Annotated in this window: 105 protein-coding genes and 1 tRNA gene; 70 read left to right on the top strand and 36 right to left on the bottom strand. The window is 67.2% G+C overall.

The annotated features are described in order from the left end of the window. A partial coding sequence (locus DEJ25_RS13770; protein ID WP_146240696.1) for a M23 family metallopeptidase occupies positions 1-1,306 on the top strand: 1,306 nt, incomplete at its 5' end. Between the two features lie 31 nt (positions 1,307-1,337). Further along, positions 1,338-2,825 carry an NlpC/P60 family protein gene (locus DEJ25_RS13765; RefSeq protein WP_110904455.1) on the top strand — a complete coding sequence of 496 codons (1,488 nt, stop codon included), beginning with the start codon at positions 1,338-1,340 and terminating at the stop codon, positions 2,823-2,825. 68 nt (positions 2,826-2,893) lie between these two features. On the opposite strand, the gene DEJ25_RS13760 is transcribed toward DEJ25_RS13765, so the two are convergent. Then, a complete protein-coding gene (locus DEJ25_RS13760; RefSeq protein ID WP_110904454.1) occupies positions 2,894-3,385 on the bottom strand; it encodes an inorganic diphosphatase in 492 nt (163 codons plus the stop codon). Positions 3,386-3,451: 66 nt separating this feature from the next. Here DEJ25_RS13760 and tilS point away from each other — a divergent pair, with 66 nt between their 5' ends. From tilS to DEJ25_RS13695, 14 genes are all read left to right on the top strand, one after another. Beyond that, complete coding sequence (tilS, locus tag DEJ25_RS13755; RefSeq protein ID WP_111045034.1) at positions 3,452-4,492, top strand: tRNA lysidine(34) synthetase TilS; 1,041 nt, start codon at positions 3,452-3,454, stop codon at positions 4,490-4,492. Positions 4,493-4,501: 9 nt separating this feature from the next. Then, positions 4,502-5,053 carry a hypoxanthine phosphoribosyltransferase gene (gene hpt / locus DEJ25_RS13750; RefSeq protein ID WP_110904452.1) on the top strand — a complete coding sequence of 184 codons (552 nt, stop codon included), beginning with the start codon at positions 4,502-4,504 and terminating at the stop codon, positions 5,051-5,053. A gap of 192 nt (positions 5,054-5,245) precedes the next feature. Continuing rightward, positions 5,246-7,234, top strand: a complete 1,989-nt coding sequence (gene ftsH, locus DEJ25_RS13745) for an ATP-dependent zinc metalloprotease FtsH (protein WP_110904451.1) — start codon at positions 5,246-5,248, stop codon at positions 7,232-7,234. 6 nt (positions 7,235-7,240) lie between these two features. Further along, positions 7,241-8,203, top strand: a complete 963-nt coding sequence (folP, locus tag DEJ25_RS13740; protein ID WP_111045033.1) for a dihydropteroate synthase — start codon at positions 7,241-7,243, stop codon at positions 8,201-8,203. Beyond that, on the top strand, positions 8,200-8,616 hold the full coding sequence (gene folB / locus DEJ25_RS13735) for a dihydroneopterin aldolase (protein ID WP_111045032.1): 417 nt from the start codon (positions 8,200-8,202) through the stop codon (positions 8,614-8,616). Before folP ends, folB begins: the two co-directional genes overlap by 4 nt. After that, a complete protein-coding gene (gene folK / locus DEJ25_RS13730; RefSeq protein WP_111045031.1) occupies positions 8,613-9,143 on the top strand; it encodes a 2-amino-4-hydroxy-6-hydroxymethyldihydropteridine diphosphokinase in 531 nt (176 codons plus the stop codon). The genes folB and folK overlap by 4 nt, the downstream gene beginning before the upstream one ends. Next, positions 9,140-9,619 carry a DUF3180 domain-containing protein gene (locus tag DEJ25_RS13725; protein WP_111194886.1) on the top strand — a complete coding sequence of 160 codons (480 nt, stop codon included), beginning with the start codon at positions 9,140-9,142 and terminating at the stop codon, positions 9,617-9,619. The genes folK and DEJ25_RS13725 overlap by 4 nt, the downstream gene beginning before the upstream one ends. A gap of 80 nt (positions 9,620-9,699) precedes the next feature. Continuing rightward, positions 9,700-10,224, top strand: a complete 525-nt coding sequence (locus DEJ25_RS13720) for a PH domain-containing protein (RefSeq protein WP_111045048.1) — start codon at positions 9,700-9,702, stop codon at positions 10,222-10,224. 7 nt (positions 10,225-10,231) lie between these two features. Then, positions 10,232-12,016 (top strand): PH domain-containing protein, encoded by a 1,785-nt coding sequence (locus tag DEJ25_RS13715; RefSeq protein WP_111045029.1) that lies wholly within the window; start codon positions 10,232-10,234, stop codon positions 12,014-12,016. Next, on the top strand, positions 12,013-12,705 hold the full coding sequence (locus tag DEJ25_RS13710; protein ID WP_258366506.1) for a Rossmann-like and DUF2520 domain-containing protein: 693 nt from the start codon (positions 12,013-12,015) through the stop codon (positions 12,703-12,705). The genes DEJ25_RS13715 and DEJ25_RS13710 overlap by 4 nt, the downstream gene beginning before the upstream one ends. A gap of 113 nt (positions 12,706-12,818) precedes the next feature. Beyond that, positions 12,819-14,351, top strand: a complete 1,533-nt coding sequence (gene lysS / locus DEJ25_RS13705; RefSeq protein ID WP_110904462.1) for a lysine--tRNA ligase — start codon at positions 12,819-12,821, stop codon at positions 14,349-14,351. Positions 14,352-14,449: 98 nt separating this feature from the next. Continuing rightward, positions 14,450-14,653, top strand: coding sequence for a hypothetical protein (locus tag DEJ25_RS13700; protein WP_110904445.1), 204 nt, complete (start codon positions 14,450-14,452; stop codon positions 14,651-14,653). Positions 14,654-14,778: 125 nt separating this feature from the next. Beyond that, positions 14,779-14,910 (top strand): hypothetical protein, encoded by a 132-nt coding sequence (locus DEJ25_RS17075; RefSeq protein ID WP_258366217.1) that lies wholly within the window; start codon positions 14,779-14,781, stop codon positions 14,908-14,910. Between the two features lie 357 nt (positions 14,911-15,267). Further along, positions 15,268-16,320 carry a sigma-70 family RNA polymerase sigma factor gene (locus DEJ25_RS13695; protein WP_110904444.1) on the top strand — a complete coding sequence of 351 codons (1,053 nt, stop codon included), beginning with the start codon at positions 15,268-15,270 and terminating at the stop codon, positions 16,318-16,320. 173 nt (positions 16,321-16,493) lie between these two features. On the opposite strand, the gene DEJ25_RS13690 is transcribed toward DEJ25_RS13695, so the two are convergent. Further along, positions 16,494-17,426 (bottom strand): NAD(+)/NADH kinase, encoded by a 933-nt coding sequence (locus tag DEJ25_RS13690; RefSeq protein WP_110904443.1) that lies wholly within the window; start codon positions 17,424-17,426, stop codon positions 16,494-16,496. Positions 17,427-17,662: 236 nt separating this feature from the next. Between DEJ25_RS13690 and DEJ25_RS13685 the strand changes: the two genes are divergently transcribed. Then, entirely contained in the window at positions 17,663-20,182 is a 2,520-nt protein-coding gene (locus tag DEJ25_RS13685) for an ATP-dependent Clp protease ATP-binding subunit (protein ID WP_111045028.1), read from the top strand. Between the two features lie 76 nt (positions 20,183-20,258). On the opposite strand, the gene DEJ25_RS13680 is transcribed toward DEJ25_RS13685, so the two are convergent. Then, positions 20,259-20,711 carry an SRPBCC family protein gene (locus tag DEJ25_RS13680; RefSeq protein ID WP_111045027.1) on the bottom strand — a complete coding sequence of 151 codons (453 nt, stop codon included), beginning with the start codon at positions 20,709-20,711 and terminating at the stop codon, positions 20,259-20,261. Between the two features lie 210 nt (positions 20,712-20,921). Between DEJ25_RS13680 and DEJ25_RS13675 the strand changes: the two genes are divergently transcribed. Together DEJ25_RS13675 and DEJ25_RS13670 are read left to right on the top strand one after the other, a co-directional pair. Next, complete coding sequence (locus tag DEJ25_RS13675; protein WP_181421642.1) at positions 20,922-21,464, top strand: amino-acid N-acetyltransferase; 543 nt, start codon at positions 20,922-20,924, stop codon at positions 21,462-21,464. A gap of 64 nt (positions 21,465-21,528) precedes the next feature. Further along, a complete protein-coding gene (locus DEJ25_RS13670) occupies positions 21,529-22,221 on the top strand; it encodes a hypothetical protein (RefSeq protein ID WP_111045026.1) in 693 nt (230 codons plus the stop codon). 75 nt (positions 22,222-22,296) lie between these two features. Here the strand turns inward: DEJ25_RS13670 and DEJ25_RS13665 are convergent, their stop codons facing one another. Both DEJ25_RS13665 and DEJ25_RS13660 read right to left on the bottom strand, forming a co-directional pair. Next, positions 22,297-22,503 (bottom strand): cold-shock protein, encoded by a 207-nt coding sequence (locus tag DEJ25_RS13665; protein ID WP_065963953.1) that lies wholly within the window; start codon positions 22,501-22,503, stop codon positions 22,297-22,299. Positions 22,504-22,625: 122 nt separating this feature from the next. Next, positions 22,626-23,732, bottom strand: coding sequence for an acyl-CoA desaturase (locus DEJ25_RS13660; protein ID WP_111045025.1), 1,107 nt, complete (start codon positions 23,730-23,732; stop codon positions 22,626-22,628). A 196-nt stretch (positions 23,733-23,928) separates the two neighbouring features. Between DEJ25_RS13660 and DEJ25_RS13655 the strand changes: the two genes are divergently transcribed. Both DEJ25_RS13655 and DEJ25_RS13650 read left to right on the top strand, forming a co-directional pair. After that, entirely contained in the window at positions 23,929-24,216 is a 288-nt protein-coding gene (locus DEJ25_RS13655) for a hypothetical protein (RefSeq protein ID WP_111045024.1), read from the top strand. Between the two features lie 73 nt (positions 24,217-24,289). Then, on the top strand, positions 24,290-24,673 hold the full coding sequence (locus tag DEJ25_RS13650; RefSeq protein WP_110904437.1) for an SseB family protein: 384 nt from the start codon (positions 24,290-24,292) through the stop codon (positions 24,671-24,673). A 44-nt stretch (positions 24,674-24,717) separates the two neighbouring features. Here the strand turns inward: DEJ25_RS13650 and radA are convergent, their stop codons facing one another. Next, complete coding sequence (gene radA / locus DEJ25_RS13645) at positions 24,718-26,079, bottom strand: DNA repair protein RadA (RefSeq protein WP_111045023.1); 1,362 nt, start codon at positions 26,077-26,079, stop codon at positions 24,718-24,720. Positions 26,080-26,088: 9 nt separating this feature from the next. Beyond that, a complete protein-coding gene (locus DEJ25_RS13640; RefSeq protein ID WP_220033225.1) occupies positions 26,089-27,057 on the bottom strand; it encodes an SGNH/GDSL hydrolase family protein in 969 nt (322 codons plus the stop codon). A gap of 141 nt (positions 27,058-27,198) precedes the next feature. On the opposite strand from DEJ25_RS13640, the gene DEJ25_RS13635 reads away from it, so the two are divergent. The 5 genes from DEJ25_RS13635 (at position 27,199) to DEJ25_RS13615 (ending at position 32,636) form a co-directional block, all read left to right on the top strand. Beyond that, positions 27,199-27,288: transfer RNA gene (locus DEJ25_RS13635), tRNA-Ser, on the top strand. Positions 27,289-27,874: 586 nt separating this feature from the next. After that, positions 27,875-28,081, top strand: coding sequence for a hypothetical protein (locus tag DEJ25_RS13630; protein ID WP_146240695.1), 207 nt, complete (start codon positions 27,875-27,877; stop codon positions 28,079-28,081). Between the two features lie 68 nt (positions 28,082-28,149). Further along, entirely contained in the window at positions 28,150-29,493 is a 1,344-nt protein-coding gene (locus tag DEJ25_RS13625) for a hypothetical protein (protein ID WP_146240694.1), read from the top strand. Between the two features lie 246 nt (positions 29,494-29,739). Then, positions 29,740-30,627 (top strand): hypothetical protein, encoded by an 888-nt coding sequence (locus tag DEJ25_RS13620; protein WP_111045020.1) that lies wholly within the window; start codon positions 29,740-29,742, stop codon positions 30,625-30,627. Beyond that, a complete protein-coding gene (locus DEJ25_RS13615) occupies positions 30,624-32,636 on the top strand; it encodes a hypothetical protein (RefSeq protein ID WP_111045019.1) in 2,013 nt (670 codons plus the stop codon). Before DEJ25_RS13620 ends, DEJ25_RS13615 begins: the two co-directional genes overlap by 4 nt. A 38-nt stretch (positions 32,637-32,674) precedes the next feature. Here the strand turns inward: DEJ25_RS13615 and DEJ25_RS13610 are convergent, their stop codons facing one another. From DEJ25_RS13610 to DEJ25_RS13600, 4 genes are all read right to left on the bottom strand, one after another. Beyond that, a complete protein-coding gene (locus tag DEJ25_RS13610) occupies positions 32,675-33,595 on the bottom strand; it encodes a hypothetical protein (RefSeq protein WP_111045018.1) in 921 nt (306 codons plus the stop codon). A 69-nt stretch (positions 33,596-33,664) separates the two neighbouring features. Then, positions 33,665-33,832: a hypothetical protein gene (locus DEJ25_RS16770; RefSeq protein ID WP_181427453.1), complete on the bottom strand. Its 168-nt coding sequence runs from the start codon at positions 33,830-33,832 to the stop codon at positions 33,665-33,667. 124 nt (positions 33,833-33,956) lie between these two features. Next, positions 33,957-34,301, bottom strand: coding sequence for a helix-turn-helix transcriptional regulator (locus DEJ25_RS16765; RefSeq protein WP_181427452.1), 345 nt, complete (start codon positions 34,299-34,301; stop codon positions 33,957-33,959). Between the two features lie 236 nt (positions 34,302-34,537). Continuing rightward, positions 34,538-34,948 (bottom strand): ATP-dependent DNA ligase, encoded by a 411-nt coding sequence (locus tag DEJ25_RS13600; RefSeq protein WP_181427451.1) that lies wholly within the window; start codon positions 34,946-34,948, stop codon positions 34,538-34,540. Between the two features lie 158 nt (positions 34,949-35,106). Here DEJ25_RS13600 and DEJ25_RS13595 point away from each other — a divergent pair, with 158 nt between their 5' ends. Further along, positions 35,107-35,379: a hypothetical protein gene (locus DEJ25_RS13595; protein ID WP_111045016.1), complete on the top strand. Its 273-nt coding sequence runs from the start codon at positions 35,107-35,109 to the stop codon at positions 35,377-35,379. Between the two features lie 280 nt (positions 35,380-35,659). On the opposite strand, the gene DEJ25_RS13590 is transcribed toward DEJ25_RS13595, so the two are convergent. Together DEJ25_RS13590 and DEJ25_RS13585 are read right to left on the bottom strand one after the other, a co-directional pair. Further along, positions 35,660-36,397, bottom strand: a complete 738-nt coding sequence (locus DEJ25_RS13590) for a DeoR/GlpR family DNA-binding transcription regulator (protein WP_181427450.1) — start codon at positions 36,395-36,397, stop codon at positions 35,660-35,662. After that, positions 36,384-37,301: a ribokinase gene (locus DEJ25_RS13585; protein WP_111045014.1), complete on the bottom strand. Its 918-nt coding sequence runs from the start codon at positions 37,299-37,301 to the stop codon at positions 36,384-36,386. Before DEJ25_RS13585 ends, DEJ25_RS13590 begins: the two co-directional genes overlap by 14 nt. Positions 37,302-37,488: 187 nt before the next feature. Here DEJ25_RS13585 and DEJ25_RS13580 point away from each other — a divergent pair, with 187 nt between their 5' ends. From DEJ25_RS13580 to DEJ25_RS13530, 11 genes are all read left to right on the top strand, one after another. Continuing rightward, on the top strand, positions 37,489-38,448 hold the full coding sequence (locus tag DEJ25_RS13580) for a sugar phosphate isomerase/epimerase (RefSeq protein ID WP_181427449.1): 960 nt from the start codon (positions 37,489-37,491) through the stop codon (positions 38,446-38,448). 109 nt (positions 38,449-38,557) lie between these two features. Continuing rightward, positions 38,558-39,835 carry an MFS transporter gene (locus tag DEJ25_RS13575; protein WP_220033224.1) on the top strand — a complete coding sequence of 426 codons (1,278 nt, stop codon included), beginning with the start codon at positions 38,558-38,560 and terminating at the stop codon, positions 39,833-39,835. 790 nt (positions 39,836-40,625) lie between these two features. After that, on the top strand, positions 40,626-41,939 hold the full coding sequence (locus DEJ25_RS13570; protein ID WP_258366505.1) for an ABC transporter substrate-binding protein: 1,314 nt from the start codon (positions 40,626-40,628) through the stop codon (positions 41,937-41,939). 82 nt (positions 41,940-42,021) lie between these two features. After that, on the top strand, positions 42,022-42,906 hold the full coding sequence (locus DEJ25_RS13565; RefSeq protein ID WP_111045012.1) for a carbohydrate ABC transporter permease: 885 nt from the start codon (positions 42,022-42,024) through the stop codon (positions 42,904-42,906). A 2-nt stretch (positions 42,907-42,908) separates the two neighbouring features. Then, entirely contained in the window at positions 42,909-43,808 is a 900-nt protein-coding gene (locus DEJ25_RS13560; RefSeq protein WP_111045011.1) for a carbohydrate ABC transporter permease, read from the top strand. After that, a complete protein-coding gene (locus DEJ25_RS13555; protein WP_111045010.1) occupies positions 43,805-46,477 on the top strand; it encodes an alpha-L-rhamnosidase in 2,673 nt (890 codons plus the stop codon). Before DEJ25_RS13560 ends, DEJ25_RS13555 begins: the two co-directional genes overlap by 4 nt. A gap of 49 nt (positions 46,478-46,526) precedes the next feature. Further along, positions 46,527-47,537 carry a LacI family DNA-binding transcriptional regulator gene (locus DEJ25_RS13550; RefSeq protein WP_220033223.1) on the top strand — a complete coding sequence of 337 codons (1,011 nt, stop codon included), beginning with the start codon at positions 46,527-46,529 and terminating at the stop codon, positions 47,535-47,537. Between the two features lie 120 nt (positions 47,538-47,657). Then, complete coding sequence (gene rhaI, locus DEJ25_RS13545; protein ID WP_111045009.1) at positions 47,658-48,830, top strand: L-rhamnose isomerase; 1,173 nt, start codon at positions 47,658-47,660, stop codon at positions 48,828-48,830. A gap of 52 nt (positions 48,831-48,882) precedes the next feature. Further along, positions 48,883-50,922: a bifunctional aldolase/short-chain dehydrogenase gene (locus DEJ25_RS13540; RefSeq protein WP_111045043.1), complete on the top strand. Its 2,040-nt coding sequence runs from the start codon at positions 48,883-48,885 to the stop codon at positions 50,920-50,922. A 9-nt stretch (positions 50,923-50,931) separates the two neighbouring features. After that, entirely contained in the window at positions 50,932-52,407 is a 1,476-nt protein-coding gene (locus tag DEJ25_RS13535) for a rhamnulokinase family protein (RefSeq protein ID WP_111045008.1), read from the top strand. 128 nt (positions 52,408-52,535) lie between these two features. Further along, entirely contained in the window at positions 52,536-53,726 is a 1,191-nt protein-coding gene (locus DEJ25_RS13530) for an alpha-hydroxy acid oxidase (protein ID WP_111045042.1), read from the top strand. 79 nt (positions 53,727-53,805) lie between these two features. Here DEJ25_RS13530 and DEJ25_RS13525 read toward each other — a convergent pair whose 3' ends face one another. Next, the gene (locus DEJ25_RS13525) at positions 53,806-54,879 is read right to left on the bottom strand and encodes an ABC transporter permease (protein WP_146240692.1); all 1,074 of its coding nucleotides are present in this window, start codon (positions 54,877-54,879) and stop codon (positions 53,806-53,808) included. Positions 54,880-55,011: 132 nt separating this feature from the next. Between DEJ25_RS13525 and DEJ25_RS13520 the strand changes: the two genes are divergently transcribed. Beyond that, positions 55,012-55,623: a TetR family transcriptional regulator gene (locus DEJ25_RS13520; protein ID WP_111045006.1), complete on the top strand. Its 612-nt coding sequence runs from the start codon at positions 55,012-55,014 to the stop codon at positions 55,621-55,623. Positions 55,624-55,645: 22 nt separating this feature from the next. Here the strand turns inward: DEJ25_RS13520 and DEJ25_RS13515 are convergent, their stop codons facing one another. Next, positions 55,646-56,287 (bottom strand): TetR/AcrR family transcriptional regulator, encoded by a 642-nt coding sequence (locus DEJ25_RS13515; protein ID WP_111045005.1) that lies wholly within the window; start codon positions 56,285-56,287, stop codon positions 55,646-55,648. 96 nt (positions 56,288-56,383) lie between these two features. Here DEJ25_RS13515 and DEJ25_RS13510 point away from each other — a divergent pair, with 96 nt between their 5' ends. From DEJ25_RS13510 to DEJ25_RS13470, 8 genes are all read left to right on the top strand, one after another. Then, positions 56,384-57,316 carry an NADP-dependent oxidoreductase gene (locus tag DEJ25_RS13510; protein ID WP_111045004.1) on the top strand — a complete coding sequence of 311 codons (933 nt, stop codon included), beginning with the start codon at positions 56,384-56,386 and terminating at the stop codon, positions 57,314-57,316. Between the two features lie 76 nt (positions 57,317-57,392). Continuing rightward, on the top strand, positions 57,393-58,430 hold the full coding sequence (locus tag DEJ25_RS13505; protein ID WP_111045003.1) for an LLM class flavin-dependent oxidoreductase: 1,038 nt from the start codon (positions 57,393-57,395) through the stop codon (positions 58,428-58,430). After that, entirely contained in the window at positions 58,427-59,071 is a 645-nt protein-coding gene (locus tag DEJ25_RS13500) for an NAD(P)-dependent oxidoreductase (protein WP_111045002.1), read from the top strand. Before DEJ25_RS13505 ends, DEJ25_RS13500 begins: the two co-directional genes overlap by 4 nt. Before the next feature lie 31 nt (positions 59,072-59,102). After that, positions 59,103-59,465, top strand: a complete 363-nt coding sequence (locus tag DEJ25_RS13495) for a DoxX family protein (RefSeq protein WP_111045001.1) — start codon at positions 59,103-59,105, stop codon at positions 59,463-59,465. A gap of 14 nt (positions 59,466-59,479) precedes the next feature. Next, the gene (locus tag DEJ25_RS13490; RefSeq protein WP_111045000.1) at positions 59,480-60,145 is read left to right on the top strand and encodes an NADPH-dependent F420 reductase; all 666 of its coding nucleotides are present in this window, start codon (positions 59,480-59,482) and stop codon (positions 60,143-60,145) included. Positions 60,146-60,178: 33 nt separating this feature from the next. Next, a complete protein-coding gene (locus tag DEJ25_RS13485) occupies positions 60,179-61,033 on the top strand; it encodes an SDR family oxidoreductase (RefSeq protein WP_111044999.1) in 855 nt (284 codons plus the stop codon). 511 nt (positions 61,034-61,544) lie between these two features. Next, positions 61,545-62,186 (top strand): TetR family transcriptional regulator, encoded by a 642-nt coding sequence (locus DEJ25_RS13475; protein WP_146240691.1) that lies wholly within the window; start codon positions 61,545-61,547, stop codon positions 62,184-62,186. A gap of 144 nt (positions 62,187-62,330) precedes the next feature. Then, positions 62,331-63,077 carry an SDR family NAD(P)-dependent oxidoreductase gene (locus tag DEJ25_RS13470; RefSeq protein WP_111044997.1) on the top strand — a complete coding sequence of 249 codons (747 nt, stop codon included), beginning with the start codon at positions 62,331-62,333 and terminating at the stop codon, positions 63,075-63,077. A gap of 556 nt (positions 63,078-63,633) precedes the next feature. Here DEJ25_RS13470 and DEJ25_RS13465 read toward each other — a convergent pair. After that, on the bottom strand, positions 63,634-64,416 hold the full coding sequence (locus DEJ25_RS13465) for an SDR family NAD(P)-dependent oxidoreductase (protein WP_220033222.1): 783 nt from the start codon (positions 64,414-64,416) through the stop codon (positions 63,634-63,636). A 104-nt stretch (positions 64,417-64,520) separates the two neighbouring features. On the opposite strand from DEJ25_RS13465, the gene DEJ25_RS13460 reads away from it, so the two are divergent. The 3 genes from DEJ25_RS13460 (at position 64,521) to DEJ25_RS13450 (ending at position 67,085) form a co-directional block, all read left to right on the top strand. Continuing rightward, positions 64,521-65,126 (top strand): TetR/AcrR family transcriptional regulator, encoded by a 606-nt coding sequence (locus DEJ25_RS13460; protein WP_181427447.1) that lies wholly within the window; start codon positions 64,521-64,523, stop codon positions 65,124-65,126. A gap of 376 nt (positions 65,127-65,502) precedes the next feature. Next, positions 65,503-66,237, top strand: a complete 735-nt coding sequence (locus DEJ25_RS13455; RefSeq protein ID WP_181427446.1) for an SDR family oxidoreductase — start codon at positions 65,503-65,505, stop codon at positions 66,235-66,237. Further along, positions 66,234-67,085 carry an NmrA family NAD(P)-binding protein gene (locus tag DEJ25_RS13450; RefSeq protein WP_111044994.1) on the top strand — a complete coding sequence of 284 codons (852 nt, stop codon included), beginning with the start codon at positions 66,234-66,236 and terminating at the stop codon, positions 67,083-67,085. The genes DEJ25_RS13455 and DEJ25_RS13450 overlap by 4 nt, the downstream gene beginning before the upstream one ends. Before the next feature lie 75 nt (positions 67,086-67,160). Here DEJ25_RS13450 and DEJ25_RS13445 read toward each other — a convergent pair whose 3' ends face one another. Then, positions 67,161-68,018, bottom strand: coding sequence for an enoyl-CoA hydratase/isomerase family protein (locus DEJ25_RS13445; RefSeq protein WP_111044993.1), 858 nt, complete (start codon positions 68,016-68,018; stop codon positions 67,161-67,163). Between the two features lie 109 nt (positions 68,019-68,127). Between DEJ25_RS13445 and DEJ25_RS13440 the strand changes: the two genes are divergently transcribed. Both DEJ25_RS13440 and DEJ25_RS13435 read left to right on the top strand, forming a co-directional pair. Continuing rightward, positions 68,128-68,712, top strand: coding sequence for a TetR/AcrR family transcriptional regulator (locus tag DEJ25_RS13440; RefSeq protein WP_181427445.1), 585 nt, complete (start codon positions 68,128-68,130; stop codon positions 68,710-68,712). A gap of 32 nt (positions 68,713-68,744) precedes the next feature. After that, positions 68,745-69,194 carry a MarR family winged helix-turn-helix transcriptional regulator gene (locus tag DEJ25_RS13435; protein ID WP_111044992.1) on the top strand — a complete coding sequence of 150 codons (450 nt, stop codon included), beginning with the start codon at positions 68,745-68,747 and terminating at the stop codon, positions 69,192-69,194. A gap of 111 nt (positions 69,195-69,305) precedes the next feature. On the opposite strand, the gene DEJ25_RS13430 is transcribed toward DEJ25_RS13435, so the two are convergent. After that, complete coding sequence (locus DEJ25_RS13430) at positions 69,306-70,280, bottom strand: alpha/beta fold hydrolase (RefSeq protein ID WP_111044991.1); 975 nt, start codon at positions 70,278-70,280, stop codon at positions 69,306-69,308. Positions 70,281-70,405: 125 nt separating this feature from the next. Here DEJ25_RS13430 and DEJ25_RS13425 point away from each other — a divergent pair, with 125 nt between their 5' ends. Beyond that, positions 70,406-70,957, top strand: coding sequence for a MarR family winged helix-turn-helix transcriptional regulator (locus tag DEJ25_RS13425; protein ID WP_181427444.1), 552 nt, complete (start codon positions 70,406-70,408; stop codon positions 70,955-70,957). 769 nt (positions 70,958-71,726) lie between these two features. Then, complete coding sequence (locus tag DEJ25_RS13420; protein ID WP_146240690.1) at positions 71,727-72,356, top strand: NADPH-dependent F420 reductase; 630 nt, start codon at positions 71,727-71,729, stop codon at positions 72,354-72,356. On the opposite strand, the gene DEJ25_RS13415 is transcribed toward DEJ25_RS13420, so the two are convergent. Both DEJ25_RS13415 and DEJ25_RS13410 read right to left on the bottom strand, forming a co-directional pair. Beyond that, the gene (locus DEJ25_RS13415; protein ID WP_111044989.1) at positions 72,351-73,025 is read right to left on the bottom strand and encodes a hypothetical protein; all 675 of its coding nucleotides are present in this window, start codon (positions 73,023-73,025) and stop codon (positions 72,351-72,353) included. The genes DEJ25_RS13420 and DEJ25_RS13415 overlap by 6 nt on opposite strands. A 113-nt stretch (positions 73,026-73,138) precedes the next feature. Beyond that, positions 73,139-73,888 carry an SDR family NAD(P)-dependent oxidoreductase gene (locus DEJ25_RS13410; protein WP_111044988.1) on the bottom strand — a complete coding sequence of 250 codons (750 nt, stop codon included), beginning with the start codon at positions 73,886-73,888 and terminating at the stop codon, positions 73,139-73,141. A gap of 233 nt (positions 73,889-74,121) precedes the next feature. On the opposite strand from DEJ25_RS13410, the gene DEJ25_RS13405 reads away from it, so the two are divergent. After that, positions 74,122-74,709 (top strand): TetR/AcrR family transcriptional regulator, encoded by a 588-nt coding sequence (locus DEJ25_RS13405; RefSeq protein WP_111044987.1) that lies wholly within the window; start codon positions 74,122-74,124, stop codon positions 74,707-74,709. On the opposite strand, the gene DEJ25_RS13400 is transcribed toward DEJ25_RS13405, so the two are convergent. Continuing rightward, the gene (locus tag DEJ25_RS13400) at positions 74,669-75,895 is read right to left on the bottom strand and encodes an MFS transporter (protein WP_181427443.1); all 1,227 of its coding nucleotides are present in this window, start codon (positions 75,893-75,895) and stop codon (positions 74,669-74,671) included. The genes DEJ25_RS13405 and DEJ25_RS13400 overlap by 41 nt on opposite strands. 196 nt (positions 75,896-76,091) lie before the next feature. Between DEJ25_RS13400 and DEJ25_RS13395 the strand changes: the two genes are divergently transcribed. The 3 genes from DEJ25_RS13395 to DEJ25_RS17250 are packed head-to-tail and all read left to right on the top strand — an operon-like array spanning position 76,092 to position 77,702. Then, positions 76,092-77,051, top strand: coding sequence for an alpha/beta hydrolase (locus DEJ25_RS13395; RefSeq protein ID WP_111045038.1), 960 nt, complete (start codon positions 76,092-76,094; stop codon positions 77,049-77,051). Positions 77,052-77,107: 56 nt separating this feature from the next. After that, complete coding sequence (locus tag DEJ25_RS13390) at positions 77,108-77,446, top strand: GNAT family N-acetyltransferase (RefSeq protein ID WP_181427442.1); 339 nt, start codon at positions 77,108-77,110, stop codon at positions 77,444-77,446. Then, positions 77,439-77,702 (top strand): (4Fe-4S)-binding protein, encoded by a 264-nt coding sequence (locus DEJ25_RS17250; protein WP_111044984.1) that lies wholly within the window; start codon positions 77,439-77,441, stop codon positions 77,700-77,702. The genes DEJ25_RS13390 and DEJ25_RS17250 overlap by 8 nt, the downstream gene beginning before the upstream one ends. 12 nt (positions 77,703-77,714) lie before the next feature. Here the strand turns inward: DEJ25_RS17250 and DEJ25_RS13380 are convergent, their stop codons facing one another. Beyond that, positions 77,715-80,450 (bottom strand): AAA family ATPase, encoded by a 2,736-nt coding sequence (locus DEJ25_RS13380; RefSeq protein ID WP_220033220.1) that lies wholly within the window; start codon positions 80,448-80,450, stop codon positions 77,715-77,717. A gap of 63 nt (positions 80,451-80,513) precedes the next feature. Between DEJ25_RS13380 and DEJ25_RS13375 the strand changes: the two genes are divergently transcribed. Further along, positions 80,514-81,185 carry a GntR family transcriptional regulator gene (locus DEJ25_RS13375; RefSeq protein WP_111044983.1) on the top strand — a complete coding sequence of 224 codons (672 nt, stop codon included), beginning with the start codon at positions 80,514-80,516 and terminating at the stop codon, positions 81,183-81,185. Between the two features lie 80 nt (positions 81,186-81,265). Continuing rightward, positions 81,266-82,195, top strand: a complete 930-nt coding sequence (locus DEJ25_RS13370; RefSeq protein WP_220033219.1) for an NADP-dependent oxidoreductase — start codon at positions 81,266-81,268, stop codon at positions 82,193-82,195. Between the two features lie 66 nt (positions 82,196-82,261). Here the strand turns inward: DEJ25_RS13370 and DEJ25_RS13365 are convergent, their stop codons facing one another. Further along, positions 82,262-83,278: an LLM class flavin-dependent oxidoreductase gene (locus DEJ25_RS13365; protein ID WP_111044981.1), complete on the bottom strand. Its 1,017-nt coding sequence runs from the start codon at positions 83,276-83,278 to the stop codon at positions 82,262-82,264. Between the two features lie 175 nt (positions 83,279-83,453). Between DEJ25_RS13365 and DEJ25_RS13360 the strand changes: the two genes are divergently transcribed. The 4 genes from DEJ25_RS13360 (at position 83,454) to DEJ25_RS13345 (ending at position 86,998) form a co-directional block, all read left to right on the top strand. Next, entirely contained in the window at positions 83,454-84,020 is a 567-nt protein-coding gene (locus tag DEJ25_RS13360; protein ID WP_111044980.1) for an RNA polymerase sigma factor, read from the top strand. Then, positions 84,017-84,769, top strand: a complete 753-nt coding sequence (locus DEJ25_RS13355) for a hypothetical protein (RefSeq protein WP_111044979.1) — start codon at positions 84,017-84,019, stop codon at positions 84,767-84,769. Before DEJ25_RS13360 ends, DEJ25_RS13355 begins: the two co-directional genes overlap by 4 nt. 223 nt (positions 84,770-84,992) lie before the next feature. Beyond that, a complete protein-coding gene (locus tag DEJ25_RS13350) occupies positions 84,993-85,679 on the top strand; it encodes a GntR family transcriptional regulator (RefSeq protein WP_220033218.1) in 687 nt (228 codons plus the stop codon). 92 nt (positions 85,680-85,771) lie between these two features. After that, entirely contained in the window at positions 85,772-86,998 is a 1,227-nt protein-coding gene (locus tag DEJ25_RS13345; RefSeq protein WP_111044978.1) for a low temperature requirement protein A, read from the top strand. 48 nt (positions 86,999-87,046) lie between these two features. Here the strand turns inward: DEJ25_RS13345 and DEJ25_RS13340 are convergent, their stop codons facing one another. The 5 genes from DEJ25_RS13340 to DEJ25_RS13320 form a co-directional block, all read right to left on the bottom strand. Continuing rightward, on the bottom strand, positions 87,047-87,697 hold the full coding sequence (locus DEJ25_RS13340) for an ABC transporter ATP-binding protein (RefSeq protein ID WP_220033226.1): 651 nt from the start codon (positions 87,695-87,697) through the stop codon (positions 87,047-87,049). A gap of 8 nt (positions 87,698-87,705) precedes the next feature. Beyond that, positions 87,706-88,608 (bottom strand): ABC transporter ATP-binding protein, encoded by a 903-nt coding sequence (locus DEJ25_RS13335; protein WP_111044976.1) that lies wholly within the window; start codon positions 88,606-88,608, stop codon positions 87,706-87,708. Continuing rightward, entirely contained in the window at positions 88,605-91,337 is a 2,733-nt protein-coding gene (locus DEJ25_RS13330) for a hypothetical protein (protein WP_111044975.1), read from the bottom strand. Before DEJ25_RS13330 ends, DEJ25_RS13335 begins: the two co-directional genes overlap by 4 nt. Then, complete coding sequence (locus DEJ25_RS13325) at positions 91,334-94,390, bottom strand: FtsX-like permease family protein (RefSeq protein ID WP_146240689.1); 3,057 nt, start codon at positions 94,388-94,390, stop codon at positions 91,334-91,336. Before DEJ25_RS13325 ends, DEJ25_RS13330 begins: the two co-directional genes overlap by 4 nt. Before the next feature lie 773 nt (positions 94,391-95,163). Then, positions 95,164-95,466, bottom strand: coding sequence for a hypothetical protein (locus tag DEJ25_RS13320; RefSeq protein ID WP_111044973.1), 303 nt, complete (start codon positions 95,464-95,466; stop codon positions 95,164-95,166). 153 nt (positions 95,467-95,619) lie between these two features. Between DEJ25_RS13320 and DEJ25_RS13315 the strand changes: the two genes are divergently transcribed. Continuing rightward, the gene (locus DEJ25_RS13315) at positions 95,620-96,144 is read left to right on the top strand and encodes a MarR family transcriptional regulator (protein WP_111044972.1); all 525 of its coding nucleotides are present in this window, start codon (positions 95,620-95,622) and stop codon (positions 96,142-96,144) included. A gap of 445 nt (positions 96,145-96,589) precedes the next feature. Here the strand turns inward: DEJ25_RS13315 and DEJ25_RS13310 are convergent, their stop codons facing one another. Together DEJ25_RS13310 and DEJ25_RS17245 are read right to left on the bottom strand one after the other, a co-directional pair. Continuing rightward, on the bottom strand, positions 96,590-97,432 hold the full coding sequence (locus DEJ25_RS13310; RefSeq protein ID WP_111044971.1) for an SDR family oxidoreductase: 843 nt from the start codon (positions 97,430-97,432) through the stop codon (positions 96,590-96,592). A 66-nt stretch (positions 97,433-97,498) separates the two neighbouring features. Next, a complete protein-coding gene (locus tag DEJ25_RS17245) occupies positions 97,499-97,810 on the bottom strand; it encodes a hypothetical protein (protein WP_375334565.1) in 312 nt (103 codons plus the stop codon). Between DEJ25_RS17245 and DEJ25_RS17160 the strand changes: the two genes are divergently transcribed. Together DEJ25_RS17160 and DEJ25_RS13300 are read left to right on the top strand one after the other, a co-directional pair. Then, positions 97,697-98,455 carry a transcriptional regulator gene (locus tag DEJ25_RS17160; RefSeq protein WP_375334564.1) on the top strand — a complete coding sequence of 253 codons (759 nt, stop codon included), beginning with the start codon at positions 97,697-97,699 and terminating at the stop codon, positions 98,453-98,455. The two genes, DEJ25_RS17245 and DEJ25_RS17160, sit on opposite strands and share 114 nt — an antisense overlap. Positions 98,456-98,687: 232 nt before the next feature. Then, positions 98,688-101,261, top strand: a complete 2,574-nt coding sequence (locus DEJ25_RS13300) for a DEAD/DEAH box helicase (RefSeq protein WP_111044969.1) — start codon at positions 98,688-98,690, stop codon at positions 101,259-101,261. A gap of 277 nt (positions 101,262-101,538) precedes the next feature. Here DEJ25_RS13300 and DEJ25_RS13295 read toward each other — a convergent pair whose 3' ends face one another. Beyond that, positions 101,539-102,582, bottom strand: a complete 1,044-nt coding sequence (locus tag DEJ25_RS13295) for a hypothetical protein (RefSeq protein WP_111044968.1) — start codon at positions 102,580-102,582, stop codon at positions 101,539-101,541. 165 nt (positions 102,583-102,747) lie between these two features. Between DEJ25_RS13295 and DEJ25_RS13290 the strand changes: the two genes are divergently transcribed. From DEJ25_RS13290 to DEJ25_RS13280, 3 genes are all read left to right on the top strand, one after another. Then, entirely contained in the window at positions 102,748-102,969 is a 222-nt protein-coding gene (locus DEJ25_RS13290) for a GNAT family N-acetyltransferase (RefSeq protein WP_111044967.1), read from the top strand. Further along, entirely contained in the window at positions 102,966-103,469 is a 504-nt protein-coding gene (locus tag DEJ25_RS17240; protein ID WP_111044966.1) for a GNAT family N-acetyltransferase, read from the top strand. The genes DEJ25_RS13290 and DEJ25_RS17240 overlap by 4 nt, the downstream gene beginning before the upstream one ends. A gap of 203 nt (positions 103,470-103,672) precedes the next feature. Further along, positions 103,673-104,086 (top strand): hypothetical protein, encoded by a 414-nt coding sequence (locus DEJ25_RS13280; RefSeq protein WP_111044965.1) that lies wholly within the window; start codon positions 103,673-103,675, stop codon positions 104,084-104,086. A 209-nt stretch (positions 104,087-104,295) separates the two neighbouring features. On the opposite strand, the gene DEJ25_RS13275 is transcribed toward DEJ25_RS13280, so the two are convergent. From DEJ25_RS13275 to DEJ25_RS13255, 5 genes are all read right to left on the bottom strand, one after another. Continuing rightward, a complete protein-coding gene (locus DEJ25_RS13275) occupies positions 104,296-105,003 on the bottom strand; it encodes a DUF3800 domain-containing protein (RefSeq protein ID WP_181427441.1) in 708 nt (235 codons plus the stop codon). Between the two features lie 69 nt (positions 105,004-105,072). Continuing rightward, on the bottom strand, positions 105,073-105,825 hold the full coding sequence (locus DEJ25_RS13270; protein WP_111044964.1) for a YfbU family protein: 753 nt from the start codon (positions 105,823-105,825) through the stop codon (positions 105,073-105,075). A 216-nt stretch (positions 105,826-106,041) separates the two neighbouring features. Then, positions 106,042-107,070, bottom strand: a complete 1,029-nt coding sequence (locus tag DEJ25_RS13265; RefSeq protein ID WP_146240688.1) for a hypothetical protein — start codon at positions 107,068-107,070, stop codon at positions 106,042-106,044. Further along, positions 107,070-107,330 carry a hypothetical protein gene (locus tag DEJ25_RS13260; protein WP_111044962.1) on the bottom strand — a complete coding sequence of 87 codons (261 nt, stop codon included), beginning with the start codon at positions 107,328-107,330 and terminating at the stop codon, positions 107,070-107,072. The genes DEJ25_RS13265 and DEJ25_RS13260 overlap by 1 nt, the downstream gene beginning before the upstream one ends. After that, positions 107,324-108,181 (bottom strand): antitoxin VbhA family protein, encoded by an 858-nt coding sequence (locus tag DEJ25_RS13255; RefSeq protein ID WP_111044961.1) that lies wholly within the window; start codon positions 108,179-108,181, stop codon positions 107,324-107,326. The genes DEJ25_RS13260 and DEJ25_RS13255 overlap by 7 nt, the downstream gene beginning before the upstream one ends. Positions 108,182-108,240 lie beyond the last annotated feature (59 nt).

Below are 108,240 nucleotides of genomic sequence, written 5' to 3'. Positions count from 1 at the left end.
GACGGCACGAGGGCGACGAGGCCCCCGCCGCCGTCTGCTGGCCGCCGGGGTCGCAGTCGTGCTCGCCGCCGGGGCCCTCGTCGCCCTCGTGCCGTCGGGTGCTGCCTCGGCCGCGACGTACCCGAGTTGGGACGACGTGCAGGCCGCCAAGCAGTCACAGTCGGACCAGGCCGCCAAGGTCACCGAGATCAGGGGCCTCATCGCGCAACTGCAGTCGCAGTCCGCCGCGAAGGAGAAGGCCGCCGCCGCAGCCGGTACGGCGTACCAGGACGCGCAGACGGACTACGACCGCAAGGCGCTCGAACAGCGGAAGCTCCAGTCGCAGGCGGACGACGCCGAGAAGACCGCGGCAGCTTCCGAGGCGCAGGCCGGCCAGCTCGCCGCCCAGCTCGGCCGCTCCAGTTCACAGGACGTCACCACGGACCTCCTCACCAAGCCCTCCGCCTCGGGTGACCTGCTCTACGAGCTCGGCGCCATGTCGAAGCTCACCGAGCAGGCGGACGGCATCTACTCCGAGGCGAGCCAGGACCGCGGGACGGCCCAGGCCCTCGCCGACAAGTCGAAGGTCGCCGAGGACGCGCTCGGCGTGCTCGCCGCCCAGGCCCAGGCGAAGATGCGCGCCGCGCAGACCGCCGCGGACCAGGCGCAGGCCGCCGTGGCCGCCCAGGCCGCCAACCAGGACCGCCTGGAGGCCCAACTCGCCCTCCTGACGTCGAAGACGAAGACGACGCAGGCCGGGTACGAGAAGGGCGTCAAGATCGAGAAGGAGCGCCAGGCGCGTCTCGCCCGGGAGCGCGCCGCCGCGGCGGCCGCAGCCGCCCGGGCCCTCCCGGCCGCAGCGACCGCGGGCGTCCCGGCATCCGGTGGCGGCGCGACCGGCGGCGGCGCCGCGAACTCGTCCGGCTGGGTACGCCCGGCCGCCGGCTTCCAGTCGAGCCCCTACGGCCTCCGCGTCGACCCGTACACGCACGTCTACACACTGCACGCGGGCGTCGACCTCGCCCCGGCCTGCTACTCGCCGATCTACGCCGCAGCGTCCGGCACCGTGACCTTCGCGGGCAACGGCGGCGGCTACGGCAACGAGGTCGTCCTCGACAACGGTGGCGGCATCTCGACGGCCTACGGGCACATCGTGAACGGCGGCATCATGGTCGCCGCCGGCCAGCACGTCACCGCCGGACAGCAGATCGCCCAGGTCGGTTCGACCGGCTGGTCGACCGGCTGCCACCTGCACTTCGAGACCCGGGTGAACGGCGCAGCCGTCGATCCCGTCCCCTTCATGGCAGCGCGGGGGATCTCGGTATGAGCACGAGCACTGCCAGGAGGCACTGACCCGCATGAAGAAGCCTGCACGTTCCCTCGTCTGCGGTCTCGCCACCGTCTCGATGCTCAGCCTCGGGCTCTCGCTCGTGGTGGCCGTCCCGGCGCAGGCGGCCCCGTCCGCTCCGTCGTGGAAGGACGTGCAGGCGGCGAAGGACGACCAGGCCGCGAAGCAGCGGACGGTCGACGCCCTGACGGCACGCATGTCGAGCCTCCAGGCCACGGTGGACCGCACCGGCGCCACGGTGCAGGAGGCCGGGCAGCGGTACTCCCTCGCGGCGTCGCAGCAGCAGGAGGCCAAGGACACGCTGGACGGTCTCACCGGTCAGGCGAAGCGTGCCAAGGCGGCGGCGAAGCGGTCCGCCGGCCAGGTCGCGGCCCTCGTCGTCGAGCTCTCGCGCTCGGGTGGCGGTGACCTGTCCACGTCGATGCTCGTCGACTCCCGCGACGCGAAGGACCTGCTGTACCAGGTCGGCACCATGACGCACCTGTCCGAGCGGTCCGCGACCGTGCTCGACAAGGCGCAGTCGGACCAGCGCACCGTGGACGCCCTCGCCGCGCAACAGCGGCAGGCGACGAAGGCCCTGACCGCCGCGACCGAGAAGACGAAGGACGCGCTCGACAGCGCGAACGACGTCGCCGCGAACGCACAGTCCGCGCTGGCGTCCGGGCAGGCGAAGCAGGACGAGGTCCTCGAGCAGCTCGCGTTCATCAAGGGCACCTCGGTGGCCACCGAGCAGGCGTACTGGTCGGCGCAGCAGGCGAAGCAGGCCGAGATCCAGCTCGCCGCCCAGGCGAAGCGCGACGCGGCGCGTCCCGCATCAGCGAACGGCGGCACGGACGGTCCCGGCGGGTCGACGACCGACGTCCCGCCCGCGTCGAAGCCCGTCACCTCGAACCCGTCGACGTCGAACCCCTCGTCGTCCGCGCCCTCGGGTGGTACCGCGGCAGCGCCGAAGCCAGCCGCCCCGAAGCCGGCCGCCCCGAAGCCCGCGGCCCCACAGCCCGCACCGCAGCCGGCCGCACCAGCCCCGAAGCCCGCAGCCCCGAAGCCCGCGGCCCCGAAGCCGGCGGCCCCCGCGCCCGCGCCGGCCCCGGTCGTCAGCAGCCCGTCCAAGGCCGCTGGCGCGATCGCGTACGCCCGCGGACAGCTCGGCAAGGCCTACGTCCTGGGTGGTGCCGGCCCGAACGTCTGGGACTGCTCCGGCCTGGTGATGATGGCCTACAACTCGCAGGGCATCACGACCGGTGGGCACAACGTCGTCTGGCAGTACAACTACTTCGGCTCGATCGGCCGCCTGGTGCCGCTGTCGCAGCGCCAGCCGGGCGACATCCTGTTCTACTCGAACAACGGTGCGGCGTCCGGCGGCTACCACGACTCGATCTACACCGGCAACGGGCGGATGGTCGAGGCCGCCCGTCCGGGTGTCGGCGTCGTCGAGCGTGCGGTGTGGACCCCGAGCCAGCTCCTGCCGTACGTCGCCCGTCCGAGCGGCGCGCTCTAGCCCCGAACACCGCAGAACGGCCCGGCCCCACGAGGGGACCGGGCCGTTCGCGCGTCAGCAGACGAGCGTCAGTGACCCGCGGGCACGTACGCGGCCTGGCCGGCCTGCACGATGGCCTCGGCCTCGGCGGCGTCGCCCCAGCCCTCGGCCTTGACCCACTTGTTCGGCTCGAGGTCCTTGTAGCGCTCGAAGAAGTGCGCGATCTCGGCCTTGGTCTGCTCCGGGACGTCCGCGATGTCCTGGATGTGCGCCCAGCGCGGGTCCTTCGCGGGGACGACGAGGACCTTCTCGTCCTTGCCGGCCTCGTCGCTCATCTTGAAGACGCCGACCGGTCGGACCTTGACGCCCACGCCGGGGAAGGTCGGGAACTCGAGGAGGAGCAGCGCGTCGACGGGGTCGCCGTCGTCGGCCAGGGTCTTCTCGAAGAAGCCGTAGTCCGTCGGGTAGACGAACGAGGTGAAGAGCACGCGGTCCAGGTACACGCGACCGGTCTCGTGGTCGACCTCGTACTTGTTGCGGCTGCCCTTGGGGATCTCGACGACGACGTCGTACGCGGCCATGTGCACTCCTTGGTTCTTCCGGTGGTGGTCTGTCGGCCGTCGGGACGGCCCGGCTAACGTTACCGGGTGAACTCCGAGCGTCCCCGGCTGGACCCCGCCGTCGCCGCCGTCCGTCTGGCGGTCCGCACCGCGCTCGCCCGCGCGCTCGACGAACAGGTCGTCGCACCGGGCGACCTCGTCCTGGTCGCGCTGAGCGGCGGAGCCGACTCGCTGGCCCTCGCGGCGGCCACCGCGTTCGAGGCGCCGAAGCAGGGCCTGCGCGCCGGCGCGGTCGTGGTCGACCACGCGCTGCAGGCGGGTTCCGAGGCGGTCGCGGCACGGGCCTCCCGGCAGGCCGCCTCGCTCGGGCTGGCGCCGGTCGTCGTGGACCGCGTCGACGTCGGGACCGCGGGTGGTCCGGAAGCCGCCGCCCGGGAGGCCCGATACGCCTCGATCACGTCGGTCGCGGCCGCCGAGTGGTCACCCCTCGTGCTCCTCGGCCACACGCTCGACGACCAGGCCGAGACGGTCCTGCTCGGCCTGCTGCGGGGGAGCGGACCGGACAGCCTGACCGGCATGGCGCCGCTGGTGCGGCCGGACCGGCCGGGGCCGTCGCTCGCGCGGCCGATGCTCGCGCTGCGTCGGGCGACCACGCGTCAGGCCTGCGCCGCCTCCGGACTCGACCCGTGGGACGACCCCCAGAACGAGGACCCGGCGTACACGCGGGTGCGGGTGCGGAACGCGCTGATGCCGGTCCTCGAGCGGGAGCTCGGACCCGGTGTGCCGGAGGCCCTGGCCCGCACCGCCGACCAGCTGCGCGAGGACTCCGCCGCCCTCGACCACTTCGCCGAGGAGATGGCGGAGGACCTCGCCGAGCACTCCGAGGCCGGCATCTCGCTGTCCGTGCCGCAGCTCGCCGCGAACCCGCCGGCACTCCGGCAGCGACTCGTCCGACTGGCGGTCGAGAGCGAGTTCGGCGTGACCCTGTCCCGACTGCAGACGCTCGAGGTCTGCCGGCTCGTGACCGACTGGCACGGCCAGGGACCGATCGACCTGCCCGGTGTCCGGGCCACGCGGGCGGGCGAACGGGTGTCGTTCGCCGCCAGGGAGCCGCACGCGGGCGGTTAGGCTGGTCCGGTGGAACTCTCCGACGTGCAGGCCGACCTCTCCGAAGTGCTCTTCACCCCCGAGCAGATCGACGACAAGATCGCCGAACTCGCCGCGGCGGTGGACCGGGACTACGCCGGGCGCGACCCGCTCCTCGTCGGCGTGCTGAAGGGCGCGGTAATGGTCATGGCCGACTTCTCCCGCCACCTCAAGATGCAGGCGCGGATGGACTGGATGGCGGTGTCGTCCTACGGCTCCGGCACGAAGTCGTCCGGTGTGGTGCGGATCCTCAAGGACCTCGACACCGACCTGCACGACCGCGACGTCATCATCGTCGAGGACATCATCGACTCCGGTCTGACGCTGTCCTGGCTCAAGCAGAACCTGCAGTCCCGCGGGGCCGCCAGCGTCGAGATCGTCGCCCTGCTCCGCAAGCCCGAGGCCGCCAAGGTCGAGGTGGACGTCAAGTACGCCGGCTTCGAGATCCCGGACGCGTTCGTGGTCGGGTTCGGCCTGGACTACGACGAGCGTTACCGCAACCTGCGCGGCATCGGCATCCTCGCGCCGCACGTCTACTCCTGATCCGCCCGCGACGTCGGGTGCGACCGGGACGTCAGGCGGCGGGCGTCAGGGGCGTCGTCCGCAGGGCGATGCTCCTGATGCGTGGAGTTCGCCCGCAGAGGACACCCATTCTCGCCACAGAGTGACGGCCGTATGCTGAGCGGCACGCACTTCAGGCAGCAGAAAGGTGTCGGGCCGTCGGGCCCGGATCACATGGACTTCAAGCGCATCCTCCGCGGGCCGTACATCTGGATACTGCTCGCAGTCGTGGGGATCTTCGTCGGATGGACGTTCATCGCCCAGTCCGGCACCCAGGAGATCTCCACCCAGAAGGGTCTCGAGCAGCTCTCGGACGGCAAGGTCTCGTCGGCCGTCGTCAACTCCACCGAGCAGCGCGTCGACCTCACGCTCCGCAACGACGGTGGCACCGAGCAGTTCTACTACTCGACCCCCCGTGGCACCGAGGTCGTCGAGGCGGTGTCGCAGGCCGACCTGCCCAAGGGCTACAACGACCACGTCCAGCAGTCGAACGTCCTCGTGTCGCTCCTGCTGACGCTGCTGCCGTTCCTGCTCATCGGCGCCCTGTTCTGGTTCCTGCTCTCGAGCGCCCAGGGCGGCGGCTCGAAGGTCATGCAGTTCGGCAAGTCCAAGGCCAAGATGAACAACAAGGAGAACCCGCAGGTCTCCTTCGCTGACGTCGCCGGTGCGGACGAGGCCATCGAGGAACTGCACGAGATCAAGGAGTTCCTCAAGGAGCCCGCGAAGTTCCAGGCCGTCGGTGCCCGGATCCCGAAGGGCGTGCTCCTCTACGGCCCTCCCGGAACCGGCAAGACCCTGCTCGCCCGCGCCGTCGCCGGCGAGGCCGGGGTTCCGTTCTACTCGATCTCCGGTTCGGACTTCGTCGAGATGTTCGTGGGTGTCGGCGCGAGCCGCGTCCGTGACCTCTTCGACCAGGCGAAGCAGAACTCGCCCGCCATCGTCTTCATCGACGAGATCGACGCCGTGGGGCGTCACCGTGGCGCCGGCATCGGCGGCGGCAACGACGAGCGCGAGCAGACGCTGAACCAGCTCCTCGTCGAGATGGACGGCTTCGACGGCAAGACGAACGTCATCCTGATCGCCGCGACGAACCGTCCCGACGTGCTCGACCCCGCGCTGCTGCGCCCGGGCCGCTTCGACCGGCAGATCGGCGTCGACGCGCCCGGACTGCAGGGTCGCAAGCAGATCCTCGAGGTGCACGCGAAGGGCAAGCCGCTCGCCGCGAGCGTCGACCTCGAGCTCCTCGCCCGCAAGACGCCGGGCTTCACCGGTGCCGACCTGGCCAACGTCCTCAACGAGGCCGCGCTGCTGACCGCCCGGTCGAACGCGCAGCTCATCGACAACCGTGCGCTCGACGAAGCCGTCGACCGCGTCATGGCGGGTCCGCAGCGCCGCACCCGGATCATGTCCGACCAGGAGCGCCTCATCACCGCCTACCACGAGGGTGGTCACGCCCTGGCGGCCGCAGCGATGCGCCACACCGACCCGGTGACGAAGATCACGATCCTCCCGCGTGGTCGGGCCCTCGGTTACACAATGGTCCTGCCGCTCGAGGACAAGTACTCCGTCACGCGCAACGAACTGCTCGACCAGCTGACGTACGCCATGGGTGGCCGTGTCGCCGAGGAGATCGTGTTCCACGACCCGACCACGGGTGCGTCGAACGACATCGAGAAGGCCACCGGCACCGCCCGCAAGATGGTGACCGAGTACGGCATGAGCCAGGCGGTCGGTTCCGTCAAGCTCGGCTCCGGGTCCAGCGAGCCGTTCGTCGGCCGTGACATGAGCGGCGGCACCGGTCGCGACTACTCGGAGAACATCGCCGAGACCGTCGACGCCGAGACCCGCGCCCTGCTCGAGGCCGCGCACGACGAGGCCTACCAGGTGCTCAACGCCAACCGCGACATCCTCGACCGCCTGGCCGGCGAACTCCTCGAGAAGGAGACGCTCGACGCCCCGGAGCTCGTGGAGATCTTCAAGGACGTCCGCAAGCTGCCCGAGCGCCCGCAGTGGCTCTCGAGCGACAAGCGTCCGGTGAGTGACCTGCCCGCGATCGAGGTCCCGGGCAAGGCCGCCGCGATGGCGGAGGAACCCGTCGGGATCGACGCCTCGAAGCCGCGTCGTCACCGTCCGTTCGGCAACCCCGGTATCGCCCCCGCGTAGGCCGGCATGACCGACCTGCCGACGAGACGGTCGCGTCGGCTCGCCGAGGCGAGCCGGGCCCGCGAAGCAGCAGCAGCGCCGGCGACGGTCGCGATCGACCTCCGAGCACCCGCACCCGTGCCGGAGATCGTGACCGGCCGTCGCCGCGGTCGCTCCACCCCCGAGGGCGCCCGCGTGATGGGGATCCTCAACGTCACCCCCGACTCGTTCAGCGACGGCGGTCTGCACCTGGCCGTCGACGCGGCACTCGACCACGCCCGGCACCTGGTCGCGACCGGGGCCGACCTGGTCGACGTCGGCGGGGAGTCCACCCGGCCCGGTGCGGAACGGGTCCCGGTGGACGTCGAGCAGGAGCGGGTCCTGCCGGTCGTGCAGCAGCTGGTCTCCGAGGGGATCGCGGTGAGTGTCGACACGATGAACGCCAGCACCGCCGAACGCGCGGTCGAGCTCGGTGCCGTGATCGTCAACGACGTCTCCGGTGGGCTCGTCGACCCGGACATGTCCCGGGTCGTCGCCGAGACCGGCGTGGGCTTCGTCGTCATGCACTGGCGCGGCCACAGTGACCGGATGTACCGGAACGCCGAGTACACCCACGCCGTCGAGGAGGTCCGACGCGAGGTCGAACTCCGGGTCGCCGAACTCATCGTCCTCGGGGTGCGCCAGGAGCAGGTCGTCATCGACCCGGGCCTGGGGTTCGCCAAGCGCGGGCAGCAGAACTGGGAGATCCTGGCGGGCTACGAACGCTTCGCCTCGATCGGTCTGCCGGTCCTGGTCGCGGCGTCCCGCAAGCGGTTCCTGGACGGCGTCGGCAGTGCGGCCGGGGCACCCCCGGCCGAACGGGACCTGGCCACGGCGGCGATCAGCCTGCTCGCGGCCGAACGCGGCGCCTGGGGCGTCCGTGTGCACGACCCGGCGCCGACCCGCGCCGTACTCGACGTCTGGGACGCCTGGAGGGCAGCTCGATCATGAGGGACACCATCCGCCTCGTCGGAGTCCGCGCACGCGGGCACCACGGGGTCTTCGACCACGAACGCGCCGACGGACAGGACTTCGTCGTCGACGTCGCGGTCGAGGTCGACGCGACCGCCGCCTCCGACTCGGACGACCTGGCCGAGACCGTGCACTACGGCGTGCTCGCCGAGCAGGTCGTCGCCGAGATCGAACGTGACCCGGTCGACCTCATCGAGACGCTGGCGGAGCGGATCGCCGCGGCCGTCCTGACGCACCGTGCCGCCCTGGCGACCGAGGTCACGGTGCACAAGCCGCAGGCACCGATCACCGTGCCGTTCACCGACGTGTCGATCACCATCCGGCGCGAGTCCACGGTGCGCCCTGACGACGCGGCCGTCGCCGAGAGCGCTCCGCTCGAGGAAGAAGCGTGACGCGCGCCGTCATCGCCCTCGGTGCGAACCTCGGCGACCGGGGGAGCACCCTCCGTGCCGCAGCGGCCGCCGTCGCCGCGCTGCCCGGTGTCCGTCCGGTGGCCTCGAGCCGTGAGGTCGAGTCCGTCGCCCTCACCCTGGACGGCCCCGACACGACGAAGCCGCGGTACCGGAACGGCGTCGTGGTCGTCGACACCGACCTGGCTCCGCAGGAGCTGCTCGACGCCCTGCACGGCATCGAGGACGAGCACGGCCGCACCCGTGACGTCCGCTGGGGTGACCGGATGCTCGACCTCGACGTGATCGCCCTCGACGACCTGCGGATCGACACCGACACACTCACCGTGCCCCACCCGCGCGCCCACGAGCGGGCGTTCGTGCTCGCACCCTGGGCGGACGCCGACCCGGAGGCGGTGCTGCCGGGCCACGGGTCCGTCACGACCCTGCTCGCGGCGCTGGGCGACGACACGGACCGGGTCGACGAACCCCGCCTGTTCGGCCGCGCCGAGCAGGAGGTGACCCCGTGAAGCCGACCCGGGCCTCCACCCTGATCGGTGTCGCCGTCGTCGCGGCCGTCGCCGGCTTCGCGGTCGACACCGCCTTGACCGCCCGGCAGTCGCCGACGCTCCTGATGTCGGTCCCCCTCGGCCTGACGCTGGTGTTCATCGGCATCGCCCTGCTGTTCATGGCCGCGCCGATCCGTCGACAGACCCGCGGCCGGAACGACGGACGCCGGGTGGACCCGATGTACGCGACACGGGTGGTGTTCCTGGCGAAGGCGTCGAGCATCTGCGGGGCGCTGTTCGGCGCGTTCGCCCTCGGGCTGCTCGTGTACCTCCTGTCCCGGTCCGTCCTGCCTTCGCTAGGCTCGACCCTGCCGAACGCGGTGGCGTTCGGCGGCGGGATCGTGCTGACCGTGTGCGCCCTCGTCGCCGAGCGGATGTGCATCGCGCCGCCGACGGACGAGGACGACCACGACGGGCGGGGCAGCACCACGGCGTGACCGGCCCGGTCGGTCGACGCGGACCGACCACCGCAGACCAGGAGACCCCGATGCCGCCCGTACTCGACGAACCTCATCGGATGGACGAACCGCGCCGACTCGACGACGCCGGCCTGGGCCTCGACGGCATCACCTGGACGCGGGTCTCGGCGAAGCTCGTCTGGACCGACCTCATCGCGACGATCGTCATCGGCGGTGTCGTCACGGCGGGCCTGGTGCTCATCGGCGTCGCCAGCGGCGGGACCGGCGGGACGGCCGGACTCGTCTGGTTCGTCATCGGTGCGGTCGTCGCGGCCATCGCGATCGTCACGGCAGCGCTCACCCCGCGACGCATCCGGTCGATCGGGTACGCCCTGCGCGACGACGACCTGGTGCTGCGCCGCGGACTGATGTGGCAGCGCTTCACCGCGGTGCCGTACGGCCGACTGCAGCTCGTGGACGTCAACCGGGGCCCGCTCGACCGGGTGCTCGGCATGAGCGAGCTGAAGTTCGTGACCGCGGCCGCGTCGTCGAACATCCGCATCCCCGGCATCCCGGCCGGTCAGGCGGACGACCTCCGCGACCGACTGGTCGAGCTCGCCGAGTCCCGTCGCGCCGGGCTGTAGGTCGCACGTGTCGTTCCGACCGGACGCCTCGATCCCCGCACCGCCGCGCAAGGGCGACGCCGCCGCGGCCGCGCCCCTGACCGACGGCGAGTGGCACCGGCTGCACCCGCTCACACCGCTGCTCAAGGGCGGCATCTTCCTCGTCGTGATCCTGGGCTACGTGCTCAACAACCTCCGCGACCAGATCGTCGAGGTCTTCATCCCCGGCGAAGGCGGGCCGCAGGAGGACGGCGACCCGGTCCGCTACGTGTACGAGCACGGTGTCGTCGGCTGGGTGCTGCTCGGGGTGGCGGTGCTGCTCCTGGTGCTGATCGGCCTGTTCTACCTGTCCTGGCGGATGCACGAGTTCCGGGTCACGGGCGAGATCGTCGAGGTCCGCTCCGGCGTGGTCTTCCGGACCCACCGCAAGGCCCGGCTCGACCGGATCCAGGGGATCAACATCTCGCGTCCGCTGATCGCGCGGGTCTTCGGCACCGCCAAGCTCGAGGTCGCGCAGGCCGGCAACGACGCGAACGTGCAGCTCGCCTACCTCGGAGCGAAGGCCGCCGACGACCTGCGGCAACGCATCCTGGTGCTCGCCTCGGGCGCGAAGGACACCGACCAGCCCCGGTCCGCCGGTCCGGGCGGCGGCGTCCTGCAGGGCCGGGTGGACGAGTTCCTGGCACCCGAGCTCGACCCCGAGGCCGTGCACGCCACCCGGGTGGTCCGCGTCCACCCGGGTCGGTTGATCGGGTCGATGCTGCTCTCCGGCACGACCGTGGTGATCCTGCTGCTCGTCGTCGCGATCATCGTGAGCATCAGCCTGACCGGGCAGTACTTCCTGCTCGTGTCGCTGTTCCCGGCCGTCATCGGCGCCGGCGGCTACTACGTCCGCAAGTTCTCGAAGTCGCTGCGCTACACGATCGCGGACACCCGGGACGGCATCCGGATCGGCTTCGGCCTGTTCTCGACCTCGAACGAGACGTTGCCGCCGGGGCGCATCCACGCCGTGAGCGTCGCGCAGCCGCTGCTGTGGCGGCCGTTCGGCTGGTGGGACATCCGCATCAACCGGGCGACGAACGCCGGCAACGGGGCGTCCACGAACCAGCAGGTCTCGTCGATCGTGCTGCCGGTCGGTACCGCAGCCGAGGTCCGGCAGGTCCTCGAGATCATCCTGCCCGAGCTCGTCGGCTCGGCCGTCGTCGGTCCGGAGGCGTCGATGGAACGCCTGCGCGAGGGGTCCGCCGAGGCCGTGGGTGTCGTCGACGACAGTCTCACCACGAGCGGCGACCGCGGCGGTTTCGTGCACTCGCCCCGACGGGGTCGCTGGCTGCGCCCGCTGTCGGCGTCCCGCAACGGCTACCGCTTCGTGCCCGGTGCGGTGCTGCTCCGGCTCGGCGCGGTCTGGCGCTCGCTCGTGGTCGTGCCGCTGCCGCGTGTCCAGAGCGTCAAGGTCACGCAGGGGCCGCTGGAGCGCGCACTCCGCCTGGCCTCGGTGCACGTGCACACCGTCAGCGGTCCGGTCTCCGCCCGCGTCGGTGCGCTCGACGCCGGGGACGCGCAGCGGCTCTGGTCCGGCACGACCGAGCGTGCCGTCGAGGCCGCCGCGACCGACACGTCGCACCGCTGGCGTGACGGCCAGGAGGCCCGACCCACCTCCGGTACGCCGGGTCGCCACGTGCAGGAGCCCGCGCACGCATCAGGGCAGATGCCCGGGGAGTGGACCGGTGCCGCGCCCGCCGCACCGGCGTGGCTGACGCAGGACGGGCCTCCCGTCTGGACCGCCGTCCCCGGACCCGGAGCCGTACGGTGAGGGCCGGACGACTCGGCATCGGGATCATCGGCGCCGGACGCGTCGGCCCCGTGCTGGGTGCCGCGCTCGCGAACGCCGAGCACGCCGTCGTCGGGATCACCGCCGTCTCCGAGGCGAGCCGCGACCGTGCCGAGGCGATGCTCCCCGGCGCGCCTGTGCTCGGCACGCCGGAGCTCGTCGAGCGCAGCGAACTCGTGCTCCTGGCGGTGCCGGACGACCAGCTGCCGTCGCTCGTGCAGGGACTGTCGGAGGCGGGGATCTGGCAGCCCGGGCAGCTCGTCGTGCACACGAGTCCGGACCACGGGGTCGACGTCCTCGCGCCGGCGATGCGTGCCGGGGCGATCCCGCTCGCGATCCACCCCGCGATGGCCTTCACCGGGACGAGCGTCGACCTGAGCCGGCTGCGGGACGCGTACTGCGCCGTCACCGCTCCCGCGCCGGTGCTGCCGATCGCGCAGGCCCTGGTGGTCGAGATGGGTGCCGAGCCGTTCGTCGTGGCCGAGCGGGACCGCCCCGCCTACGCCGACGCGGTCCGGGCGGCCGTGAGCTTCTCGACGGCGATCGTCGACCAGTCCGCCGGCACCCTGTCCGGCATCGGTGTCGAGCACCCGGGGCGCGTCCTCGGGGCACTCGTCCGGTCGGCGGTCGACAACGCGCTCACGGCGGCCGACGGTCAGTCCGCGATCTGAACGCGGCCGCGAGCCCGGACCGCCGTGTGCGCCGTCCGTCCGGCGTCCCGGCCGGACACGGCCGGGCGGGTAGCATCGACGCGATCCCCCACGACCTCCGGAGCCGCACCAGCATGACCGACGAGACCGCCCCCGCCACCACCGAGACCGCGGTCGCCGACGCCGCCGCACTGGCCGAGCAGGAGACCAGCGAGCAGCGTCAGGTCCGGCTGGACAAGCGCGCGCGCCTGCTGGAGTCCGGGATCGAGGCCTACCCGGCCGAGCTCCCGATCACCACGACGATCCCCGCGGTCCGCGAGCAGTACGCGCACCTCGAGACCGGCGAGGAGACGCAGGACGTCGTCGGCGTGGCCGGCCGCATCGTGTTCTCCCGCAACACCGGCAAGCTCTGCTTCGCGTCGCTGCAGTCCGGCGACGGCTCGCGCATCCAGGCGATGGTCTCCCTGGCCGAGGTCGGCGACGAGTCGTTGGCCCGCTGGAAGGAGTTCGTCGACCTCGGCGACCACGTGTTCGTGCACGGCCGCGTGATCTCCTCCCGCCGCGGGGAGCTGAGCATCATGGTCGACGACTGGGCGATCGCGGCGAAGGCGATCCTGCCGTTGCCGAACCTGCACAACGAGCTCAACGAGGAGACCCGGGTCCGGCAGCGGTACCTCGACCTCATCGTGCGCGAGGACGCCCGGAAGACCGTCCGGGCCCGCGCGGCCGTGATGTCCTCGCTCCGCGACACCTTCACGTCCCACGAGTACCTCGAGGTCGAGACGCCGATGCTGCAGACCCAGCACGGCGGCGCCTCTGCCCGGCCCTTCGTCACGCACTCCAACGCGTTCGACACCGAACTGTTCCTGCGTATCGCGCCCGAGCTCTTCCTCAAGCGGGCGGTCGTCGGGGGCATCGACCGGGTCTTCGAGATCAACCGCAACTTCCGCAACGAGGGCGCCGACTCGTCGCACTCGCCCGAGTTCGCCATGGTCGAGGCCTACCAGGCGTACGGCAACTACGAGCAGATGGCCGACCTGACCCAGGAGCTGGTCCAGAACGCCGCCCGCGCCGTCACCGGTGGCTCGCTGGTCGTCACCCTGCCCGACGGCAGCGACTACGACCTCGGCGGTGAGTGGGCACGACTCGACATGTACGAGTCACTGTCCGAGGCGTCCGGCCACGAGATCACCCCGGAGACGCCGCTGTCCGAGCTGCAGGCGCTCGCCGACGCCGAGGGTGTCGAGGTCGCACACGCCACACACGGCAAGTACGTCGAAGAGCTCTGGGAGCACTTCAACGGCGACGAGCTGTACGCCCCGACGTTCGTCATGAACTTCCCGGTCGACACCTCGCCCCTGACCCGGCAGCACCGCACCCGTCCGGGCGTCGTCGAGAAGTGGGACCTCTACGTCCGTGGCTTCGAGCTCGCCACGGCGTACTCGGAGCTCGTCGACCCCGTCGTCCAGCGGGAGCGGTTCGTCGAGCAGGCCCGCCTGGCCGCCGGCGGTGACCCGGAGGCGATGCGCGTCGACGAGGAGTTCCTGCGGGCACTCGAACACGCCATGCCGCCGTCGGGTGGCATGGGCATGGGTGTCGACCGGCTGCTCATGGCGATCACCGGCCTGGGCATCCGCGAGACGATCCTCTTCCCCCTGGTCAAGTAGGGCGCTGGAGCTCAGAGCGACGCGCCAGCGGCGCGCGACGCCAGCCCCGAGGGAGCCTGCGAGCTCGATCCGCGGGCAGCACGACGTACGATGGGACCATGCCGCATGGAATCGTCTCCGGAGTCGTCTTCGCCCTGACCCCGACGATCCTGCTCGGTCTCATCTTCTGGTTCATCATGCGCGCGATCATCCGTGCCGATCGGACCGAGCGTGCCGCGTACACGAAGATCGAGGCCGAAGAGCGTGCCCGGTTCGAGCGCGAGCGTGGCGTGACGACGACCGCGCCGACCAGCGCCGAGTAGTCACGCCCTCGACCGCGTCCGCGGCGGGGCACCCGCGCGAGTGACCTGGGGTCCTCTTGTCCTGGTGTCCTGACCGTCACCCACCGTTCACCCCGCCGACGTCCGGCGGTGCGAGCATCCTCGGCATGTCCATCCTGCATCCCACCGCGTCCCGCAGTCTCGTCGGTGACATCGAGAGCGAGTACGACGAGTTCGACCGCGACCCGGACCTCGAGGTCTCGAAGAACCGTGACGGGTGGCTCGAACCCTCCTGGTGACACCAGGCCCGTCATCGTCCGCGGGCATTCCTTCGGGGTACGTCAGCTGGATCTCCGGATCCGGCGCGACGTACCCCTTTTTCGCTGTCCGGAAGGCGTTGCACCCCGGGGTACACGTGTCCCCCTCGGTCCGGCTCGGGAGTCACACCGTTGTGATTCCGCTTCGATCGGCAGCACCGCAGGGATCGAGAGCGACAACCGCCGTGACGAGGTGTACCCCGACCCGGTGTCCCCCGATGGCGAAGCACGGAGAAGCCTGAGAATCGCTCGCCGTGGTTTGTGGGGTACACCTCCGGCCCGCCAAACTCGGTCTCAGCCCACGAAGGACCATCACCGTCACAGGCAGGGAGAGTCACCATGGCGATCGCAACGGCCGCACCCAGCACCACCTCGCGCCGCACCAAGAAGGCAGCGACCAAGACCACCTCCGCCGAGGCCACCACGCTCGACACCGTCGCCGAGGTCGAGGCCGACGAGCAGCTCGCCGGCGTCCGCGGCGCATCCGTCGACCAGGTCGGCGACTACCTCCGTCACATCGGCCGTCTCGCACTGCTGACCGCTGAGGAAGAGGCGGACATCGCCCGCCGCATCGAGGTCGGCCTGTTCGCCGAGGAGAAGCTCCACACCGAGCCCGGCCTCGAGAAGTCCCTCGAGCGCGAACTCCGCTGGCTCGTCCGCGACGGTGAGCGCGCCAAGGAGCGCATGATCACCTCGAACCTCCGCCTGGTCGTCAGCATCGCCAAGCGCTACTCCCAGCGCGGCCTGCCGTTCATGGACGTCATCCAGGAGGGCAACCTCGGCTTGGTCCGTGCGGTCGAGAAGTTCGACTTCACGCAGGGCTACAAGTTCTCGACCTACGCCACCTGGTGGATCCGCCAGGCGATCTCGCGTGGTCTCGCCGACAAGGCGCGAACCATCCGCATCCCGGTGCACACCGTCGAACTGATCAACAAGATCTCGCGCACCGAGCGTGACCTGACCGTCGACCTCGGCCGTGCGCCGATGCCGGAGGAAGTGGCCGCCGAGCTGAGCATGAGCGTCGAGGAACTCGTCGACCTCAAGGGCCGCTCGCACGAGCCGGTCTCGATCCACACGGTCGTGGGTGACTCGGACGACAGCGAACTCGGTGACTTCATCGAGGACGAGGACGCCGCGAGCCCGAACGAGCTCACCGAGACGACGCTGCTGCACCGCGACATCCGCTCCATCGTCGCCGAGCTGCCGAGCGACGAGGCCAACGTGATCCGCATGCGCTACGGCCTGGACGACGACAAGCCGATGACGCTCGACGAGATCTCGAAGATCGTGCACACCACCCGACAGGCGGTCAGCCGTGTCGAGTCGCGTGCGAAGCTGCGCCTGTTCGCGAAGGCCGTCTCGCAGGACATGCAGCTGTACCTGACCGAGTAGGTCAGCAGACTTCGGCTGGTCCCGTCAGGGACCGGTGCGGGGATCCGGGTCGTCCGTGGGACGACGGCCTGTGGGGTGATGGGAGCGAAGGCCCGTCCGGTGCGAACCGGGCGGGCCTTCCGTCGTCCCCAGGGCCCTGGCGTGGGGTCGCCGGCCGGGAGGCGCGGATCGCGTCAGTCCTCGGTCTCCCGGTGCAGCTTCTGCCGCAGGTCGTGCGGGATCAACTCGATGAGCTGGTCCGGCCGGAGCGGCAGGTCCAGCAGGCCGAGCTTGAGGCGCCCGGTCCGACCGTGCCGTTCGGCGTCCAGCCGGACCACGCTGCCGGCGTCCTTGCGGAGCCGGACCTCCAACTGCGCGCCGGTGGCGACCTCGCCGACGACGAGCCCGTCGACCTCGAGGGCCGCGCTGCGGGTGCCCTCGGCGATGTCGAACCGGTAGCGCTCACGGGCGGCGAGCACCACCGAGCGGTCGATCCCCGCCATCGGGGCCACCGGCGTGACGACAGACCCCGACAGTGCGGGGGACAGGACCGGGCCTCCCGCCGCGTAGTTGTAGGCGGTGGACCCGGCGGGCGTCGCCGCGACGACGGCGTCGGCGCGGTAGTACCCGTACATGAGCCCGCCGACGCTGAGGTCCGCGGACACCTGCCCGGCACCGGGACGGCGGACGATCGTGATGTCGTTGAACGCCAGGTAGTCGGTCCGGGCACCACCCCAGGAGAGCCGGGCCTCGAGGGCGTGGTGCGGTTCGAGCTGGTACTGGCCGGCGGAGAGCCGTTCGAGCGCGGACTCGAGCTCGGGTGGTTCGATCTCGACCAGGAACCCGACGTTGCCGTAGTTCACCCCGAGCACCGGGACCGGGCGCCGGGCGACGAGGCGCATCGCACCGAGCATCGTGCCGTCACCACCGAGTGCGACGACCAGGTCGACGGTGTCCGTGAACTCGTCGTCGTCCACCGCGTCGATCGCGCTACCCAGGCGAGCGGCGTCGATCCGCCGCGCGACCAGGCGCCCGGCTCCGGACGCGTTCCAGCGGTCCAGGACCTCGACGGACTCCTGCACGTTCTTCGAGGGGTGGACGACGAGGCCGACGACGGGCTGCTCCATGCCCCGGATCGTACCGGCGAGCCCTCCGAGCCGGGCGCGAGTGCCGCCGGACGGACGGTGTCCCGGGGAGTCGGGAGGGGCCTCCAGGCCGAGGCGCGCAGCACACGCACGGGGTTCACGCCCACGGCGAACAGGGGCAGCCCTGACGGGGAGCGCTGGTTAGTCTCGATGTACGTGACCGGACTCACACGAGTCCGGCTGTCGGCCCCGGTTCGTTCGGGGCCAAGGGAGAGCACATGTTCGAGAGATTCACCGACCGGGCCCGTCGTGTTGTCGTCCTCGCTCAAGAAGAAGCGAAGATGCTCAACCACAACTACATCGGTACGGAGCACATCCTCCTCGGCCTCATCCACGAGGGCGAGGGCGTCGCCGCCAAGGCGCTGGAGTCGCTCGGTATCTCCCTCGATGCCGTCCGCGAGCAGGTGCAGGACATCATCGGGCAGGGCCAGCAGCAGCCGACCGGGCACATCCCGTTCACGCCGCGTGCCAAGAAGGTCCTCGAGCTGTCACTGCGCGAAGCGCTGCAGCTCGGCCACAACTACATCGGGACCGAGCACATCCTGCTCGGTCTGATCCGCGAGGGCGAGGGTGTCGCAGCCCAGGTCCTCGTGAAGCTCGGCGCCGACCTCAACCGGGTCCGCCAGCAGGTCATCCAGCTCCTGTCCGGCTACCAGGGCAAGGAAGCGGTCGCCGTCGGCGGCGAGCAGCAGCAGAACGCACAGCAGGGCTCGCAGGTCCTCGACCAGTTCGGTCGGAACCTCACCCAGGCAGCGCGCGACGGCAAGCTCGACCCCGTCATCGGGCGTGAGAAGGAGATGGAGCGGGTCATGCAGATCCTCTCCCGCCGTTCCAAGAACAACCCCGTCCTGATCGGCGAGCCCGGCGTCGGCAAGACCGCCGTCGTCGAGGGCCTCGCCCAGGCGATCGTCAAGGGCGACGTGCCCGAGACGCTGAAGGACAAGCAGCTCTACTCGCTCGACCTCGGGTCGCTCATCGCCGGGTCCCGCTACCGCGGTGACTTCGAGGAGCGCCTCAAGAAGGTCACGAAGGAGATCCGCACCCGCGGCGACATCATCGTCTTCATCGACGAGATCCACACGCTCGTGGGTGCCGGTGCCGCCGAGGGCGCGATCGACGCAGCGTCGATCCTCAAGCCGCTCCTGGCCCGTGGTGAGCTCCAGACCATCGGTGCCACCACGCTCGACGAGTACCGCAAGCACTTCGAGAAGGACGCCGCTCTCGAGCGTCGTTTCCAGTCGGTGCAGGTCAACGAGCCGTCGCTGCCGCACACCATCAACATCCTCAAGGGCCTCCGCGACAAGTACGAGGCGTTCCACAAGGTGTCCATCACCGACGGCGCGATCGTCTCCGCGGCGAACCTGGCGGACCGCTACGTGCAGGACCGCTTCCTGCCCGACAAGGCCATCGACCTGATCGACGAGGCCGGCGCTCGTTTGCGGCTGTCGATCCTGTCGGCGCCGCCGGAGCTCCGCGAGTTCGACGAGAAGATCTCGACGGTCCGTGGGTCGAAGGAAGCCGCCATCGAGGAGCAGGACTTCGAGAAGGCCGCGAGCCTGCGCGACGAGGAGAAGAAGCTCCTCGGTGAGCGTCTCCGCCTCGAGAAGCAGTGGCGTGCGGGTGACGTCGCCGCGTCCGGCACCGTCGACGAGGGCATCATCGCCGAGGTCCTGGCGCAGGCCACGGGCATCCCGGTGTTCAAGCTCACCGAAGAGGAGACCTCGCGTCTCGTCTTCATGGAGAAGGCACTGCACCAGCGCGTCATCGGTCAGGAAGAGGCCATCTCGGCCCTGTCCAAGACCATCCGCCGCACCCGTGCCGGCCTCAAGGACCCGAACCGCCCCTCGGGCTCGTTCATCTTCGCCGGCCCCACGGGCGTCGGCAAGACCGAGCTCGCCAAGGCACTCGCGGAGTTCCTGTTCGACGACGAGGGCGCACTGATCTCCCTCGACATGTCGGAGTTCGGCGAGAAGCACACCGTCTCGCGCCTGTTCGGTGCCCCTCCCGGGTTCGTCGGGTTCGAAGAGGGCGGCCAGCTCACCGAGAAGGTGCGCCGCAAGCCGTTCTCCGTGGTCCTGTTCGACGAGATCGAGAAGGCCCACCCGGACATCTTCAACTCGCTGCTGCAGGTCCTCGAAGAGGGTCGTCTGACCGATGGTCAGGGCCGCGTGGTCGACTTCAAGAACACCGTCATCATCATGACCACGAACCTCGGTTCGCAGGGCATCGCAGGTGGCCCGGTGGGCTTCCAGGTCGAGGGCAACTCGGCCGTCGGCTACGACCGGATGCGCGGCAAGGTGAACGAGGAGCTGAAGAAGCACTTCAAGCCCGAGTTCCTGAACCGCGTCGACGACACGATCGTGTTCCCGCAGCTGTCACAGCCCGAGCTGCTGCAGATCGTGGACCTGTTCGTGAAGCGCCTGTCCGACCGCCTGCTCGACCGCGACATGACCGTCGAGCTCTCGCTCCCGGCCAAGGAGCAGCTCATCAAGGTCGGGTTCGACCCGTCCCTCGGTGCCCGCCCGCTGCGTCGTGCGATGCAGCACGAGGTCGAGGACCAGCTGTCCGAGCACATCCTGCAGGGCGAGCTCACGGCCGGCGACCACGTGAAGGTCGGCTTCGTGGACGGTGCGTTCACCTTCGAGACCGGGCGTCAGCCGGGCCGCGAAGAGGTCCTCGCCGGCGCTCCCTCGCTCGAGAAGGCGCCCGAGGCGCCCGCGCCGGAGATCGAGGGCTAGTCAGCCCAGCCACACCACAGACGGGAGGCCCGGTACCAGCTGGTACCGGGCCTCCCGTCTGTCTGCGGTCAGGCGATCAGGCCTGGACGTCGCCGCGCCAGCCGTCGCTGGTCGGGGCGGCCTCGACGCGCTCCTTGTAGTTCTGCAGGTCCTTCTTCACGGCGTGGCCGCCGACGCCGACCGCGGAGCCGAGCTTCTCGAGGATGCCCGACGGCTCCCAGTCGATCTGCACGGTGACGCGGGTCTCAGCGTCGGAGAGCTTGTGGAACGTGACCACACCGGCGTGCTCGGTCTCGCCGTCCTTGACGGTCCAGGCGACACGCTCGTCCGGGTGCTGCTCCGTGATGAGGGCGCGGAACGAACGCTCCTGGCCGGCGACCTTGACGGTCCAGTCGGTCGTGGTGTCGTCGACCTGGACGATCTTCTCGACCTCGTCGAGGAACGTGGGGAACTCCTCGAAGCGGGTCCACTGGTCGTAGGCGGCACGGACGGGGACGTTGACGTCGACGGTCTCGATGATCTGGGGCATGTGGTGCTCCTCCTGCTCGTCGTACTGGTGTGTCTCGGACGGTAGGCCGGCGCGCCTGTGCAGGGCCCTGACGCATGTCCCCCGATGACGTCGTGTGACGTGGCGGGTCGGACGGGGCTGCCGGGGCTGCCGGGGCTGCCGGGGCCGGCGTACAGCCGGGGGCCGGGTGCGGCGCGGCCAGGCCATCGGCGGAGACGTAGGCTGGAGCGGATGACTGAGCACGGACGGCATGCGTTCTCCGAACGGGACGACCACGGGATCCTGGTGCGCCCGGCGCTCGCGTCCGACGTCCCGCACATCCAGCGGCTCATCGCGCCGTACGTCGACCGGCGGATCCTGCTCGGCAAGGAGAACGTCGTCCTCTACGGGTCGATCCAGCAGTTCCGGATCGCCGAAGGGCCCGACGGTGTCCCGATCGGCTGCGGCGCCCTCGCCGTGTTCTGGGACGACATCGCCGAGGTCCGCACGCTGGCCCTGGACCAGGACTGGATCCACAAGCGCGTCGGCCACCGCATGCTCGAGGCGCTCGAACACGACGCCCGCGAGCTCGGTGTCGCCCGGATCTTCTGCCTGACGTTCGAGGTCGACTTCTTCGCCAAGCACGGCTACCTCGAGATCGGCGAGACCGTCGTCCCACCCGAGGTGTACGCCGAGCTCGTGCGCTCGTCCGACGAAGGCGTCGCCGAGTTCCTGGACCTCGCCCGGGTGAAGCCGAACACGCTCGGCAACACCCGCATGCTGAAGATCCTCTGACGGGTTGACCGGCCGCCCGGCGAGGGACCTCCTCCGGGCTCGCACGGATGTCTACCCTGTGCGCATGTCGTCGTTCCGCCATCCCGTCGGCCCCGAGCGTCCCGGCACCTACTGGCGCCGCCGAGCCCTGGTGCTCGGGGTGGTCCTGCTCGTCGTGGTCGTCGTCGTGCTCATCGTCGTCGGTCGTGGCAACGGAGCCCCCGCGGCCGGTCCGACGCCGGGTGCCGGGGCTTCCTCGGCAGCAGCTGGTTCCTCCACCGGCTCTGGCGGGGCTGGCGGTTCTGGCGCGTCGGATGCCGCCTCGGGCGCGCCGAAGTCTTCGCCGGCCCCGTCCGCCGCAGCCCGCAAGGACGGCGCGGCCTGCGACCCGCACCAGATCGAACTCACCCCGGTGCTCGACAAGCGCGTCTACGCAGCCGGCGAGGACCCCCAGGTCGCGATGTCGATCAAGAACACCGGGTCGAACTCGTGCCACATGGACCTCGGGTCCGCGCAGCAGGTGCTCACCATCACCTCGGGGACGGAGCAGTACTGGTCGTCGAAGGACTGCCAGACCGGAGGCACCGACCAGGACGTCACCCTGAAGGCCGGCCAGGAGCTCACCACGCCCGCCATCGCCTGGGACCGCACCCGGTCCTCTGCGACCACCTGCGACGCCGCACGCGCCTCGGTGACGGGCGGGGGAGCCAGTTACCACCTGCAGGTCGCGGTGGGGGAGATCACGTCAGCCGAGTCGGTGCAGTTCGTCCTGAACTGAGGACATCGCCGCGGGAACGACGAAGCGCCGGGCCCGAGGATCGCTCCTCAGGCCCGGCGCTCACGAAGACCGGTACTAGCCGATGACGGTGATGTTCTCCGCCTGCGGGCCCTTGCGGCCCTCGGTGATCTCGAATTCGACCTTCTGGTTCTCCTCGAGCGACTTGTAGCCGTTGCCACCGATCGCAGAGAAGTGGGCGAAGACGTCAGCGCTGCCGTCGTCCGGCGCAATGAAGCCGAAGCCCTTTTCGTTGTTGAACCACTTGACAGTTCCAGTTGCCATTTCGGCGTTCCTTACTTTCTTACGTGCGCGGCGAGAGAATTCCACCACCGCGGGTTTCGACGACGTTGCCATCGAGTTGTGTGCGGCACCCGGCATCGTGCGGGGTGACGGAGATCAGAGGTTCAGTGCAATCTGTAGGCACTGACCATCGGGCAGGTGAACGGGTCGCGCGCTGCGAGACCGACCCGGTTGAGGTACCGGACGACGATCCCGTAGGAGCGGAAGAGTGAAGTCTCCGTGTACGGGACCTCGTGCTGTTCGCAGTGCTCACGCACGAGGGCCTTCGCACGACGCAGGTTGGGCCGCGCCATGCTCGGGAACAGGTGGTGTTCTGCCTGGTGGTTGAGGCCACCCAGCAGGTGGTCCACCCACACGCCACCAGTGATGTTACGGGAAGTTCGGACCTGACGCGAGAAGAAATCTATCTTGGCCCCCTCGGCGATGACCGGCATGCCCTTGTGGTTGGGCGCGAACGAGCCACCCATCATGACGCCGAAGACCGCCATCTGGACCGCGAGGAACGCGAAACCGACGCCCAGCGGCATCACCGCGAAGACGAACCAGGCGAGCAGACCGAAGCGTGCGACGAGCAGCACGGCCTCCAGGCGGCGCTCCTTCGCCGTGCCCTTCGCGGCCTTGCCGGTGACGACGGCACGGACCGACAGCCAGTGCAGGTTGGCGCCCTCGAGCGTCAGGAGCGGGAAGAACGCCCACCCCTGGACCATCGCGAGCTTCCGGAGGAACCCGCGCCGCTGCTGGGCGTCCTCCTCGATGAAGACCACGCCGTCCGGGGCGATGTCGGGGTCCTTGCCGATCGTGTTCGGGTTGCCGTGGTGGCGGTTGTGCTTGTTCATCCACCACGAGTACGACAGGCCGACGACGAAGACGCCGATCCAGCGACCGGCGTGGTCGTTCCACTTGCGCGAGGCGAAGATCTGGCGGTGTGCCGCCTCGTGCGAGAGGAACGCGAACTGCGTGAAGAGGACACCCAGGACCCCGGCGGGGATCAACTGGAACCACGACGCGCCGAGCAGGGCGGACACGCCGAGGGTCACGGCGGTAGCGACGACGAGGGACGCGAAGACCGCCCAGTAGAAGCCGGTCCGGCGTTCGAGGAGACCTTCGGTCCGGACCCGCTCGAGCAGGTCTTTGTACGTCGAGGTCGGTGTCGGCGCTCCGGGGGTCCGGGGAGCGGTCGAGCGGTAGAGGGTGGGCGATGGTGCCGGCATGAGAGCTGCTTCCCCATCAGGAACAGCCCTTCGGCCGTGCAACGAGAGTTCCCGCGACTGCGATTGAGGCGAAAGTAGTGACGTTGTCTGAGTTATCACCGCGAAGCGCGCCTGCTGAGTGCGTCTACAGGACGACCGGCGACTTCGTCACGGCGGCCGCGGCGTAGCGTCACGGACATCGACGGAAGGCTGGGCAATGAAGTACCTCATCTACGGGGTCGCCTCGGTCATGACCAGCGACGAGGCGGCCTACGCCGTGCTCGACTACGCCACAGCCCTGGCCCAGTCCGGACTCGCCGATCGTGTCGATGTCCCCTCGGTGGACGACTACGGCATGGCGGCCACGTCGAGCTTCATCCTCGCCCCGGCGATCGGTGTCCTGGTGCAGTCCGCGCCGGACGACGAACTCGGGCCGGAGACCACCCAGTTCGCCGCTGACCTGCGCATCCGGACGCACGCGGTGCAGGCCGGTCGGGTGCACTGAAACGGTCCTGTCCTCCGCTGTCTGACGGTCTGACCGGACCCGTGCGCACTCGCATGCTGCTTGACTAGGGGCGATGGCAGAGAAGGAACAGCGCTTCCGGAGTGAACAGCTCGAGGAAGCCCTCGCGAAGCAGGACGTCGCTGCGGTGGCGTACGCGCTGCGCAACGACATCGTGATCGTCCCGCGGCTCGTCACCGGGAAGAAGGACATGCAGGTCCGGGTGTTCGGTCGTGAGGACTCGGACAAGCGCATCCTGCTGCTGTTCTCGTCGGCTGACGCCTACACCGCGATGGTGCCGGGCGAGAAGCTCCGGCAGGTGATGGTCTACGACGCCGCTCGGCTCGAGGAGTTCCTGGCGGCACACCTCGACTCGCTCGAGGGTGTGTTCTTCGACATCGCCGGACCGCACACCATGCAGTCGGAACCGGCGGACCTGTTGGCCGCGCTGCGCGCCTGACCGGTCTGGAGGCTGTGTCTCGACATCGAGACCGGCTGCGGATCTCAGAACGCGGCGTCGAGCTCGCGCTCTCGAGGTGACCGCGTCATCGAGAACGCGACCCGCAGGGCTTCCCGCAGGTGTTCGGCGTCAGCCCCGAGGACGGTCGTGAAGCCCAGACGTCCGGCCTCGTTCGCCCGCTGCTTCGCGCCGGTCGCCGCGCGGATCTCGCCGGCCAGGCTGATCTCCCCGATCGCGGCGAGGGTGTGCGGGTACGGGCGGTCCCGAGCAGCACTCGCCAGGGCGAGCACGATCGCCAGGTCGGCGCCCGGCTCGGTGAGCTTCATGCCACCGACCGTCGACACGTAGACGTCGGCGTCCGACAGCTTGATGCCGGCGCGGCGCTCCAACACCGCGAGGAGCATCGCCACCCGGGACGCGTCGACACCGTTCACGACCCGACGTGGCTGCGGCGCGGAACTCGGGACGACGAGCGCCTGGATCTCGACCGGGAGGGCACGTCGGCCTTCCATCGCCACGGTGATGCACGTGCCGGACACCGGGGCGCCGTTGCGGGACATGAACAGGCCGCTGGGGTCGGGGACCTCGTGGATGCCGTCGCCGGCCATGTCGAAGCACCCCACTTCGTCGGTGGGACCGAACCGGTTCTTCAGCGCTCGGACGAAGCGCAGCGCGGTCTGTCGATCGCCCTCGAAGTGGCAGACCACGTCGACCAGGTGTTCGAGCAGTCGGGGGCCGGCGATCGTGCCGTCCTTCGTGACGTGTCCGACGATGAGGACCGGGAGAGCTGCCTGCTTGGCGACCCGGATGAGCGTCGATGCGACCTCGCGCACCTGTGACGTCCCACCGGCGATGCCGTCGACCGAGGCGGACGAGATGGTCTGCACGGAGTCGGCGATGAGGAGGTCCGGTTGCACCTGCTCGATCTGCCCGAGGATGACGCCGAGGTCGACCTCGCTCGCCAGGAACAGGTCGTCGTGCATGGCACCGGTGCGCTCGGCGCGGAGCCGGACCTGGTCGACCGACTCTTCAGCGCTGACGTAGAGGACGCGCTTGCCCATCGCCGCCGCGCGTGAGGCGACCTCGAGCAACAGGGTGGACTTGCCGACGCCGGGCTCACCGCTCAGCAGGACGGCCGCGCCCGGCACGATGCCGCCGCCGAGGACCCGGTCGAACTCACCGATGCCGGTCTGCCAGCGCTGGAAGGAGCCGCTGCGGGCTTCGGTGATCGGTCGGGCGATGCGGTTGCCGGTGACGGCGATCGACGCGGTGCCGCGGGTGCTCGCCGTCGCGGCGGAGGCGTCCTCCACCGTTCCCCACGACTGGCACTCGCCGCAGCGGCCGACCCACTTGATGCTGGTCCAGCCGCACTCGGTGCAGCGGTAGGACGACTGGGGGCGGGCCATGGGACGAGGTTAGGCCGCTCCGCCGACATCGGTCGGCTCGTCGTCATCGGTCCGGCCGGGCAGCGGGAGCGACCCGGTGACGCGCTGTCGCAGGCGGTCGAGTGAGCTCGGACGGTTCGCCGTGTCGAGTGCTTCCGCGCCGTCGGTGTCCTGCTCGGCGCGGGCGTGGGCGACGTCACCGGCCTGGCGACCGAGGTCCTCGGCTTCCCGCGCGGACAGGTACCGCCGGATGGCCGCGACGGTGTCGACCCGGGCGTCGACGGCGGGCTCGAACGCGCTCGCCCAGATCTCGTACCCACGGTCGTTCGGGTGGAACAGGTCGCCGTAGGAGTTGAAGAACGTTCGACGGATCCCGACCCGCTTGGTGATCGCGTGCAGCGGCGCCACGGTCAGACCGAGTTCGTCGGCCACCCGGTGCACGATCTCGTTCGCGACGGCCACCTTGCGCTCGCGGTCGGGCACGAACATGCACGGCAGCTCGGCGACGATCGCGTGCGACGGGACCGCGCCGTAGATCGCGCGGATGTTCCGTTCGAACTTGTCCGGGTGGAAGTCGGCGATGTCATTCGCGCCGATCGAGACCGTGCAGACGTCCGGGGTGAACTGACGGAGCTTCGGGAGCTGGTCCTTCTTCGCACCCCACGTCGTGGCTCCCGACACGCTGAGGTTCACGACGCGCACGGTCATCCGCGACCGATGCCGGATCCGACGGCTGAGGAGCCCCACGTACCCGCGGCCGGGAGTCGTCGCACCGACGCCCTGTGCCGCCGAGTCCCCGATCGCCAGGTACGTCAACTGACCCTCGTGGTGGAGCCGTTCGCGCCACCAGTCGGCGTGCACCGGGAGCATGTCGACCACACGCTGCGACGCGGCCCGCTGTCCCCGGATCCCCGCCCGTGCGCCGAAGCCCGCTGCTCCGCTGACGACGGCGGCGCCGGCGAGGGAGGACAGCAGGGCGACGAGGGTGCGCGTTCTCATGCCGGAGACGGTACGCGCGGACCCTCGGGTCGAGGTCACGGTCGTGACGGTCTGGGGACGAGGCGCCGGAGGTGCGCGCCCGTGGAGGGGCGGCGTGCTGGGTGTCGCCGGGGGCCTCCCGGATCGTGTAAACTCTTCCCCGGTACCGTGTCCGAGCGGCCGAAGGATCATGTCTCGAAAACATGTGTGGGGGCAACTCCACCGTGGGTTCAAATCCCACCGGTACCGCCACAGGGGGCGTTTACGGAACTGGACGCCATCGTTTACGAAACTAGAAACCCCCGATGAGAGGCCTCTGGACATCGTCCAGGGGCCTCTCGCCGTTGATGTGCACATGGTGCGATGTGTCGCGGCTTCGGGCGCATTGGACGACCCAGCTGCGTCCGTCGGCGGTGCCGCCCTATCGCGAACGTGAGATTCACTAGAGTTCTTGCGTGGCTGGACTACATGGCGAGGCGGCTCAGGCCAAGGGGGCGGACGGAGCTCGCCGTGCGAAGCGATGGCTGGAGTCGACAACGCGCGTGAACGCCCAGTGGGTCAATCCCGATCCTCCAGCAATCGGGAAGCTTACGTTCGACTGGCCTCACGGTGGACAGTCGTTCTCGTTCGATCTCGCAGGTCACTTCAAGTACGGAGACGTCGACGGTGAAGCGTTCTTCGCGGAGTCGAAGAAGTACGACGCGCCATCGGATCTCGCAACTCACTGCAGTGTTACGTCGCCTACAGGACCAGCCCCGGCTGGTGCGACCACTTCATGTGGATCGCATGGAGCCCGCACTCGATCACGAGCTGGCCCGATTTGACGAAGGCCGAATACGTGCGTGAGCACGTCATCAAGCATCGAGAACGCGTCTTCGGGGAAGCCGACGAGGCGGTCGCTGGGTCTCTCGTCGATGACGCGGCGGTGTCAGCGGTGGCGGAGAGACTCTGGCTCATCGTTCTGTCCGATCGCCAGGAGACCCTCGTGATATCGAAGGAGCACCGCGGAGTGATCGACGCGTACGAGGCAGAGAAGGGCGAGTGACCTTGGTAGGTCAGAGCTTCACAAACCTCATCAGAGATGGACTGTTCGACCCATCGCCTGAGCAGTCAGTGACACGCGTCAAGCATGCAGTCGCTCGAGAACTTGAATCGCTGGACAGTTCCGCTCGAGTCCAGGCCACGAGTTACTTCAACCACACTTTCGCACCGGACTTCATCTTGAAGTGGCCGGATCGGACGGAGCGGCCGGTTTACCTCCGACTCAGCTATGACGCAGGGGCACTCCTTGAGGACTTCGCGCTGATCGATGCGCCCAATCCGCTGTTCTTCGGGCTGACGCCGGAGCAGACAGTTGACGGTCGCCTCGAGCCGGCGGTTCGCGAAGCTGATGCGATGTTCGTCGAGTCCGATGCGCTCGAGCACCTCATCGACCGGAGGGGGAAAGACCTCACCGCCGAGATGCTCAGCAATGCGCTTGCGCAAGGTGGTCGAGGAAGCTTCGTCGGTCATCAGGCTGCGCGCCTGTCGGAGGAGTTAGCGGCGGGGTTTGCCGGCACGGCCGAGCTGTCGATTCACGGGGTCACGACTGCACTGTCTGCCATCGATAGGTCCCTCGCGACACCTCAGGCGTATCGGCTTGAACGCGTCCTGCAAGCAGTATGGGAGGGAAGCAACGGCCGCCTCGACCTGTTCCCTGGAACCGTCGACACCTCAGGCAAGCTCAACGCAGAGGCGCTCGAGTACCTAGTCGCCTACATGAACACCGACGATGGAGGATTCTGGAGGCGGGTCGGCCGAGCCGTCACAATTGCGGATCTCGAACAGCTGGATTTCGAAAAGCATCGCCGTAACGTCGAGCGGCTCATCAGCGCGAACCTCGATGTGCTCACTGCAAGGGCAGCTTGCGTCTTTCCAGACCCGCTCGGTTTGGAGCGCGCCGAGCGCGAGAGCGATTTTCAGTGGGGCCTGCGTGACGGCCATCTCTCGTTCGCGGCTGCGAAGTGGTTCGCCGTCGTGGCTGAGTCCAAGAAAGAGCTGGAGCAACTTGCGCCGCGACAATCGAACCGGGTTTCCGTCGGGTCGTTTGTCGTGCGCTCGGCGAAGTCCGATCTGATCGAGGTCACCCTGCACTCGGGTGACGAGACGTTCAAGCTTCGGCACGACGAAGGTCAGATCGACACTGAACGGCTAGTTGGCGTGGCGCAGCAATTCGTCACGCCGTCGAAGGTCACGCAGGCGCTAGCCTCGTCGCCGTCTGGACGAATCTCAGTTGACCTCGACGCGATGACCGGAACCGGCGTCACCAAGAGCATCATCCGCCTCGCCGATTTGATTCGGGCGACCGCTCCATTGCTGCTTGATGAGCCGGATCTCGACGGAGAGGCGTTGTCCGAAGCGCTGGAGTACGACGTGAGTGAGGACGAAGGCCAGCCGACGCTGTTCAACGTGGACTAGCGCCGCAGAAGCGTTCTGATTGTAATCAGCGCTGAAACTGGCACAGCGAGTTACTTCGTTGACAGCGCGCGGCGGATCGGTTGCGCAGAGGCAGTCCCGCTCGTTGAGAAGCCACGGCATACGGACTGCATGAAGCAAGATCCCCGAGCCCAAACGTCCCACCAGCCTTCCCTTCCGGCAAGCGCCGTAGCACACTTTGGTGCAAGTAATCAGCAGCGCCACGCCGTCGATGTTCGGGAAGCCATCATGGGTTACGCCCCGCAGCTGCCTCTTCAGAAGTGGAGGCTCGTGCAGGACTTCGTCGTGGACTGCGCCCTCCGCGTCGACTACGCCAAGGCGAAGGACGTCCGCGAAGTCATGCTTCCCCTAACCCGTCTGGCGCTGTGGGCGACCCAGAGCGAGGGCCTGCCCCTGAAGCCTCGGGTCCTCCTCGACCCCGCTACCGTCCGCCGCTTCGCCGCGACCCAAGAGAAGGCGCTCCAGCGTAGGGAATACGAACGGCGCCTGCTCCTCGTCCGCGAAGCGCTCGGCGCGGAACGGTCCGCACGAGTCATGGGCCGACCAGGCGTAACGCCCGTCACTCCTCTCACGGCTCACGAACTCGCGGAGATGTCTACCTGGGTGCAGGCGATGGAGGACGAAGCGCAGAAGCGTCTCGGGATGGCCCTCATGGGACTCTGCGGCGGAGCTGGCTTGCGCCGTGCAGAGGCGCACGAAGTCACCGTGCAGGACGTCGAACCGAACGGCACCGGGTACGTGGTGCACGTCCGCAGGGGAGCCAAGCGCTCCATCGCGGTCCTGCGCTCCTTCGAGCGGTACCTCGCCCGCGTCCTGAAGGACGCGAAGTCCGACGAGTTCCTCGTGAAAGCGGGACGCAGTACGGAACGGACCCGGAAGGACCTCCGGCTCCGCCACAACCGGGACACGACCGGTCGCATGCCGAACGCCGAAAGGCTCCGGGCCAGCTGGGTCGCCACCATGTGCCCAGTACTGACCGCTGGCGAACTCGTGTACGCCTCAGGACTGAAGCACTTCTCGTCGCTCGCGCAGTACGAGCCGTTCTTCACGGTGCCCGACCCGGCCGAGATGCATGAGGTCCTTCGCGACCCGGCGACGCTCGGAGGTGCGAAATGACCGACTCCGACGACATCCTCGATGGCGTCTTCGACGCAGGTGCGCAAGCCATCATGGACTCGATGCGCGCTATCGGGCTCATCGACGAGCAGCAGGTAGAGGCGGCGGGGCGAAACACGGCGCCCTTCAAGAGGCGCGACATCCGCCGCAGTTCCCGGCGCATCACTGCTGCCCGTATCGAGCCGATGGTGGTCGGCTGGCGTGCGGAGGACAACCACGGCAAGCACGCCGGCGGACGCCCGCCAGTGCTCACCGTGAGCGTGTTGTGCACCATGGTGCTGCTGTTGGCGGAGGAGAACTCTCCGCTGCTCATCTCGGACATCGCGAACGCTCTCCACGTCCGCCTTACGAAGAAAGCTCGCGAGGAGCTCGGTATCGCGAACGTCAAGAAGACCGGGAACCCCAAGCGGGACTACTGGAACTGGTACATGCGGGTCAAGCGAGCCCTTGACGGCATCATCGAGCTGATGGACGCCTGGCCCGTCGATGACCGTCGAAAGGCCATGCTCCTAGAAGAACGGGAACGGCAGATGCAGAAGCGCGACCCGCTGATGCAGGCCGTCAAAGCGCCGCGCTCGTCGCTCTTCATCGATGCGCTGCTCGACATGAGCATGCGCTCGCTCCCGCAGCAGTACCAGGACGCGTGGGAGGGGTTCGTTTCTGTCGACCAGACATCGCTTGCAACGTTCAGCCAGTTGATGCAGTGGAAGAAGGACCACGAGCTTCCGGGAAGCCCTGAGGTGCCCGACGAGGTCTACATCGATGTCGACGGCCAGATGAAGTGGGTGCCGGCAGACCGTCCCGTCGTTGAAGTGGACGCGACTCCGTACCCGCTCGATAAGGGCCGACAGAACAAGGACTTCGACGGCCCGGCTTCGGACTTCGAGCAGTCGTTCGCCGCGAGCCTGTTCCTCAGCGTCACCGACCCTGGGAAGCCGGATGCCCACCCGCAGCTCATCGTCGCCGCGAGTTTGCATCAGTGGGGTCGCAGCGTCGCGGAGCGCACCGTGGCTGGGATTGACTCCCTTCTGGAGCGCGGCTGGGCCGTGAAGCGGCTGACGGCCGACCGCGGCTACAGCGCGAACATCTCCGTTGACGGGTTCCGTCGCCCCATGGCAGAACGAGGCATCGGCCTCGTCATCGACTACAAAGGTGGGAACAGCGGAGGCCAGCTTGGCGTGCAGAAGCAGACCGTGCACGGACTGCTCGAGATTGAGGGCGGGCTTTACTGTCCCGGCACGCCCGTCGACCTGCGTACCGCGACGGAGGACGCACGTAAGCGTCTCATCACCCCGTCCGAATACTTCAAGAAGGTTAAAAGCCGGGAACCGTACCTCGCCCGCCAGCGGTCAGGCGGACCTGATGAGAACGGGGCCATCCGTTTGCGCTGCCCAGCGCGTGGCAAGAGTCCGACGGTCACCTGCCCGCTCGTCGAGATGCACGCACAGGCGAGCAAGAGCCCTGACATCCACCGCCCGCCCATCGATGAAGACCTCGTACCGTTGCATCCGGACCTCATCTGCTGTCAGGACTCGGTGAAGCTCGAGTGGGACGACGCGCTCACCACCCGTCAGGAACTGCACTACGCGAGTGACGAGTGGCTGAGCGTCTTCGGCCACGACCGGCAGTCAATGGAGGGTTTCAACTCGTACCTGAAGAACAAGCGCAACCTCGGGGATGCGTCGAAGCGTCAGATGCGCGGCCTCGCTGCTCAGGCGTTCCTCCTCGGCTTCATCCTCACGGCCGCCAACTTCGCACGAATCAACAAGTTCCTGCACGATCGCGCGGCAGGAGTCGTTACACCCATCCATCGCGAGCGTCTTCGAGACAGGGAAGGGCGCAGCGACTACAAGCGGTTCCCAACAAAGCCTCAGCGTCGCCGTGGCATGCGCACGGTCGACAAGCGCAACGCAGCCAAAGAGGCTGCCAAGGCCGCACCCGCAGGCATCACGAACGGGCAGCCAAGCGCGCTGGGGCGACGGCGCGGCCGGCGGCTGGTCGACGAGTAAGCGCAGTAGCGGGTCGGCGTATCTGCGCCGGCCCCCACTTACGCATCGCGGAGAAAGCGCCGGTCGCTCTCCCAGTCACGGCCCGCGACGAACGGTAGGAGCCGGTCGAACGCTTCCGCGGACTGCACGCCCGCGGCAGCTATGAGAACCGGCAGTGGCGTTCCGGAGGTGAGGTGCCGCACGATCCACGTGGCGCGCATTCGACGCGCCTGCAAATGCACACGGCCCGGGTTCCGGGACACGAAGTCCGTGATCAGGTTCGCGTTCCCACCCTCCTGTCCGGCCCGGAACAGCCAGCCCGCGCCCTCCATGAAGTCGAATCGGTCACGCAGAGCGTCCTCCCACTCGCGGATCACCACAACCCGACGAGGATTCGCGCCGCCTACTCGAAGCTCGACCGCTTCGTCGCTGCGGTGGACATCTTCCGCTTTGACCTCGCAGATCTCGCGCCCGGTGAGTCCCATGCCCAGTCCGAGCGCAAGCAAAGCATGTGCGGAACTTCGGCGCTCTGGAGAGCGTTGAACGGACGCCCAAGACAGGAGCGACGCAATCTCGCGCTCGTCGTATGGTGCAGACGGCCCCGACCTGGTGATTGTGGGCTTCGCGTCCGGCGCTCGATCTGGGCCTAGCAACGCCGTCGCCATGCTCCGCAGCTTGGACCGCATCGTCGCCCGACCGGCGTTCGTGTAGGCCACGAGTCCCTGCCGGCTGAACTGGTCCACCGTCGCGGGATGGAAGAGCATCTTCACTTTCAACGGATAGCCCGCCGTCTCGACCGCCCACCGCGTGAGCATTGCCGTGACCGGGTACAGCTGCTTCTCCGTGTAAGGAGTCTTCGGTGCGGCCGAGCGAACCGTCTCGCGGACGAAGCCACCGATGCGAGTCCACATCTCTGCAGGCATCTTCGGCGTGTAGTTGTAGTGGCTCGAACCCGCCACGGGGTCGCCGCTCGCCTCCATGTGGTTACACTAATCAGCATGAGCGGTCGACGGCCAGCAGAACTTCGGATCGTCCGGATTGGAGGATCGTCAGTGCAGCTCGCTGGACTTGGTGGGTTCATCGTCCCGCCGGGAGTACAGATCGAGGTCGCAGACTTCGGTGCGCGAGCCGACATCAGCGCGCGTCACGACGACGAGATTGTCGGTGCGTCCGTCAACTTCCGATCGGGTGCACGGCAGGTGCAGACGAACACGCATCGAGGTTCCGTGCTGGTGCGATTGACGATGGTGCTCGTCGACCTACTTGTCGAAGCCAGGACGGTGAACTGGGCAGGTCAACCCCTCGGTCGCATCCGAGACGTCGACGAAGGCGCCGAAGGTTCTATTCCGACGGTGCCCTGGGGCGAGACTTCCGCACCGACGGCGATGCCGCTCTCGCGAGGTCGGCGCGCACGTCGGCAGACGAATAAAGGTCGGCGTTCAGTCCGATTTCGAGCCGCGAGACCGTTGCGAGATCGGGCCAAGCACGTCCGTGCAGGATCTTGAGCAGGGTCACGTGGTGAATCCCGACCTGGGCGGCGACGTCACGTAGCGTCCTGCCCCCCATCGCATCGTGGAGGTTCAGCACGAACTGTCGGGCCACCTCAGCGGACGGATCGGTGGAGTGTCGGTCTGGCCAAGGCGCAGGGGCGAGCTCCGCAGGTGTTGAGCGCGCGGTTCTGGCCATTGCTCAAGGGTACGAGGAGAGCCACTGGTGGCATGCCACCGCGCCGCTTGCCCGACCCAATCCGGCCCGCGAACGTGCAGGCTTCGTTGCCGCCGCTCCGCGACGGCGACGGGCACTCTGCACGGAGCGTCTCGGTGCTGACACGATCGCGGTGGCATCCAAGGCCGTGCGAGTTGAGCAGCAGGCGGGCCAGCGGGAGTCCGTCGACGACCGGTTACCGGGCACGTTGCGAAGCGCTACTGGTTTCGCGCCAGAGGACGAGGGGCTTCTGTTTGGGCCTGGGGTCCGGCGTTAGCGGGGGCGAGAACTGTTCCGCGGCGTGACGGAGTGGGCTTCGGGCGGAGGTTGGGGGCGTCGCCGTTCTCGCTCGTGACGACCAGGCCGCGGGAGCTGGCAGCGGAAGCGCTGAGTTCCTGCAACCACCGGTCGTTGATGGCTGGGACGCGGCTGCCGTCGAACTTGAAGTGCACGAGGACGTGTGGGTGGAGCCAAATCGAACTCCGGCCGGAGCCGACGTCCACGGCGTCCTTCCACGACATCAGGAACGCTTCACCGCGGCGGAGCTTGTTGACGATGACGATCTGGAGGTGCGTGAGCGTGCGGTCATCGACGAACACGATCAGGCCGTCGTAACTGATGGATCCCATGCCGACCTCGCGAGGCCGCCAAGTGAGGACGGGAACCGCCGCTTCTGGAACCACCCGGTAGCTGGGAGTGAGTCCTGGGCCCTGTTGCTTGACTGGCCGGTCACCGCAGCCTACTTGGGCCTGCTGAACAGACAGGGCCCCTTTTGCGTCGGATCACGATGAACGTTGACGGAACCGCATACCCGCTGGCGCAAGGCCAGGACCTGCACACGCTTGAAACGTCCGTCGTGGAAGCCGACCGCGCTGGCGCGGACCTCGTGAAAGTCACCCTGTACGGCAACCGGTCGCTGGACGTGGTCGTAACCCCGGGTGTGCCGATCACGTTCGAGGTTGACGACGTCGCCGACGAGGATCGAGACGACGGCGACCTTTCCAGTCCCTTCGACGTCCCCGACTTCGACTCATTCGACGATCACTCGATCGAGGTTTGAGAGCTGGCCTCCACCCCCGCTGACCGGCGAGATGTGACCTCAACTACGAGCTGACACCACCACCCGCCGCGGGTGGTGGTGTGGTGATCAACCCCTCGCCCCGCCCCGACCGACCCCACGCACGGAACGAATCGGTGCTTCGGGACCGTCACTGTTGCCGCCGGCGCCAGCAGCAGAGGGCCGTCAGTGCCACCTAGCGAATGGGTGACTGAGGGCGCTGCCGTTGGTCCCGTTCGTGGTCAGCCGAGTGCAGACGTCTCACGTGATGAGACCTTCCGTGTCACGTGGCGATGACTGCGGCGCCTGCTGCGGACAGTACGTCTCCCTGTTTGTCGGTGATGACGGTGCAGTCGGCGAGGGGGAACGCGTGGCAGAGCGAGATGTGGTCGAACTTGCTGCTGTCCGCGAGGACGTACGTGTGCCGGCTATGTGCGTGCACGACTCGCTTCTTCGTCGCTTCACGGATGTCGAAGGTGGTGACACCGGCGTCCGCGTCGATGCCCGTCACGCCGATGAACGCCTTGTCGAAGTAGAGGTCATTGAGTTCACGGTCTGTGATCGGGCCGGCAACGGAACCGATGTCGGGCAGGAGGTCGCCGCCGAGGACGGTCACCGTCACGGTCGGCGCGATGGGGAGTGCGAGTGCGTGTGTGTTCGACGTGATGACGTGCACGGTGATGCCGTGGAGTGCACGCATGACCTCTGTCGCTGTCGTCCCTGAGTCGAGGTAGATCGTGTCCCCGTCGCTGATGAGGGCGGCGGCCGCTTCTGCGATCGAACGCTTCTCGTCGGGGTTGATCAACGACTTCGCGGCAACGGGCACTTCGGTTGCTGCGTCTTCGAGCCGGATCGCCCCTCCACGGAGGCTGACGATGCGTCCGGATTCCTCGAGCGCTTTGATGTCGCGTCGTACTGTTGATGGTGATGCGCCGGTGGCGTCGATCAACGCATCGATGGTGACCGGTTCTCCGGATGATGCTTGGTCGAGGATGAGCTGGTGTCGCTCAAAGGACTTCACGGCTGAGCACCTCGTGGGTAGGCATGCTGGACTGTGCTCCGAGACCTTCGACGGTGATCGACGCGACACGTGATGCGTCTGCCGCCGCGGCGAAGGGGTCGGCGCCGCCGACGAGCGCGTGGGCGAAGGCTCCAATGAAGGAGTCTCCAGCGCCGGTGGAGTCGACGGCGTGGGTCGGGATCGCTTCAATGAAGACGACGTCCTCGCCGGTCGCAACATAGCAGCCTCGGCTACCGAGGGTGAGTACGACGCTGGAGCAGTAGTCGCGCAGCCGGTCGACAGCGTCGCGCATGGCCCGGTCGTCGTGGACGTCGCCGAGGTCACGGCCGATGTAGGCGGCAGCCTCGTCTTCGTTGACGACGAACCATGCGCACTGACGGCTCACGCGGGTCGGCACCGGGCGAGCCGGTGCTGCGTTGTAGATCACGGGGGTGCCGGCGGCCACTGCGAGTTGCACGGCACGCTCGTTCGCCTCCGCGGGGATCTCGTTCTGGATCACCGCAGCACCAGCGCCGGTGAACAGCTCCCGGTTCTCCTCGACCCACGCCGCGTCGACAGCACCGTTGGCACCCTCGAAGATCGTCGCGTAGACATCGCCTTCGCCGGTGACGTGGACGATGCCGAGTCCGTTGCCGAGATCGGTCGGACGCATGTGGCACTCGACGCCCTGACTCCGCAGGTTGTCGAGGCTGATCTGCCCGAGCTGATCGCCACCGGTCGAGCCGATAAACCGCACCGGGGAGCCCAGGCGAGCAGCCTGCACTGCCTGGTTCGCTCCCTTGCCGCCGAAGGCTCCACGGAGATCCGATGCGACGTACGTCTCGCCCCGGCGTGGAAGTCGGTCCTGCGTGACGATGTAGTCGTAGTTCACGCTGCCGATGACCAGAACGTGACCGCTCGCCATGGGGACCTCCACCTCGTCGTGTCGCTGGTCGAAGCCAGCCGGTTCGTGCCGTCCGCTGCGCTCAGCGCCGAGGATGGCCCGTCGAGCATACGACGCCGCTGACCACTGTTGTCAACCAGCCAGTGCTTTGAATGACGCAGAACGAAAAAAGTTGACCACGATTGTCATCACTGTTAGGTTCGCCGACATGAAGTTCGCTACTCGTCTCAACTCATTCGTCAGCGGCGGCGACGTGTCCGCCGCCCTCCGCCGCGTCGCCGCGACCGACGCCATCGACTACGTCGACCTCAACTACCCCGAGCACTTCGAGAACCTCGACCCTGCCGCCATGAAGGCGCTGCTCGACGAACTCGGGCTGACCCTCAACGGGACCGCGACCCGGTTCCGGAAGCAGTTCGTCGCGGGCGAGTTCAGCAACCCTGACGAAACGATCCGTCGGGCTGCGATCGACCTCGCGAAGGAAGCCATCGACGCGTCTGCCACCTGCGGCAGCGACCTGCTGACCGTCTGGCTCGGCTTCGACGGCTATGACTTCACGTTCCAGAAGGACTACGCCAAGGACCTGCAGCGCATCGTCGAGGCGTTCCAGGAACTCGCCGACTACCGCCCCGACTTCCGCATCAGCATCGAGTACAAGCCCTACGAAGAGCGCGTGCACTCGATGATCAACAGCTTCGGCCAGACCCTCGACATCATCAAGCGAATCGACCGACCCAACCTCGGCGCGACGCTCGACTTCGCGCACATGCTCATGGCCGGCGACCAGCCCGGCTTCGGTGCCTCGCTCCTGCTCGAGGACGGCAAGCTGTTCGGCATCCACCTCAACGACGGCAACAACGCCCACGACGACGGCCTGATGATCGGCTCGATCCACCCGTTCGAGACGATGGAGATGATCTACTTCCTCCTCCGCTACGAGTGGGATGGCGTCATCTACTTCGACACCTTCCCGATCCGGGAGGACGCGCAGGACGAGGCGGAGACCAACCGCGCGACCGTCGAGCTGTTCTTCGAGAAGGTCAAGGCCGTCGGCGTCGACCGCATCACGGACGTGATCCGGTCGCAGGACGGCATCGCCGCGCAGCAGCTCCGGAACGAGCTCCTCGGCATCGGCGCATCCAAGTACGCCGCCGAACTGACGCGCTGAACACCCGGGCCGACCGGTGGCGGACTTCAGCCGGTCGGCCCGTCGCACGCCGAAGGCGTGCACCTGAACACACTTTCCCAATGACGTGAATTGAAAGGTCGGTTCTCACGTGAACCGTGTACTGGACCGTATCGGTCTGCCGAGCAACCTCATCTGGGGCTACATCGGCCTCGTGTTCTTCATGATCGGCGACGGAGTCGAGCAAGGCTGGATCTCCCCGTGGCTCGTCTCCCGGGGAGTCGCCGTGCCCGACACCGCGCTCCTGATCACCGTGTACGGCATCACCGTCGCGATCGCAGCCTGGCTCTCCGGTGTCCTCGTGCAGACGCTCGGCCCCCGCAAGGTCATGCTCATCGCCACCGGCGCCTTCGTCGTCGGCAGCGTCGGGTTCATCGGATACGGAGTCGCCGCGCTCGACTGGCCGGTCATGCTGGTCTGTTACGCGATCCGCGGGCTGGGCTACCCGCTGTTCGCGTTCTCGTTCCTCACCTGGATCAACTACAGCGCCCCGTTGGAGCGCCGCGGCATGGCCGCCGGCTGGTTCTGGTTCATGTTCTCCCTCGGCCTCAGCGTCATAGGACCGTTCTACTCATCCATCGTGCTCCCGATCCTCGGCCACATCGCCGTCCTCTGGACTGGCCTGGCCTTCGTCGTCATCGGCACGATCATCGGTGTGTTCGTCAACAAGGCGACGATCCCGAAATCCGAACTGCACCCGTTCAGCGCCAAGGAACTGTCGAAGGCAGTCACCCTCCTCGGCCGTCCCCGGGTCTCCGCCGGCCTGGTCGTCAAGACGATCAACGGGATCGCCCAGTACGGCCTGCCCGTGTTCATGCCGCTCTACCTCGCCACCTTCGGCTACACCACCACACAGTGGCTGCAGATGTGGTCGCTCGTCTTCACCGTTGCGATCTTCGCCAACCTGTTCTTCGGATACGTCGGTGACAAGATCGGCTGGCGCCGCACCATCGGATGGGTCGGTGGTGTCGCCTACGCCGTCGTCCTCGTCGTCCTGTTCTTCACCCCGCACGTCATCGGTCACAACGTCACTCTCATGACCCTCGTGCTCTGCCTCTGCGGCGTGACCATGGCCGGGTACGTCCCGCTCTCGGCACTGTTCCCGCTCCTCGCTCCCGACAACAAGGGCGCATCGATGAGCATCCTGAACCTCGGGGCCGGGCTGTCGACCTTCGTGGCTCCCGCCATCGCCGGCCTCTTCTACGAATCGCTCGGAGCCGGAGGAGTCCTCGGGATCTACGCCGGTCTCTACATCCTGAGCGCCGTCCTGACGCCGTTCCTCAAGACCCCGGACGAAGTCACCCGTTCGAAGCGCGGGTCCAGCGGAGTGGTCCCCTCAGCAGAAGCCGTGCCAGTCGCGCAGCAGTAACGAATCGCCGTGATCGGTTGAACAGGGCCCGGACGCGTTGCGCTCCGGGCCCTTCCGCTCTTCGCGCGCAGTCAGTGTCCTCATCGGGAGACGAGGATCACCGCAGCGGACAACCATGTCCCGCGCCGGAGGCGAAAAGGCTGCCACCCGCTGTAGTCGTCGGGTCGGCCGAAGCAGTCAGACGGTGTTGCATGAGGACTCAGTATCGCGCTGGAGTCGATGACGCCGCTGGCGCTGCCGCCCTCTAGTACAAGCCCCGTACTTGTGGACGGTCATGGGCATCTCGACCGTGGCCTCCGTTGCGAAGGCCATGCGGTCGTCCCCGGGTGCTGGAGGGTGGCACCGGTTGCGAAAGGTGGCTCGACGCTGCCTTCGATCCAGTCCGGACCGGCCAGTGCCTGCGTATTTAGGACGGCATGCGGAGCCCGGTCCGGGTCCGGCGGTCGGAGCGCTCCCTGTTGCTCACGATGAGCGTCAGCGCGTCACGGCACGGGTATGGCTCACCGGCGGTCGGACTGCCGCTAGTTCCGGTGCTGGACCGGAGACTCTGCCGGATGTGTGCCGCTGTCGGCGGTGAGGTTGACCCCCAGAGAGACTCATGCGAGTTCAAGCCGACGGGTCGCCATACCCGCTTGAGGCTGCTCCGGAACAGTCACTTGGCGCCTCGTTGCCTCCTTGGCCAGTGACTTCGATCCCGAGTCCCAGCAAGCCGGACGCTTGACACGCCGCGACCCTGAGGCCTACCGTTTGAAACGCTTCAATCCCTGCACCACATTTCAAGGAGGAAATCGTGTTCAAGAACCGACCGCTGCGCCGGAAGGCACTCACGGCCCTGGCCGGGGCGGGGATCGCAGCCCTCGCCCTGAGTGCCTGTTCCTCTGGAAGTTCCGGCGCGACAGCAGACCCTAAGGCCTTCACGTTCCTGAGCATCAATGAGAACACGACGATCCCCGGCGTGCTCACGGCGTTGAGCAAGAACGAGTGCTCAGCCGAGAACAAGGCGCTGCCGCTCAAGATCAACAAGCAGGCGCAGGGCACTCTTGACCAGCAGCTTCAGTTGCTCGCCGGTCAGAACGCCCTGCCGACCGCCTTCGTGAGCGCCAACTCCCCGGACCTCACGCAGAAGCTGTTCACCTCGGGCAAGGTCGTCGACTTCGGCGCTTCCGGCAACAGCGCCGTCAGCGACAACCTCGTTCCCGCCGCACAGGACGCCGTCAAGGCACTCTACGACGACAAGACCATCGTGCTCCCGACCGAACTCAACATCGAGGGCATCTGGTACAACAAGAAGCTCCTGGCTGACAACGGCATCTCCGAGGCGCCCACCACCTGGGACGATCTCACCGCCGACATGGCGACGCTGAAGGCGGCAGGCGTACAGCCCATCTCTGACGCAGGCAAGGCCGGCGACGGCTGGGGTGTCACCCGCTGGGTCGGTGCGTACCTGTACCGGACCCTCGGACCGGATGCTCTCGCTGACGTCAAGTCCGGCAAGGCGAAGCTGACCGACCCGAAGTACGTGGCCGCTGCTGACGAGATCGCGGCTCTCGGTAAGAAGGGATACTTCGGTTCGTCCCCCAACTCGGTCGACTACGCCACGGCGCTCAACACGTTCCTCTCCGGCAAGGCCGGGTTCTACTACATGGGCTCGTGGGCGGTGTCGGCGTTCAACGACCCAAAGCAGAACAAGATCGGCACCGACAACATCGGTTTCGTCCCCTTCCCAACCGTTGCAGGCGGTAAGGGCTCCGCGGACCAGACCCCCACGAACGTCGGCACTGACATCGCCGTGTCGGCGTCGCAGTACAAGAACGCGAAGGTGAAGGCCTGGGTCGACTGCATCGGGAAGAACTACGGGACCGTCGCACTGAAGAACTTCGGTCAAATCACCGGGATCAAGGCGGACTCGAGCGTGAAGGTGCCGGCACTCACCAAGCTCACGCAGGACCAGATCGACAAGACGACTTCCAGCGTCCAGTGGTTCGAAGCGCTGTTCCCCGCCGCGGCTACCACGGCCAGCCAGAACAACGGCGGCTTGCTCGGGGCAGGCCAGCTCACCGGGTCTCAGTTCATGCAGACTGTCTCGTCGAGCCTGTCGAACTAGCACCTCCCGTCACCTGATCCGAAAGCGGAGGTCGGTCAGCACGCCGCTGGCCGACCTCCGTCGCTCATCGAAACGAGCAGTCATGAAAAGCGTCCTCGGCGATCGCCGGGCCATCGTCATCCTCCTGGGCCCTGCCCTCCTCATCTACTCCCTGGTCATGCTGGTGCCACTGCTGTGGTCGCTCGGGTACACGTTCTTCTCCGGCAGCGTCGTCGAAGGATTCACCTTCTCCGGAGTCTCCAACTTCGTCCGCCTCTTCCACGACCCGAACATCGGCCCTGCCGTTCTCTTCACCCTGAAGTACGCCGTCATCATCACCGTCGGGCAGGTCCTGTTCGGCTACCTGCTCGCGCTGCTCTACAACTTCTTCCTCAAGCGAGCCTCGGGGATCATCCGCACCCTGGTCTTCTTCCCCGTGGTGCTCCCGACGGTCGCTGTCGCGCTCCTCTTCCAGAAGCTCTTCGAGTTCGCCCCACAAACCGGCCTCGTCAACAGCATCCTCAACGCGTTCGGCATGCACTCGGTGGACTGGTTCGGCACCTCTGGGCACGCCTTCATCGTGATCGCGCTTCTGGACATCTGGCGATCGATGGGGTTCTACGGTGTGCTGCTCTACACCGGCCTCCTCGACATCCCCGAGGACGTCCTCGAATCAGCACGACTCGACGGCGCATCCGGCGTCCGACTCGTGCGCCACATCGTCTTCCCGCTGTCCCTGCCCGTGTTGGTGTCAAGCCTCATCTTCAGCGTCAACGGGACCCTCAAAGTGTTCGACTCCATCTACGCGCTCACCGGAGGCGGCCCGGGCACATCCACAACCCCGTTGACGTTGTACATGTACAGCACCTCCTTTGCCGGTGGTCAGTACGGGTACGGAGCGACGGTGGCACTCCTGCTCACGATCATGTGCCTCATCGTGACCGCGTTCATCCTCCGCGGCACCCGCTCCGACGTTGCGAAGGACTGACCATGACTGCCACCGTTGAACGCCAGGTCAGCCAAAGCACGAACACCCGCCGCCGGCGCCCGAGTCGAAGCCGCACCGCGCGGATCCTCAAGCGACTGCCCATCTACCTGATCGTGGCGATCCTGCTCGTGATCTTCGTCTACCCGTTGATCTGGCTTATCCTCGGCTCCCTCAAAACCCAGGACGAGTTCCTCAACGACCCCACATGGTCACTGCCGCGCAATTGGCTCAACTTCAGCAACTACGTCGACGCCTGGTCGTCGGTCGCGCTCTACCTGCGCAACTCGGTGCTCGCCGTGGTGCCCGCGTTGCTGATCACGATCGCGCTGGGGACGGCGGCAGGGTTCGCACTCGAAGTGATGGTCTGGAAGGGCAGAGGCCGCGTGCTCCTGCTGTTCCTTGTCGGCATCCTCATCCCCGGGCAGATGATCCTGCTGCCACTGTTCACCGTGTACTTCAAGGTCGGACTTTCGTCGAGCCTGTGGCCGCTGATCATCACCTACACCGCCACGGCGCTGCCGTTAACCGTCTTCATGATGGCGACGTACTTCCGGTCAGTCCCACGCGAAGTCTTCGAGGCCTCGACTCTCGACGGTGCCAGCATCATCCGCTCCTTCGTCTCCATCGGGTTTCCCATGATGCGAAACGCCGTGTTCACGATCGCGCTCGTTCAGTTCTTCTTCATGTGGAACGACCTCCTGATCGCCCTGACCTTCACCACCGACGAAAACCTGCGCACGGTGCAAGTGGGGCTCCTGAACTTCACCGGGCAGTTCGGTGTCGTTCAGTACGGACCGACGTTCGCCGCGATCTGCATCAACGTCTTCATCATCCTGATCCTCTACATCTTCCTCAACCAGCGGGTTATGAAGGGCCTCGCCGCGGGGAGTGTGAAGGGATGACGTCGGCCTCGATCATGATCGAACGCGTGCGCGTCGGACGAGAAGCCCCCGGCCGGACCCTCGGTGACTCGACACCGCCGATCACATGGATCCTGGTGCCCGGCGGAGCCCCGCAGGCCGCCTACGAGATACGGGTACAGCGCGCCGGCCGTTCTGAGCGGACCACCGGCCTCGTCCAGAGCACCGATTCGCAACTCATCGCTTGGCCGGACGCGCCCCTCCGCTCGCGGGAGCACGCCGTCGTCGAGGTGCGCGTGCAGTCAGAAGCAGGGGACCTGTCCAACTGGAGCGAGCCCGTGACCGTCGAAGCGTCGCTCTTGCACCGTGATGACTGGCGCGTGAACTTCGTCGTTCCGTCTCCCGATGCCGCCGTCCCAGATATCGGTGGCCGACCCGCCACGCTCCTGCGCGCCGACTTCGTCCTCCCGAGTGAGGGCGTCAGCCGTGTGCGTCTGTACTCGACCGCTCATGGCGCCTACGAACTCGAGGTGAACGGTCGCCAGCCAACCCACGAGGTGCTGGCACCCGGTTGGTCAAGCTTCAAGCACCGAATCCGTTTCCAGACGGCCATCCTCGACGAGGTCACGCGCCCCGGGGCGAACACCATCGGTGTGTGGCTGGCAGATGGCTGGTACCGGGGCCGGCTCGGTTTCAACGGCGGGCTGTGGGACAACTACGGATCCGACGCCAGCATCCTCGCGCAGCTCGAGGTTACCGACACGCATGGCAACACCACCGTTGTTCCGCTCGACTGGCGCTGGTGCCCCGCGCCGGTGACCGCGACGGCTCTGTACGACGGCGAGCAGTACGACGCTCGCCTCCTGCACGACGGTTGGAGCAGCCCCGGATTCGACAGCAGCTCATGGGCCGTGCCGCAGATTCTGCCGCTCGACCATTTCCCTGCCGCGCTCGAGCCCGCGACGGCCGGCCCAGTCGCCGTTACCGGGAGACTCACGCCCGTCGAGATGGAGGTGCGGGCGAATGGTCGCATCCGCTTCGACTTCGGTCAGAACATCGCCGGGCGGTTACGTGTCAAGTTCGCCGGGGAACGAGGATCGACCGTGTCCCTGCACCACGCTGAGGTGCTCGAAGGTGACGAACTAGCTGTGCGACCGCTCCGCTCGGCGCCCAGCGTCGACCACTACACCTTCGCGGGTATCGGTCGGGAGGAGTGGGCCCCTCGCTTCACCTATCACGGCTTCCGCTACGCAGAACTTGACGGCTGGGACGGCCCCATCGACGACTTGGATGTCGTAGCCGAGATCCTGCACACCGACATGGAGCGCACCGGCTGGTTCGACTCCTCGCATGAACTCCTCAACCGACTGCACGAGAACACCGTGTGGGGCATGCGCGGGAACTTCCTCGATCTACCGACCGACTGCCCCCAGCGTGACGAACGCCTGGGCTGGACGGGCGACATTGAGGTCTTCGCCCCTGCTGCGGCGTTCCTGCACGAGTCCGCGCCACTGCTCAGGAACTGGCTGCGGGATCTTTCCGCGGAACAATCGGCTGACGGAGCGGTTCCAAACTTCGTACCGTGGATCGAGTGCGGCTTCCCGGAAGCTCCTGCGGCTGCCTGGGGCGACGCGGCAGTGATCGTGCCCTGGACGCTCTACGAGAGAACCGGTGACGCGAGCGTCCTCGAGGACCAGTACACCAGCATGGTCGGATGGGTCGAGTACGTGGAACGACGGAGCGCCGGATCAGGCCTGTGGAATGGCGACTTCCAACTTGGGGACTGGCTCGACCCGACGGCACCGCCGGACCATCCCGGTGACGCTCGGACCGACAGTGACCTCGTCGCGACCGCGTACTTTGTCCGATCTGCGGACCTCCTCTCGAGAGCCGCTAGCGTCCTGGGACGCACCGAGGACGTCGCCCGATACAGGACGATCGCCGAGAATGCTCGGGCGGCGTTCCTGACCGAGTACGCGACCGCCTCGGGACGCCTGGTCAGTGACACACCCACTGCCTTGTCACTCGCGCTCGTCTTCAACCTGCTGCAGAGCGACGAGCAACGAACGAGAGCGGGCGACCGCCTCGTCGAGTTGGTCCGGTTCGCAAACCATCGAATCCAGACCGGATTCGTCGGCACGCCGATCATCTGTGATGCCCTCGTGCAGGCAGGAGCGGTCGACACCGCGTACGACTTGCTGCTGCAGGAGCGATTCCCGTCGTGGCTGTTCCCGGTGACCATGGGCGCGACAACGATCTGGGAACGCTGGGACAGCATGCTTCCCGACGGCCGAGTCAACCCCGGCGAAATGACCTCCTTCAACCACTACGCGCTGGGCGCTGTCGTCGACTTCATGCATCGCCGGGTCGCTGGGCTCGCACCGGCCGAGCCGGGGTACCGGAGCATCCTCGTCGAACCAGGACCAGGAGGCGGGCTGCAGTGGGCCAGCGCGCGACACCGGACCCCGTTCGGCGAAGCAGCAGTCGCTTGGTCGAGGGTGGGCGGAGCGCTGCAGGTCGAGGTGACCATCCCACCAGGATCACGAGGCATCATCCGGCTACCCGCGAACAGCTGGGTCGAGCAGACAGTCGGCCCCGGGCGACACTCCTTCCAGGTTCCGTTCCGAGCCCCAGGGGACGACCCAGCACGACCGGTGCGGGTAGACCCGCATGCTCACTCCGACCCCGATGCACCCAGCGAAGGAGCGTGAGAGACGTCCTCGCCGCCCCGCGGAACCCGTTCAATGTCAGGATGACCAGGTGACAGTGAGCATCCGTGAGGTGGGAGTGCGTGCTGGAGTCTCGATCGGCACCGTCTCGAACGTGTTGAACCACCCGGAGAAAGTCGCCCCGGACACCGTCGAGCGGGTCAGGTCCGCTATCGAAGAACTCGGCTTCGTCCGCAACGACTCAGCGCGACAGCTGCGTGCGGGCCGCAGTTCGACGGTCGGCCTCATCGTGCTGGATGGCGGGAATCCGTTCTTCACCGATCTCGCTCGCGGTGCGGAAGATGCCGCCCTCGCACACAACTTCGCCGTACTCCTCGGCAACTCGGACGAGTCCACAGAACGTGAGCGCACGTACGTCGACCTGTTCGAGGAACGGAGGGTCGCCGGTTTGCTGGTATCGCCCGCTGGTGACGACCTGACCCGCCTCGCTCGGCTCAGGGACCAGGGCACGGCCATCGTCCTCGTCGACCGCCGTGCACCAGACGGAGACTTCGCCTCGGTTTCCGTCGACGACGTCGCGGGCGGCACGGTCGCGGTCGACCACCTTCTAGCAATCGGCAGACGACGTATCGCGTATGTCGGAGGTCCCTTCGGTATCCGACAGGTCGCGGACCGACACGCGGGTGCCGTGGCGGCCGCCGCGGTCGCTGGGGTTGGGATCGAGGTGCTTCCAACTACTTCGTTGTCGGTCCTCGAGGGGCGCCGAATCGGCGAGGAGATCGAGCGCCGCCCGGCTGCGGAACGGCCGGACGCCGTGTTCGCCGCGAACGACCTCCTCGCCCTCGGGCTTGAACAGGCATTCGTCATGCGAGGTTCCGTCGCCGTACCCGACGGCATAGCCATCGTCGGTTACGACGACATCGCCTTCGCGGAGGCAGCGGTCGTCCCTCTCACTTCAGTCCGGCAGCCCGCTCGTGATCTCGGGCGGCGCGCAATCGAGCTCCTTCTCGACCAGGTGGAACACGGCCAGCGGGGCGCACTCATGCAAGTTGAGTTCACGCCCGAGCTCGTCGTCCGGCAGAGCACCATCCGCGGGCTCTAGTAAGGCGCAAACGTTGCTCGTCCGCTGACGCGGCGGTGCCCTCCGCAGGCCGCCCTCTTGCGCATCTGCGGCGATTCGGCGTACGTTATGAAACGATTCAAGTCACAAGGAAGCGACACCATGACATCACCCTCGACGTTCACTGACATCGCCGATCATCTGGTCGCACAACAGATCGAGTTGCCGAGTTGGGCGTTCGGCAACTCCGGGACACGGTTCAAGGTCTTCACAACGCCGGGAACCCCGCGCGATCCCTACGAGAAGATCGCGGACGCTGCGCAGGTCCACAAGCACACGGGGCTCGCCCCGACCGTCGCGCTGCACATCCCGTGGGACATGGTCGATGATTTCGCGGACCTCCGCCGCCACGCCGAAGAGCTTGGGGTCCGTCTCGGGACCGTCAACTCGAACACCTTCCAGGACGACGACTACAAGTTCGGTGCCCTGACGCACGTGGACGAGGCAATCCGACAGAAGGCGATCGACCACCACTTCCGGTGCATCGACGTCATGCACGAGACACAGAGCCGAGACCTGAAGATCTGGCTCGCTGAGGGCTCGAACTACCCGGGCCAGGAAGACATGCGCTCCCGCCAGGATCGCCTGCAGGACAGTCTCAGCACGATCTACGACCGTCTCGGCGCGGACCAGCGCCTGGTGCTGGAGTACAAGTTCTTCGAGCCGTCGTTCTACCACACGGACGTCCCGGACTGGGGGACGAGCTATGTGCAGACGGCGGCGCTCGGTGACAAGGCGATGGTCTGCCTTGACACCGGTCACCACGCCCCCGGCACGAACATCGAGTTCATCGTCATGCAGCTACTGCGGCTTGGCAAGCTCGGTAGCTTCGACTTCAACTCCCGCTTCTACGCGGACGACGACCTCATCGTCGGGGCCGCTGACCCGTTCCAGTTGTTCCGGATCTTGGTCGAGGTCATCCGTGGCGGCGGCTACGACAACCCTGATGTGGCGTTCATGCTCGACCAGTGCCACAACATCGAGGACAAGATCGCCGGGCAGATCCGTTCGGTGCTGAACGTCCAGGAGATGACGGCCCGCGCGCTGCTCCTCGACCGCGTCGCGCTGACCGCCGCGCAGGAGGCGCACGACGTCCTCGGTGCGAACGAGATTTTCATGGACGCGTACCAGACCGACGTCCGGGCAGACCTGGCCGCGTGGCGCGAAACCCGCGGTCTGCCCGCGAACCCGATGCACGCGTACCTGGAGTCGGGCTACCAGCAGTCAATCACCGCGGACCGTGTCGGCGGCGTCCAGGCTGGCTGGGGTGCCTGAGCACATGACGATGAAGGATCAGGAGACTCGGGTGGACTCGGCGGAGCAGCTGATGGATGCAGACACCACGATCAGTGCCCTCCTCGGGCGTTCGAACGCGCTCGGTGCGGACCCTCGGGTCACGAACTACGCGGGCGGGAACACCTCCGCCAAGGGCGTCGGCACCGATCCCGTCACAGGTGAACCGGTCGAGCTGCTCTGGGTGAAAGGTTCCGGGGGCGACCTCGGCACCCTGACCCCGGTGGGACTCGCAGTTCTGCGCCTTGACCGCGTTCGTGCGCTGCAGGACGTGTACCCGGGCGTTGAGCGCGAAGACGAGATGGTCGCAGCGTTCGACTACACACTGCACGGCAAGGGTGGTGCCGCGCCGTCGATCGACACCGCGATGCATGCCCTCGTCGATGCCCCGCACGTCGACCACCTCCACCCGGACGCAGGCATCGCGATCGCCACGGCTGCGGATGGCCAAGCGCTGACGAAGCGCATCTTCGGCGAGCAGGTCGTGTGGGTTCCGTGGCGTCGCCCTGGCTTCCAGCTCGGCCTGGACATCGCCGCGATCAAGCGAGAGAACCCGCAGGCGATCGGCACGATCCTGGGCGGACACGGCATCACAGCCTGGGGGGCAACGAGCGACGAGGTCGAGGCGAACTCACGATGGATCATCGACACCGCTGAGCGTTACATCGTGGAGCACGGTGAGGCGGAGCCCTTCGGGAGCACGCGACCCGGGTACGAGGCGCTCCGGATGGACGAGCGACACCAGCGTGCCGCCGTCCTCGCTCCGACGATCCGCGGCATCGCCGGGCACGACAAGCCAGTTGTCGGCCACTTCACCGACAGCGACGTCGTGCTCGACTTCCTCGCAAGCGAACGCGCCGAGGAGCTTGCCGCACTCGGCACGAGCTGCCCTGACCACTTCCTCCGCACCAAGGTGAAGCCACTGATCCTCGACCTGCCGGCATCGGCGCCGATCGAGGAGCAGATCGAACGCCTGAAGACACTGCACGAGCGGTACCGGACGGACTACCAGGCGTACTACGACCGTCATGCTGACGGAACGAGCCCGGCGATCCGCGGCGCCGATCCCCTCATCGTGCTCATCCCCGGCGTCGGCATGTTCTCGTACGGCAAGGACGCGCAGACCGCCCGCGTTGCCGGCGAGTTCTACGTCAACGCCATCAACGTGATGCGCGGCGCCGAGTCACTCAGTACCTACACCCCGATTGAGGAAGCCGAGAAGTTCCGGATCGAGTATTGGGCCCTCGAAGAAGCCAAACTCCAGCGGATGCCAGCACCGAAGAAACTGGCAGCCCGCATCGCACTCGTCACCGGCGCAGCGAGCGGCATCGGCAAGGCGATTGCGAAGCGTCTTGCCGCCGAGGGTGCTGCCGTCGTCATCGCCGACCTCGACCTGGCGAAGGCGAAGGAGGCAGCCGCAGAGATCGGAGGTGACGACCTCGCCATCGGTGTCGCGGCGAACGTCACCGACGCGGGCGCGATCGATCGGGCGATCCAGCAAACGCTCCTGCACTTCGGCGGCCTCGATCTCATTGTGAACAACGCCGGGCTGTCCTTGTCCAAATCCTTGCTCGAGACCACCGAGCAGGATTGGGACCTGCAGCACGACGTCATGGCCAAGGGTTCGTTCCTGGTGTCGAAGGCCGCCGCGAAGGTGCTCATCGAGCAGGGGCTCGGTGGAGACATCGTCTACATCTCGTCGAAGAACTCCGTCTTCGCCGGCCCGAACAACATCGCCTATTCCGCCACGAAGGCCGACCAGGCGCACCAGGTTCGTCTGCTCGCCGCCGAGCTCGGCGAACACGGTGTCCGCGTCAACGGCATCAACCCCGACGGTGTCGTGCGCGGCTCTGGCATCTTCGCGAGCGGCTGGGGTGCCAACCGAGCGAAGACCTACGGCATCGAGGAACAGGACCTCGGCAAGTTCTACGCCCGGCGCACGATCCTCAAGCGAGAGGTCGTGCCCGAGAACGTCGCGAACGCTGTTTACGCCATCTGCACCGACGACTTCTCGCACACGACCGGGCTGCACATTCCCGTCGACGCCGGTGTCGCCGCCGCGTTCCTGCGGTAGGGAAGGACCATGACCACCAGCGGCAGCGTCGCCGCGGTCGACCTCGGAGCGACAAGCGGCCGCGTGATCGTCGGGCGCGTCGACCGCGACGGTGTGCGCATGGAGCACATCGCTCGGTTCCCGAACGGCCCGACCGCGCTCTGGGAGCAAGACTGTCCGCGCCTGCACTGGGACGTGGTCGAGCTGTACCGGCAGGCCGCGGCAGGCCTCCGTAACGCTTTCATCAGGCATCCCGAGCTCGCCAGCATCGGCATCGACTCGTGGGCGGTCGACTACGGCCTGCTCCGCGAGGGGCGCCTCCTCGGTCTGCCGACCCATTACCGTGACGAGCGGCACAAGCACGGGATCGCGCCGGTCCACGCGAACATCGGCGCGGCGGAGCTGTACACCCGGAACGGCCTCCAGCAGTTGCCGTTCAACACCGTGTTCCAGTTCGCGGCCGATCCGTTGCTGCGAATCGCGCAGCGGGCGTTGCTCATCCCCGATCTGCTCGGTTACTGGCTCACTGGTGCCGAGGGAGCCGAACGCACCAACGCATCGACGACCGGACTGCTGAACGCGAGTACCCGTGAATGGGATCCAACGTTAACCGCAGCAGCGGGCCTCCCGACGGGGATGTTGCCCACCCTCCGCAACCCCGGTGAACAGCTCGGCCCCCTGTTGCCCTCCGTCGCAGATGTCGTCGGTGGCGAGGTGCCGGTCACGCTGGTCGGATCGCATGACACGGCAAGTGCCGTCGTCGCAGTCCCTGCGTCCGACTCGGACTTCGCCTACATCTCGTCGGGCACGTGGTCACTCGTCGGCGTCGAACTCGAGACGCCGGTACTGACCGACGCGGCCCGTGCGGCGAACTGCACGAACGAGGGCGGCGTTGACGGGCGGGTCCGGTTCCTGAAGAACGTGTCGGGGATGTGGCTGCTGTCCGAGAGTATCCGGACCTGGAAAGGCGACGGCGCAGTCATCAACCTCGATGCCCTGCTGGCCGCGGCGGCAGCCGTCGCTGGTCCCGTCCCTGTCTTCGACGTCGCGGACGAGTCGTTCTCTCCACCCGGGGACATGCCGGCGCGCATCGCCACCTGGTGTAAGGCGCGTGGGCTCAGGGCCCCCACGACGCGAGCAGAGATCGTCCGGTCCATCCTCGAATCACTCGCGATGGCATACGCCGACACCCTGCGGACCATCGCCGAGGTCACCGGAAAGGACATCCGTGTTGTGCACATCGTCGGCGGTGGATCGCAGAACCGATTGCTCTGTCAGCTGACCGCCGACCGTACCGGTTTGCCAGTCATCGCCGGGCCCGTCGAGGCCACTGCGCTCGGCAACATCCTGGTCCAGGCTCGGACCGCTGGCCTCGCCGGCCTCGGAGGAGCTTCATTGGAGGCGCTCCGCGGCACCGTTGTACAGAGCGCCGAGCCCGTGCAGTACGTACCGGCGACATCGCTGCGCGCCGATCCTGATCGATCCACTGCGAGGAGCAACTCATGACCACCACCGACGATCAGCGGCGGATCGACCCCGCTACTGGAGCACCTGCCGCCTCAGCCGGTTCCGCTTCCGGCACCCGTGTCCGTGTGAAGCGGCAGCTGCCCACCGTGCGAGACCTCACGCCGCTCATGCAGTTCAAGAAGCCGGACCTGAATGCGAGACGTCGCCGGCTGGACTCAGCCCTCACGATCTGGGATCTCCGCGCCATCGCCGCTCGGCGCACCCCGAAGGCTGCATTCGACTACACCGAGGGCGCAGCCGAGGCGGAGATCTCGCTCGCCCGGGCTCGTCAGGCGTTCGAGGACATCGAGTTCACGCCAGCGATCCTGCGTGACGTCTCCACCGTCGACACTTCGCGCGATGTGCTCGGCGCACCCGTTTCGTACCCGTTCGGCATCGCCCCGACGGGCTTCACGCGGATGATGCAGACCGAGGGGGAGCGCGCCGGTGCCCGTGCGGCTGGGCGTGCGGGTATCCCCTTCGCGTTGTCCACGATGGGCACCACCGCAATCGAGGACGTCCGCGACGCAAACCCTCATGGGCGCAATTGGTTCCAGCTCTATATGTGGAAGGACCGCGACAAGTCGATGGCACTGGTTTCCCGCGCTGAGAAAGCCGGCTTCGACACACTGCTCGTCACCGTGGACGTCCCCGTCGCCGGTGCCCGACTGCGGGACAAGCGGAACGGTTTCTCGATCCCGCCGCAGCTCGGTGCGAAGACGATCATCAACGCGATCCCCCGGCCCTGGTGGTGGTTCGATTTCCTGACCACCGAGCCACTGGCCTTCGCGTCGCTCGACCGTTGGTCTGGCACCGTCGGTGAACTGCTCGACCACATGTTCGACCCGACCGTCACCTACGAGGACCTGTCGTGGATCCGCGACCAGTGGAAGGGCAAGATAGTCGTGAAGGGCGTGCAGTCCCTGGCAGACGCGAAGCGTCTGGCCGACATGGGCGTGGACGGGATCACGCTGTCGAACCACGGTGGCCGGCAGCTCGACCGGGCACCCGTCCCGTTCCACCTGCTGCCTCAAGTGGTCAAGGAAGTCGGCAGGGACACCGAGGTTCATCTCGACACGGGCATCATGTCCGGCGCCGACATCGTCGCCGCCGTGGCACTGGGCGCGCGCTTCACGATGGTCGGCCGCGCGTACCTGTACGGGCTGATGGCGGGCGGCGAGGCCGGCGTCGATCGAATGATCCAGATCCTGTCCGAGCAGATCGAACGCACCATGCGGCTGCTCGGGGTTGCGTCGCTCGACGAGCTCAACCCCGGGCATGTGATTCAACTCCAGCGCCTCACGCCGATGCCACGGTAGAGCGAGGGGCTCCCCTTCCCGTCGGGGCTCGGCTGCTGGACCTCCGATCGCGGACCGCGACGGATGCGGGTGGGGCGTGTCAGACGGTGAGGGGGTCGGGGGCGTGTCCGACGTGTGCGACGTGCTCGCCGTGGTGTTGGCGGGCGCGGCGGCCGTGCAGGAACGCCCCGGTGCCCATGAGGGTGAGGCCGAGCGCCGTCCATCCACCGAGGATCAGCCACTGGAGCGTTGAGTTGACGTCGGGGAAGTAGGAGATGTCACGGATCAACCGGGTCCCAGCTCCCGGCGGGAACCACTGCCCGATCGTTCCCCACGGTGCCGGAAGGAATGAGGTGGGGGTAGCAGCCGAGGAGATCGGGTTTGCGAAGAGGAGGAAGAGCACCGGCCCGGTGCTCACCCCGATCCGACCGATGAGCGTGGAGGCGCCGAGGATGGTGCCAGCGATGGAGCTGAGCGCGAGGGCGAACGCTGCGGCGTTCTCCAGGTACGGGCCTTGCAGGATCCCGAACCAGCCCTGCAGGATGCCGGGGATCGCGAGTCCGCCAGCGAGGGCGTAGACGATCAGGCCGGTGAGTCGCCGGAGGGTGCCGTGGACGAGGAAGACGAGGAAGATCCCGCCGAGCATCCCGCCCATCACGAGCGGGAAAGCAGCGGCAACGAGGCCGCCGCCTGACGAGTCGTCGTCGGAGAGGGGCACCACATCGGTGACCTTCACCGTCGGCATCGACGTTGTTGACCCTGCCGCCTGCGCTGCGGCCGCGACGGACTGCTCCTGGAGCTTCGCAGCGAGCGTGTTCATGACCTGCGCCACGGCCGGGCTCGCGGCGGGTGCGGTGAGCACTTCCGGTGCGCCGGAAGCGGAGAGGATCACGGCTCCGTAGACGTCGCGGTGCTTGATCAAGTGGACTGCGTCCGCACGGTCGTCGGCGCGCCGGACATCGAACGTGTCGTTGCCCTTCGTGAGCGCGGTGAACACCTGGCTGGTCTGGGCTGCGGGTCCGGCGAGGGCGATCGGGATGTCGCGTGCTTCGGTCGTGCGGGTCGGCCAGGTGAACGCGATGACGACGAGGGAGACGAGCGCCGCGACGAGCACGCCCATCGTGATGACACGGCGCCAAGGCGTCGGTTGGGGAAGCGGAGCAGGAGTGCTCATGGATCGCTCGTTTCTCTGCAAGGGAAGTTGCCCTGGCAGCGCCGGCAGGGGTGGACCGGAAGCGAGCGTAGGCACTTCTGACCAAGAAAGCAACGCGCGTTGATTTATGGTCGTGCGACGTACACTGGCCGCATGTCCGCCACCGCAGGAGCAGCAGGGTCGTCTCGCCCGCGGGGGCGTCGGCCCGGCGAGAGCGGGACGCGGAAGGCCGTCCTGGACGCTGCGCGGCTGCGGTTCGCCGCTGACGGGTACACGGGTGCGTCGATCCGGAAGATCGCCACGGACGCCGGAGTTGATGCTGCGTTGGTGATGCGGTTCTACGGCTCGAAGGACGACCTGTTCGCGGCAGCGATGGTGATCCCTCCAGATGCCGCGCAGGCGTTCAGCGAGGCGCTGGACGGGCCCCTGGACGGGATCGGTGACCGCCTGGTCCGTGCGTTCCTGCGCCTCTGGACCGATGAGGACGCTGCCGCGCCGTTGCTGGCGACGTTCCGGTCAGCGGTGACGAACGAGCAGGCGGCGGCGCAGCTTCGGGCGTTCATCCGGGCACGCCTCTTGGAAGTGTTCGTGCCCCGTTTCCCGGACGTTGTCGACGCTCCGTTGCGGGCGACGTTGGCGTCCTCGACGCTGCTCGGCGTCGTCGTCGGGCGGCAGATCGTCGGGATCGACGCGCTGGTCGATGCGGAGTTCGAGGACATCGTGGCGATCCTGGCGCCAGTGGTGCAGCAGATCCTCGTACCCTAGATCGTGCTCTCGCCGCCGCGGGTCACCCTCGCCGGGAGGCTCGGGACCCTGCGCGGAGCCACGTGTGCGACGGCGGTTCGAGCGGCCCGCCATCGACGCGGAACGACTGCAGCATGTACTCAGCGAACCGCTTCCACGCCATCGGCGCGGACCGCTGGGTGCCACGGATGAGTCCGGCGGTGGCGTGCTGCAGCATGAACAGGTCTGATTCGTCGAAGTCCGCCCTGACGGTGCCGGCGTCCTGAGCGCGTTGGACGAGGAGCTGCGTCGCGAGGAGTGCGCGCTTCGTCTCAGCCCGGAACAGTTCCGACCCGAGCCCCGGCGACAGGATCACGTCACTGAACGCAAGATCCTCCGCCTGCTGCCCCGTGATGAACAACACGTACCCGGCAAACGCTTCCCACGGCTCCCTCTGCGCACGCTCGGCAGCAGCCTCGGCTTCATCGGCGAAGCGCCGCATCTTCTCCTCGAACACCACGCTCACAAGAGCCTCGATGGTCGGGAAGCGACGGTAGATGGTGCCGACACCGACGCCTGCCTGCTCGGCGATGTGCTCGAGTGTGACAGCCGTTCCCTCTGCCGCGAAGACGCTCCCAGCCGCGCAGATGATGGCCTGCCGGTTGCGCTCGGCGTCGGCCCGGAGCGGGCGGGCTGTGGTGTCCATGCACTCATCCTACCGTTTGTGGAATAGATCCTCCAGTTAGGCTATTGTCGATAACCGGAGCGAACGCTCCACTCCACGTTGCAGAGAGAAGCAGTCATGAAGGTCGTCGCGTTCAGCGAGTTCGGTGCCGCCCCGGAGGTCACCGACATCGAGGTGCCCCAGCCCGCCGCCGGCGAGGTCCGGGTCAAGGTCCACGCAGCATCGGTCAACGGGTTCGACCTGTCGGTCGCCAGCGGGCGACTCGAGGGCATGATGGAGCACCGCTTCCCCGTCGTCCTCGGCAAGGACTTCGCTGGCGTCGTAGACGCGGTCGGCGAGGGTGTCGACACCTTCGTGGTCGGCGACCGCGTCTTCGGCGTCGTCACGAAGGACTTCCTCGGCGATGGGTCCTTCGCCGAGTACGTCACCGTCCCGGTCGCTGTCGGCATCGCGAAGCTGCCCGAGAGCATCGACTTCACCGAAGCCGCCGGTCTCGGCCTCGCCGGCACCGCCGCCGTTGACGCGTACGACGCCGCCGCGATCCAGCAGGGTGAGACGGTCCTCATCGCCGGCGCCACGGGCGGCGTCGGCCAGCAGGCCGTGCAGCTCGCCGTCAAGGCCGGTGCTGTGGTCATCGCGACCGCGTCCTCCGACGAGGAGAAAGCCCTCGTCAACGGTCTCGGCGCCGCGCACACGGTCGACTACAAGGGCGACGTCACCGAGCAGGTCAAGGCCATCGCCGCCGACGGCGTCGATGTGGTCCTGAACTTCGCTGGCGACCCGACCGCCGCGGTGCAGTCGGTCAAGGCTGGCGGTCGGTTCGTCTCGACGCTCATCATGTCCGCCGACCAGGTGCAGGCCGACGGCGTGCAGGTCTTCCCGATCTACGCGACCCCCTCGCAGGGGACCCTCGAGCGGTTGGCGAAGAACCAGGCCGAGCAGCACACCACGGTCACCGTCCAGCAGGTCTTCGACCTCGACCAGACGAGCGACGCGTTCGCCGCGTTCGGGGCCGGCACCCTCGGCAAGCTCGTCGTCACCATCAACTAGCCCCACCCACCGCAGGGACCAGGCTCGCCCGAACGCCTGGTCCCTGCCCCCCTCTCGTGCACGCAAGGAGTGCCCCATGGAACTCGGTGTGTTCTCCCTCACCGACATCAGCCCGGACAGTGACGACACCGCCGTCAGCCGGATCGACGACATCATCAGCTACGGCGTTCTCGCCGAGCAGCACGGCCTCGACGTCTACGGCATCGGTGAGCACCACACCCGCGCGTTCGCGGTTTCCTCGCCCGCCGTCGTGCACGCCGCGATCGCCCGCGCGACCAGCCGCATCAAGCTGACGACGACCGCGACGATCCTCACCGTCCTCGACCCGGTCCGGGCCTACCAGGACTTCGCGACGCTTGACCTGATCAGCCACGGCCGGGCCGAGATCGGTGCTGGCCGGAGCGCGTTCGCTGAGCCGTTCGCCCTGTTCGGTGAGGACATCGCTGAGTACGACGCGATCTTCGCCGAGAAGCTCGATTTGCTCCTCCGCCTCCGCGACGAGGAACGGGTCACCTGGAACGGCTCGTACCGCCCGGCGCTCGTCAACGCCGAAGCGAACCCGCAGCCCACCGGGGAGCTGCCGATCTGGGTTGCCGTCGGTGGCACCCCCTCGAGCGCGGTCCGCGCCGGGAAGCTCGGCCTCCCGATGGCGCTCGGCCTGATCGGCGGCACCCTCGACCACGCCAAGCGCCTCATCGACGTGTACCGGAACGCCGGTCGTGACGCCGGCCACTCGGACGAGGCGCTCACGGTCGGTATCACCAGTCACTTCTACGTGGGCGAGACCCGCGACAGAGCACTCGACGACTTCTTTCCCTACTACCACCGGTACCTCTCGCCGGAGACGAACGGCGGTCGCGGCTTCTACGTCGACCGCGACCAGATGCTGCACCTCGCAGCACGCCGCGGTGCTTTGTTCGTCGGCGGCCCGCAGGAGATCGCGGAGAAGATTCTCGACCTTCACAGCGAGCTCGGCGTCGACCGGTTCCTCGGCCAGGTCGACCTCGGGGGCATGCCGCACCAGATGGTCCGCGACTCGATCACCCGGTTCGGCGACATCGTCGCCCCCGCCATCCACTCCATCGTCCCCACGCACCAGAAGGTCTCCGCATGAGCACCGTCACCGTGTTCGGCGCAACCGGCGCCATCGGCTCCCTCACCGTCGACAACCTCCTCGAGGCCGGCCACGAGGTCGTCGCCTACGTCCGCAACCCCGCCAAGGTGCCCTCCCGGTGGGATGAACGTGTCCGCGTCATCATCGGCGAGATGTCCGACGCCGACAAGATCGACGAAGCCGTTGCCGCCGGCGACGTCGTCGTCAGCGCCCTCGGGCCCTCCATGGATCGCAAGGCCACCGGTCTGCCCCTCGTCGACGGCACCGCGCACATCATCAGCGCGATGCGCGACCACGGCGTCACCCGGTACATCGGCCACGGCACCCCGAGCATCCTCGACCCCCGCGACAAGCCGACCATGCTCACCCGCACCGTCGGGTTCATGGGCCGCACGTTCCTGCCGCGCGCGTACCGAGAACTGATCGGCATGACCGAGCACATCCGCTCCGCCGGGATCGACTACACGATCGTCCGGTTCTCCGCCCCGAACGACAAGCCCGCAACGGGGAAGATCCGCGCCGGGTTCTTCGGCGCCGACAAGATCGGCATGGCCATCACCCGCGGCGACATCGCCGCGTTCACCGCCGCACAGGTCGACGACCCCACCTACCTCCGCGCAGCCCCCGCGATCAGCAACTGACCCAGCGAACGAACGAGAACACACCTCCACCATGGACATTGCACTCTGGATCGTCTCCGGCTTCCTCGCCGTCGCCTACATCGCAGCAGGGGCCATGAAAGCCCTCCGTCCCAAGGAGCAGCTGACGAACCTGCCCTGGACGCAGGAGTACAGCGCCGGCACCGTCAAGTTCATCGGCATCGCCGAAGTCCTCGGCGGACTCGGCCTGATCCTGCCCTGGCTCACCGGTATCGCCCCGGTCCTCACTCCGATCGCCGCATCGGGATTGGTCATCGTGCAGATCCTCGCGATGGTGCACCATTTCCGCCACAACGAAGCCAAGTCCCTGCCGATCAACCTCGTCCTGCTCCTGCTCGCCCTGTTCGTCGCCGTGTTCCGCTTCACCGCCCTCTGACCTCGAAACTGACTATGACCACATCAGCCGTCCCCGCACGGGGCGCCGTCGGCATCATCGGTGCCGGGAAGTCCGGCACCGCCATCGCCCGCCTCGCCCTCAGCGCCGGGTACCGGGTACAGATCGCGTCGTCCGGAACCGTCGAGGACACCGAGCTGATGATGCAGTTCGTCGCCCCCGGCGTCGTGACGACGGACGTCGAGCACGTTGCTGATGGCACCGATTTCGTCGTCATCGCCGTGCCCCTGCGCCGCTTCCGGGACCTGGACCCGGAGCGCTTCGCCAGCCGTACCGTCGTGGACGTCATGAACTACTGGCCGCCGATCGACGGCGTCCTTGCTGAGTTCGAGGACACCGACCGGCCCTCCAGCGTCATCGTCCAGAACGCACTCCCGACGACCACAGTGGTGAAGACGTTCAACCACCTCGGCTACCACCAGATGGAAGACCTCGCCACCCCCTCCGGCACGGCAGGGCGCATCGCCCTCGCCGTCGCCGGGAACGATGAACGTGCCGTCGCGACGGTGATGCGCTTCGTCGACGGCGTCGGCTTCGACCCCGTCGACGCCGGCCCGCTGGAGGACAGCGCGTTACTCCAGCCTGAGACTCCGGTCTTCGGCGCCGCACTGGACCGTGCCACCTTGACGGCCCTCCTCGCGTCGCGCACGCAAGCAGCCTGACCTTCTCCACCGCCCCAACGAAAGGAACCAACCGTGACCATCGCGATCTTCGGCGCCACCGGCAAGCTCGGCGGCGACGTCCTCAACTTCCTCACCGAGCGCGGCGTCCCCGCGCGCGACGTCCTCGCCCTCGGCCGGAACGCCGACCGCCTCGCCGAACTCGAAGGCCAGGGCTTCCAGACGGCTCAGATCGACCTCGACCAGCCAGAGGGCCTCGCCGACACCCTGCGGGGCGTCGACACGGTACTGCTGATCTCCACCGGCGACCCCGGGCAGCGTCTCCCGCAGCACGTCAACGCCGTCGACGCCGCGAAGGCAGCCGGCGTCAAGCACCTCGTCTACACGTCCGCACTCGAGGCGCCGACGACGATCCTGATCATCGCCGGCGAGCACAAGGCGACCGAGGAGTACATCACCGCCTCCGGCATCCCCGCCACCTTCCTGCGAATGGGCTGGTACACCGAGAACCACGTCCAGGACTTCGAAGCCGCCCGCACTCGCGGGGTCATCGCGAACAGCATCGGCGACGGCCGAATCTCCAGCGCCACCCGCCGCGACCTCGCCGAGGGCGCCGCCGTCGTGCTCAGCACCGAGGGGCACGAGGGCAAGGCATACGAGCTCTCGGGTGATGTCGCCTGGACCTACACCGAGTTCGCCGCCGCAGCAGCCGAGGTCCTCGGAACGCCGGTGCGGTACGACGCGCTGACGTCCGAGCAGGAGCGGGAGCAGCTGCTCGCCGCTGGCCTCGACGAGGGCACCGCCGGGTTCGTCACCCTCCTCAACGCGAACATGCGCGACGGGGCAATGGCCGCAACCACCGGCGACCTGTCCCGGCTCATCGGCCACCCGACCGAGCCCCTCGCCACCACCCTCACCACCTGGCGCTGATCCGATGACGCTTCGCTCCGCCGTGGTGTCCCCCCGCAGACGGGTGTTCAGCCGCTCGAAGTCGGGCACGAAGTGGTACCACTGGGCACTGGCACCGCTCGCCGGCGCTGTGCTGTCAAACGCTGTGCCGCACTTCGTGAACGGCATCTCCGGTAACCCGTTCCCGACGCCGTTCGCCAAGCCGCCGACCGTGGGTTTGTCGTCCCCCGTGACGAACACAGCATGGGGACTTTCCAACGCGGCAGCAGGGTACGCGTTGCTGCGAGCAGCTCGAGCTCGAACCAGGGGCAGCGTCCTGTTCACCGTGCTCACCTTCGGCGGTGCACTCGCGTTCAGTGTCTTCCTCAGCCGAACCGTCAGTGCCCAGCTCCCACCGGTCGTGCGCCAGCGCCAGGCATAGCCCTCAGAAGAAGCCCTACTCCCCGCGGAGTAGGGCTTCTTCTCGTTCCAGATCATGAAGCACTGCCATGTGATCACATCTCGATCCGCGGCACCGTGAGATGGTGAACCGGTGAACGAGCAGACACGACGTAGCCGGGGACGCCCCGCGGTGTCCTCGCGAGCGGACATCGAACGCGCAGCGATGGCGCTGTTCGCGGAGCACGGTTTCAGCGCGACCACGATCCCCATGATTGCTTCCGCGAGCGGCGTCAGCCGGACCAGCGTCTTCCGTTACTGGGGATCAAAGTCCGACATCGTCTGGGCCGAATTCGACGAGCACATCGCGGCGCTGGCTCAACTCCTGACCGACCGGACCGACACCGCGGACGCAACGATGGACATTGTCCGCCGCTCGGTCGTCGAGAACCTGGACCGTTCAATCCACGCCTCGTCGTTGTGGCGCGAACGGTTCACCCTCATCGACTCGTCTGACGAGCTTCGCTCCGAAGAAGCACGACGTTGGCTCGCCTGGGCGTCGGTGATTGCCGACTTCGTGGCGCACCGACACGCAATCGATCCCGCAGACCCGGTCCCGCAGAGCGTCGGAGGAGCGGTCCAGGGGGCATTTGTCGCCGTCCTCCGTGCCCAACTGAGCGGGCCGAGAACCGACACGGTGCTGTCGGCGCTCGACCACGTTCTCAACGATGTCGGCTCCCTCATCCAGGGTTGGCTCTACACGAAGACCGCGCTGGGCACGAACACTCCTCACTAGCCTTCGAAGAACGTGTCAAGCGTGGTTTTAGGCACTCAGTACCAGTAATGTGGAACCTGCCGCCGTCGGTCTCTTCCGGACGATGACGACTCGGCACCGCACATCGTCGTGCCGAAGGACATCCACACAAGGAGCACCACCACCATGGGCAAGCTTGAGGGCAAGGTCGCCATCATCACCGGAGCCGCGCAAGGCATGGGAGCCGCGCACGTCCGACGTTTCATCAAGGAGGGAGCGAAGGTCGCGCTGACGGACGTCAACGAAGCTGGCGGGCAGGCACTCGCCGACGAACTGGGCGAGAATGCCTTGTTCATCAAGCACGACGTCACCTCCCTCGACGAATGGCAGGCGCTCGTCGCAAAGGTCGAGGAAGCCTGGGGACCCATCAACATCCTCGTTAACAACGCCGGGATCCTCGGCCCCATCGCGGACGTCGTCGAAATCGAACCGGAGGCGTACCTCAAGGTCATCGCCGTCAACCAGCACTCACAGGTCTGGGGCATGAAGACCGTCATCCCGTCGATGAAGAAGGCCGGCGGTGGCGCGATCGTCAACATCTCCTCCACGGCCGGCATGGTCTCGATCGTCGGTGCTCCGAGCCTCGCGTACGTCGGCAGCAAGTTCGCCTCCCGCGGTATGACCAAGCAGGTCGCCGTACAGTTCGGGCCCGACAACATCCGAGTGAACTCCGTGCACCCCGGCTACATCAAGACTCCGATGATGGAGATGGCTACCGACTCCGACGGTGGCGGCATTGCCGACGCCGTCCCGATCCGCCGCATGGCCGACCCGGACGAGGTCTCGAGCCTCGTGCTGTTCCTCGCCTCGGACGATTCGTCCTACATCAGCGGTATGGAGCACGTCATCGACGGCGGCCTTACCGCCTCCTGACGTCTCTCACCGCGGTCGCGCGGCGCACGGCTTATCGCCGCTCCGCGCGACCGCGACCGCGCTCGCGTCTTGTGACAAGGCTCCGTGCCATGTTCCCTCGAATGAGGGCTGCCCTTCACTTCAACAGCACCGGGGCGGACCGGGATCGACGTGGCTCTCCCGGTTCGTACCCATGCCGGCCATCACGGCTGAAGGAGCCGCCGTGTCATGGTGAGGAGCGCTTTTAGTGCGTCGGGCGGCGCGCCGTGTCGCCATGCGAGCATGACCGTCACCGGTAGTGCGCTGGGGACGAGCCAAAAGGTCAAGCCGGTGCACGAGTGTTGTGCCCGGGTCGCTTCGGTCGTCATGCCGACGGCACGCCCGCCGGCGACGATGGTGAGCCAGTCGTCGACGTGCCGGTTGTCGCGGAACCCGCCGGGGCGGGCGTCCCCGTGGCGAGCACGATCCCATTACTAGCACCCGTCATGACAACGGTCGTGTCCTCAAGCGTGTACGCCTGCCTCTGCACTGCGTCCTCCGTTGGATGACAAGCGTCCCGTTCGAATCGCCGATGCCGTCAGACCTGGGCGAGACCACCGTCAGCGAACAGCTCGGCACCGGTGACTGCGGACGAGGCCTCCGAGGCGAGGAACGCAATGGCGGTGCCAATCTCGCGTGGCTGCAGAAGCCTTCCGAGCGGAGAGCCCTCGCCCATGCTGGTCACGGTGGCGTCCACCTGGTCTTCGCCAATTGCACCTGCCAGTGCGGAGCGGAGAGACGGGGTGTCGACAGCGCCGGAGGTGAGGACGTTCACGCGGATGCCGGTGCCGCGCAGCTCGAGGGTCCATGAGCGAACCATGCTACGGAGCGCGGCCTTCGCGCCGCCGTAAAGGCTCATCCCCTCGCCGGCCTTCACCGACGCGGTCGAGCTCACGATGACGACGGTCCCGCCGTCGGTCATGTGCGGGATCGCGGGCTGCACCGTGAACAGGACGCCCTTAACGTTGGTGTCGAAAATGTTGTCGAACTGCGCCTCGGTGATCTTGCCCAGCGGGTTACTGTCGCCGACCACCGCGTTCGCTACGACGATGTCGACGTGACCGAAGCGCGCGACGACCTCGGCGTACGCCTCGGTCATCGACGCCTCGTCACGCACGTCAGCGACGATCCCGATCGCCTCCGAACCGAGCTCGTTCACGGCGGCAGTCAGCTGGTCTGCGTCGAGCCCCGTGATAGTGACCTGCGCGCCCTGCGCAATGAACTCCTCGGCGACGCCGAACCCGACGCCTTGACCGCCGCCCGTGATGACCGCGACCTTGCCCCGCAGTGGCGTTCCGTAGTTGACCATGTCTTCACCCATTCGCGCGGCTGCTCGCCACTGGCGGACCACCACAGTAGTATCTGAAACGGACAATCGTCCGGAAAGAACAGTAGCGGACAAGTGTCCGCTTGTCGAGGAGACCAGTGCGAGCCGACGCAGCAGCGAACAAGGCGAAGATCGTCGACGCCGCTCGACGCGTCCTCGAGTCGGGTGTCGCACCGGGGATGGCCGCCGTCGCGCGCGCGGCTGCCGTGGGACAGGGCACGATCTACCGACACTTCCCCACCTGGGAGGACCTGGTCATCGAGGTCCACCGCGCGGACATGAATGAACTCGCCGCCGCCGCCCCAGGCCTTCTCCGGGCCCATCCCCCCGTTGAGGCACTTCACGCCTGGCTGCGGATGCTCGCGGACTACGGACGACTGAAGGACGACACCAGTGACGCCATGACCGCGGTCCTACACGAAGCGCTTGGACGTGCCGTGCAGACGCCGGACCTCGGCGCGCTGCGGACCCTGCTCGCGGCAGGTCAGGCGGATGGGTCAATCCGTTCGGACCTTTCCGCGGAGGACGTTTTCCTGCTGGTCGGGTTCCTCTGGCGGCTCGACCGCGCACCGGATCGCACAGCGCGCGCTGAACGGATGCTCGATGCGGTGATGCGTGGACTGCAGGTTATCGACAGTGGCCCCAGCGCCGATGAGCGGACAGACGAAAGCGCGGAACGGGTTACAGGTTCCGAAGCCCTCTGATTACGGATTGGCGATCGAGACAAGGCGCGCAACGGATTGCTGCCAGGACAGCGCCATTGACCGCCGCTCGTCATTCGGTCCCGTGCTCGGCGAAGCGGCTCTCACGCTCGGATCAACCGCAGTTCTCATCACAGCGGCGGCAACAGCACATGCTGCACTGTGACTGCTAGCCATCCCGCGCCGAGCACGACTCAGCGACGGTGCGCGCAGTGGCAGCTAGCACCACGAGACCGCGGCGACTGACTCAGGTCTCAGTCGTTCACGTGCCTACTCAGCGCACGGGAGCCCGGCGCAAATCGTTGCCAAGACCAACGATTACTGCTACGTTGCCACTCCGAACGTTGGCAAAGCCAACGTTTTCCATGAAGGAGTCATCGTGTCGAATCTGCTTGTTCCTAATCTCGGTGCACACCGAGTCCTCGTTCCTGGCGGCACTGGCGCCGTCGGTGAGGGCGTCGTTCGTGCGTTCCTCTACGCGGGCGCGGAGGTGATCGTCCCCACCCGGTCCGAGGAGCGCTCGCAAGAGTTCCGGGACGTCCTCGGCGAGGACGCCACGGAGCACCTGCACTTGATCGTCCATGACTACACGTCCTTCGCCGGTGCGCAGGACCTCGTCGAGCAGGTCGTACACTTCCGCGGCGGTCTCGACTCAGTCGTGGCACCGATCGGCGGCTGGTGGCAGGGGCGCACCCTTGCCGAAGTCACCGAAGGGGACTGGGCTTCCGCGTTCGTCGACCTCGCGACCACCCACATGGCGGTCCTCCGGGCGGCGTTGCCGCACCTGAGCGACGCGGGTGCTTACACGGTGATCGTCGGCGACTCCGCGACGTGGCCGGTACCGACCAGCGGACTGGTGAGCATGGAGCAGGCGGCACTGTTGATGATGCAGCGCGTGGCTGCCGCCGAGAGCGGTGCGTCACGTCGAGTGTTCTCGCTCATCCTCGGCCAGGTCACGAGCCGCTTTGCCGAAGGGACCGTGGACGTCGCCGATGTCGGCCGAGTGGCAGCGGCGATTTCTGGCAGCACCGCGCCGAGCGCATCCTTCGGTGTGCACAACGCTGACGAGGCGTTCGCGGTGCTGCAGGAACTGGCTGCGGGGCGAGAGGCGTGATCCTCGTCACCACGGGCGGAAAGGTCGGGTCGGAAGCTGCGAGGCTCCTCGCGGGCGCTGGGCAGGAGACACGCCTCCTCGTCCGCGACCGCACCGCTCACGAGGACGCCGAACAGCACGGAGTTCAGCTGCACGTGGGTGACCTCGACGACCCGTCGTCGATCGCCGCCGCCGTGCAGGGGGTCAAGGCGATCATTCTCGTGACGTCCCCGTCGGTGCGGCAGGAGACCGCGGTCATTGATGCTGCAGTTGCGGCCGGCGTGGGGCATGTCGTGAAGATCACCGCCGATTCGTCGCCCGACTCGCCGATCGCGCGCCGTCGCGACCACTGGGCCATTGAGCAAGCCCTCATCGGTTCAGCCGTCGATTACACGCTGCTCCGGGCGAATGCGTACATGCAGAACTTTTTCGCGTTGGCACCGTCCATCGCGTCGGGTTCACGGTTCTCATCACCGGCCGGCGACGGCCGGATCGGAATGGTCGACGCCCGGGACGTCGCAGCGGTGGCTGCGACAGTCGCCGCGGATCCGAAACCGCACTCCGGCAAGTCGTACCGGCTCAGCGGTCCCGCCTCGCTCTCGTACGACGATGTCGCGGAGACGCTGACGTCGCTCCTCGGGCGTGAGGTGACGCACGACCGGATCACGGTTGACGAGCAGGAGGCGGCGCTGGTCCGGATCGGCCTGCCCGCTCCAGTGGCCCGCGCCAACGCGCAAGCGCTCGGCCTCTTCGCCGAGGGCGATTCCGACTGGGTCAGCGACGACGTGCAGCGGATCCTGCGTCGTCCGGCGACCCCGTTCGCCGAGTTCGCGGGCGCACATCTGGCAGCGTTCGACGCCTCGCGCTGAGGGATGATCCGGAGTCTCCTTTGGGACACGGAAGGGGCCGACGCGGAGCAATCCGCACCGGCCCCTTCTCTTCGGTCAGAGCTCGTCGATGAGAGCTTCGAGTCGGAGCTCGCCGTCGCGGGTCTGCATGCCGGCGAGGAGCAGCTTGTGCGCGAGCTCCGCGGCGTCGGCGGTGAAGAGCGGGCCGAGCAGGGCGTTCTCGGTCGCGAGGCCGGCACGGGTGACAGGGTTCGGAACGGCGTTCACGGCGTTCTTCACCGCGGAGACGATCTCGGGCTTGAGGCTGCCGATGCGGGTCGCCAGGGCGCTGACGAAGGCGTCGATCTCCTCCGCGGGGAGTGCGCGGTTGACGAGGCCGTACCGCTCGGCGAGTTCCGCGTCGACGAGCTGCGCACCGAGCAGGAGCTCGAGGGCGCGCGCACGGCCCACCAGGGACGTCATGTACTGGGTTCCGCCACCCCCGGCCATGATGCCCATGAGCACCTCGGGCTGCGCCTGGCCGGCCTTCCCGATAGCTGCGAACCGCATGTCCAGAGCCATGAGGAACTCGTTCCCGCCGCCACGGGCGAGGCCGGTGAGCTTGCCGATCGTGATCTGCGGCAGCGATCGGACTTCCTCGTGCACGACCTGCATGAGGTTCAGATCAGCGGGGAACTCCGCGTCGGGGTTCGCTGCCACGGTCGCCGCTCCGGCAGCTGCCATGACCTCGGGCTGGGTGATGAACTTCGTCTCGCCGTGAGCGATGAAGATCTCCGGATCGGCGCTGTCGAACACGATGACCCGCACGTCAGCGTCGTTGCGTACCTCGGCGACGAACCGGCGGAGCGAGGGCAGCAGCGTCCCATCGGAGAGGTTGAGGGGCGGATTGTCGATCGTGACGGTCGCGACACCACCGGTAACGGCGACTCGGAGGGCGGGCAGGTCATAGGACATGAGAACTTCTTCCAAGAGATTGAACGCGACACCATCTGTGACACTGAGTGTCACGTTAGACGCCTAGCGTCGCGCATGCAAGTGAGGTGCGCGGTCGTACACTCGGTTCATGGACGGCATCAGTACGCGAGCCATCGGTCGTGCGGCGATCCGAGACGAGCTCGGCAATGTCGCGCTGCAGCGATTTCTCGATGCCGGCTTCGAGCCCGTGACCTTCGACGATCTCGCCGGTCGAGCGGGCGTCTCCCGGAGCACCTTCCTGCGGTACTTCGGCAGCAAGGAGGAGGTGGTCCTCTACGTCTTCGACGCGCTGGAAGGGCAGATGGCCGCAGCACTCGCGGCTCGGCCGGGCACGGAGGGCGACTGGACGGCCCTCCGGGCAGCCGTCACTCCCGCCGTGGCGTTGCTGGAGGACGACGCGGTCAACGGCTTTGCTCGGATCCGGCTCGTCTGGTCGACGCCCGCGCTCTCGGCCCGCCTGCACGAAAAGCAAGCAGGTTGGCGGCCGGCACTGGTGGACATACTTGCTGAACGCGCCGCAGCTGGCACACCGGTCATCACCCTGCGGACGCGGGTGATGGCAGCCCTGGGTTGCATCATGGTGGCGTACGACGGCTGGGTCGAGAGCAGCGGAGCGGCGCAGTTGGCTTCTCTCACGGACGACGCCTTCGCAGCCCTGGCGCCGCGGAACTGATTGTTGGTACAGCCAACCGCTAATGTTGGTGCATGACGTCCTCGAACCGGCCACCGGCCGCCCTCCGCCGTCTCGTTAGCTGGCAAGCGGGACGCGTCGCGACGATCGGTGCCCGCCTGACCGCGCAGCAGATGCCGCTCGAGGCGCGATCGGACTACGCCGTGCTCGCCAGCCTCGACGAATACGGGCCCCTGAGCCAAGCGGACCTCGGGCGTGTGCTCGGCCTCGACCGCAACAACGTCAACGGCATCGTGGTCCGACTTGATACCGGCGGGGAGGTCACGCGCAGCCCTGACCCGAGCGATCGACGTCGCAACGTCGTGACCATCACGCGTGACGGACGCTCTCGGTTCCAAGAACTGCAGGAGCACGCCGCAGTGGTACAGCAAGAGCTCCTAGCGAGCCTCGACGAAGTCGACCGCGACACCCTCGTCAGGCTGCTGGACACGGTGCTCGCCCACCACCCGTCACAACCCGCCTGACGAGGAACACGGGTCGCGATGCGACGAGTGTCCCGGAATCGGGGCCGCTCAGTCGGGCGCGCCCCGCCTTGAAGTAGACGGGGCGCTCCTTCGTTTCCTGCCGGACTGGCGCTACCCCTTCTGCTGGATAGTGCCCAAGGGTTCCGCGCGGGACGCGAACTGTTGCTGAGCAGTCGGCCAAGCATCCCCCTTCAGACCGAGCTGGGTCAGCAGGTACGCCGCGGTGAGCGTTGCCACGGCTGTCACCCGGGTGGGGTTCTCATCGGTTGCTTCAGCGGTGTCGTACCCGGAGATCCCGCCGAGGATGTGGCCGGCGCCGAACATCGTCACGAGGACCTTCGGACCATTGGAGAGGCGGTAAGGGTCGGTGAGCCACGTGGGTCCTTCGGTGTTGAGGACCTCGGAGGTGTCTTCGTCCCCGACCACGACGATGGCAGGCGCCGTCATCGTGCTGAAATCGGTCGTCTCGAAGAAGGGCAAATGTGACGCCGCAAACGGTGTGAGGACATCGCCACCACGACCGGGGGCGGCGAGCACGACGCCGGCGCGGATCCGGGTGTCGCGGAGGTCAACGCGAGAACCGTCCTGCGGGTCGTCGAGTTGTGTTCCGAGCAGTAGACCGGCGGTGTGACCGCCCATGGAGTGCCCAGCTACCGCGATCCGCTCCCGGTCCAACCGTCCGCGCAGGTGCGGGACCGCGTCTTCGATGTCGTCGAGGTGATCGATGATGAAGGACATGTCCTCAGCGCGAGTACGCCACGCCCGGGCCGTCTCCGGGTCGCCGGGAGCCCGGTGGAACGTCTTCGAGTCGAGGTGAGTCGGCTGGATGACGGCGAAGCCCTGTTGCGCCCACTGGGTCACGAGGGGCGCGTAGCCGTTGAGTGACGAGAGGTTGTTGGACGCACCGAGCCCGTGGGACAGCAGGATCACCGGGAGTGGTCCGTCAGTCGCTGGTGCCGTCACGCGGAGCTGTAGCTCGGCGGCGCGCTGCGGCGCAGGCAGCACCACCGGCGCAATGGACGCAACCTGAACGACGGGCCGTCCGCTCCTGATCGTCGTCGCTGCTGGGGTCCGTGGTGTATCCATGATGTCCTCCGTCGGCCCGCCCTGGCTTGCTGCTCGGGCGAGCAGGGAGCGGATCGGGCGAGTTGTCATCGCAACTCTAGACCCCGAAGTTGCGATGTCAACTTCGCGCCATGTACCGTTCAGCCATGGCTGAACCACTACCACTGCAACCGGAAGAGTGGGGCTTTTGGCACGGTTTCCTGCGCGCCTACGACGACTTGTGCCGGGAGCTCGAACGCGAACTGCAGCGAGACTTCGGCATTTCGAAGGCAGAGTTCAGCGTGCTGACGGCTGTCGACGAAGCAAGGGGTGGGCAGCTGCGCATCGGGCAGCTCGCCGAGGTGCTGGGCTGGGACAAGGGGCGCGTCGCGCATCAGGTAAGCCGGATGGAGGGCAAGGGTCTGATGGCAGCAATCCAAACCGGACCGAGTGGCCGACGCACGGGAGTGACACTGACGGCAGCGGGCGTCTCGAAGCTCCACGACTCGCGACAGGGCCACGGGACGAACGTCCGGCGCCTGTTCCTCGACGCGCTGACACCAGCGCAGTCCGAAGTGCTGCGCGAGTGGAGCATCGACACCATCGATCGCATGGTGATGACGCGTGATGACGCCGCCGATGCCCTATCCGATCGTGGGCGCCAGGAACTAACCGCAACCCAGGAGCCAGGGGCAGCTCACAGCGCCTCGACCTCGTGACGCAAATCATTCGTTCACATCGGAGGTTGCGCGGCCAACGCGTCGGCGCACGCTGTCTCGATAGCCAATCTTGGGTTCAGCCGGTCGTTGCAACACCACCGTGAATCGGAGTGCTGCAGATGGGATCGAGACTGGAACACCGTGCCCGGGAGGCACTGTTCTGGGAGCTATTAAGACAGGGCGTCGGACGCACGGCGGCTTGTGATGCTGTCGGCGTGGACCGACGTCAGGGATACCGTGGGCCAAAGCAGTCGGCGGACGGAACGTGTTCGCTCACAAGCCCCGCTCAGCCCGGTTCCTCAGCCAGGAGGAATGGCTCCGGATCGCGGACCTGCGTCTCAGCGGAGCCGGCGTGCGCGATCGCGAGAGCACTCGGCAGGGCACCGCCAACCATCAGCCGCGCGCTCACCAGGAACGCCGCGACTAGCGGGAGCTACCGGCCCTACTCCGCGAGAAGCAGCGCCGATAGCGAGCTCGGCGCCCGCGCCGCGGAAGCTGGACCGGCCCGACCTCGCCCTGCAGGTCGAGATCCGGTTGGTGCCACACATCCGCCGGGCGCACTGGCGCTGCCAACGCTTCGGACCGGGTCTAGAGGAGAGCAAGCGGATCCGCATTGCCCCGGTGCTCGTCAACGCGCACCGCGGCGAGATCGCCCCGCGCGTGTATCGGCTTCGCCCACGAGAGGCAACCCAACGTATTGCAAACGAGCCCACGGGCTAATAGGCAGCAGTCCCGCTTCCTGGCGGCCTCCGTCTGCAACACTGTGTTCATGCGCATAGCTCTCCTGGGGACAGGTCGGTTCGCGACGGATTTCGCTCCCGCTCTTGTCCGCGCGGGTCATGACGTCATCTTCGGGTCACGGCACCGCAGGGAGGAACTCCTCGCTGGCGCGCTAGTGGTGTCCACTGCGGAAGCCATCGCTCGTGCCGACGTCGTTGTTGTCGCGCTTCCCGGGGAGACAGCACTTGCGTTCTTGCCCGAGTTTGAGGAAGCGCTGCACGGCAAGGTGGTCCTCGATGTGAGTAACGCCTTCACCTCGGATGGCGACCTTCGCTTCCCCAACAGCAGTGTCGGCGAGCAGTTGCAGGACCTGTTGCCGTCGTCTCTGGTGGTGAAGTCGTTGAACAACATGGCCGGGTACATAGCAGGCGACCCGTCGGCGCTCAGCGAGACGACCGTGTTTCTGTCCGGCAACGACGAGCGCGCCAAACGTGTCGTGAGCGACCTGCTGGTCAGCATCGGGTGGAGCGAAGCGGCGCAGATTGACCTCGGCGACATCACGACTTCTCGAGCCGTTGAGCATCTCGGTTTGTTGTTTTGGGCACTAGTGCGGAAGTACGGCACAGGAGAGTTCAACTACCGCGTCGTGCTTGCCGACGGAGTCGCTGGTCGGTTATGAGCCGTTCGACTCGAGTTTGAGTAGATGCGAGTACTGCCGCTCCTGGTAGAGCCCGTGGACTGTGACCAGCACGAGCGTGGCACCGATACCGACTCCGATCGCCGTACCTGAGGACGTCGCTTTCGCGAGAAACAGCGCGACGCCAGCTCCGGCAACGATTGAGTTCACGCCCGCTATTGCCGAGGACAGGGTGAAGAACACTCCGCTCCACGAGCCGCGCCACCCGATCTCCAGCATCTCGTTCGGAGCTCGTGCCTCGTCCGGGAGGGGGAAGTACGCAGCGGCTCCGGGGAGCAAGCTGCCGTACCAGCGCCGGATGCGTTGCATCGCGATAAGGGCTGCGACGTCCTCGAGTGAGGTCTGCACCAGGCGAACGTAGGTGAAGACGCCGAGCAACACGATCACGGGGATCACCACAGCGAGATAGCCGAGTGCGTACTCGGTCCTCGCGAGGAACCCGTAGGCGACGAGCGCACTGGAAAGTGTCATGAGGTAGATCGACGCTCTGGACGACGACTCCGATACAGTCACGCCGCGGACGGACTGGAGTACGAAGTGCTCCGTGAGGAGTGCGTTGAAGAACGCGAGCGGTCGATCTGAGAGAACAGCCGCGGCCTCCTCAGCGGGGGGAGGCGCATCAACTGGTTCTTCCGAGCGGTCCTCGTTCATGTGCGACCTCTGCTGTGTCCGGGGCCGAGCTGCAGGCCGGCGAAGATGGGGACGCCGCCCTGCTGTGCCGCTGTGAGCGGCGTGGCAGGGCGGCGTTGATGACGCGGCAAGCGTCAGATCTGGCTGGCGCCACCGTCTACGTAGAGCTCCGCGCCGGTGACGTAGCTCGCGCGGTCGGATGCGAGGTACAGGACGGCGTCCGCGATCTCGTCGGTGCTGCCGAGGCGGCCCATGGGCACGCCCGCGGCGAGGCCCTCGAGGAGGGCGTCTGCCTCCTCCGGGGCCGCGGCGAGACCGCTGAGACCGGGCGTGCCGATGGGGCCCGGGGCGACGACGTTCACGCGGACCTTCCGCTCGATCAGTTCCGCCGCCCAGCTGCGTGCCAAGGAGCGGACGGCGGCCTTCGTGGCTGCGTAGACGCTGAAGGCGGGGCTGCCCTTGACATCGATGTTCGAGCCGGTCAAGACGATCGAGCTACCGGCGGTGAGCAGTGGAAGCGCGCCTTGCACGGTCCGGATGACACCGCCGACGTTGCCATCAAAGGTCGACGAGTAGTGCTCCCAGCTGATGTCACCGAGAGCTGCGAACTCGCCGCCCCCAGCGTTCGCGAAGACGACGTCGAGTCCGGCGCCGTGCTCGCGGATGGCTGCGAAGAGGTTCTCGACGTCGTCCGCCTTCGTGACGTCCCCCCGGACAGTGGTGACTGCGTCACCGAGTTCCGCGGCCACGGTGTCCAGTGCTTCCTGCCGGCGGCCGGCCACGAACACGTGCGCGCCCTCCTGGACCAGGCGGCGGACGACGGCGAGGCCGATGCCCGCGGTGCCGCCGGTGACGAGCGCTGTCTTGTTGGTGAAGTCTCCCATGATGTTTCCTTCCGTCGCCCGGCCTCCCGGGTTACTTACTGATTGGTACAGAACGAGAGAGAACCACGGATCGTCGTGCTTGTCAAATCTGTACTGACTGGTACTGTTTGTGATGGCTACACCCACTGTGGTGGGGACTGTCAGGTGGCGAATCCGTCACCTGACGTACGACAGGACGGTGCGTGCGAACCCGCGAGGGCGGCCGCGCTGGCTGATTTTGGGAGGAGGCAGCCATGGCTGTAAGGGGAAGGCCGCGGTCGTTCGACTTGGATGATGCACTCGACCGTGCTGTGGAGGTCTTCTGGCGCCAGGGCTACAACGGGACGTCACTCGATGACCTCACGTCGGCGATGGGCATCAACCGCCCAAGTCTCTACGCGGCGTTCGGCAACAAGGAGTCGACCTTTCGCAAGGCGGTCGCGCGGTACGCGGAGGTCGACATGGCCTATGTCGAGGACGCTCTGGCCTGCTCAACGGCCAGGGCTGTAGCGGAGACCTACCTGACCAGCAACGCGATCGCTGTCACGACGCCAGGGAAACCAGCGGGCTGTCTGTCCATCCAGGGCGGTTTGGTTGCGGGAGAGTCCGACCAGGGGGTGGTCGACTTCCTCGCTGAGAGCCGCATGTCAGGCGAACAGCGACTCATCGACCGGTTCAAGCGGGCTGTCGAGGAGGGCGACCTCGACGACACCGAGGTCCCGGAAGAGCTCGCGAAGTACGTGAGCACGGTGTCCGCCGGGCTGGCGGTGCAGGCTGCAGGCGGCGCCTCTCGCGTGGAACTCATGCTGGTGGTGCGACGGGCTCTTCGAGCGTTCCCCTGATCGGCGATGCGTTCTTCCGCCTGCCGAGTGTCAGAGCGGTGGTCGCGGCTGCGAGCTGGAGCACTGCAGCGCCGAAGAAGACCGCGTTGAGGTCGCCGAAGGAGATGACGAAGCCACCGACAGCCGACCCCAGCGCGATCGAGAGCTGCAGGAACGTCACCAGGACTGCTGACCCCGCTTCGGGAGCGTCGGGAACCAGCGAGATCGTCCACGACTGCAGCATGAACGGGTACGCCCCCCAGAGCAGCCCCCAGGCGATGACGAGGACGATCGCGGCGACCGGCGAGGACTCGGCGAACGGGAGCAGGGCGAGGACGACGCTGAGCGCGAACGCTGCCGACCCGAACAGTACCGGGAACGACAGCCGGATGCGGCCGGCGATGAGGTTCCCGGCAAGCCCGACGATCCCGTAGGTAAGCAGCAGTGCGCTGAGCAGCGAGGTGCTGGAACCGTGAATCGCACCGAGGTACGCGCTGACGTACGTCGACGCCATCAACTGTCCGGTGATCGCCAACACGGTCACGATGAGAACGATGCGTGACCGAGGCCGGGCGACGACGGCGGCGATCGCTCGCAGGGGAACCGCGGCCGAGGCTCCGCGGAGCGAGGGAAGGGTGATCGCTTGCAAGATGAGCACGGCGGCTGCAGCGACTGCGGCGCCGAGGAACGCACTCTGCCAACCGCTGCTCGCCGAGACAAGTTGACCGAGCGGGAGTCCTAAGACGGTGCCTGCGGAGATGCCAGCAAGCACGACGGAGGTCGCAACCCCGCTCTTCTCTGGGGCTGCCAGACGCACTCCGAGTGACGGGCCGACCGCCCAGAATCCGCCGAGCGACAGCCCGACGAGAACGCGTGCCACGAGGAGAACTCCGAAGTCCGGGGCGACCGTGGTCAGCAGGTTCGACGCGACGAGCAAAGCGGTCGTCGCGAGGACAAGGAGTCGCCGATCCAGGTTGCGAACGAGAGCGACGATGAGCGGGGCTGACACTCCGGCGACGAGTCCCGGGACGAGTACCACTGCGCTGGCCGCGCCCAGGGACACCCCGAAGTGCTTCGCCAGTTCCGGGAGGATCCCGACGGGCAGGAACTCAGCAGCCACGATGACGAAAGCGCCGGCTCCGAGAGAAGCGATGGCTGCCCAACGGGTCCGTGGTCGGGTGGCCGGTCGATCGTCGACCTCGGACATGGCGCCTCCTGGTGGCAGCAACTCGTGCAATGGGAACGACACCGAGTGTGCAGGTGCAGATCGAGGCGGCGAATCCGTGACGTGACGTATGCGCGGGGGGCACATACGTCACCTCACGGATTCGGCGAGCGGACCATTGTTCGATGCTGATCGTGTCGAGCAGACGCTCGACCTCACCCAGCAACAGGAGCACGTGATGTCTGGAAACCCCAAGAAGATCGCCCTCGAGCCTGCGGCGCAGGACTTCGTCGACGCGACTTCGATGCCCCCGTTCCTCTACCAGCTACCGCCGGCCGAGGGTCGCAAGGCAGTGGACGCGGTACAGGACGCGCCCATCTTCAAGCCCGACGTTGACGAGGAATGGATCGAGATCCAGGGCGGACCGACCGGTTCGGTGAAGGTCCGCATCGTCAAGCCCGCAGGGACGACCAGCAACCTGCCGGTCATCCTCTACGTGCACGGTGCCGGATGGGTCTTCGGTGACGCCCACACGCACGACCGTCTGGTGCGAGACCTCGCGATCGGCTCGGAAGCCGCCGTGGTGTTCCCCGAGTACGACCGTTCCCCGGAGGTCGGCTTCCCGGTCGCGCTCGAGCAGTCTTACGCGGCCGCTCAGTGGGTCATGACGGAAGGCGCTTCGAAGGGACTCGACGCGTCTCGGATGGCGGTTTCTGGCGACTCGGTGGGTGCCAACATGGCCATCGCCCTGACGCTCCTCGCGGCAGAGCGTGGAGACGTCGAGTTCCGCAAGCTCGTCGCGTTCTACCCGGTCACCAACGCAGCGTTCGACACTGCCTCCTACGAGGAGTTCGCGGAGGGCTACTTCCTCGCTCGAGACGGCATGAAGTGGTTCTGGGACCAGTACACGACCGATGAGGCGCAGCGGGCACTGCCGACCGTCTCCCCGCTGCGTGCCTCGCTCGAACAGCTCGCCGTCGTTCCCGAGACGCTCATCATCACCGCGGAAGCCGACGTCCTGCGCGATGAGGGCGAAGCGTTCGCAGCACGTCTTCGTGAAGCCGGCGTGAAGGCCACGAACGCCCGCTTCGGTGGAATCGTGCACGACTTCGTCATGGTGAACCAGTTGCACGACACAGAAGCGGCAAAGCACGCCGTGCTGCTGGCCACCGCGTCGCTGCGCGTCGCTCTCTCCTGACCGTCCGGCGGGGCTGCCACCTGCGTGGCAGCCCCGCCCCAAGCATCGAGGCTCAGTTGACAACACTCACCGTCGTCCACCAGTCAAACGAACACCGATACGTCGCGCTCCTCGACGGACGCGAAGTCGGCCTCACGCAGTACACACCCCAGGAGGGTCATCGCACGTTCATCCACACGGAAGTTGCCCGAGACGTTGAAGGCAACGGTGTCGGCGGTGCACTCGTCAGCGAAGCCCTGCGGTCAGTGGTGGATGACGGGCTTCGGATCGTAGCGGTGTGCCCGTTCGTGGCGCATTTCGTGGCAACGCATCCGGAGTTCCAGCGCTACACCGACCCACGAAGCTCCACGCCGTCTCCGCCTCAAGACAGCACCGCAGCAGGTGCTCATGGTTGACAGTGCGGTCCACCACTATCCCGCGGACGGAGTGATCGTGACGTGGGACGGGAGCATCTGCCGTCACTTCGCGGTCTGCGTCGGTCAACTGCCGGAGGTGTTCGACCCTGCGAGACGCCCATGGGTGCAGCCGGAGAACGCCGACCCGGCACGGGTGGTCGCCACGGTTCGTGCCTGCCCGTCGGGCGCCCTGCAAATCGAAGCCGCGTCGGGAATGCTCCCTACTTCCGGCGAGGGTGAGGAATCCCACCAATGAGCAACGGGCGCCTCAGTCGCTCGTGGCTCGGCCCAACGCGTGCCGCAACTGCCCGCGGCTCGAGATACCGAGCTTTGGGAACACCTTGTACAGGTGCGTGCTCACTGTCCGGTGGGACAGGTAAACCCGGTCGGCTATCTCGCGGTTGCTCAAGCCTGCGGCGGCAAGCTGCGCGACCTGGAGTTCTTGAGGTGTCAGCTGTTGTACCGCCGTCGAAGGTGCGGTGGGTCGTGCGCCGACCTGACCCGCAGCCCGCAGCTCTTGGGTGGCGCGCTCGATGAAGGCTTGAGCTCCAACGGTCTCGAATTGATCCAACGCGGCGGTCAGTTGCGCACAAGCGTCTTTCCTCCGCTTCTGACGGCGGAGCCATTCGCCGAACAGGAGCTGCGTTCTCGCGACTTCAATGGGAGATTCGCTGAGAGCGCCGAGCGCCAGAGCCTCGGCGAAGTACGACTCCGCCGCGTCGTCGTCGGCAAGAAGAGCGCGACTGCGAGCAACGAGCGCGCTGAGGAACGGCGAACGGTACAGAGCGGCGGCGACAGCGGCTTCTTCCACGTTCTTGCGGAGGTCGTCAGGACGACCCGCTCGAACTGCTGCTTCAGTGCGGTCGGCGATCGCCCAAAGTGAGCGTGTGGGGTGCACGGTCATGTGCGTGTATTCGATGAGTGCGTCACGGTATCGGTGCTGCGCGAGTGCAACTGTGCCGGCCGCCCACCGCGCATCGGCGACGATCAATGCCATCTGGCTGTCCTGGGCGAGTTCCGCACTGCGCATCAGGGCGGTGGTCGCGGCAGCGAAGTCCCCGAGGAGCGAATGACCGCGGGCAGCGGTGGCGGCAGCCATGCTCTGCAGCAGCGGCTGATGCATCTCGGCGGTCATGCGTTCGGCGTACTCAGCGTCGGCAAGACCCTCACGGACCCGCCCTCGCAGCATGAGCAGGTGGGCGCGACCACGAATGGCCTGCATTTCGTCCGCAGGAGCACCGCTTTCGTGGAATCCTTCCTGCGCCAGACCCCAGCAGGTCAGCGCTGTGTCGAGGTCTTGGAGAGACTCCGAAGCGATGGCCAACGAGACAAGCGCGAGGGGGTCGTCGGCGAGACGCGGAACAAGGTCAGGAAGGACCCCTCGCGTCTCCGCCGCCTGACCGAGCGGTGCAAGCAACGCGAGTGCGACTGTCCGGAGTGGGTTTCGCTCGTCCTCGCGATCGAGCTTGTCGCGGAGGTCTTGCCATGAACTCACTGTCACGTGCTGGCTGCGCATCAGGACCGCCAGTACCCACAGGATCTTGATTCGACGCGGCCCGTGTTCTTCTCCAGGCAACGAAGCGAGGACTGCAGCGATCTCGACCGCTCGGGGCACTGGTGCTCCTGCGGTTAGAGCGAGGATGACGCGGGAGAGGACGGCCTGCGTTCGTGTGTCCGAATCAGCCTCGGCCCAGTCGGCTCGGTTGAGCAGCTCAACGGCTTCACTGGTGAGGCCCGCGGATCGGGCTGATTCTGCGGCGAGCACCAGGCGTCGGGACCGTTGTGAAGCGCCGCGAGACACCATGGCGGCGCGCTCGAGCGCGAACGCAGCCTCCGGGAGGGCGCCACGTTCCGACGCGCGTCGGCCGACGGCTTCGAGTTCACCGGCGACGGTTTCGTCGCGCTCGATCGTTGCTGCTGCTCGGTGCCATACGGCGCTGTCGTGCCCGCTCATCACTGATGCCAGGGCGAGGTGGGCGTCGACCCATTCGGTTGTCGAAGCAGCGTTCTCGGCGGCCGACCGGATCAACGGATGGCGGAAGCGAAGGTCGCTCCCATCGACAGATACGAGGTCGTTCTCCTCGAGCGGTCGGAGGTCCTCGAGCGTGAGGTCGAGTGTTCGCGCTGCGGACATGACGTCGTGGAAGTCTGCGCCGTTCGCTGCTGCAATGAGTATGAGCAGGGATCGACTTCCGGAGGGGAGAGGGCCGAGGCGGTCCAGGAACGTTCGTTCGAGCCGCTTCGTGATCGGCAGGCGGGTTTGCAGTATGGATCCTGCCGGGCCGCGCTGACGAACGGCAGCGATGAACTCGCGAAGCGCTAACGGGTTGCCGGCGGACTCCTGAAGGATGCGGCGGCGAGCAAGGTCGCTCAGGTCGCAACCGAGCACCGAGACCAGTTCGCGTGCGTCATCATCTGACAAGCCGGCCAGATGGAGACGATCGAGTCCGAGAGCGGGCAGTGTGTCTGCGTCGACGCCGGGTCGCACCGTGCAGAGCACCGTGATGGGAACGCTCGAGACGTGGAGGGCGATGAAACTGATGACTGCGACGGTGGACCGGTCAAGCCACTGCAGATCCTCGATCGCCAGCACGAGTGGGTGTCTCGCGGCAGCTTCTTCGAGGAGCCCGAGCGCAGCCAACGAGACGAGTAACCGATCCGGCGACGGCCCGTCGACCATCCCGAACGCCGTGAGCAGCGCCACCCGCTGACGGTTCGGCAGAGCGTCCACGTGAGGTAAGAGCGGATGCAGCAACTCGTGGAGCCCACCGTAACCGGAGCGTGTCGGTCCTTGCAGTCCGGTGGACGTCAGCCTCCGGGCCCCTCCTGCTTCCGCGGCCCTGACCGCGTCGGCGAGAAGCGCACTCTTGCCGATCCCCGCTTCGCCTTCGATGATGAGCGCACCACCGGAGCCTCTTCGTCCCACCAGCTCCAGAAGGAGCGCACGCTCCCGTGCCCTGCCGAACAACAGGGGTTCAGGAGTCTCGACGGGGAATGGAAGCACGGAGGAACCATAACTCGCGAACTCGACACTGTCGACAGAGTTGGTCGGGAGTAGACTGATGTCGTGAGCGAAACCAACGTGCAGCGGACCCAGTCGCTCACGGAGCAGGTGCACGCAGAGTTGAAGCGGCGCATCCTTGACGGGCGTCTGGCTCCTGGGAGCGAAGTACGCGACTCCGTCATCGCCAAGAGCATGGGCATCAGTCGGGTTCCGGTGCGCGATGCGTGCAATCTCCTCGTGCAGTCGGGATTGCTGTCGAAGCAAGAGCACCATCCCTACCGCGTGCGTGAGTTCTCAGAAGCCGACCTCGGCGAGCTTCAGCTCATCAGGTGGGGGTACGAGTCCGTGGCGGTGCGGCATCTGGTCAGAGCCCACGTCAATCCGCAGGGCGTCAGAGAACCCCTGGATCGCATGCGGGTCGCTGGCGAGGACGGTGACGGCGACGAGAGCGGGCAGGCGGACATCGACTTCCATCGCGCGCTGGTTCGGTCGACAGGGCTGCTTGAACTCACCCGCCGCCACGATTCCCTGATGACGCAACTGTCGCTGTCGATGCGGACGCTGCCGGCCTTCGTCGTTCCGACCCAGGAGTACCGGCACCGCGAGATCCTCGACGTGCTGCAGGAATCGCAAGCTGCATCGGACCCAGCGCCGATCCTCCGCCTCATGAGCACGCATCTGCTGACGGCCAGGAGTGACGTCGCCGAGAACGATCAGTTGCGCTCAAAGTCGTGACGGCCGTACGTCGACTGACGGATTCGGCATCGGGCGTCCTTCTCGAAGCTTGAAGTAACGATCAAGCCCAGGAGGCAGCGATGACAGAACCGACCCCGCAAACGATGCGAGCGACAGTGGTGTCCGAGTACGGAGACCCAGAGGTGCTAGTGGTACGAGATGTCCCGCTCCCAGTACCAGGACCAGGCCAGGTCCGCATCAGCGTTCGAGCCGCCGGGATCAGCCCCACTGACCTTCACATCAGAGCCGGCGACCTCAGCGCGTTCTTCGCACTCCCTGAGCCAGCGATCCTCGGATTCGAAGCCGCCGGCGTGGTGGATGCCCTTGGGGACGGTGTCACCGGAGTGAGCGTCGGTGATGAGGTGGCCGCTCGACTTCCGCGGCTCGGCGGCTACGCGGACTTCGTGCTCGCTGATGCTTGGACACCGAAGCCGGAATCCGTCAGTTGGGAAGAGGCAGGGTCCCTGCCCACGGCTGCGGAAGCTGCGGTCGCGGCACTCCGCCAGCTCGGCGTGGCGAAGGGGGATCAGCTCCTGGTGCTCGGTGCGACCGGATCCGTCGGCTTGATGGCCGTGCAGCTGGCGCGGTCCATGGGGGCTACCGTCATCGGGTCAGCTCCTGAACGAGACCGTGCAGTGGTCGAGGACCTCGGGGCGTTGTTCCTCCCGGCCGGGACTCCGGTCGGTGACGCCCTGAAAGCGCTCGGAGTTGAGGTGGACTGGGTGCTCGACGCCATCTCTGCTGGTGGGTTGGAAGAGGTCGTCGACGCTGTCGGGGCGCCGGGAAAGATCGTCACGCTAACAGGTGCCGGAGCGCACGGCGGTGTGCAGATGCTCGCTGACGGCGTCAACCGCGCGGCCGATGCACTCGACATGGCAATGCCGTTGCTGGCGTCTGGGCAGCTGAGGATGCGCCCCCGGGAAACGTTCCCGATGGCGCAGGCTGCAGCTGCGCACACGGCTCTCGAAGAACACCGGTCACACCGGAAGCTCGTGCTCGTCAACGACTGAACACTGTGAGGAGTGCGGCATCGGGGCGTGCCTCCCGATCCCGCACTCCTCAGGCCTGACCGACTACTACTTCTCGGCGAAGTGTGGTGCGACCTGGGTGCCGAGGAGTTCGATGCCCCGCATGACATCAGCATGCGGAACACCGGACCAGTCCATCTGGAGCCCGTACCGATCCGGGCGCGTCAGCTCAACCACCGGGCCAAGGCGGTCCACGATCTCCGAAGGACTTCCGGCGAGGATCGACCTCGCACCGCGCGTGAACTCGTCGTACTCCCCACGACCCGGTATCCGCCACCCCCGGGACTTCGCGCCGGCTTCCATGGTCGATCGCCAGTAGGGGAAGTACGTGTCTTTTGCCTGTTGCGAGGTGTCGGAGATGAGGCCGATGCCCGACATCGTCACTTCGAGGTCCCCGTGCCCCGCTTCCGCTCCGACTTCCCGGTACAGGTTCACCAGGGGCGCAAACCGCTCGGGTTCACCACCGATGATCGCGTACACGATCGGGAGACCGAGACTCCCCGCTCGAACCGACGATTCCGCGTTGCCGCCGGTGCCGAGAGACACCTTGAGATGATCACCGAACGGTCGCGGCCAGATGAACGCGTCCTCGAGCGGCGCGCGATGCTGACCCGTCCAGCTGACGGGGTTCTGTCGGTCGATCTGCAGGAGCAGGCCCAGTTTCTCCGCATAGAGAGCGTCGTAGTCGCCGAGGCTTGCCCCGAACAGTGGGAACGACTCCGTGAAGGAACCCCGCCCCGCGATGATCTCCGCTCGGCCCGAGGTGAGCTGATCAATGGTCGCGAACTCTTGGTACAGCCGAACAGGATCTTCGGTGCTGAGCACAGTGACCGCGCTGCTCAGTGTGATCCGGTCAGTCACCGCAGCCGCGGCAGCCAGGACCGAACCTGGATGAGACACCGCGTACTCCGGTAGGTGGTGTTCGCCGATCCCGTAAAAACCCAAGCCGACGTCCTCGGCGAGTTGGATGCGCTCCAGTTGCTCCCGAAGCTGATCCCTCACGTGCTGCCGTTGACCCGACCCATCCTGCCTCAGGTCACCGAAACTCAAAATGCCGAACTGCATGTCGTCGTTCTTTCGATTGTGCATGCGAACGCATCGACTGCGTGGGTTGTTCCCGCTGCAGGGGCGCCGCCAGCCGGAGAAGGCGGGACGTTCGTTTCCTCGTCCCTCGTAGAGGTTGTGTCACTTGACGTGCAGGTGGACATGTACTGAATGAGACGTCACGGAAGGGGCGCCAATGAGAACACCATCACCACCACGCGCAGCAATCGAACGACGCTTCCGCGACCTGCACGCTGAGACGTACGCCGACCTCGTCCGCTTCGTTGAACGCCGATCCTTCGGCAACGACGCAGAAGATGTCGTCTCCGCGGTCTTCATGACAGCATGGCGTCGCATCGATGACATGCCGGAAGACGCCCGGCCCTGGCTGTTCGGGATCGCTCGGAAGCAGATGCAGAATGCTGCTCGCGGCGCAGCCCGGCAACGTGACCTCGATGTGGCCATCGCGGCTCACGCCGACTCGACAGTCGCCGACACCGCGCAGGCGTCATCGGCCCGGATCGACTTCGTCCGCGCCTGGCACCGGCTCGAACCCCGAGACCGGGAAACGCTCGCCCTCGTCGCATTTGACGGGTTGAACGCGGATCAGGCCGCAACAGTCCTCGGCTGCCGCCGCTCCACTTTCACCATGCGCCTCACCCGCGCTCGTCGCCGTTTGCGCGACGCCCTTGACGAGACGTCAGACCACGGCGCCGTCCCACACACGCAACCCGACTTGGAGGCCATCACATGGAACGCATGACGGACCTGGACACCCTCACCACCCTCGACCCGGCGAAGAACCGAACCCTGAGCGACGCTGAGATGATCCGCGCCGAAGCGGACCTCGAACGCATCATCGCCACGCCGCCTGCTGCCGAAAGCAAGAAGCGCCGCCGCCGCCGGGCAGGCGTCGGGGCAGGCGCGCTGGGCGGCAGCATCGCCGCAGTCGCTGTCCTCGCTGTCTCGGTCGTCACCGGCGGGAGCGCCGCGTACGCTGACTGGACTGCCGCTCCCAGCCCCGCGACGACGAAGCAGTCCGTCGCATTCGCCAACGACTGCGCCGAGAGCTGGGCTTCCCCGACAACCGTCGGCAACGACGACATCATCCTTGGCGAATGGCGCGGAGACGCGCAGATCGCCCTGGTGAAGAACGGTCAGAGCGTCCTCATGTGCAGTGGCGTCGACCCCAACGTGCCGGTGGGCTGGGAACGGCTCTACGACTCGGCTGTCTCGACGGAAGCCGCCCCGACTTCGAATGGTCTCCGGATCTACGGCATCGAGACCAGCGGCGACGGTGCCGACGGGTACTCCTACGATGTCGGACGGGTCGGCTCGGACGTCACCGGAGTCGACGTCCGAACCTCCAAGGGCGTCGTGCAGGCCTCGGTCAAGGACGGATGGTTCGTCGCATGGTGGCCCGGCACTAACGAGGCAGACGCCAAGGTACTCGACGTTCACCTGCGCGACGGCAAGACGGTGAGCGCGCCGTGGACAACGTGGAGCGAGTGAACATGCTCGTCGGCATCACACGCCGCCCCAGCGGATGTGACGACCCCAGCGGGATCGTTCTCCTCGACACGCAGCCCATCGACATGACAGTGCTGCTGAACATCCCCACCGCGGTAATGAAGACGCGGGCTGCATAAGCACGACAGGCGGGTGATCTCACTGAGATCCCCGCCTGTCACGTCGCCACCACCACGCTGAGCGGTGTTCTCACTACTCTCAAGGCGTGGACGAAGACGCACTCGATTTCCCAATGCTCCAGAGCTCGACTCTGGGGCAGCGTGTGTTCGACGAACTCCGCGCTCGAATCCTCGACGGTCGGCTCCCCGCGGGAGCTGACGTGGCGGATTCCGTCATAGCTCGTGAACTGCACGTCAGCCGCGCGCCGGTCCGCGACGCGTGCAACCAACTCGTCGCAGATGGGCTCATGACCAAGCAGCAGAACTACCCGTTCCGAGTCCGAGAGTGGACCGAGGACAACCTCGTCGAACTCAACCTCATTCGCTGGAGCTACGAGACCGCTGCGGCTCGGTTCTTGACGGAGACAGAACGGCCGGTTCTTCCTGGAGTGGCGGAAGCCCTCGGCCGGATGGACGCCGCTGCAGCCGTGGGCGACCCCGCAGCGTCCATGCAGGCTGACATGGAGTTCCACTTCGCATTCGTGGAATCAACGGAGCTACCGGAACTCATCGCGCTGCACCGACGGGTGGGTGAGCGGGCGTTACTGGTGCCGATCCCCGCTGACCTGCCGATGAACGTCCTCTCCCTCCAGCGTCAACGACACGAGCAGATACTTCAGGCACTCGCTGAATCGCGGAAGGCCGGCGACGTCATCGCAGTGTCCACGGCGCTCAAACACCACATGCTCACCTACCGCACGCTCGCCGAACTCGCTGCCAAGTCAGGGAGCTGAAACGACCGCGGATCCTCCAGATACGTCATCGTTCGGATGCGGCGGCGTGTCCAGTGCGGCAAGCTCCCCCAGAGGCGAGGAGAGCCAGCATCATGCTCGGAGGCCACCGGACAACACGATTCGGGTTCCGCACCGACCTACACCGGCCGGACGACGGAGAAGACGCCGACCGCGTCGGCTACATGGAGCTCTTCTTCGACCTGGTATTCGTCTACGCGATCACTGCCCTGACACAACTGCTGGTGCACGAGCAGACCTGGCACCGCCTGCTCGCCACCGTCCTTCTCGGTACCGCAATCTGGTGGACGTGGATCTCGACAGGGTGGGTCACGAACTGGCTCGATCCGAATCGTGGCCCCGTTCGGGGTCTGCTCATCAGCCTGATGGCCGCCAGTCTCGTGCTCAGCGGCACGATCGGTGACGTACTGCACGGAGGCGGAGCTGCGTTCGCGATCACGCTCGTCGTGATGAACCTCGGACGGCCACTGTTCGCGCTTCTCGCGCTGTGGCAGAACCGACGTGACGACGCCGCGAACTTCGTCAACCTCACCCTCTGGGTCGTCGCGTCGGCACCCGTGTGGGTCATCGGAGCGTTCACCGCGGAGCCATTGCTCTGGTGGACTCTCGCGGTGGTCGTGGACCTCCTCGGTCCGGCGATGCTCTACGCCGTTCCCGGCCTCGGTCACACCCAGTACCACGCATGGAAGATCCGGGGCGCGCACCTCGCAGAACGCGTCTCGCTGTTCGTCCTCATCGCGCTCGGCGAGTCCATCGCACTGATCGGCGAGCACATCGCCGAGGCACTGCCCGACCCGCTCGCGCTGGTCAGTCTCACTGCAGCGTTCGCGCACACGGTGCTGCTGTGGTTCCTGTACTTCGACCGCAGCGAGTCACTCGGAAGCCGTCGAATCCGTGGCGCAGACCAGACCGGGGCGATAGCGAGGAACACGTACAGCTACACCGCCGCGCTGCTGGTCTTCGGCATCGTGCTGAGTGCTGGTGCGACCGACATCGCATTCGAGCAGGCGGTGGAAGCATCGACGCCCCTGTGGACTGCGGGTTTGCTCATCGGCGCGAACGTCGTCTGCCTGAGCGCGAACCTCCTCTTCCGGCTCTCGCTCAGCAACGCCCCGTTCCGCTCCCACGTCCCGGCAGTGTTGGTGTCTCTTGCGCTCATCCCCCTGCACGGCGTTGTGTCGCCGCTCGCCATGGAGTGGGCACTGGTCCTGGTCCTCGGAGTTGTCGTCGTGGCCGACGCCGTCAGCGCACGGAGGCGCGACACCGACGAGGGGAACCGCGGACGCCCTGTCGGGCTGTGAGGGAGCGCGAGCGAGGCGGCGCTGTTGCGCCCTGCTGCTCGCGCTCGCTCACCGCTCCAGTTCGACGACGCGGGTTGCGTGATCGAGGAAGGCGTCATCGGATGTGGTGACGACCACGGCGAGCCCGGTGCGGTCGACGAGGTCCGCCACGACATCGACGATGCCCGTGGCTGTCACACTGTCGAGTTGCGCGGTCGGTTCGTCCGCGAGCAGCAGGGCCGCGCCGCCGACCACCGCCCGGGCGATCGCGACCCGCTGCTGCTGGCCGCCCGATAGCTCGTCGGGGAACTGGGCTTCGTGCCCCGTCAGCCCGACCTTCCGGAGCGCATCGGCGACGGCGGCATCGCGGCGACGGGGTGAGGTCCGGCTGATGCGCAGCGGCATCTCGACGTTCTCAGCGGCGGTGAGCACGGGCAGCAGGGCGAAGTCCTGGAAGACGAACGCGATCCGGTCACGACGGAGCGCGCGGAGTCCGTCCGCGTCGCGCTCACTGAGCGGGACGCCGTCGACGCTGACGGTGCCACGGGTCGGGACGTCGAGGCCGCCGAGTAGGCGGAGCAACGTGGTTTTCCCGGATCCGGACGCTCCGCGAACGACGACGAGTTCACCGCGGTCGGCAGTGAGGTCGACCCTGCCGAGCGCGCGGACCGTGCCCGCTGCCGTTTCGTGGTCGCGCCCCAGATCGACCGCGCTGAGCACCGGGCCGGTCACTGGCCCAGTCCCGTTGCGTCGGCGTCGCCGCGGTGTACGGCGACGTGGTCGTCCTCGAGCGTCAACCGCACGAGGTCGCGCAGGCCGAGCGCGACCTGGAAGGACTCGGGCAGTTGGAGACGACCGGCGTCATCGATGACCGCGAACTCCTCACCGGAGGCGCGTCCGACGTCGTCCCGGATGGTCTCGGTCGACGTGCGGCCGTCTCGGATACGGACCGTCCGGCGGACCTGCTCGGCCACGTCCTGGTCGTGGGTGACGATGAGCACGGTGACCCCTTCGTGTTCGTTCACGGCACGCATCGCCGCGAGCACGGCAGTGGCGGTGTCCCGGTCGAGTGCCCCCGTCGGTTCGTCGGCGAGGAGCACCCTGGGCCGGTTCGCGAGTGCGACGGCCACGGCCGCCAGCTGTTGCAGGCCACCCGGCAGTGTGCCGGGGAGCCGGTCGCCGTGCGCTCGCATCCCGACCAGGTCGAGGACCTCCTCGACGCGCTCGGCACGCGGCCGGCCGCGGACGCCGGCGATGGTGAGCACCGCGGCGACGTTCTGCCGCACGGTAAGGTACGCGATCAGGTTGCGTGCGGTCTGCTGCCACACGAACCCGACACCGGTCCGGTGGAACGCCGTCCGTCCGCGTGCGGTGAGGGTGCCGATGTCGACCCCGGCGACGACGGCTTGCCCGGCCGACGGTGCGTCCAGTCCGGACAGGATCGTCAGCAGGGTCGATTTCCCGCTCCCCGAGGCGCCGACGACGGCGACCATCTCACCCGGTCGCACGACCAGGTTGAGTCCTTGGAGGGCCTGAACCTCGACATCACGGGTCCGGAAGATGCGGACCAGGTCACGGCAGACGACGTCCGCGGTGATCGTGCTGGTGCTGGTGCTGGTGCTGGTGCTCAACGGTTCTCCCTGCTCTTGCGGTGCGATCCGCGCGGGCGGTCCCTGGCCGTCGTCCTCGCCGTGCTCGTCGTCGCGGTGCTTGTGGTCGGTTGGGCGCCGCCGGGAGGGTCGGGGCGTCTTGGCAGCGACAGGCGCACGGTGACGGCCAGGACGCCGACCAGCGACACCAGGGTGGCCGCGAGGACGATCCCAAGCAGTGTCGGGTCGACGGCGACGGCTGGCCGGACGGTGCCGCCCGTGAAGGACCGGAGGTCGGCGGCCGGCAGCGTCAGGGCGACCACTGCGGCAGCAACGAGCACCGCCGTCACCGGGACCGCGACCAGCGTCGGCAGGCTCTCAACGACCGTGACGCGGCCGGCCCGGCGGCGCTCGAGACCGAGCATGTCGAGCAGTGCGGACCGCCGTCGACGGACCAGTGCGGTCAGGACGGCGTCGACGAGGAGCGCACCGACGCCGAACGCCCCGCCCAGCCCTGCCGCGGCCGTGGCGATCATCCGCGAGCCGGGGATCCGCGGGTCCGCTGCGAGGGCACGCTCCGCGTCGGCGGCGACGGTGACCTGCGCACCCGGAGCGGCTCGGCGGACCGCGGTGGCGACCGTCGCGGCGTGGGCTCCGGGTGTCAGCCGGACGAGCGCGCGGTTGACGCTTCCCGTCTCGGTGAGGTCCGCGGCGAAACGGTCGTCGACGAGCACCCATCGCTTCGCCGCGGTGAACGGGACGGCGTTGGGCGTGATTGCGACCACCCGGGTGTGTGTCGAGAGCGCCTCAGACGCCCGGCCGGTGGCGGCGAAGAGGGCACGGGAGACGATGACGGGGACCGTATCCCCCTCAGCCCGCCGGAGCGCATCCGGCGTCGGCAGGGCGCCGGGGACGCTGGCCTGGACCCGACGGAGCGTGGCGGTGTCGGCGACGAGCACGACTGCGGAGACGCTGCCGTGGACGGTGTCGAAGGTGACCTCGTCCGTCGTGGAAACGCCCACCGCGTCGCTGACACCTCGCACCGCCTTGATCCGTCCGACGTCGTCGACGTCCAGACCGTCGGCCGAGACCGACACGTCGGCCGCGACGGACCGTCGGGCTGCGTCGGCCACACCGTGCTCGAGCGTGCTGCCGACGACCGTCGCGAACAGCGCGACGACCAGCCCGATCACGGCGACCGCGAGCGGCACCGCCCCTCCCGGACCCGACCGCGACAACGCGGCACCGCCGAGGAACGTCCCGAGTCCACGACGACGGCGACCCCGCTCCGTGACGATCCGGGTGACCAGCGGCAGCACCCGGACCGCGAGCAACGCGCCGCACGTCGCCAACGCGAGCGGGAGGACCGCGGCCACCGGGTCCACTGCGCCGCCGGGCGCCGCCGTGTCGAGGCCACCACGCACGGTCACGGCGACCGAGGCGACCGCCACCGCGACGAGGACTCCGGCACCGGTCCAGCGCAGACGGGGCGAGGGCGTCGGCAGCCGATCGGTCGGCGCGGAAACCGCCGCGGCCGCGCAGGGCAGAAGGACCGTGAAGACCGTTGCACCGACGGCCGTCCCCGTGCCCCCCGGGGTGTCGCCGGCGAATGACGCCGACACCAGCACCGCGAGCGCCCCACCGACCAGTGCCGCCGGTACCGCTGCAGGGAGAACAAGTGCCGCCGCGATCATCCGGATCGTCGCCGGGCTCGCTCCGCGGGCGTTGAGCAGTCCGAGTTGCGGACGTGCGCGTCGGAGCAGGAGTGCGGCGAGCAGGAACTGCAGGGCGACTACGGCGCCGGCAGGACCGGAGCCGAGCGCTGCGGCGAGGGTCCGCACCGTCGCGTCCCGAGCTGCCGAGGCGCGGAGTAACTGGGGGAGATCGGTGGTGAAGACCGCTCTCTCCGCGCCGGTCGCGGGCAGTGGCTGACGGGTGGAGAGGAACCGACGGGTGTCCGAGATGAGCTGCGTCCGCATCTCTGCAGTGATCAAACGCTGGTGCAACGGGAACCACGCTCGTCCGAGGGTCACTCCGCCGCCACCGGCCACCGCGCCGAAGGACCCGGGTGCGGTGTAGGCGCTTCCCGAGAATGCGGTTCCGCCGTCACTCGTCCCGGTTGCTGCCGGTCTGAGTGCGTCGGGTGTGTGGCCCCACGCCGGATCGTGTCGGTCGCGCGCCACGTAGATCCCGGTCAATCGCAGCGATGTCGTCCCCGTGGCGTCACTCACCGTCCGCTCTTCGCCGACGTGCCACCCGATCGCCTTCGCCACGCGTTCAGAGACGATCACCTCGATGGCGCTGCTGTCCTTCGACGGGGACGGAGCGCGGCCCTGGACGAACCGGACCCGGTGCGAGGCATCGGGGTCGGTGGCGAGCGCGACGGAGGCAGGCACCTTCGACGGCAAGGGGTCGAGCGCGGCGAAGGGGGTCATCGCCACCCACTGGCCAGCTCCCGTCGACGCGCCGAGCTCTGCGGGCATGCGGCGATGGATGGCGGCGAGGTCTCCGGCGACGCCGTCGAACGCCTCCTGTGGGTCACCGCCGACGCCGTCCGGAGCGACGACGGCGAACGTCGCCTCGAGGTCCCGTTCGCGGTCCGTCGACCGGTGGAGGTCAGCACGGGTACCGGCGCTCGCGAGCGCGTCGAGCGCCGGCACGGCAGTGCCGCCGATGAAGGCCGCGACGAGCGTCACGGCCGCGATCGCGACCAGCGGCTGACGGTGGACGCGCAGGATCCGCAGCGCGGCCCTCCAGGTCGCCGCCGTCACCCGTCCGCCTCCCCGTCCGTCGTCCGATCCATGCGTCTCGCCACGGAGCGCGCTGCAGCGATGGCCGCGACGGCGGTGACGACCGCGATCGCGGCCGGCACCAGGAGGACGCCGCGGACGGCGGCTGTCGGCCCGACGTCCACCAGGCCGAGGGAGGTAGGGATGGAGCCGTGCGCGAACGGGGCAGCGGTGAGCGCGACCACGACGACCGCGCTGACGAAACCGAGTGCGAGCGCCACGAGGACGGGTCCGCCGACCTCGGTGGCGCGTGCACGTGCGGCGGCCCCGGGCGCCACTCCGAGCGACCGGAGGACGACGGTCGGCGACGAGCGGCCGGTCACGACGGACACGGCCACGATCACGAGTGCTGCCGACAGCGCCGCGAAGACGGCCACACCCACGAGGACGGCGCGAGCAACATCGACGATCCGTCCGGGATATGCCGAGGCGGTCGTCACGACGCTGCCCGGAACCGGCAGGGCACGAAGCACAGAGGCTGTCGTCGCAGGGAGATCCGAGCTCGCGATCCACGTCTCGTCGACCCGGGGCACGCTCCCGGCCGCGTCCTGGATGGCGCCGCCGCCCAGGACGGACGCGTCGGTGAGGGTCCGCAGGTCGGCGACGACCCCGGACCGTGAGGCCGTCCCCGAGACGCGCGGGACGACGGCGCCGACTCGCGCACGCACCGGCGCGCTCGTCGAAGCAAGGGTCAAGTCCAGGTTGGTGCCGACCCTCGCCCCGAGGCTGGCCGCCGTCGCAGCGGTCACCACGACCGGGAGGCGCCCGGCGATCGCCGGCGCTCCGAGCCGCACGATCGGGGCCGCGGTCAGGTCCTCGACGTCGGCGGTCCCGACGGCGTCGTCCACTCCCAGGACCCGGGCGTGCACTGCAACCCGAAGGCGTGCAGGTTTCGTGGCGGGGCTCACGGTGGGGTTGACCTCCGCCGGTCGGACGGAGAACGTCAGGGTCGGTGCCACCGCCAGGACTCGCCAGCGGTGGTCGGCGGGCAGCGTCGCCGTCAGGGTCGTGCTGGTGCCGGTCGGCATCTGTTCCCCGTCGGCACCGGTGAGCGTGAAGGACCGCGCGACACCGGAACTGTCACCAACCCAGAGCGAGTACCGCAAGGAGCCGCGGGCGTCGGGGCGCTCGACGCCGTTGAGCGTCGGTACGGCGCTGCGGACGAGGACCCGCACCCGCGTCGTGCTGCGCGGCAGCGGCACGCCGGCGGCGTCGTGCTGCAATGCGGCCGCATTTCGGGCGTTCAGGGACGGGACCGCGAGTGGCATCACCGACCTCGGGACCGCCATGAAGGGGATTTCGGAGCCACCGGTCCGGACTGTATCGGTCAGGACCGGTGCGATCGCTGTCGCTTCGTCCAGCGGGCCGTCGAGGCCCTGGTCCGGGGTGTCGTCGGAGACCACGGCATCGCCGTCGGACAGCACGCGCACTTCCGGCCCGACCACGGCCATCGCCGTCGCTCGTTCGACTCGGGCGCTCGTCGCCGCGAAACCGGCCGCGAAGCCACCGGTGGACACAGCGATCACGACGATGACCACAACGGGTGCAACGGTCGACCACCCACGGGCCAGCCGGCGCACGGTCAACGCAGGCAAGAGACGGCGCGTGTGCCGGACGCCGCGCGCTGCGACCCGGGAGGCGACCAGGACCGCGAGGGCGGCCACCGCGGAGCCGGCGAGCACCACGAAGACCGGCGCCGCCGACGCGACCGGGTCGAGGACGAACCCATCCCCGGTGACGCGGCCCGGCGCGCTGGCAGACGCGAGCCGCCACACGGTGAAGCCCGCTGCTGCGGTGAAGAGGACCGCCGGGGCGGCGGTCCACCAACCGGCCCGTCCTGCTCCGTCGCGCTGCCCGAGACGGAGCACCGCCCCGCCGCCCGACAGCGCGGCGACCAGCACGACGAGGAGCACGACGAGGAGCACCCGAGCTGGGTCCACCTCAGCCCCGCTCACCGAGCTGCCGCCGACGCCGAGGAGGACCGCGGCGACGACCACCACGGTCCCGGCCGCGGCGCCGAGCAGACCGACGCCCAGTCCCTCGAGCACAGCCCACCGGAGTCGTTGGCCGACGGAGGCCCCGCGCGCTGTCAGGAGCCGGTCCTCGGCCTCCCGCGACCGGGCGACGAGCGTCACGAGGAGGATGACGGTCAGCGTCCCGACGACCGCCACCACCGCCAACGCGACGGTGACGAGCGCCGTCTCGGTCCGCACCGACGCCTGGACCTGCGCCAACGTCGCGTCCAGCGTCCCGGAGACGTTGGCGCCCGCCAGGACAGAGCTGCCACCCGACGCGGCCGTCGTCACGGCGGTGATTCCGCGACGAACGTCCTGCAGGTCCGCCGGCGTCAGGAGTCCCGCTGACGGCGTGATGGTCCACGTGGCCGTCGCTGTACCGGTGATCGCAATCAGGTCGTCCGCCGCGACGACCAGGGGCCCGACGGCGTCGCCGTCTCGCCCGGAACCCACGTCGGAGGCGCCGAACCAGCGGGCAGCACCGGGGTCGTCGGCCCGCCAGGTCCCGACGATCCGCACGTCGATGGGCTCGTCCGGGTCGCCCACGGTGATCGTGCTGCCGACGGTCATGCCGAGCCGGCGGGCTGCGTCTACCTGCAGCACCCCGGCAATCGCGCCGGGGTGGCCCTCGCCGACCCACTTGCCGGCCCTCAGTCGTGCCACCCGTGCAAGGTCGGGGATCGCGGCGACCTGCACCGCCCGACCGTTGACCAGGTCCGCGGTGGAGTGGGTACCCCAGACGACGTCAACGCCGTGATGCGGGAAATGCCCGGTGATCGCCGCGGCGACGCCGCGGGCCTGCTCCGTCGCCGCCGTGTCGAGGTCCTCCTCGACGCGGATCGACGCGGCACGTGCAGGCTGGTCGTGGACGAAGGCGGTGGATCCGGCGGCGGATGCCGTGTCTACGGCTGCGGTCAGCAGGAGCGGGAGCGCGGTGAGGGCCGCCAGGACGAGCGTGAGTGGGACGAGGAACCGCCACCGCGCGAGCGAGCGACGGAACAGCAGGGACGGCAAATCCATTCGCCTGGGACGCGCCTCTCTTCCATGAACGACGACGATGAGATGACTCCCCTCGCGCTGAGATGTAATCGCAACGACAGTAGCGACAGCGGCAGGGGCCCGAATGCGTCGGATGACGTATGTGTGCTGTCCTTCTCGCGCTCGAACATGCTCGTCTGCTCGGGGCGTCGGTCGCAGCAGCGGACACGAAAGCCGACAAAGCCGCGTCGCGTCCCTCACGAAAAGCGGCCTCGCAGAAGTCGGACGAAGCGGCTCGCTCGTTCTCTACGAACGTGTCCTGACAATTCGGTAGCCGATGGGTCATCGAACGCCGCTGTTGATGACCTCCGACATCGCCCGCAGCGAAGTGAGGCCCACGGACCCGGCCCGGCTTGAAGGGGCAGCCACCCTCGCCATGCTGCGGGCAGGACGCATCCTCACCGGTAGATGCGCCTTGGGCGCGTTCCCGTGGATGTACGGTCCCTCAGCGCCCGGTCATTGTCTCGATGAACGATCGTGCAACGGACAGATTTGTTGACCACAGTCGCGGTGACGGGTTGTGTCGAAGTAGTGGTGCCGGGCCCCGCGATGGTTTGTCGAGAGTCACGTCCTGCCCGGGCCGTGACGAAGGCTTCGTTCACGCCCCCTTGCGGGGGTGTCCTCGGACGAACTGTTGAAGGCCGTTCCGTGGATACGGAACGGCCTTCGTGCCGGATCACCACTCCGGGGTCTGCACGTGTGACGTGCTGGTGCACCGACCTGGTCAGTGACCGGGCACGGCGTGTGGCGTCAGGTCAGTTGGAGCGACCGTTGCCGTCGCGGTCGTCATCTTCCGGCTTGCGGACGCCGGCCTTGGCGATGCCGCGGCTGAGGATGTAGGCCATCGTCACGAGCGCGACGTAGAACCAGGCCTGGTCGGCACCGAAACCGGTGTGGCCCTCGTCGGCGTTGTCGACGACCGCCGACGCGATGAGGATGGCGAGCGACACCACGATCCACGCGTAGAACTCCGTGGTCTTCAGTGCGGACTTCGTCTCGTTCCAAGTGCGACGGACGACGTTGTCGTGACGCGCGGTGTTCCCTGTCGTGTTCGACATGGTGTCTCCTTCACATTCAGTGCCACCGGGCTCCGGCGGCTTCGTGACACCCACGGTTCTCTCACCTGGCTGATTACTTACCCAGCTTCCGATTCCCAGCGATGCAGGAGCAGCATCATCATCAGCAACGGAAGCAGCGGAGGGTCGGACCTGATGACGAACGAGGACAACGCCCGTAACGCCCACCGCGTCTGCGTGGAGGAGCCGCGCAACGCTGCGGGGGCAACCGCCATCACGGCCCTGGAGTCGCTGAGCGACAGCGTGCACGACGCCGACGAGCGGGCGCTCCGTGCCCTGCAGATGCGCCCCATCGACGCGCTAGCCCTGCTGCACCTGGTCGAGGCGAGCCGGGGTGACCGGTTCCTCAGCCCGACTGAACTCGCTGCGAAGCTGCACCTGAGCACCGCTGGCGTCACCAAGCTCGTCGACCGCCTTAGCAGGGCGGAACGCGTCGATCGACGACCGAACCCGCGGGACCGACGCAGTGTCGTCCTGGTGCCCACGCCGAACGCGACCGCGGACCTCACCCGCGCGTACGGGCACATCCACACGCCGCTGATCACCGTCATCAACGAACTTTCGGACGACGAGGCGGCCGTCGTCGCGCGATTCGCCTCGCGGTTTTCCGAAGCACTCCGTCGCGACACCCAGCAACAAGAGCTTGCTCCCTCCGCCTGATCACAAGCGAGGAAGCGTTCGTTCGCGGGTACTCGCCGTACGCGGCTTGGTAGGCGCCGGAGAACCGATCGCTTCCGTGCGAGAGATCGCCCGACGGTGGGGCTTTGCACACATGTTGCGAGGGCAACCACCCGTTGTCGCAGCAACCGGTCCCTGACCAGACGTAGGTTCCAGGGCTTCAGGAACCGGCTTCGTTTCCTGTGGGCAGAGCAGTGATGCTACGAACGGTCTGCAGGTACCGCGTCGGCGTTTGGCCAAGGTGCCGCTGGAACGCTTCTTGGGCGGCTCGGACGCTCAGGCCAGCAGCCTCGGCAACGTCAGAGCTGGCGGTCGGCGTCCCGTTGGCTGGTGGCTCAACGAACGCTGCCCAGCACGCGTGGCTCTGCCCGTTAGAGGATCGGCTAACGGACACGGGGTGGAGACGTCCGATACCTGATCGAGGGAATCAGGCGTCGTATGCGAGTGAGGAGGACAGCTCCTCGTGTGCGGCGACCTGCTGAAGGAGCAGGTTGGCTTTGTCGACACCGGTTTGCACGGCGTCGGCGCCCGCGACCCATCGCAGCGGCGGCTCGTCGGAATCGACCAATGAGACCAGGCCAGCAGCGAGCTTGGTGGGATCGCCGCCCTGCTTGCCGTTCATGCTCTTCCACGCCTCGATGGTCGTCGCGGTGCGCTCGGCGTAGTCATCGATGGACAGCTCCGGCCAGATGGTGGAAGCTCCTTCGACGAGCAGTTCGGTCCGGAAGAAGCCGGGCTCGACGATCATGGTCGAGACACCGTACGGCGCGAGGTCGTACCGGATTGACTCCATCCACCCTTCGAGGGCGAACTTCGACGCGCAGTACGCAGCGACGAACTCCTGACCGACGAGGCCGGCAGTTGAGCTGATCGTGACGACCTGACCACTGCGCTGACGACGCATGACGGGCAGGACCGCACGGGTGACGTTGAGCGGACCGAAGAAGTTCGTCTCCATCTGCTGCCGCATCTGCTCAGGACTGATCTCCTCGAAGAACCCCGCGTAGAACAAGCCAGCGTTGTTCACCAGCACGTCAATCCGCCCGAAGCGAGAGACCGCAGCGTCCGCGGCGGCCCGCGCCGCGTCCTCGTCGGTGATGTCGAGCGAAACTGCCAGCAGATCATCCCGCTCACCGAACACCTCGGTAACCTTCGCAGCGTCACGCGCGGTAGCAACGACACGGTGGCCGGCGGCGAGGGCAGCCCGGGTCAGGTCAATGCCCATCCCGCGCGCTGCGCCAGTGATGAACCAAACAGTGGAGTCAGTCATGGGTGTGCCTTTCGATCGGGAACACCACAAGTGAACGTCGCCGTCACGGCTGGAAACAGACCCCGTCTACACGGTCACTGACAGGGACCCTTTGCAGACGATCGGGTGACGTACCGTCGAGGCGTGGACACTCAGGCGGAGATCCGCGATTTCCTCACATCGCGGCGGGCCCGGCTCATGCCGGAGCAGATCGGCCTGCCGGACTTCGGTGGACGCCGCCGAGTCGCTGGGCTTCGCCGTGAGGAAGTCGCCCTCGTCGCCGGGATCAGCACCGAGTACTACACCCGCCTCGAGCGTGGCAACGCGACCGGCGTTTCCGACAGTGTCCTCGACGGTGTCGCTCGTGCTCTGCTCCTCGACGACGTCGAAGCGGCCCACCTGGCCGACCTAGTCCGAGCCGCCAACGCACCGACCCACCTTCGGCCGCGGCGCTCTGCGCAACGATCACAACCGGGCAGCGTGAGTGCGGGCGTGCAGCAGATCGTGGACGGCATGACGCATATGCCGGTGATCGTGCAGAACACCACGCTCGACGTGGTCGCGTCGAATCCACTAGGGCGTGCGTTCTACATCGACCTGTTCGGTACTCCTGGCCGGTCGGTCAACTTCGGCCGGTACATCTTCCTCGACCCCCGCTCACGCGACTTTTACCGCGACTGGGACAGCGTCGCTGAGCAGAGCGTCGCGGTGCTGCGCACTGAGGCGGCCCGTGCCCCGGCGGACCGTGCACTCGCTGCCCTTGTCGGGGAGCTGTCGCTGGCAAGCGAGGCGTTCCGAACACTCTGGGCCAGTCACACAGTGCGGGAACACAGGTCGGGCGGGAAACTTGTGCACCACCCGATCGTCGGCGACCTCGACCTGACGTTCGAGTCACTCGACATCGGCTCCCGTCGCGGACTCGCGCTGGTCACTTACCTCGCATCACCCGGATCAGCCTCCCACGACAGCCTGCAACTCCTCGCGCACTGGGCTGCGACGAAGGACGCCGCGACCGCTGAGGAACCCGGAACGACTCAGCCTTGAGTTGCCGAAGGTTCCGGTAGCCGATGCTCAAACGAACGGCCACCTAGCAGCCAGGTTCTGCGAGCCCCGCGGTCTTTGCCCGGCCCCTGCTTCGGACCGGACGTCCTCCGACGTTCGCGTGATCGCTTGAGTACGAGAGTTCCGCTCACCATCTCGTATGCTTGGCGTGGGCCTGGAGCGTAGGGGCTCGTGACGCGGCATCGATCTCTGCGCCGCTGGTCTTGGAGGTTGCATGTCCCCGTTCCGCACGCCATCGTCCGCAGCGCCGGCTCCGTCTACCCCGCTTGAGATGTACGTTGATCTCCCGAGAACAAGTGCCGCGCCGTCAAGCGGACTCTGGGTGCACCAAGGTGACGCAATTCGGGATTTCATGACGCACCTGGAAGCTCCGGATCTCGCTTTGCAGTTGCCCACCGGGACCGGGAAGACCCTCACCGGGCTCCTGATCACCGAGTGGACGAGGCGCTTCCGCCAGCAGCGGGTCATCTACGCTTGCCCCACGCAGCAGCTCGCGAAGCAGGTGTTCGCTGGCGCCATCACTGAAGGCATAAAGCCCGTGCTCCTCATCGGGAAAGCCGCCTACTGGCCCGCCGCTGACCAAGCTAGCTACGAGGCCGGCGAGGCAGTCGCGATCACGACGTACAGTTCCGTGTTCAATACCAGCCCGAAGCTGGCCGTAGCCGATCAGATCTTGTTCGACGACGCCCATGCTGGTGAGCAGTACGTCGGAGAGAAGTACGGTGTCGCGGTGGCCCGTCACGAGCACCAAGCTGAATACCACGCGCTCCTTGATGCTGTGCAAGGCGCGCTCGACGGTGTCTACCTGGACCGCCTGCACGAACCGTCGCCAGATCCGACGGTGTCTGAGGTGGTTCGGCTCGTGGTGCCGCTTCGGCAAGACGGCATGGTCGATCGAATTGCTCGAGTCCTCGGCGGCCTGAGCGGTGACCTCGGGTACCAGTACGCCATGATCCGTGGCGTTCTTCAGTCGTGCCTTGTTTACGTGTCCTACACAGGCATTCTGGTGCGTCCGTACGTCCCGCCGACCGATCAAAACACCGTGTTCGCCGATGCTCGTCAACGGCTTTACGTCTCGGCGACGCTTGGTGACGGCGGCGAGTTGGAGCGAGCGTTCGGCCGTCGGAGCATTACTCGCATGACCGCCGCGGCCGACAAGAGCTCGCTATTGTCTGGGCGCCGCTTTTTCGTGTTCCCTGAGCTCGCCGCGACGAACTCCGCCACGGACCTCGGGAAGGACATCGTCAAGCGTGCGGGCAAGGCCCTCGTCCTAGCTCCTAGCCGAGCGCGGGCCGAGTCTGTCGCAGACGAGCTCGGCGGCGCGCGGTGGCCTCGACTCACCATCGACGACGTGAGCGACGGGATGGCGCCTTTCGCGGGGGCGAAGCACGCCGTGTGTGGGCTCGCGAGTCGGTACGACGGGCTCGACCTCCCAGGGGAAGCGTGTCGGTGCGTCGTGATGGACAGCACGCCAGACCAGGACAGCCTGCAGGAGCGGTTCCTCTCCGGCCGGGCACGGGCCGGAGTTGCGTTCGCGGAACGCGTCCGGGCCCGAATCATTCAGGGGACAGGCCGTGCAACGCGTGGTCCGCGAGACATCGCCGTGGTCCTGATCTACGGATCCGACCTCGCCAGATATCTGTCCCGTCCGGAGACGATCGCTTCGATGGACCCGAATCTCCAGGCCGAGATCAAGTTTGGGCGTGTGAACTCGCAGGACGTCGAGCCGAGCGAGATCCTTGCGAACGTCGACGATTTTCTCGAGCGCGCTCCCGCCTGGCTGCAGGAAGCCGAGCCTTCTATTGCGAGTACCCGCGATAGCAGTCCGAGGGTCGTGTCGGCCGCGGCGCGCGCGCTGCAGTCGTCCGTCGGCGAGGAGATACAGGGATGGTCTGACGCTGCGGTCGGTCGTTGGAAATCAGCTGCCGGGCACGCTCTGCAAGCCGCAGAGCTGATCGGTGTAGGGGACCGCGAAACAGTCGGCTACCAGGCGTTCTGGCTTTACCTCGCTGCACTGTGGACCGATCAGGCTGCCGCGGAAGCTTCAGACAGCGCGCTCCACGCCGCGGCGCTTTCGCTGATCGACCGGGCCGAGAGGATCGCCGGGTTTGGGACGTGGCTCCGTGAGGTCCCGCCGCTGCCGGCCCAGCGCGATCCCGAGGTCGCGCCGGCAGACATGGTGGCTATCGATGCCATTACGACGCGCCTGGAGGCCCGCGCCAACCTGGATAGCATCCCACGAGAGCTCGGCGAGATGATTGCCGCGCTTCAGACGGCCCCAGCGAAGGACTATGAGCCTGGTCTGTTGTCCCTCGGTAGGTTCCTTGGTGCTGACTCGGTCAAGCCGAAATCGACTGCCCGGCCAGACTGTGTATGGGCGTGGAAGAACCATGGGTGGCTGATCCTCGAAGCCAAGTCTGAACACGGCTCAACTGGCACCGTCCCCGTGCACGATGTCCGCCAAGCGAATACCCAGCGGGACCTGGTCGTAAAGGACAGGGCTGTGACCCATCCGCCCGAGATGAACGCGACCGTCATCATCAGCCCTCGAGCTACCGTTCACCACGACGGAATCACAATAGCTCGACCCCATCTCTGCCTTGCAAGCCCCGCCACGGTTCTGAAGATCGGCTACGACGTAGAGGCAGTTTGGTCCGAATTGCTACAGACGAGCGAAGGGCTTTCGTGGAAGGAACTCCGGCGCCGTGTGACCGACGCTTTGAGCGGCCGCCTGGTTCTTCCATCACAGGTCTTCGAGCGGGTAACCCAGGACAAGGTCAACCTCTGACGGCGCAAGAAATGGACCACGGGGGTGGAGACGTCTAGCGGTCGCGATGGCGGAGCCGATGCCGTCGAAGGCGACGTCGAGTTCGAGGAGGCCTACCACGATCGACTACGACGGTGTCGACAACGCCACGTCGTCCAAGTCGGGCAGCGACCTTGCCACCTAAGACAAGAAGGGCTCCGACGAACGAGAAGTTTGCACCAAGGTCGACTGTCAACGCGACTGCGAGCCTCGCAGCCGCGTTCCGGACAAGCGAGCTCTTCAAGAACAAGCCTGCCGCTTACAGGCGGCCGGCTCGCTCGCGAATTCGCAAGACGTCAGCGACCACCAAGTAGGTCTGAACAACGCACGTGTCCACCTCATAGGTAGTCACCTTGGCATGGACACCTTTGCTAGCGAGGTCGTTCAAGGCAGTGAGTCGCGTACCGACGTCCTTGAGGGCGGCTTGCACGGCCGCCCCGTTCTCGTGCTTGCCGACCTTCTCCGATACGAACTGTAGGAGCCTGTTGACGAACTTGTCATCACCGAGCACCCGAGCTTTCCCGTCGTCACCAATGACGGGTTCCGAACTGGCCGGATACAGTTCGTCCGCGATCGTCTTCAGCACTCGGCGGCAGGACGTTAGCGCGTGGGCGCGATCCTCGTTGCCCCCATCTTTCAGTCTCCGGTACGCGACTTGGAACTGATCCAGCGCCGGCGGCGAGATCGTCGTCAATTGATTGTCGACGTACGACCGCAAGCGGTTGAACGTCTCTGCCGTGGCTTCTCCGAACGTAAGCTCGTACTCAGTCTCGGTGAGGAACTCCCACAGTCGGTCTCGGATGCGGGCGAGCGAAGCCTCCAGCGGTGCGCGTGACTCGAAGATTCGCGCGCGAACCTGCCCCTGCTCGGCAACGTGCTTCCCGAGGTCGTAGGCGTGCATTCCTGGGGGTGGAGGAACGAGTGTGGCTTCTTCCTCCCGCCGCAGCGTCTGCACTAGGTCTTCGGTTTGTTGCACGCTGAGATAGTTCGCCTTGTTGCCGGGCAACATTCGTCGCCGGGTGTAGCTCCCGTACTCGACCTTGAAGATCCGCTCGGACTCGTCGGCAGGCAATGCCTTGAGAAGACGAGCGGCCAGCGTCTCGCGCACGTGCTCGGTCTTGTTCTCGAAGTCGTTCCCGATGTCCGACGACTCCAGCGACAGCCAGAACAGGGCAGCCGTGTCGCCGCGCAGTGATGCGATGCGCTGGCACCGTCGAGTGAGTGAGGCGATCGTCTCCGTTGAGTCATCAAAGCTGTCCAGTAGATGTTGGACGAGGGCGGAAGCGCGTTCGACGTCAGGCACGGGGAAAGGGTAAGCCCCTTCGACACCGCGACGAGGTAGCGGACGTCATCACAAACGATGGTTCATGACGGGCCCGGCGACGGATCGGCTATCGAACACGACGCGATCGAGTCGGCTTCAGGGGTCGGAGGTAACGTCGCCACCCTGAACACGACAACGCCGCGTATGGCTGACACGCTGTCGGCGGGGTCGTTGCACCTGCGCGTTGTCTCGCTCGATGACGCCGCGGATCTCCATGTGATCTTCTCTGACCCAGCAACCCACACGATCGGTGACGGACCGTTCACCGATGTCCGTATGACGAGCGAGTGGCTCGGTCGACGTCAGCAGCGGCGCGAGCAGTACGGCGGCACTTGGTACAGCGTGAGGCTCGCCGACGCACGATGATCGGCGCGGGCGGATTCTTGATCGGGAGAACTGGGCTCGAACCAGAGTTCTGCTTCGAGATCGATCGTCGGTTCCAACGCCGCGGACATGGCAAGGCTGTTGCCACCGCGGTCGTCGCGGAAGCGCATCGTGCGGGCTTTGCCAGGGTCTGGGCGACCGTCAGAACATGGAACGTGCCGTCCCTGCGTGCTTTAGCGGACGCAGGCTTCGCCCCGATCGCGTCGAGCCCGATCGGAAGGGCGATCTGGTGTATCTCTTCCACGACAGCCCATGCCTCGAGACGTTCGAAGCCTTATCAGGAACGGCAGCTGCGACTCGTCGGACCCCAAGCTGCACTCGCCGAGGGGCGTCGCAGATTTTGGCTTCCCCGTTCAATCGCAGCCGACCGACAGGGTCGGTCGGATCGTAGACAGGTCGGCTACCGAGACGCGATCATGACACGGAGCGAAACGAGAACGACGACACCGAGCGAAGCTGCGCACAGCGTTGCCGCCAGGTGATCCGCGGGTTCGATATCGGACTCGACCCGTACCGGTAGCCGATGGGCTATCGTGACGCAGCAACGTCTGCAAGGTTCGCGCGGACTGCAATGTTCGCTGGCGGCCCCGCTAGTCAGGGGCTACTCAGGGCGATCGCGCGATTCCGCACCACTGTGCCAGTGCGCGAACTTGAACGAATGTACGTTGCTCGTACGCTTAGCCTCATGGCTTCGATCCAGACTCCCACGCAGCAGCGCAACAGCTTCTCCGAAGGCTTCGCGCTCGGGTTGGTCCTCAACGGACGTTGGTCCTTGGCTTACGACAAGACCGCCATCGACCTCGCTGTCACCGGAGCCTTCCGAGACTGGTCCCACGCCACCTCCTTCCCGCAAGTCCGGACAGATCTGCGGGGCCTCGACGGGGTGCACGCGATGACGCGAGTCGACGAGCGTAAGCACACTTTCGCCTTCTACTGGGACAGGTCCGGTCCCGAGGTGCGGATCATCAGCCGCGACCCCGACTGGTCAGAGGAAGTCCCTGACGATGTCTCGTACGCTGTAGGGATCATCAGCGACTTCGTGCCACGTGTGGGGTGGCAGACCCTCGCCGCCTCATTCGTAACCCGTTTCGAGCGGTAGTACGGCGCCGCTGACTCAGCCCCGCTGAGCGGTGACATACGCGTATGCGCTAGGAGTTGGGGCACCATCCGCACTCGTGCCGACGTCAGCGGCCAAGCCGTAGCGCTGGATCTTGGTGCCGTCTGTTGCGCGTGGTAAGTTGCAGGTACGACGGGCCGGTTACCGGAACGTTGCCAGCCGAAGGCCCCGCATCGCGGGGCCTTCGTTCATTAGGGCAGCCAGGTGTGGCGGTGGCTTGTAACCGGCGCCACCTCGTTCCAGAGGCGCTCCTGTGTTGCTTGTGCCTTCGGGTGTGGGCTGCGTATGCGCTGGCTGCGGAAGTAGACGTACGTGGCGAGGTCGACGGCCTGGAGGCCGTCGGATCCCTTCGAGCTGGCGAAGTTGATCGGGGCCGAGATCCAGTTCAGTCGGGATGAGCGGTAGCCCGCGGTGCCGAACCGTTGGTAGCCGGCGAAGGCTCGCTGGTGTTCAGTCTGTGTCGCGATCTCGTCGGCGACCACGATGGTCTGTTCGGTTTGCTTGCGTCCGATCGTGTAATCCTCGATGCGTTCCAGCAGATGCCCGAGGGTCACGTCGTGTGGCGGGTCGGGATAGCTGTACCGCGCGTTGAGTCGGCCGACGTCGACGCCGCGGAAGAGGTATCGGATCCCGACCGATCGCGCGGCCCGGAGAGCGGTGAGGTAAATGCCAGCTGCTTCGCGGTGCTTCCCGCGCAGGCTCCGCCAGGGACCCTTCCCGCCCATGAGTTCGTGTCCGTGGAGCTCGGCGTCGGAGGGAGTCCCGTGGAGCTCAGCGGCAATGTTCCTGATCGCGTCGAATGCTGCCTCAACGCGGTCCCACTGTTCCTGGGTGCCGACCGCAGCTCCGATAAAGTAGAAGTCTTTGTCGTATGACTCGTCGACGTAGGCGATCAACACGGGTCTATCCTTCCTCGCGATCGTGCCACGCCGCACCGCGGTCGTGCTCTGTTCGTCAACGCGCGCATGTCATCGGCGGTTGTCCGGATGAATCCACTCGCGCGAGAGGGCCGTGAGTTCTTCGAGCGTGAGGGCGTAGCCGCTGCCGCCCAGCTGCGGCCGACGTCGTTCGCGAATCCGGCGGTACTCGGCCAGCATCCGCATGTACGTCTCGAGCATCGGGAAGTGCGAGTTGCCACCGTCGTGGCCTTCGACGAAGTCAGATTGCTCCTGCCAGCGCCCCTTGCTGACGAGGTACTGAACGTAGCTGCCCATCTTCCCCTCGAGATCATCATTGAAGTCGAAACCCCTGTACTGCAGGCTCGACATCACCTCCGCCGGCACCTCGGCGCCCTGCTTTTGAAGTTCGGAGGCGCTGTACCCGGCGATGCGGAACATGTCGAGGATGTCCATGACGCGTTGTGAATCACGCTTGCTGAGCTCGTTCGCGATGCCGGCAAACTCCACCCAGTACTCCTGAGTAAGACCAGCCTCGAGCACGTGCGCGCGCTCGAGCTGGTATTCCTTGTCCCCGTCGACGTCGTTCTCATTTTCCGGGAGCACTCTTCCAAGGATTCGGTGGAGCAGTGAAAGAACGTGCCGATCCTTCGGGCTCAGGGAGTCCGGTACGTATCCCCCGGGCTCTGGTTCGTCGCGGACGCTCACGACCGCCTCTCGGACCAGGTCGCGAACGAAGTCACTGAGTGTGACTCCGTCTTCCGCTGCTTGGCGGGCAGCAGCGTCTCGGATGTCGTCGTCGATCCGTAGGGTGATCGTTGCCATGCTAGTTCTCCGTAAGACGGTATGCGTTAAGCGTCTTACGGTAATGCACTCTGGGATCCTCGCAACTGAACGAAAGCGACCACAAGCGGATCGTTCGCCGGGCAGCGGCCGTCCGCCGGTTGGTTGGGAGTTCGTGTGTCGCGTATAGCCCGTCCGGTTTGATTCTCACGGAGCTGCCCTTAAAGCACGCGTTCGGGACGTCGGGGTGGGACTCGTTCAGCTCGGCAGGTTGTGTCTGAGGTCGTACCCTGTGTCGGCGAGGAGCTGCAGCCGGTTCCGGACTTCTTCGAGGGCGGCGTTGTCGTCGTCGTTGCGGAAGTCGGCGCGGAGGAGTGTGTTCGCGGTGATGATGTCGTCGGTGCGGTCGGTGTAGCCGGCTGCTGCTGCGGTGAGGAAGATGCTGGGGTCGGCTGGCCGAATCAGTTCGGTGCCGGAGAAGTCGACCGTGTCGGGCTCGAAGCCGAGCGCGGCCATGTCGAGCTCATTTTCAGCGAACGCGACCAGCCGATATGGCATCTCGCGCTTGCTGATTGCCGGGTAGCCGGGGCGGCCTGAAATGGCGCGACCGGAGATGCGGCAGCCGACACCTATGAGCCGTTCTGCCTGCTCGACGAGCGGCAGATCCGACGTCCAACGCGTCCTGACGCCGCCCGGTCCCGGATAACAGGCGATCGCGAAGTCCACCAGCCCACCCACCTGCCGTGACTCCCACCCGATCGGGGTGCGGTGCACGCGTTTGCCGAGTCGTGCGAGCGCGTCATCCACCTGCCCGGGCGTGAGCCCGGCGTGCACCAGGTCGTCGAAGGTGGAGCCGTTGACGGCGAGCATCCGCGCGACGGCGAAGGTAACGTAGATCGGTGCGGCGTCCTTCCACCGTTCCTTCGTCCCGAGTACCTGCTTGCCGTCGATCCAGACGCGGCGCCGGTCGACGTCGACCAGCAGCACCGTGTCGGTCTGTTCCGCGAGCGCGATCTGCGTTGACGTCACGGTGCGCGGCGCCAGGAGCAGCAAGTCTGCGTCCACGACTGGTTCGCTGCGGGGGTTCTGGGTGAGAGTCGGGAAGCGTGCGCGGCGGCCGTCGGCGAGGCGGATCGTGTCGTGCGTCTCCACGACTGCGGCGAGCCCGGCGAGTTTGAGGACGGCGAGGGCGTCGGTGAGGTCGGTGGTGTCGCCGAGCCCGTACGGCATCGTGATCTGCGGCCGACCGGAGTACGCGGCAGCGACCCATTTAAGTCCGGGCCCCATCAGCTGCGTTCTTCCGGGGTGTCGGGTCGGATGAGGGCCATGAGCCAGCCTGCTTCGGTGAGGAAGGGCTCCCACCCGTCGCGGGTGTCACCTGCTGCTGGTTCGCACCGGTAGCCGGAGCCACCGCCGTCGCTGCGGACGATGATCTGCCGGAGTTCGGAGCTGGTCGGGTCGCGGAAGTACATGTGTCCGTGTGTTCCAGCGAGGTCGAAGGCGACGTTGAGTAGGAACAGGTCCGGGCGGCTGGCGGCGCTCACCATTCACGTCCCCGGAACAGGGCGATGACGGTCTCGAGCGGGCGCCCTTCCCGGATCCATTGCAACGGCGTCAGGGCGCGGTCGTCGATGTTGAGGTGGGTGCGGGGTGTGGTGATGAACTCGGTCATCGCTGCCGCGTCCAGCAGCGGCTGCGGTGCCGCCGCATACAGCACTGCAAGTCCGGGCAGCAGGGCGGAGGGGTCGCCGAACTCGGGGAGGGCGGGTCGGATGAGTTGCCAGTCGGGGATGCGTTCTTCGCCCTCGAGGTCGAAGCTCAGTAGCCGGTTCGACCCGAACAGCTCACCGATCTCATCGATGCTGATCTGGAGGGCGGCGGCGGCTTCTGCTTCGGTGAGGGTCGAGTCGAGGAGATGTCGGCGGATGCGGGCCTGCGTTGCTTGCCACCAGTCCTCGGGTACGTCGGCTGTGTTGACGGCACTGTGTCCGGGTGCGCGTGGGATCTGTCGGCCGTTGTCGGCGTAGGCGCTGAGCTGCTCCGGGGTGACCTCCCCGCGGGCGTACGTCCACAGCTGCGACTGCCAGGGCATGTCGTCCGGGAACCCTTCGAGGTACCCGGAGTGGATGACCGCCCGCACGGCTTGCTCGCGTCGGGCGATTTCGGAGGCGGGGATGAGGAGGGTCTGGACGATGCGGTTCGCTTCCCGCGTCGCGGGCACGGCCAGATCCGACAGGACCGTGTTGGTCTTATCGAAGAGCTCGTACCCGGGCTCGACGTCGATGGGGCGGACGAGGATCTGCGCCAGGTGGGCGTTCGGGTTGTCGGTGTCCTCGAGGAGGACGTGACCCCAGAGGATCCGGTCGTTCGAGAGGTGCATGGACAGCAAACGCATCATCAGCGGGTACCTCGAAGAAGTTGGGAGCGGTGCGGGGTGGGTCAGGACTGGTCGGGGTC

The organism is Curtobacterium sp. MCPF17_011, from assembly GCF_003234145.1.
Taxonomy (GTDB): Bacteria; Actinomycetota; Actinomycetes; order Actinomycetales; family Microbacteriaceae; genus Curtobacterium.
This window is presented reverse-complemented; position numbering and strand designations above follow the sequence as displayed.

Coding starts and splice junctions, on each gene's coding strand:
- DEJ25_RS13765 (WP_110904455.1), top strand. CDS start 1,338: ATGAAGAAGCCTGCACGTTCCCTCGTCTGCGGTCTCGCCACCGTCTCG.
- DEJ25_RS13760 (WP_110904454.1), bottom strand. CDS start 3,385: ATGGCCGCGTACGACGTCGTCGTCGAGATCCCCAAGGGCAGCCGCAAC.
- ftsH (WP_110904451.1), top strand. CDS start 5,246: ATGGACTTCAAGCGCATCCTCCGCGGGCCGTACATCTGGATACTGCTC.
- folP (WP_111045033.1), top strand. CDS start 7,241: ATGACCGACCTGCCGACGAGACGGTCGCGTCGGCTCGCCGAGGCGAGC.
- folB (WP_111045032.1), top strand. CDS start 8,200: ATGAGGGACACCATCCGCCTCGTCGGAGTCCGCGCACGCGGGCACCAC.
- DEJ25_RS13720 (WP_111045048.1), top strand. CDS start 9,700: ATGGACGAACCGCGCCGACTCGACGACGCCGGCCTGGGCCTCGACGGC.
- lysS (WP_110904462.1), top strand. CDS start 12,819: ATGACCGACGAGACCGCCCCCGCCACCACCGAGACCGCGGTCGCCGAC.
- DEJ25_RS13700 (WP_110904445.1), top strand. CDS start 14,450: ATGCCGCATGGAATCGTCTCCGGAGTCGTCTTCGCCCTGACCCCGACG.
- DEJ25_RS17075 (WP_258366217.1), top strand. CDS start 14,779: ATGTCCATCCTGCATCCCACCGCGTCCCGCAGTCTCGTCGGTGACATC.
- DEJ25_RS13695 (WP_110904444.1), top strand. CDS start 15,268: ATGGCGATCGCAACGGCCGCACCCAGCACCACCTCGCGCCGCACCAAG.
- DEJ25_RS13690 (WP_110904443.1), bottom strand. CDS start 17,426: ATGGAGCAGCCCGTCGTCGGCCTCGTCGTCCACCCCTCGAAGAACGTG.
- DEJ25_RS13685 (WP_111045028.1), top strand. CDS start 17,663: ATGTTCGAGAGATTCACCGACCGGGCCCGTCGTGTTGTCGTCCTCGCT.
- DEJ25_RS13680 (WP_111045027.1), bottom strand. CDS start 20,711: ATGCCCCAGATCATCGAGACCGTCGACGTCAACGTCCCCGTCCGTGCC.
- DEJ25_RS13675 (WP_181421642.1), top strand. CDS start 20,922: ATGACTGAGCACGGACGGCATGCGTTCTCCGAACGGGACGACCACGGG.
- DEJ25_RS13670 (WP_111045026.1), top strand. CDS start 21,529: ATGTCGTCGTTCCGCCATCCCGTCGGCCCCGAGCGTCCCGGCACCTAC.
- DEJ25_RS13665 (WP_065963953.1), bottom strand. CDS start 22,503: ATGGCAACTGGAACTGTCAAGTGGTTCAACAACGAAAAGGGCTTCGGC.
- DEJ25_RS13660 (WP_111045025.1), bottom strand. CDS start 23,732: ATGCCGGCACCATCGCCCACCCTCTACCGCTCGACCGCTCCCCGGACC.
- DEJ25_RS13655 (WP_111045024.1), top strand. CDS start 23,929: ATGAAGTACCTCATCTACGGGGTCGCCTCGGTCATGACCAGCGACGAG.
- DEJ25_RS13650 (WP_110904437.1), top strand. CDS start 24,290: ATGGCAGAGAAGGAACAGCGCTTCCGGAGTGAACAGCTCGAGGAAGCC.
- radA (WP_111045023.1), bottom strand. CDS start 26,079: ATGGCCCGCCCCCAGTCGTCCTACCGCTGCACCGAGTGCGGCTGGACC.
- DEJ25_RS13640 (WP_220033225.1), bottom strand. CDS start 27,057: ATGAGAACGCGCACCCTCGTCGCCCTGCTGTCCTCCCTCGCCGGCGCC.
- DEJ25_RS13620 (WP_111045020.1), top strand. CDS start 29,740: ATGGGTTACGCCCCGCAGCTGCCTCTTCAGAAGTGGAGGCTCGTGCAG.
- DEJ25_RS13615 (WP_111045019.1), top strand. CDS start 30,624: ATGACCGACTCCGACGACATCCTCGATGGCGTCTTCGACGCAGGTGCG.
- DEJ25_RS13610 (WP_111045018.1), bottom strand. CDS start 33,595: ATGGAGGCGAGCGGCGACCCCGTGGCGGGTTCGAGCCACTACAACTAC.
- DEJ25_RS16770 (WP_181427453.1), bottom strand. CDS start 33,832: ATGCGTGTTCGTCTGCACCTGCCGTGCACCCGATCGGAAGTTGACGGA.
- DEJ25_RS16765 (WP_181427452.1), bottom strand. CDS start 34,301: ATGGCCAGAACCGCGCGCTCAACACCTGCGGAGCTCGCCCCTGCGCCT.
- DEJ25_RS13600 (WP_181427451.1), bottom strand. CDS start 34,948: ATGGGATCCATCAGTTACGACGGCCTGATCGTGTTCGTCGATGACCGC.
- DEJ25_RS13595 (WP_111045016.1), top strand. CDS start 35,107: ATGAACGTTGACGGAACCGCATACCCGCTGGCGCAAGGCCAGGACCTG.
- DEJ25_RS13585 (WP_111045014.1), bottom strand. CDS start 37,301: ATGGCGAGCGGTCACGTTCTGGTCATCGGCAGCGTGAACTACGACTAC.
- DEJ25_RS13580 (WP_181427449.1), top strand. CDS start 37,489: ATGAAGTTCGCTACTCGTCTCAACTCATTCGTCAGCGGCGGCGACGTG.
- DEJ25_RS13565 (WP_111045012.1), top strand. CDS start 42,022: ATGAAAAGCGTCCTCGGCGATCGCCGGGCCATCGTCATCCTCCTGGGC.
- DEJ25_RS13560 (WP_111045011.1), top strand. CDS start 42,909: ATGACTGCCACCGTTGAACGCCAGGTCAGCCAAAGCACGAACACCCGC.
- DEJ25_RS13555 (WP_111045010.1), top strand. CDS start 43,805: ATGACGTCGGCCTCGATCATGATCGAACGCGTGCGCGTCGGACGAGAA.
- rhaI (WP_111045009.1), top strand. CDS start 47,658: ATGACATCACCCTCGACGTTCACTGACATCGCCGATCATCTGGTCGCA.
- DEJ25_RS13540 (WP_111045043.1), top strand. CDS start 48,883: ATGGATGCAGACACCACGATCAGTGCCCTCCTCGGGCGTTCGAACGCG.
- DEJ25_RS13535 (WP_111045008.1), top strand. CDS start 50,932: ATGACCACCAGCGGCAGCGTCGCCGCGGTCGACCTCGGAGCGACAAGC.
- DEJ25_RS13530 (WP_111045042.1), top strand. CDS start 52,536: ATGCAGTTCAAGAAGCCGGACCTGAATGCGAGACGTCGCCGGCTGGAC.
- DEJ25_RS13525 (WP_146240692.1), bottom strand. CDS start 54,879: ATGAGCACTCCTGCTCCGCTTCCCCAACCGACGCCTTGGCGCCGTGTC.
- DEJ25_RS13520 (WP_111045006.1), top strand. CDS start 55,012: ATGTCCGCCACCGCAGGAGCAGCAGGGTCGTCTCGCCCGCGGGGGCGT.
- DEJ25_RS13515 (WP_111045005.1), bottom strand. CDS start 56,287: ATGGACACCACAGCCCGCCCGCTCCGGGCCGACGCCGAGCGCAACCGG.
- DEJ25_RS13510 (WP_111045004.1), top strand. CDS start 56,384: ATGAAGGTCGTCGCGTTCAGCGAGTTCGGTGCCGCCCCGGAGGTCACC.
- DEJ25_RS13505 (WP_111045003.1), top strand. CDS start 57,393: ATGGAACTCGGTGTGTTCTCCCTCACCGACATCAGCCCGGACAGTGAC.
- DEJ25_RS13500 (WP_111045002.1), top strand. CDS start 58,427: ATGAGCACCGTCACCGTGTTCGGCGCAACCGGCGCCATCGGCTCCCTC.
- DEJ25_RS13495 (WP_111045001.1), top strand. CDS start 59,103: ATGGACATTGCACTCTGGATCGTCTCCGGCTTCCTCGCCGTCGCCTAC.
- DEJ25_RS13490 (WP_111045000.1), top strand. CDS start 59,480: ATGACCACATCAGCCGTCCCCGCACGGGGCGCCGTCGGCATCATCGGT.
- DEJ25_RS13470 (WP_111044997.1), top strand. CDS start 62,331: ATGGGCAAGCTTGAGGGCAAGGTCGCCATCATCACCGGAGCCGCGCAA.
- DEJ25_RS13465 (WP_220033222.1), bottom strand. CDS start 64,416: ATGGGTGAAGACATGGTCAACTACGGAACGCCACTGCGGGGCAAGGTC.
- DEJ25_RS13445 (WP_111044993.1), bottom strand. CDS start 68,018: ATGTCCTATGACCTGCCCGCCCTCCGAGTCGCCGTTACCGGTGGTGTC.
- DEJ25_RS13440 (WP_181427445.1), top strand. CDS start 68,128: ATGGACGGCATCAGTACGCGAGCCATCGGTCGTGCGGCGATCCGAGAC.
- DEJ25_RS13435 (WP_111044992.1), top strand. CDS start 68,745: ATGACGTCCTCGAACCGGCCACCGGCCGCCCTCCGCCGTCTCGTTAGC.
- DEJ25_RS13430 (WP_111044991.1), bottom strand. CDS start 70,280: ATGGATACACCACGGACCCCAGCAGCGACGACGATCAGGAGCGGACGG.
- DEJ25_RS13425 (WP_181427444.1), top strand. CDS start 70,406: ATGGCTGAACCACTACCACTGCAACCGGAAGAGTGGGGCTTTTGGCAC.
- DEJ25_RS13420 (WP_146240690.1), top strand. CDS start 71,727: ATGCGCATAGCTCTCCTGGGGACAGGTCGGTTCGCGACGGATTTCGCT.
- DEJ25_RS13415 (WP_111044989.1), bottom strand. CDS start 73,025: ATGAACGAGGACCGCTCGGAAGAACCAGTTGATGCGCCTCCCCCCGCT.
- DEJ25_RS13410 (WP_111044988.1), bottom strand. CDS start 73,888: ATGGGAGACTTCACCAACAAGACAGCGCTCGTCACCGGCGGCACCGCG.
- DEJ25_RS13405 (WP_111044987.1), top strand. CDS start 74,122: ATGGCTGTAAGGGGAAGGCCGCGGTCGTTCGACTTGGATGATGCACTC.
- DEJ25_RS13400 (WP_181427443.1), bottom strand. CDS start 75,895: ATGTCCGAGGTCGACGATCGACCGGCCACCCGACCACGGACCCGTTGG.
- DEJ25_RS13395 (WP_111045038.1), top strand. CDS start 76,092: ATGTCTGGAAACCCCAAGAAGATCGCCCTCGAGCCTGCGGCGCAGGAC.
- DEJ25_RS17250 (WP_111044984.1), top strand. CDS start 77,439: ATGGTTGACAGTGCGGTCCACCACTATCCCGCGGACGGAGTGATCGTG.
- DEJ25_RS13370 (WP_220033219.1), top strand. CDS start 81,266: ATGACAGAACCGACCCCGCAAACGATGCGAGCGACAGTGGTGTCCGAG.
- DEJ25_RS13365 (WP_111044981.1), bottom strand. CDS start 83,278: ATGCAGTTCGGCATTTTGAGTTTCGGTGACCTGAGGCAGGATGGGTCG.
- DEJ25_RS13360 (WP_111044980.1), top strand. CDS start 83,454: ATGAGAACACCATCACCACCACGCGCAGCAATCGAACGACGCTTCCGC.
- DEJ25_RS13355 (WP_111044979.1), top strand. CDS start 84,017: ATGACGGACCTGGACACCCTCACCACCCTCGACCCGGCGAAGAACCGA.
- DEJ25_RS13345 (WP_111044978.1), top strand. CDS start 85,772: ATGCTCGGAGGCCACCGGACAACACGATTCGGGTTCCGCACCGACCTA.
- DEJ25_RS13325 (WP_146240689.1), bottom strand. CDS start 94,390: ATGGATTTGCCGTCCCTGCTGTTCCGTCGCTCGCTCGCGCGGTGGCGG.
- DEJ25_RS13320 (WP_111044973.1), bottom strand. CDS start 95,466: ATGTCGAACACGACAGGGAACACCGCGCGTCACGACAACGTCGTCCGT.
- DEJ25_RS13315 (WP_111044972.1), top strand. CDS start 95,620: ATGACGAACGAGGACAACGCCCGTAACGCCCACCGCGTCTGCGTGGAG.
- DEJ25_RS13310 (WP_111044971.1), bottom strand. CDS start 97,432: ATGACTGACTCCACTGTTTGGTTCATCACTGGCGCAGCGCGCGGGATG.
- DEJ25_RS13300 (WP_111044969.1), top strand. CDS start 98,688: ATGTCCCCGTTCCGCACGCCATCGTCCGCAGCGCCGGCTCCGTCTACC.
- DEJ25_RS13290 (WP_111044967.1), top strand. CDS start 102,748: ATGGCTGACACGCTGTCGGCGGGGTCGTTGCACCTGCGCGTTGTCTCG.
- DEJ25_RS17240 (WP_111044966.1), top strand. CDS start 102,966: ATGATCGGCGCGGGCGGATTCTTGATCGGGAGAACTGGGCTCGAACCA.
- DEJ25_RS13280 (WP_111044965.1), top strand. CDS start 103,673: ATGGCTTCGATCCAGACTCCCACGCAGCAGCGCAACAGCTTCTCCGAA.
- DEJ25_RS13270 (WP_111044964.1), bottom strand. CDS start 105,825: ATGGCAACGATCACCCTACGGATCGACGACGACATCCGAGACGCTGCT.
- DEJ25_RS13265 (WP_146240688.1), bottom strand. CDS start 107,070: ATGGGGCCCGGACTTAAATGGGTCGCTGCCGCGTACTCCGGTCGGCCG.
- DEJ25_RS13260 (WP_111044962.1), bottom strand. CDS start 107,330: ATGGTGAGCGCCGCCAGCCGCCCGGACCTGTTCCTACTCAACGTCGCC.
- DEJ25_RS13255 (WP_111044961.1), bottom strand. CDS start 108,181: ATGATGCGTTTGCTGTCCATGCACCTCTCGAACGACCGGATCCTCTGG.